Below are 113,593 nucleotides of genomic sequence, written 5' to 3' on the forward strand. Positions count from 1 at the left end.
CGTGTTCGAAGCGGGCGATCAGGGCGGCACCTACAACGGCAATCCGCTGATGACCGCGGTCGGCTACTCGGTGATCTCGCAGCTGACGGCGCCGGGCTTCCTCGAAGGCGTGCGCTCGCGCGGCGAATATCTGCGCACGAAGCTGCTCGAGCTGTCCGAGGAGCGCGGCTTCAAGGGCGAGCGCGGCGAGGGTCTGCTGCGCGCGCTGCTGCTCGGCAAGGACATCGGCAACCAGATTGTCGAGAAGGCGCGCGACATGCAACCCGACGGCGTGCTGCTGAACGCCGCGCGTCCGAACCTGCTGCGCTTCATGCCGGCGCTTAACGTGACGACCGAAGAAATCGACCAGATGCTGGCGATGCTGCGCTCGGTTCTCGACTCGCTGTAATCACCCACGGAGCGCACCGATGACGACGAACACGACGCTGTCGATCCGCCGCTTCGACGCGACCGATACCGAAGCGGTGATCGCGCTGTGGCAGGCGGTGTTTCCCGAGTATCGCGACGTGACGAGACCGCAGCGCAATCCGCGTCTGTCGATCGCGAACAAGCTCGCGACGCAACCGGAGCTGTTCTTCGTCGCGGTGCTCGATGGACGCATCGTCGGCACTGTAATGGGCGGCTATGATGGACACCGCGGCTGGCTGTATTCGCTCGCGGTCGACGCATCGCTGCGACGTCATGGCATCGGCACGCGGCTCGTCGCGCACGTCGAGAGCGAGTTGACGAAGCTTGGTTGTCCGAAGCTGAACCTGCAGGTACTGTCGTCGGCAACGGCTGAAATACGGGCGTTCTACGATGCGCTCGGGTATCGCACCGATGCGGTGATCAGCCTCGGCAAGCGGCTCGGCCAATACGCCGACGCGGCCCCGGCCAGTTGATTCGCGTCGTACGCCTGATTAAAGAAAGCCGCATGCGTTGCTTGACGCATGCGGCTTTTTCAATGGTTCTCCCGCAAGCAGCGCACATATCGGCGGATTCGGACAAATAGCAGATGGCGAGCAGTTGGATTGCCTAGAATCGTTTACGCACGAGACGACGCCGGTGCTGGAAAGACACGTTTGCGGCGGTTCGCGACGCTCCCCGGGGCGGCTCATGCATCTGAGTCCCAACACGTTTGAATCCTCAGGGGAATCTTCATGGTGACTTATGTGGTGCTCATGCAATTCACGGATCAGGGTATCCGCGCGGTAAAGAACAGCGCGCAGCGAGCCGGACAGGCGGCAGAGATGGCGAAAACTTTTGGCTGCGAGATGAAGCAGATCTACTGGACCTTAGGGGAATACGACATTGTCTCGGTCGTCGAAGCGGCAGACGAGCAGAGCCTTCTCGCTTTCGGCTTCGCGCTCGGCTCAGCCGGCAATGTCCGCTCGCAAACGCTGCGTGCGTTCACAAAAGACGAAATCAGTTCGGTTATTGGCCGACTCCCATAATTCACGCCCCAGCCAGAAAAATAAAACGCGCCCCACGACGTTGCATCGTGGGGCGCGTTGCAAGCCGGACGTATGCGCAAAGGGCATACGTCCAACTATTCACCCACTCATTCACCCACTCATTCACCCAGATAGGCGGCCCGAACCTTCGGATCGTCGAGCATCTGCTTCGCGTCGCCCGACATCGTGATCAAACCGGAGTCCATCACGTAGCCGCGATTCGCCGCCTGCAGCGCGAGCCGCGCGTTCTGCTCGACGAGCAGCACGGTCATGCCTTCAGAGGAAATCAGGCGCACCACTTCGAAGATCTTCTCGACCATGATCGGCGACAGACCCATCGACGGTTCGTCGAGCAGCAGCAGTTTGGGCCGCGAGATGATCGCGCGTGCCATCGCGAGCATCTGCTGCTCGCCGCCCGACAGCGTGCCCGCGTATTGCGATGCACGCTCCTTCAGACGCGGAAAGAAGCCGAACATGCGCTCGACGTCCGACTTGATGCCATCGTCATCGTTGCGCAGATAGGCACCCATCTGCATATTCTCGACGATCGACATGCGCGCGAAAATGCCGCGCCCTTCCGGCACCATCGCGAGACCGCGCTTCAGAAGCTCATGCGCGGGCAGGCCCTTGATCGACTGACCCATGTACTCGATGTCGCCGGCCGCATACGCCTTCAGGCCGGTGATCGCCTTCATCGTCGTGGTTTTGCCCGCGCCGTTCGCGCCGATCAGGGTGACGAGTTCGCCCTGCCCGACCTCGAGGTCGACACCCTTGACCGCCTGGATGCCACCGTAGTTGACCTGCAGGCCCTTGATTTTCAACATTGCTTGCGTCGTGGACATCAGTGGACCCCCGCACCCAGATAAGCTTCGATCACCTTCGCATCCTTCTGCACGTCCTGCGGCAGACCTTGCGCAATCACCTTGCCGTAGTCGAGCACCGTCATCTGATTGCACAGACCCATCACGAGCTTCACGTCGTGTTCGATCAGCAGAATCGTCTTGCCGTCCGCACGGATCTTGTCGAGCAGCCTGGTCAGTTCGACCTTCTCGGTGGCGTTCATGCCGGCCGCCGGTTCGTCGAGCGCGAGCAGCTTCGGATCGGTCGCCAGCGCACGCGCGATTTCGAGCCGCCGCTGGTGGCCATACGACAGGTTGCGCGACGTATAGTCCGCGTACTGCGTAATGCCGACGTAGTCGAGCAGTTCGAGCGCGCGCTCCTTGATCTCGCGCTCTTCCTGGCGTTCGGCCGGCGTCTGGAACACCGCGCCGAGCAGACCGTGCTTCGTGCGCACATGACGGCCGACCATCACGTTTTCGAGCGCGGTCATGCCGCCGAACAGACGGATGTTCTGGAACGTGCGCGCAATGCCCGCCTTCGCGACCTGATAGACCGCGGTCGGTGTGTAGCTCTCGCCGTCGAGCTTGAACTCGCCTGAATCCGGCGTGTACAGACCCGTGATCACATTGAAGAAGGTGGTCTTGCCCGCGCCGTTCGGGCCGATCAGGCCGTAGATCTCGCCCGCGCGGATCTGCAGGCCGACCTCGGAAAGCGCCTGAAGGCCGCCGAAGCGCTTGTTGACGCCCTTCACCGACAGTCGGGTCGTCGCGTTGTTGCTTACGTTATCGCTCATGTCTTTTTCTCCACCGGACCTTATGCGCGCACCGGCTTCTTGCCGCCACGCTTCGCCAGCTTCGCAATCCTGTCTTCGTGCTTCGGCGCGGGCCACAGGCCTTCCGAGCGGTACAGCATGATCACGACCATCGCGAGGCCGTACAGCAACTGACGGATCACTTCGGTATCGACGATTTCATGGCCGAAGATCATGTTCTGCAGCGGACCCATCGTCGAGCGCAGGAACTCGGGGAACACCGCGAGCAGCACCGCGCCGAGGATCACGCCCGGAATGTGGCCCATGCCGCCGAGCACCACGCAGGCGAGCACCACGACCGATTCCCAGAACGTGAACGATTCCGGCGACACGAAACCCTGGAACGAGCCGAACATCGCGCCCGACAGGCCGCCGAACGACGCGCCCATCGCGAACGCAAGCAGCTTCACGTTACGGGTATTGATGCCCATCGCCTTGGCGGCGATTTCGTCTTCGCGGATCGCGGCCCACGCGCGGCCGATACGCGAATGCTGCAAGCGCGTACAGGTCCAGATCACGAACAGCGCGCACAGCACGAACAGGTAGTAGTACAGGTACACCGACGGAAACTGCATGCCGAACAGCGAGTGCGTCTGCGCGAGGCTGAAGCCGCCGACCTGCACCGGGTCGATGCCCGTGATCCCCTTCGGGCCGTTGGTGATGTTCACCGGACGGTCGAGGTTGTTCATGAAGATCCGCACGATTTCCCCGAAGCCGAGGGTCACGATCGCGAGGTAGTCGCCACGCAGACGCAGTGTCGGCGCACCGAGCAGAATCCCGAACATCGCGGCGAGCGCCATCGCGATCGGCGCGATGATCCAGATCGGCACGTGGATGCCGTTCGGCGCGAGATGTGCGATCCACTCGAATTGCGTCGCGAGGTGCGGTGAGCTCAGCAGCGCGGCCGTGTAGGCGCCGATCGCGTAGAACGCGATGTAGCCCAAGTCCAGCAGGCCGGCAAAGCCGACCACCACGTTCAGGCCCAGCGCGAGCATCACGTACAGCATCGCGAAGTCGAGCACGCGAACCCAATAGTTGCCGCCCGCGGCGCCGATGACCATCGGCGCCGCGATCACGAAGATCGCCGTGAGAATACCGATGGTCAGCGTCTTCGTGCGGTTCTTTTCGGGGATGAGCGTCGTGGACGGCTCGATCGGTTGAATTGAGGTCATGATTGTTGACTCCTTGTGGCCCGGGATCAGGCGCGATCCGCGACACGTTCGCCGAGCAGGCCCGACGGACGGAACACCAGCACGACGATCAGCACGATGAACGCGAACACGTCCTGGTAGTTACTGCCGAACACGCCGCCTGTGAGGTTGCCGATATAGCCGGCACCCAACTGCTCGATCAGGCCGAGGAGCACGCCGCCGACCATCGCGCCGCCGAGATTGCCGATACCGCCGAGCACCGCCGCGGTAAATGCCTTCAGGCCTGGGATGAAGCCCATGTAGAAATGCGCGTTGCCGTATTCGGACGCGATCATCACGCCAGCGAGCGCAGCCAGCGCCGAGCCGATCATGAAGGTCGCCGAAATCACGAAGTTCGGGTTCACGCCCATCAGACTGGCGACGTTCGGGTTCTCGGCGATCGCGCGCATCGCACGGCCGAGCCTGGTCTTGTGCACGAGCAGCAGGAGGCCGCCCATCACGAGGAACGCCGCCACGATGATCACGATTTCAGTCATCGAGATCACGGCGCCGGGTGTCGTGTCGGTGGCCTTGATCACGTTGATCGGGTCGGTGGGCAGCAGTTGCGGGAACGGCAGCGGATTGCGCGACCAGATCATCATCGCGAGCGTCTGCAGCAGAATCGACACACCGATCGCGGTGATCAGCGGCGCGAGACGCGGCGCACGCCGCAACGGCCGGTAGGCGACCCGCTCGATCGTGTAGCCGACCACCGCGCAGACCGCCGCCGCGATGATCAACGCGATCACGAGCGTCAGCACATTGCCGAGGCCGGGGAAGTGGTTCTGGAGCACACCTATGGCGGAGAGCGCAACCATCGCGCCCACCATCAACACATCGCCGTGAGCAAAGTTGATGATGCCCAGAATGCCGTAAACCATTGTGTAGCCCAGTGCGATGATGGCATAGACACTGCCAAGCACCAGTCCATTCAGGATCTGCTGGATGAAGATATCCATTTAATGCTCCTTAGCCCGTGCGACTGGATTCGCGTTTTTCATCTGCCGGTCGGCGGTGATGCGCTACGAATCTCAACGGCACTGCGGGTACTGATGTAAAAGACCGGTAAGGGTTATCCGCTGCCGGCTTGCCCTGACGACCGTGATGCGGTCGCGAACTCCCCTTGGGCGGATGCAAAAACGGCACCGTTGGATGGTGTCGGTGCCGTCAGGCCGAACTTCCCGTCATCACATCTTTACGACGTCGAGCACTGCCTTCTTGCCGTCCTTGAAGTCGTAAAGCGTAATGGCGCCCTCTTTCAAATCACCCTTGTCGTCGAACGCGATGTGGCCGATTACCCCGTTGTAATCGGTCGAAGGCATCGCAGCCAGCACCTTGGGCGCCTCGATCGAATTAGCGCGCTTCATTGCATCGACGATCACGTACACAGCGTCATACGTGAACGGCGCGTAAATCTGCACCGGCGTGTGGAAGCGGTCCTCGTACTTCTTTTCGAAGTCCCCTCCATTGGTCATTTTCGAAAGCGCGAGTCCTGCTTCCGAACAGACCAGGTTTTGCACGGCGGTACCCGCCAGCTCACCTACCTTGTCGGTACACACACCGTCGCCGCCAAGGATTTTTGCCCTGATACCGAGCGCCGCCGCCTGCTTCGTAAACGGCCCGCCCGTCGCGTCCATGCCGCCGAACATGATGGCGTCCGGCTGAACACTCTTGATCTTCGTGAGAATGGCCCGGAAATCCGTGGCCTTGTCGCTCGTCGCCTCCCGCGCGACGATCTTCGCGCCGCTCGCCTCGGCGGTCTTCGCGAACTCGTCCGCGAGACCTTTGCCGTAGGCGGTCGCATCGTCCACGACCGCGATGCGTTTGGCGCCCAGCGCCTTCGTCGCGTAATTGGCGAGCGCCGGACCCTGCTGCGCGTCGGTCGCGACCACCCGATAGGTCGTCTTGAACCCTTGCTGCGTATAGGCCGGATTCGTCGACGACGGCGAGATCTCGACGATGCTCGCGTCGCTATAGATCTTCGACGCCGGAATCGAGACCCCGGAGTTCAGGTGTCCGATCACCGCAACCACGTGATCGTCGACCAGCTTCTGCGCAACGGCGGTGCCGGTTTTCGGGTCGGCCGCATCGTCCTGCGCGTCGAGTTGCAACTGGATCTTGCGACCGTCGATCGTCAAACCCTGCGCATTGGTTTCCTCGACCGCGAGGCGCGCCCCATTTTCGTTGTCCTTGCCCAGGTGCGCGATGCCGCCCGTCAACGGAGCCGCATGACCGATCTTCACGATAGTCGCTTCGCTCGCGGCGGCAACCGCCGCAGCCGAGGCCGCCGATGCGCCCGTTCCCGCTTCGCCATCCTGTTTCTTGCCGCACGCGGTCAGCATCGCAACCGCGGCCGCGATGGACACGGCGTAAGCAAATTTGACTCGCATCAAGTAAGGTCTCCTGCGCCTTGCAAAATCCACTGTCCAGGACCTCAAGGCCTTGAGAACGCGCGCATTGTAACTCCAATTATGCGGGTGGCAATATTGTTGAACCGGTGGGGTTTTCCTGCATTGCAACCTGATATCGAAAGCAAAATCCGCTAAAAAGCGCAACCCGGTTGCGATCTGTTTTCGTGCACCAGTTGCACCGTCGCCGGGCCCGATGGCATCAAGTGTTGCGGCCCGTCGGTCCGCATGCCGGATAGGCGGGGCCTGCGTCCGGTATGTTCTTTTTGTCGTGTGCTCGTCAAGACGCACTAATTCAGTGCACGATTAATTCGTCTTAACCTGCCTGGCAAGGTTAAAACGGGGACGCATCGATCGAAAATCAATAAAAGACCCGGTCACTTTTCAAAATGATTTGTGCGCGAGAACACGGAAATGTGTGAATTCGTTCGATCTGGCACCCAATATACTCGGTGGATCAACAGACTCGCGCCATAAAAAAGCGCGCCCTCGGGCGCGCTTTCCTTTCAGCGATGCTAACGGATTGTCAGGCTGGCAGACCGAGCCCACGCGGTAGCGGGGGAACGCGATGTTCTCCTCGATGCCCTCGAGCGCGCGCACGTTGCGCACACCCAGTTCACGCAGACGCGCGATCACCGCCTGCGCCAGCACCTCCGGCGCCGACGCACCGGCGGTCACGCCAATGCGGCGCTTGCCCTCGACCCAAACCGGATCGATCTGATCGGGCGAATCGACCATATAGGCTGGCACGCCGAGCTTCTCGGCGAGCTCGCGCAAGCGGTTCGAATTCGAGCTGTTCGGACTGCCGACGACGATCACGATGTCGCACTGCGGCGCCATGAACTTCACTGCGTCCTGGCGATTCTGCGTGGCGTAGCAGATGTCCTGCTTCTTCGGCTCACGGATGGACGGGTACTTGGCCTTCAGCGCGCCGATGATTTCGGCGGCGTCGTCGACCGACAGCGTGGTTTGCGTGACGAAGGCGATCCGCTCCGGATCGGCGAGCTGCAATGCCTGCACATCCTCGATGTCCTCGACCAGATGCATGCCCTCGGCCGCCTGGCCCATCGTGCCTTCGACTTCCGGGTGGCCCTTGTGGCCAATCATCACGATGTCGAAACCATCCTGGCGCATCTTTGCGACTTCGATATGCACCTTGGTCACGAGCGGACAAGTGGCGTCGTACACCCGCAGCCCGCGCGACTCGGCCTCCGAGCGCACGGCCTTCGACACGCCATGCGCGCTGAAGATCACCGTGTTGCCCGCCGGCACTTCGTCCAGGTTCTCGATGAAGATCGCTCCCTTCTTGCGCAGGTCTTCGACCACATAGGCGTTATGGACGATTTCGTGACGCACGTAGATCGGCGAGCCATACAGCTTGATGGCCCGCTCGACGATCTCGATCGCCCGGTCGACGCCGGCGCAGAACCCGCGTGGCTGGGCCAGCAGGATCTCCGCTTCGGCAAGAGTCGTATCCGTGATGCTCATGTTTACAGAATCCCGATGATTTTCACTTCAAACGCCAGCGCCTGGCCGGCAAGCGGGTGATTGAAATCGAACAGGGCCGACGTTTCGCCGACTTCCTTCAGTACGCCGGCATAGCGCCCGCCGCCCGGCGCGTTGAATTCGACCAGGTCACCCGGGGAAAAATCCTCGCCGATCACGCTGTTCTCCCGCAGCGTGGCGACGGACACGCGCTGGATCAGATCCGGATTGCGCGGGCCGAACGCCTGCCCCGGCGCTAGCTGAAAGGTCGAATGGTGGCCCACCTTCAAACCCAGCAAAATATCTTCCAGCGGCGGCGCCAGTTGACCGGCGCCGAGCAGCAGCGTGGCCGGCTTGTCGTTGAACGTGTTGATCACTTCGGCGCCATCGGCAAGGGAAAGCCGGTAATGCAGCGTGACGTGTGAACCGGGTTTCACCTCGGAAATATCGATGATGCTCATGCAATGCTCGCTCAGTCGAAGCGCTGCACGCGTGCGCCGCGGGGCAGTCGACGCGTGTGGCAAACCGTCGGCGTGCCGTGCGCAAAGTGTCTATTGTAAGCCACCTAGCGGGCGCCGGCTTGAGTCCGTCGCGCGCGAGGGCGGCACGGCCCGGCGGCGCATTGCGCCGCGTGCGCCGTCAACCTTACGCGGAGGACTCTATATATATGGCTGATTTCGCCAGCACAATCGACGAAACACCTGCGCCAACGCTGCGACGACCGAAGGCGCCGGCACGCGCCGGAGGCGGCGTGAAAGCCGCCGCGAATCGGTCGGCCGAGGCCCCGTCAAAAGCCGCCGGCTCCACCGCCCGCTGCCGGCGGCAACTGTTTCGGGGTAAATGGCTCCGGCGCGACATGCCGCGCGAGCGACTGATTGAGCAGGGCCCCCACGTGCTGTCGGACACCGAAATGATCGCGCTCGTGCTCGGCTCGGGCCTGCCCGGTCACGACGTGTTCAGCGTCGCGCGGGCGCTGCTGGATCGCTTCGGCTCCCTGCGCGCGATGCTCGACGCGACTTATGCGGACTTCGACGGCATTCGCGGCATCGGCCCCGCGAAAAAAGCGCAATTACTCGCGATCATGGAAATGGCGCGTCGCTCGCTGGTCGACAAGATGCGCAAGCGCCCGCTAATGAATTCGCCCGAAGCGGTCGAAAGTTATCTGCGCCTTCTGATCGGCGGACAGCCGCAGGAGGTGTTCGTGTCGCTGTTTCTCGACGCCCGGCATCGGCTGATCCGCTGCGAGGAAAGCGCGCGCGGCTCGCTCACGCGCATGGCCGTATATCCGCGCGAGATCGTGCGGCGGGCGCTCGCCGCGAACGCGGCCAGCCTGATCGTCGCGCATAATCATCCGTCCGGCGCCGTCGAGCCGAGTGCCAGCGACTGCCGCCTCACGCAGACGCTGCGCGACGCGCTCGCGCTCGTCGATGTGCAGTTGATCGATCATCTGGTGATCGGCGCGGACACCGTATATTCGTTCGCCCGCGCCGGCTGGCCGGGGCTCGCGCGCAAGCCCGCTCGAGCGCGGGAAGCGGAAGTGCCGCCGTACGGCGCAGCGTCCCGCATCGCAAATAAGGTTTGATTTTGAGGCTTTTTTTCTGCTAGAATTCCGGTTTGCCTATTTCCAACCCCCCTGTTCCGAAGCCATCAAGGCGTTCCGCAAAGGTCAGGCGGCTGTGGTAGCGAAGTGTCTCGATGCAAATTCGGCGCAACTTCGCACACTTTCAGCGCGGCTCTTTTCGGGAAACTTTCACGGCGTTCGAACTCAGAATTAGCGTATTAGGAGTGCTCTCATGGCACGCGTATGCCAAGTAACTGGGAAAGCGCCGATGAGCGGCAACAACGTTTCCCACGCGAACAACAAGACCAAGCGCCGGTTCCTGCCGAACCTGCAAAACCGCCGCATCTGGGTGGAAAGCGAAAACCGTTGGGTGCGTCTGCGCGTTTCGAACGCCGGCCTGCGCCTGATCGACAAGAACGGTATCGACGCTGTGCTCGCAGATTTGCGCGCACGCGGTGAAGCCTAAGGAGTAAATCATGGCGAAAGGCGCACGCGACAAGATCAAGCTGGAATCGACCGCAGGCACGGGTCACTTCTACACGACCACGAAGAACAAACGCAACATGCCGGAAAAGATGCTGATCAAGAAATTTGATCCGGTCATTCGCAAGCACGTTGACTACAAGGAAACCAAGATCAAGTAATCTTGGCTCTCCAGCCTGACGAAGGCAAAAACATGAAAAGCCTCGCATCCGTGCGAGGCTTTTTTGTTTTTGCGCGGACCTCGCGATAGCTCCGCAATGCGCGCGCGAATCGCCCTATTCCGTTTGGCCAGCTTTCGCCAGGGCGTTGCGGCGCGTATCCTTTGTCGTTTTCGCGGCGTGCGGTTCGCGCGCCGTCATCGCAAAACGAAAGACGGAGATGTGGGCAATGGAATTCGATGTGGCGATTGTCGGTAGCGGTCTGGCTGGTTTGAGCGTCGCGCTCAATCTCGCGCAGACACGGCGAGTTGCTGTGATCGCCAAGCGATCGCTGACCGAAGGCGCTAGCGACTGGGCGCAAGGCGGCATCGCCGCGGTGCTCGATTCGGCGGACAGCGTCGAGAGTCACGTACGCGATACGCTGATCGCAGGCGGCGGCCTGTGCGACGAGGCGGCGACACGCTTTATCGTCGAGCATGGGCGCGCCGCGATCGAATGGCTGATCGGACAGGGCGTGCCGTTCACGAAAGACGAGGCCGCCGAACTGGGCTTTCATTTGACGCGCGAAGGCGGTCATAGCCATCGCCGGATCATTCACGCGGCCGATGCGACGGGCCATGCGGTCGTCGCCACGCTCAGCGAGCAGGTGCGCCAGCATCCGAACATCACGCTGTTCGAAGAACATCACGCAATCGACCTGATCACGTCCGAACGCCTCGGCCTGCCCGGCCGCCGCTGCCATGGTCTGTATGCGCTCGATCTGCAAAGCGGCCGCACCGTTACGATCGAAGCGCCGCATACGGTGCTCGCGACCGGCGGCGCCGGCAAGGTCTACCTGTACACGACCAACCCCGACACCGCGACCGGCGACGGCATCGCGATGGCATGGCGCGCTGGCTGCCGCGTGTCGAACATGGAATTCATCCAGTTCCACCCGACGTGCCTGTTTCACCCGTACGCGAAGTCGTTCCTGATTTCGGAAGCAGTGCGCGGCGAAGGCGGCATTCTGAAACTGCCGGACGGCACGCGCTTCATGCCCAATCACGACGAGCGCGCGGAGCTTGCGCCGCGCGACATCGTCGCGCGGGCGATCGACTTCGAGATCAAGAAACGCGGCATCGATTGCGTGTACCTCGACATCAGCCACCAGCCGGCCGAGTTCCTGCAAGAGCATTTCCCGACGATCCTGGCACGTTGCCTCGAGTTCGGCATCGACATCACGAAAGAGCCGATTCCAGTGGTACCGGCCGCGCATTACACGTGCGGCGGCGTCGTCACCGATCTGGCGGGCCGCACCGATCTCGCGGGTCTCTACGCGGTCGGCGAAACGTCCTGCACCGGCCTGCACGGCGCGAACCGACTTGCCAGCAATTCGCTGCTCGAATGCCTCGTGATCGGCCGCTCCGCCGCCAAGGCGATCGAAGCGGAAGGCTTCGCTGCCGCCGTTCACGCGCCGCTGCCTGCCTGGGACGAAAGCCGCGTGTCCGATCCGGACGAGGAGGTCGTGGTCGCGCACAACTGGGACGAACTGCGCCGGCTGATGTGGAACTACGTCGGTATCGTGCGCACCGACAAGCGGCTCGAGCGCGCGAAGCATCGGCTCGCGTTGCTGCGCGACGAGATCCACGAGTACTACGCGAACTTCAAGGTGAGCCGCGATCTGCTGGAACTGCGCAATCTGGTCGATGTGGCGTCGCTGATCGTGGACAGCGCGCGCTCGCGGCGCGAAAGCCGCGGCCTGCACTTCAGCCGCGACTGGCCATCCACATTACCCAAGGCGCTACCGACGGTGCTCACGCCGAAGTATGTACGCAGGCCCAATACCTGACAGCCTTGGGCCGAAATACACGCTGAAACGACGCCACAAACGACAAGGCCATTGCCGGTAAGCTCCGGCAATGGCCCTTGTTAAGTCATCACGAGCGTCGACTGTCACGCTAAAACGCGCGGCGCTCAAACGATCCGCATCGAGTAGTCGGTCGCGCGCACGTCTTTGGTCAGTGCACCAATCGACACGCGGTCCACGCCAGTCTCCGCGATCGTGCGCACGGTCTCGAAATTCACGCCGCCGGACACTTCGAGCACCGCGCGCCCGGCCGTGATGCGAACCGCGTCGCGCATCATGTCGAACGAGAAGTTGTCGAGCAGGATCGACTGCGCGCCATGCGCGAGCGCAGTTTCCAGTTGTTCGAGCGTTTCGACTTCGATCTGGATCGGCACGCCCGCATTCAACGCGAGCGCCGCGTCCATCGCCGCGCCCAAGCCGCCGGCCGCGGCGATATGGTTTTCCTTGATCAGAATGCCGTCGTACAGAGCGAGCCGCTGGTTCGCACCGCCGCCGATGCGCACCGCGTACTTCTGCGCGAGCCGCAAGCCCGGGAGCGTCTTGCGCGTATCGAGAATGCGCGCGTGCGTGTGAGCAATCGCGTCGACATAGCGGCGCGTCGCGCTCGCCACGCCCGACAGCAGCTGCAGGAAATTCATCGCGTTGCGCTCGGCGGTCAGCAGCGCGCGCACCGGCCCGCGAAGATCGCAGACCGTCGTGTCGGCGCTCATGCGGTCGCCCTCGCGGTAACGCCATTGAACTACGATGCGAGGATCGACCGCGCGCATCACCGCGTCGAACCACGGCACGCCGCACAGTACCGCTTCCTCGCGCACGATGATGCGCGCGTCGCGAACGTCATCGGCAGGCACGAGGCGGCCGGTCTGATCGCCGGTGCCGATATCTTCGGCGAGTGCATCGGCGACATTGCGCGCGAGCGCCGCGTCGAACGCCACGCCATATTGCGCGTGAATCGCCGCGAAAAGCGGCGACACTGCGTCGGCCCCTTCGCGCGCCACTACCTGCTCAGGCGCCTTCTCCACCACCTTCATTACGCTGCCCCCACATTTGAATACAGTTGCGCGTCGCGCGCGAGATCGCCGCTCGCCTGCACGCGCTTCTTGTGACGCGCCGCGAAATCGAGCATGCGATCGATAGGCAGACGCGCACGCTCGCCGATCCCGCGCTCGACGAAGATTTCGTTGTGGCCGCGCTCGAGCACATCGGCCAGATTGGCGAGTCCGTTCATCGCCATCCACGGGCAATGCGCGCAGCTCTTGCAGGTCGCGCTGTTGCCGGCCGTCGGCGCGGCAATCAGCGTCTTGCCGGGCGCGGCGAGTTGCATCTTGTGCAGGATGCCGAGGTCGGTCGCGACGATGAAGTGCGTCGCGTCGAGCTTCTGCGCGGCGTCGATCAACTGCGTGGTCGAGCCGACCACGTCCGCCTGGGCGACCACGTTGGCCGGCGACTCCGGATGCACGAGCACCTTCGCGTGCGGATAATCGGCGCGCAGCAGATCGAGTTCGATGCCCTTGAATTCATCGTGCACGAGGCACGAGCCCTGCCACATCAGCATGTCCGCGCCGGTCTTGCCCTGGATGTAGCTGCCGAGATGACGGTCCGGCGCCCAGATGATCTTCTCGCCGCGCGCATGCAGATCGGCGACGATCTCCAACCCGATCGACGACGTCACCATCCAGTCCGCGCGCGCCTTCACGGCCGCGCTCGTGTTCGCGTACACGACCACCGTGCGGTCCGGGTGTGCGTCGCAGAACGCCGAGAACTCGTCGACCGGACAACCGAGGTCGAGCGAACAGGTCGCATCCAGATCCGGCATCAGAATGCGCTTGTCTGGACTGAGGATTTTTGCGGTCTCGCCCATGAAGCGCACGCCCGCGACCACCAGCGTCTGCGCTTCGTGATCGCGGCCGAAGCGCGCCATTTCCAGCGAATCGGCCACGCAACCGCCGGTTTCGTCGGCGAGTTCCTGCAATTCGGCGTCGACATAATAGTGCGCGACCAGCACCGCTTTCTCGCGCTTGAGTAATTCGCGAATGCGCGCCTTCAGCGCGCGCTTTTCTTCCGCCGACGGCGTCTCGGGCACCTTCGCCCACGCCTGCCCGATCCCGCAGGTCGTGCCCTGCGCCTGAGGCCGATCGAATTCGACGGTCCTGATCGCCTGCTTCTCCATCATCTCCTCTGCCCTCACCTGGCCGCCGCGGCTTGCCGATCGCGCTACACGCGCAATGCATTTCCACGGCCCAAAAATGTAAAACCCCGCCAACGCGGGGTTTTGTGACGTCCTGAAATTTTAATGGATTTCAGGCATAGCGACGCAGTCGCATCGCGAAGTCTTGCAGCGCCTTGATACCGCTCTGCTCTGCGCGATGGCACCAGTCCTGCAATTGCACCAGCAATTGCTCGCGCGACGCGTTGGAGCGCTCCCACATTGCCGCCAGTTCGTTGCGCATGTCGATGTAGGTCTTCAGCTTCTGGCTGTTCGCGAAAATCTGCGGCAGCTGGAGCTTCTGCGGCTCGTTCAAGCCCGCCTCTTCCTTGTGGAACCAGCTGCGCGCACCACGCATCACCTGATACTTTTCGCGCGCGCCAACTTCCTTCAGATGCGCGAGCTCCTGGCGGTATGCGCGCTTGATCGCTTTCGCGTAACGCGCCATCACTTCGTAGCGGTTCGCGAGCACGGCCTGCAGCGTGTCCTGATCGAGCACGAGCTTGCCGGTGGTCAGGCGCGGCGTCGGTGCGACCTTCTTCACTTTGGCCAGACGAAACGCCTGCATGATGCGGATGTACATCCAGCCAATGTCGAACTCGTACCACTTGTTCGACAGCTTCGCCGACGTCGCATACGTGTGGTGATTGTTATGCAGCTCTTCGCCACCGATGATGATGCCCCACGGGAAAATGTTAGTGCTCGCGTCCGACGAATTGAAGTTGCGATAGCCCCAGAAGTGCGCGAGGCCGTTGACCACGCCCGCGGCCCAGAAAGGGATCCACACCATCTGCACGGCCCAGATGGTCAGGCCGACGGCGCCGAACAGCGCGACGTTGATCACCATCATGAGGCTCACGCCAAGAATCGGGTACTTCGTGTAGACGTTGCGCTCCATCCAGTCGTTCGGCGTACCGTGACTGAACTTGCGCATCGTTTCTTCGTTTTTCGCTTCGGTGCGATAGAGCTCGGCGCCTTCGAGCAGCACCTTCCAGATGCCGCGCGTCTGCGGGCTGTGCGGATCCTCTTCGGTCTCGCATTTCGCGTGGTGCTTGCGATGAATCGCGGCCCACTGGCCGGTCAGCATGCCGGTGGTCATCCACAGCCAGAAGCGGAAAAAATGACTGGCGATCGGGTGCAGATCCAGCGCGCGATGCGCCTGGCAGCGATGCAGATAGACGGTCACGCCGATAATCGTGATGTGCGTCACGATCAGCGTGTACACGACGAGTTGCCACCACGAGAAACGCAGCAGCCCGTGGGCAAGGAAATCGAGCAAAGAATTCAACAAGGTAAGTTACCTGCAGAACGAGAGATACGAAGCACACGCGGCGCGCGTGTCATGAAAGTGAAAGCATACAGCGGGATAGGACGATATTCTACTTGAAGGGTTCCAAGTGTTTGTAACAAATAGGGATTTTTTGTGCGCAATCAAGTCGATAGCGATTGCCTGGACACTGGCGCATGCCTTGCCGCGGCGCGAAATGGGGCTTAACGGCCGTCGTTGGCGGCACGGTTGGCGGGCCTGAGCGCCGGATCGGACGTGGTGTCGGAAACCAGATCGGTCATCGCCACCGGGTGCGGCATTGCGCCGCTTGCCTGACCAACGATGCGCACCTCGCGTTGCGGGAGCGCAATAGTGATGCCGTGCTCGGAAAAGAGACGCCAGATATTGAAGTTGACAGTCGAGAGCACGCCACGCCTGCCGCTCGCCGCATCTTCGATCCAGAAACCCAACCCGAGATTGATGTCGTCCGGGCCAAAGCCGACCAGAAATGGCGTCGGCGCCGGTTCGCGCAACACCCGCGGCACGTCGGCGGCGGCCTGGGCGAGCAGCGTCATCGCCGGCTCGACGTCGGATGTGTAGGCGATCTGCACGGCCTCCCGCGCATAGCCGCGGGTCAGATACGACGACTGGTTCTGCACGACGTCGGTGATCAGCTTTTCGTTCGGAATCAGCGTCTCGATGCCGTCGAGTCCGCGCACCACGGTATAGCGTGTGCGGATCTGCGTGACGCGGCCCTGCAGGCCGCTCACGTTGATCGTGTCGCCGATCCGCAACGAGCGATCGAGAAGGATGATGAACCCCGATACATAGTTGCTCGCGATCTTCTGCATGCCGAAGCCGAGCCCAACGCCGAGCGCGACGCCGAACACGCCGAGCACCGTGATGTCGATGCCGACGATCGACGGGCTGATCAGGATCGCCGCCAGCACGAAGGCCGCTCGGCCGACGCGCGCGACCACGACCTTCAGATTCGCGTCGAGCGTCTTCGAGCGCATCAGGCGATCTTCGAACGACGAGCCGAGCCACATCGCGACAATCAACGTGACGGCGACCCACAACAGCCCCGTGATCAGCGACAGCAGCGTCATATGCGCATTACCGACGCGAAAGCTCACGCTGTCCATCCACGCGATCACGGCGTTCTGAATGCCCAACAGCGTGAGTACCATGCCGATCCATACGACTACCGACACGATCTTCTCGACGAGAAACAGCCACGGATGCTCGCCACCTTCGCGGTTGAACACCCGCCGCGCGAAGAAGAACACGATGTAGATCAGCCCGATGCCGGCGAGCGGCACCAGCGCCAGATCGAGCAGCGCGGTGTCCATGAACTGGCCGGCGATCGCCCGCGCGAGCCCACACCAGTGCCGCGCCGATCAGCGGAAAAGCCGCCCCGGTCGAGGCTTTCCATGCCGAAACGCAGGCTCTCGTAGCGCGTCGATTGCGGCCGCTTGATGCGGCGGCGCAGCGTCCGCGCGAGCAGCCACGCGACGAGCAGCGTCGCAAGCAGGATCGCGACCTGCCACAGCATCACGCGCTGACCGAAGTCGCGCGCGATGTCGCTGAACATGTGGGTAAAGTCGTATGCATGGATGTCGCCGGAATGGCCGGCGCGCGCGGATTCATCCGCCAATCCGCGCGCCGGCCTGCAGCCGGTTGCCTAGCTCTGGCGCTCGAGCACGGCGGCGAAAAAGCCGTCGGTCGCGTGGCGGTGCGGCCACAGCGACAGGTAGTCGCCCATCTCCAGCTCGATACGCTGCTCGGCAAGGACGTCGCGCACCGGCACCAGCGCGAAATCAGGGTGATCGGCGAGGAACTGCTGCACGACCGCCTCGTTTTCGGCTTCGAGAATCGAACACGTAGCATAGACGAGCCGGCCGCCCTTCTTCACGAGACGCGCCGCGCTCGTGAGAATCGACGCCTGCTTCGGCGCCAGCTCGGCGATCGACTCCGGCGACTGGCGCCACTTCAGATCCGGGTTGCGGCGCAGCGTGCCGAGGCCGCTGCACGGTGCATCGACGAGCACGCGGTCGATCTTGCCAGCCAGACGCTTGATCTTCGCGTCGTGTTCGCTGTCGATCAGCACCGGGTTCACGTTCGACAGGCCGCTGCGCGCGAGACGCGGCTTCAGCTTCGCGAGACGCCGCTCGGAGATATCGAACGCGTAGAGCCGGCCGGTCGAGCGCATTGCCGCGCCGAGCGCCAGCGTCTTGCCGCCCGCGCCCGCACAGAAATCGACGATCATCTCGCCGCGCCGAGGCGCGACCACCGAGCACAGCAGCTGGCTGCCCTCGTCCTGCACTTCGAGCCAGCCCTGCTGGAACGCGTCGAGCTTGGTGAGCGCCGGCTTGCCGACCACGCGCACCCCGAGCGGCGCGAACGGCGTCGCGCCCGCCTCGATGCCCGCCTTCGACAGCGCACCCAGCACGTCGTCGCGGCTCGCCTTGATCGGGTTCGCGCGCAGATCGAGCGGCGCCGGGTAGTTCAGCGCGGCGGCCAGCTGCGCGAGCTCGGCGGGCTCGAAGCGCGAGCTGAGCGCCTGGCTGATCCAGTCGGGCAGATTCAGGCGAATCCGCAGTGGCAGGCTTTCCGGGTCGATCTTCGCCACGTGTTCGAGCCACGTCGCCTCGGCCTCGGTGACGAACGGCTTGAGCGCCGAGCGTCCGGCCGTCTGCATCAGGCCCAGCAGCGCCATGCGGCGCGCGGGGCTGCCAGTGCCGCTTTCGGCCAGATGCGCGAACTCCATCCGGCGGCGCAGCACGGCGAACACCGCCTCGGCGATCACGCCGCGCTCGGCGTGCCCGAGCTTCGGATGCGCGCGGAAGAAGCGGCTCGTGGTGGCGTCGGCGGGGCCGTTCAGCCGCAGCACTTCGGCCAGCAGCGTTTCAGTTTGTCCAATCAGGAAACCATGCAATCTCATGCTCATGCGCCCTCTCCGGCGGTGTGACCGGCAAAGAGCCATTGCGGCTCCGACGGCGTAAGCGTGACGCGCGAGCCGTCCAGAGCGAGACGCCCTTCGACGAACCAGCGCACCGCGCGTGGATAAATGATGTGCTCGGTGGCGAGCACGCGTGCGGCGAGGGTCTGTGCGGTATCGCCCGCCTCGACAGGCACCGCCGACTGCAAGACGATCGGCCCGTGATCCAGCTTTGATGTGACAAAATGCACCGACGCGCCGTGGAACCGCACGCCGGCGTCGAGCGCCTGCTGATGGGTCTTCAGACCTGGAAAGCTCGGCAGCAATGACGGGTGCACGTTCAGCATGCGCGCTGCGTAATGGTCGACGAAGCGCTCGGTCAGCACCCGCATGAAGCCCGCGAGCACGACGAGGTCCGGCGCGAACGCGTCGATCTGCTCGGCGAGTGCCGCGTCGAAGCTGTCGCGATCCGGAAACTGGCGGTGGTCGACCACCGCCGTGGCGATGCCATGCGACGCCGCGAACGCGAGCCCCGCGGCATCGGGACGGTTGGCAATCACGGCGGCGACCCGCGCCGGCCAGCCCTCGCTCGCGCAGGCGCGCACGATGGCTTCCATGTTGCTACCCCGCCCGGAAATCAGGATGACGAGTTTTTTCATGCGCGGATTTTATCATTCGGCAATCGCCGGACCGCGACCGCGCAGCCGTCTGTTGCGCCAAGCGTTTATAATCGATTGTTTTGCGGCACCCCGCCCGCGCCCCTATTGCAATCGCAGCAACGCCTGCAACCCGCTATCGTGAGAGTCTTCCGCGGCCTTCCCAATGCCGAGAGCCGCGCGCCGTGCGCGCTGACCATCGGCAACTTCGACGGTGTCCACCGCGGCCACCAGGCTCTGCTCGCCCACGTGCGCGCGGCCGCGAACGCGCGTGGCCTGCCCGTCTGCGTGATGACCTTCGAGCCGCACCCGCGCGAGTTCTTCAACCCGGCCGGGGCGCCGCCGCGCATCGCGATGCTGCGCGACAAGCTCGAGGCGCTGCGCACCAACGGGGTCGACCGGGTCGTCGTCGAGCACTTCAATCACACGTTCGCGAGCCAGTCGCCAGATGCGTTCGTCGAGCGGATCATCGTCAACGGCTTGCACGCGCGCTGGATCATGATCGGCGACGACTTCCGCTACGGCGCGAAGCGCGCCGGCGATTTCGCGTCGCTGCGGACGGCCGGCAAGCAGTACGGTTTCGAAGTCGAACAGATGGCGACGGTCGCCGATCCGTCGGGCGCGCGCATCTCGAGCTCGGGCGTGCGCGCGGCGCTGGTCGCGGGCGACCTCGACTCGGCGCGCGCAGCGCTCGGCCGCGACTATCTGATCAGCGGCCACGTTACCCATGGCATGAAGCTCGGCCGCGATCTCGGCTTTCCGACGCTCAATCTGCCGATCACGCACAAGCGTCCGGCATTGGCCGGCATCTTCGTCGTACAGGTGCACGGCATCGCCGACCAACCGCTGCCGGGCGTCGCGAGCCTCGGCCTGCGCCCCACCGTCGACGATTCCGGCCGTGTGCTGCTCGAAGTGCACCTGCTCGATTGGCACGGCGACGCGTATGGCAAACTCGTGCGCGTCGAATTTCTGAAGAAGCTGCGCGACGAGGAGAAGTTCGTCGACCTCGAAACTCTGACCGCCGCGATCGCGCGCGACGTCGCCAATGCGCGCGCATGGTTCGCTGCGGTCGGCGCCGGCACGCCGGGCAGCCGTTCCACCGGTTTCGCCACCTCGGCCACCGACCGAATTAGATAACCGCCGCGGTTCGGGCCGGCGCGGCGCGCCGCACGAACCGTCGCCGCGCGCATCGAAGGGCGTCCGGGCTTCACGCGGAGCCGCCTGCCGGGCGCGTCCCACGCTCCTCGCGCAGCGCGCAATCCGCGCGCTGCTACGCATAGAAACGAATTCACCGCCACCCACATCATGAGCAACAAGAAAGCTGATTCGAAACCGCAGTCCCGCTACCCGGTCAACCTGCTCGACACACCGTTCCCGATGCGCGGCGACCTGCCCAAGCGCGAGCCGCAATGGGTCAAGGACTGGCAGGAACGCAAGGTGTACGACAAGATCCGCGCGCCGCCTCCAGGGGCCGCACGAAGTTCATCCTGCACGACGGCCCGCCGTATGCGAACGGCGACATCCACCTCGGTCACGCGGTGAACAAAATCCTGAAGGACATGATCGTCAAGGCGCGCAATCTGGCGGGCTTCGACGCGGTCTACGTGCCGGGCTGGGACTGTCACGGCATGCCGATCGAAATCCAGATCGAAAAGCAGTTCGGCAAGTCGCTGCCGGCGGCCGAAGTGATGCAGAAGGCGCGCGCCTACGCGACCGAGCAGATCGAGAAGCAGAAGGCGGGCTTCCGCCGTCTGGGCGTGCTCGGCGACTGGGACAATCCGTACAAGACGATGAACTTCGCGAATGAAGCCGGCGAAATCCGCGCGCTCGCGAAGATCATGGAAAAGGGCTACGTATTCCGCGGCCTGAAGCCGGTCAACTGGTGTTTCGACTGCGGCTCGGCGCTCGCCGAAGCGGAAGTCGAGTACAAGGACAAGACCGATCCGACCATCGACGTGCTGTTCAGCTTCGCCGAACCTGAGAAGACCGCGCAGGCGTTCGGCCTCGCCGCGCTGCCGCGCAACGAAGGCGGCATCGTGATCTGGACCACCACGCCGTGGACCATCCCCGCCAACCAGGCGCTGAACCTGCATCCGGAACTCGTCTACGCGCTCGTCGACACGCCGCGCGGCCTGCTGATCCTCGCTGAGGAACGCGTCGAGGCGTGCCTGAAGCTGTACGGCCTCGAAGGCACGGTCGTCGCGACGACGCCGGGCGAAAAGCTCGTGAACCTGCGCTTCAACCACCCGCTCGCGTCCGCGCATCCGGGCTACAAGCGCACCGCGCCGGTCTACCTCGGCGACTACGTGACGACCGAAACCGGCACCGGCATCGTGCACTCGTCGCCGGCGTACGGCGTGGAAGACTTCGTGTCGTGCAAGGCGCACGGCATGGCTGACTCGGACATCATCAATCCGGTGATGGGCGACGGCCGCTACATCGAGTCGCTCGCGCTGTTCGGCGGCCTGTCGATCTGGGCGGCCAATCCGCAGATCGTCGAGGCGCTGCAAGGCGCCGGCTCGCTGCTGCGCACCGAAAAGTACACGCACAGCTATATGCACTGCTGGCGCCACAAGACGCCGATCATCTACCGCGCCACTTCGCAGTGGTTCGCCGGCATGGACGTGAAGCCGAACGACGGCGACAAGACGCTGCGCGAGACCGCACTCGAAGGCATCGAGAACACGGCGTTCTATCCGTCCTGGGGCAAGCAGCGCCTCTTCAGCATGATCGCGAACCGCCCGGACTGGACGCTGTCGCGGCAGCGCCAGTGGGGCGTGCCGATGGCGTTCTTCGTGCACAAGGAAACCGGCGAGCTGCATCCGCGCACGCTGGAGTTGCTCGAACAGGTCGCGCAGCGCGTCGAGAAGGAAGGCATCGAGGCATGGCAGACGGTCGATCCGCGAGAGCTGATCGGCGACGACGCCAACCTGTACGATAAGAACCGCGACACGCTCGACGTATGGTTCGATTCAGGCACCACGCACTGGCACGTGCTGCGCGGCTCGCACAAGGACGAGCTGCAGTTTCCGGCCGACCTGTACCTCGAAGGCTCGGACCAGCATCGCGGCTGGTTCCATTCGTCGCTGTTGACCGCGTCGATGCTCGACGGCCGCCCGCCCTACAACGCGCTGCTCACGCATGGCTTCACCGTCGACGGCGAAGGCCGCAAGATGAGCAAGTCGCTCGGCAACGGCATCGATCCGCATGAAGTCGCAAACCGCCTCGGCGCGGAAATCATCCGCCTGTGGATCGCGTCGACCGACTACTCGGGCGAGCTCGCGATCTCCGAGGAAATCCTGAAGCGCGTGACGGAAGGCTATCGCCGCATCCGCAATACGCTGCGCTTCCTGCTCGCGAACCTGTCGGACTTCGACTTCGCGCAGCACGCGCGTCCGGTCGAAGACTGGCTCGAAATCGACCGTTACGCGGTGACGCTGTCGGCGAATCTGCAGAACGACATCCTCGCGCACTACGAGAAGTACGAGTTCCACCCTGTCGTCGCCAAGTTGCAGACGTTCTGCTCGGAAGACCTGGGCGGCTTCTACCTCGACGTGCTGAAGGACCGCCTCTACACGACCGCGGCGGATTCGGTCGCCCGCCGCTCGGCGCAGACCGCGCTCTACCACATCGCTCACGGGCTGCTGCGCGTGATGGCCCCGTTCCTGTCGTTCACCGCGGAAGAAGCGTGGAAGGTGTTCCAGCCCAATAGCGAGACGATCTTCACCGAGACGTACCACGCGTACCCGGCCGTGCCGGACGCGGGCGCGCTGCTCGACAAGTGGACGCTGCTGCGCGCGGTGCGCGGCGACGTGACCAAGGCGCTCGAAGAGGCGCGGGTCGCGAACCTGATCGGCTCGTCGCTGCAGGCGGAAGTCGAAATCCGCGCGAGCGGCGCGCGTTACGACGCACTCGCGAGTCTCGGCGACGACCTGAAGTTCGTGCTGATCACGTCGGCGGCGAGCGTCGTCAAGGTCGACAGCGAAGCCGATGAAGGCGTCGAAGTGATCGCGTCGAAGTACCTGAAGTGCGAGCGCTGCTGGCACTATCGCGCGGACGTCGGCGCGAACGCCGAGCATCCGTCGCTGTGCGGCCGCTGCTTCAGCAACCTGTTCGGCAGTGGCGAATCGAGGAGCGCGGCATAATGGCGAGAACCATGTCGAAAACGCGCACCGGAAGCAGTTCGCTCGCACCCTGGCTCGGCATCGCGCTGATCGTCATCCTGTTCGACCAGCTGACGAAAATCGCCGTGCGCAAGGTGTTCGCCTACGGTGTGCCGCACGAGGTCACGCCGTTCTTCAACCTGATTCTCGTGTTCAACCGCGGCGCCGCGTTCAGCTTCCTCGCGATGGCGGGCGGCTGGCAGCGCTGGGCATTCACCGCGCTCGGCGTGGTCGCGGCGCTCGTGATCTGCTATCTGCTCAAGCGGCATAGCGGGCAGAAAATGTTCTGCACGGCGCTCGCGCTGATTCTCGGCGGCGCGCTCGGCAATGTGATCGACCGGCTCGCGTACGGCCACGTGATCGACTTCCTCGATTTCCACGTGGGCGGCTGGCACTGGCCGGCGTTCAATCTCGCCGACAGCGCGATCACGATCGGCGCGATCCTGCTCGTGATCGACGAGCTGCGGCGGGTACGCGGCACACGCTAACGTCGCCGACGTGATGCACGGTCGCGGCTGCGCGAGCCGTGCCTCAGGTCCGGTTTGAAGCGCGCGGCGACGACGGGCAACGCCCTCGCGCCGCCGCGCGATCACGCTTTGTCGGAGGCTTTCGTTGGCAACCGCAGAACTCGCAGGCAAACACCTCGTCCTCGGCATGACGGGCGGCATCGCCTGCTACAAGATCGCCGAACTCACGCGTCTGCTGACCAAGGCAGGTGCGACCGTGCAGGTCGTCATGACCGAAGCGGCCACCCAGTTCATCACCCCCGTCACGATGCAGGCGCTGTCGGGCCGGCCGGTCTTCACGAGCCAGTGGGACGGTCGCGTGCCGAACAACATGGCGCACATCGATCTATCGCGCGAAGCCGATGCGATCGTGATCGCGCCGGCGTCGACCGACTTCCTCGCCAAGCTCGCGCACGGCATGGCCGACGATCTGCTGTCGACGCTGTGCATCGCACGCGACTGCCCGCTGCTCGTCGTGCCGGCGATGAACCGGCAGATGTGGCAGAACCCGGCCACGCAACGCAACGTCGCGCAACTGCGCGCGGACGGCGTCGAGGTGCTCGGCCCCGATTCGGGCCCGCAGGCCTGCGGCGAAATCGGCGATGGGCGCATGCTCGAAGCGGCCGCGACCTACGAGGCGGTCGCGTCGTTCTTCGCGCCGAAAATCCTGTCCGGCCGGCGCGTGCTGCTGACCGCCGGGCCGACCTTCGAACCGCTCGACCCGGTGCGCGGCATCACCAATCGTTCGAGCGGCAAGATGGGCTTCGCGCTCGCGCGCGCCGCGCAGCAGGCCGGCGCCGACGTGCATCTGGTGGCCGGTCCGGTCGCGCTGGAAACGCCGTGGGGCGTCTTGCGCGAGGACGTGCAGACCGCGCAGCAGATGCACGACGCGGTGATGCGCGCGGTCGCGGCGGCGGACATTTTCATCGGCGTCGCGGCGGTGGCCGACTGGCGCGTCGACCACGTCAGCGGTCAGAAGATCAAGAAGACCGCCGAGCACGCGCTGCCGAGCTTTTCATTCGTCGAGAATCCAGACATCCTCGCCGCGGTCGCCGGGCTGCCGAAGCCGCCGTTCGCGGTCGGCTTCGCCGCCGAAAGCGACAACCTCGAAGTCCACGGCGAGGAAAAGCGCGCCCGCAAGAACGTGCCGCTGCTGATCGGCAATCTGGGGCCGCAAACGTTCGGGCTCGACGACAACGAAGTGATTCTGTTCGAAGCAGGCCGCGCGACGAAGCTGCCACGCGCCGACAAGCAGACGCTGGCGCGCGCGCTGATCACGGAAATCGCAAAGCGTCTGCCGCCCGGCATCAGTCCGGTTGGCTGAACGAGCGAGCGGCAGTGGACCCGTGTGGCCCTGCCATCTTTGCCCGGTTAGCCGACCGGAATCACCTGGAGCACTACTGCCATGACGCCACTCTCCGTGCTCGATCAAACACCGGTGATCGCCGGCCATTCGGTGGCGGATGCGATCGCCGCGACCGTCGAACTCGCGCAACTCGCCGACGACCTCGGCTACACGCGCTACTGGTGCGCCGAGCACCACGGCCTGCGCGGCGTGTCGAATCCCTGCCCTGAAGTGATGCTGGCGCGCCTCGGCAGCGTGACCAAACGCATTCGCATCGGCTCGGGCGGCATCATGCTGCCGTACTACAGCCCGTTCAAGGTCGCCGAGCAGTTCATGATGCTCGAGGCGCTGTTTCCGAATCGCGTCGATCTCGGCGTCGGACGCGCGCCGGGCGGCGACATGCGCACCGCGCAGGCGGTCGCCGCCGGCGCTTACAATCGCGGCGAGCTTTTTCCGCAGCAGGTCGCCGAGTTGCTCGGCCTCATGCACGGCGCGCTGCCCGACGACCATCTCGCGCAGGGCGTGCTGCTGCAGCCGCAGATCGATACGCGCCCGCAGCTGTGGATGCTCGGCTCGAGCGACTTCGGCGGTTTGCTCGCGGCGCAGCTCGGCATCCGCTTTTCGTTCGCGCATTTCATCAACGCGCATTTCGGCAAACAGGTCGCGCTGGCGTATCGCGAGCGCTTCCAGCATGGCAACGACGCGTCGCGGCCGTATCTGGCGGCCGCGGTCTTCGTGATCTGCGCGGATACCGAGCAGGAAGCCGCGGACCTCGAAAAAGCCGTCGATCTGCGTCGCGTGCAGATGGCGTATGGTCTGAACGAACCGATACCCTCGATCGAACAAGGCATCGCGCAGGAATATGGCGAGCGCGAGCAACTCGTGATCGACCGAGAAAAGCCGCGCAGCATCATCGGCACGCCTGAGCGCGTGACCGAACGGCTCACGGATTTACAGCAGCAGTTCCAGGCCGACGAGCTGATGGTGCTGACCGTCGCCGGCAGCTATCGTGCGCGCTTGCGCTCCTACGAACTGCTCGCCGACGCGTTTCAGCTCGGCTCGAACCAGGCGGCTTGATCGCAAAGGCGTTGCCAGTCAGCCGCGTGCCCCTTCACCAATCTCACCCCCAACTATCGAACCTGAATGAAACTCGACCTGAAGATTCTCGATCAGCGCATGCGCGAACAGCTCCCCGCTTACGCGACGACCGGTAGCGCCGGCCTCGATCTGCGCGCCTGCCTCGACGAACCGCTGACGCTGAAACCCGGCGAAACCGCGCTGGTGCCAACCGGACTCGCGATCCACGTCGGCGACCCCGGTTATGCGGCGTTGATTCTGCCGCGCTCGGGTCTCGGCCATAAGCATGGGATCGTGCTCGGCAATCTGGTCGGCCTGATCGATTCCGATTACCAGGGCCAACTGATGATCTCGACGTGGAATCGCGGCGAGACGACATTCGTGCTGAATCCGATGGAACGCCTCGCGCAACTGGTGATCGTGCCCGTCGTGCAGGCCGGGTTCAATATCGTCGATGACTTCGAGGAAAGCGTGCGCGGCGCGGGCGGGTTTGGTAGCACCGGCAAGCATTGATCGATTGCTGCGACGCGGCGGCTGGCGCCTTCAGCGCACGCCGTGAGAAAAAACCAGAGCATAAAAAAACGGCGCGGGATAAAACCCGCGCCGTTCTGCCTTTGGTGTCCGGCCAGCTCAACGCAACGTCGGCCTGACTGACATCACTCGACTTCCACCGCCTCCGGATTCGGATTGCGTGGCGCCGGATGCTCGTCGAAGGTCAACTGCACCTTGTCGTCGGCATCGACGTCGACCGTCACGCGGCCGCCGTTCATCAGCTTGCCGAACAGCAGCTCGTCGGCGAGCGCGCGACGGATCGTGTCCTGGATCAGGCGCTGCATTGGCCGCGCGCCCATCAGCGGATCGAAACCGTGCTTCGCCAGATGCTTGCGCAGCGCATCGGTGAACAGCGCATCGACCTTCTTCTCGTGCAGCTGATCTTCCAGCTGCATCAGGAATTTGTCGACCACGCGCATGATGATTTCCTCATCGAGCGACCGGAAGCTGATCGTCGCGTCCAGACGGTTGCGGAACTCCGGCGTGAACATGCGCTTGATGTCGACCATCTCGTCGCCCGCCTCGCGGCGGTTCGTGAAGCCGATCACCGACTTGCCCATCGCCTCGGCGCCCGCGTTCGTCGTCATGATGATGATGACGTTACGGAAGTCCGCCTTACGCCCGTTGTTGTCCGTCAGCGTGCCGTGGTCCATCACCTGCAGCAGCACGTTGAAGATGTCCGGATGCGCCTTTTCGATTTCGTCGAGCAGCAGCACGCAGTGCGGCTTCTTCGTGATCGCCTCGGTCAGCAGGCCACCCTGGTCGAAACCGACGTAGCCCGGCGGCGCGCCAATCAGCCGGCTCACCGCGTGACGCTCCATGTACTCCGACATGTCGAAGCGGATCAGCTCGATGCCGAGCGTGAACGCGAGCTGCTTCGCGACCTCGGTCTTGCCGACGCCGGTCGGACCCGAGAACAGGAATGCGCCGATCGGCTTGTCGAGCTTGCCGAGGCCCGCGCGCGCCATCTTGATCGCGGCCGACAGCGCGTCGATAGCCGGATCTTGACCAAACACGACGCTCTTCAGATCGCGGTCGAGCGTTTGCAGCTTGCTGCGATCGTCCTGCGACACGCTTTGCGCCGGCACGCGCGCGATCTTCGAGATGATTTCCTCGATCTCGTTCTTGCCGATCGTCTTCTTCTGCTTCGACTTCGGCAGAATGCGCTGCGCCGCGCCCGCTTCGTCGATCACGTCGATCGCCTTGTCCGGCAAATGACGATCGGTGATGAAGCGCGCCGACAGCTCAGCCGCCGCCGACAGCGCACCCGACGAATACTTGACGCCGTGGTGCTCTTCGAAGCGCGACTTCAGCCCGCGCAGGATCGCGACCGTCTGCTCGACGGTCGGCTCGGTCACGTCGATCTTCTGGAAACGACGCGACAGCGCCGCGTCCTTTTCGAAGATGCCGCGATATTCGGTGAAGGTGGTTGCGCCGATGCACTTCAGCGTGCCCGACGAAAGCGCCGGCTTCAGCAGGTTCGACGCGTCCAGCGTGCCGCCCGATGCGGCGCCCGCGCCGATCAGCGTATGGATTTCGTCGATGAAAAGAATGGCGTGCGGACGCTCCTTCAGTTCCTTCAGCACCGTCTTCAGACGCTGCTCGAAGTCGCCGCGATACTTGGTGCCCGCGAGCAGCGCGCCCATGTCGAGCGAATACACCTGGGCATCGGCCAGGATGTCCGGCACTTCGCCGCGCGTGATGCGCCATGCGAGCCCTTCGGCGATCGCGGTCTTGCCGACACCGGCCTCGCCGACCAGCAGCGGATTGTTCTTGCGGCGGCGGCACAGCACCTGCACCACACGCTCGACTTCCGACTCACGTCCGATCAGTGGATCGATGCGGCCGTCCTTCGCCATCTGGTTCAGGTTCTGCGTGAACTGGGCGAGCGGCGTTTCCTTCTGCGCGGCGGCTTCGTCGGACTCGGCATTCGCGTCGCTCGCCTTCGCGGCGTCCGAACTGCCCGTCTTGGCGATGCCGTGCGAGATGAAATTGACTACGTCCAGACGCGTGACGCCCTGCTGCTGCAGGTAGTACACCGCATGCGAGTCCTTCTCGCCGAAGATCGCGACCAGCACGTTCGCGCCGGTCACTTCCTTCTTGCCGTTCGAGGTGGACTGCACATGCATGATCGCGCGCTGGATCACACGCTGGAAACCGAGCGTGGGCTGCGTGTCGACGTCGTCCGTGCCCGGCACGGTCGGCGTGTTGTCATGAATGAAGTTGCGCAGGTTCTGGCGCAGATCCTCGATATTGGCCGCGCATGCGCGCAGTACCTCTGCCGCCGTCGGGTTATCCAACAGCGCGAGCAAAAGATGTTCGACCGTTATGAACTCGTGCCTTGCCTGGCGCGCTTCCATGAACGCCATATGCAGGCTGACTTCCAGTTCCTGGGCAATCATGCTTCCTCCATCACACACTGCAGCGGATGCCCGGCCTGCCGTGCGTGGGTAACGACTTGCTCGACTTTGGTCGACGCGATGTCCCGCGTATAGACCCCACAAACTCCCCTGCCCTCGCGATGCACCTTCAACATGACCTGCGTTGCGGTTTCACGATCCTTATTGAAATATTCCTGCACGATCATCACGACAAATTCCATCGGCGTGAAGTCGTCATTCAGCAGCACCACCTTGTACATGGACGGCGGCTTGAGTTTCTGCTCCTGCCGCTCCAGTACGGTGCCGTCCTGCTTGTCCGGGATAATCGCCATACACCCATTCTAAACAACTAGGACAGGCCCGCAATCCTGTCAGAACCCGGCCGCCCGGCCGATGAGCCCGTTCGCTGCCACCCGGCGGTCACGACGCTGTCATGTTCGGCCTGGCCTGCGCGTTTTCGACGGGCCGATTGCGGTGCCGGCCCCGATCCTGTCATGCGCGGTGCGTGCTGCACCGCGGTCGGATCGAGTATCGCACAACCTGCCGGTACTGGCTGCGAGCGCTCGCCGCGCTGGGCGTCAGCGCCGCGGGCACAGTCAGCATGTGAGTGGATTATGCGACTTTTCAAGCCACGCCGCTTGCGCCACCGCACATACGGAAGCGGTAAAAACCCTGGAAAGCGGCCTGTTTGCAACGCGACAACGACGTCTCAAAATTTTCTTGACACTCGAATAAAGAGCCCCAACAATCAAGCTGGCACTTTTTTCACCAAGCCATAATTTCGAAAAAATGCCGATGGTGAGCTTGTGAGGAGGGAACGACTGCCTCGCGTGGTCGTGGCTTTTCGAGGGCTCGTGGTAGTGACATGAGTTACAGGGGAAGTTGGAATGGCAACTGGTACGGTCAAATGGTTTAACGACGCAAAGGGTTTCGGATTCATCACGCCTGACGAGGGCGGCGAGGATCTGTTTGCACACTTCTCGGCCATCCAGATGAATGGCTTCAAGACGCTGAAGGAAGGCCAGAAGGTCACCTTCGAAGTCGTGCAAGGCCCGAAAGGCAAACAGGCATCGAACATTCAGGCGCCAGCCTGAAACGTTTCGATACCGGCCTTTTTGAAACCCGGCTCCGCGCCGGGTTTCTTTTTTGCGGCGGCTTTCTATTGCAACGGATTTTCCGGCGGAAAGCCGCGCGAAAATTCCGGGTAATAAAATACCCCGGCCGTTTGCTGGCGCCGGGGTTTTTATGCGAATCGCATAATCCCGGCGCGTTAATTACATATTTTCGATCATCACTTGCCCAAATGCCGAGCACGACACCTGGGTCGCGCCTTCCATCAGGCGGGCAAAATCGTAAGTAACGCGCTTTTGCAGGATCGATTTTTCCATCGAGCTGATTATCAGATCCGCCGCCTCGAACCAGCCCAGGTGGCGCAGCATCATTTCCGCTGACAGGATTTCCGAGCCGGGATTCACGTAATCCTTGCCCGCGTATTTCGGCGCCGTGCCGTGCGTCGCTTCGAACATCGCAACCGAATCCGACAGGTTCGCGCCAGGCGCGATTCCGATTCCGCCGACCTGCGCGGCGAGCGCGTCCGAGATGTAGTCGCCGTTCAGGTTCAGCGTGGCGATCACGTCGTATTCGGCCGGGCGCAGCAGGATCTGCTGCAGGAACGCGTCGGCAATCACGTCCTTCACGACGACATCGCCGCCGGTCTTCGGATTCCTGACTTTCATCCAGGGACCGCCGTCGATCAGCTCCGCGTTGAACTCCTTCTGCGCGAGCGCGTAGCCGTAGTCGCGAAACGCGCCTTCGGTGTACTTCATGATGTTGCCCTTGTGCACCAGCGTGACCGAGCGGCGTTCATTGTCGATCGCGTACTGGATCGCCTTGCGCACCAGACGCTCGGTACCTTCGCGCGACACCGGCTTGATGCCGATACCCGACGAATCCGGAAAGCGGATCTTCTTCACGCCCATTTCTTCGCGCAAGAACTTGATGATCTTCTTCGCCTGTTCGGATTCAGCTGGCCATTCGATGCCCGCGTAGATGTCTTCCGAGTTCTCGCGGAAGATCACCATGTTGGTCTTCTCGGGCTCGCGCACCGGCGACGGCACCCCCTTCAAATATCGCACCGGGCGCAGGCACACATAGAGGTCCAGTTCCTGGCGCAACGCGACGTTCAGCGAGCGGATGCCGCCCCCGACTGGCGTGGTGAGCGGCCCCTTGATCGACACGATGTATTCCTTGACCGCCTGCAGCGTTTCGTCCGGCAGCCATACGTCCGGGCCGTACACCCGGGTCGCCTTCTCGCCCGCGTAGATTTCCATCCAGTGGATTTTCTTCTTGCCGCCGTACGCCTTTTCGACCGCCGCATCCACGACCTTGAGCATGACCGGCGTGATGTCCAGACCAGTGCCGTCGCCTTCGATGTACGGGATGATCGGCTCGTCGGAAACGTTGAGCGAGAAGTCGGCGTTGACGGTGATCTGATCGCCACCTGTCGGAATCTTGATGTGCTGATACGGCATGATCGGACTCCAGTGAAAGCTGTGCAAAAGCTGATGGGAGACTGCGAAAGAGACGCCCTCGCCGCGCAATGCCGAACCGTCGCGAGCGGCCTGGCCGCTATTCTAGCCCACGTCCCACGCGCGACGCGGCCGCCCCTCGCTCCGGGTTTTCCAACATAGACGGCCTCTCGAACGCGCCACGCTCCTCTATAAGATAGAAGAATCTGCGTCCCGGTTTATGCATTATCATCGCGCCGTATCGCTCTGCCGTATCGCTCTCCTATGCGCCTTCTCGCCCTCAACAAGCCGTTCGGCACCATCTGTCAATTTTCGCCACACGAGACGCGGACGTCGCTTGCCGACTGGGTCAGGCTACCCGGCGTCTATCCGGCCGGCCGGCTCGACTCCGATAGCGAAGGCCTGCTGCTGCTCACCGACGACGGCGCGCTGCAGGCGCGCATCGCCGAGCCGCGTCACAAGCTCGTCAAACGCTATTGGGCGCAAGTCGAAGGCGCGCTCGACGACGCCGCGTTGAAAAAGCTCGCGCGCGGCGTCGATCTCGGCGACTACGTGACACGCCCATGTCAGGCGACCTATGTTGAGCCGTCCAGCTCGCTGTGGGCGCGCACGCCGCCGATCCGCTATCGCGCCGCGATCCCGACCACATGGATCGAGCTGTCGATCACCGAAGGCAAGAACCGTCAGGTGCGTCGCATGACGGCGGCGGTGGGTTTTCCGACGCTGCGTCTCGTGCGCGTCGGCATCGGTGCGCTTGACATTTTTTCACTCGGACTGCAACCTGGACAAAGCACGGAGTTGCGAGCGAACGCGCCGTGGGATGGCGTCGCCTGAACATGATTTGACGATGGTTCGTTCATCGCCGCAACACCGCGTACCGAACTCACGCACGCGCGAATCAGCCTGCACGTGCTCACTCCAAATCCGTTTCACGGCTGTGACAATCAAGCTAACTCGTTGTAGCAGCACGCAAAATAATGCGTGAAACGCAGGCCCGAAATGCGTGAAACAAGTGGGCTCGCCGCGAGCCTGCGCCACGCGGTTTGATCGCGTGTCATCACGATCAAAATTTCCGCGCGATTCGCGTCAACCGCCGTACAACTCCACGCGTTATCCGACGCAGATGCCGCCGAAGCTATCCGGCATTCAGCCTTAAAGACATTTGCATACGCCGTTTTCGCGCGGCGAGTACGAAAGTCCGAGCGCTAGCAGACGCGTCGAAAAATTTGTTCGATGCGGCTGTCAACCGAAACGTGGATGGCACGTTTACCGACATGACTCTACATATGCCGGGTCATTTGGTTAATTAACTCAAGCTGAGGATTCACAAAATGAACAAACTGATCGCCGCTCTGGTCGCTGGCCTCTTCGCAACGGCAGCATTCGCACAAGCATCGGCACCGGAAGCAGCTTCGGCAGCTCCGGCGGCAGCAGCTTCGTCGGCAAAGAAGACCACCAAGCACGCTCACAAGAAGTCGCACAAGAAGGCAGCAGCTGCAGCTTCGGCAGCTTCGGAGTAAGTTGCTTGTAAAAACGCAGTAAAGAACCAGCTTCATTGCCGTTCTTACGGCGTTGTAAGGCAGATCACCGCAAGGCGATCTGCCTTTTTGTTTTTGACGCGCTCGCGTAACATGCGCGAGTCAATTTCAGCAAGGAGTCTTGCCGTGCGATTTTCCATGCGCTCGTCGATGGCGCGTTTCGCCATTGCCGTAGCACTGCCGCTCGCGGCGCTGTCGTTCGTCGTCACCACGGCTCCCGCCCAGGCGCAGCAGATGCCGCCGGGCGCCAAGCAGCCGAGCGAGTTTCCGCGCGTCAAGCTGACCGCTGGCATGTTCGTGATCGACGCGGCCGTCGCCGCCAACGACGCGGACCGCGAACAGGGCTTGATGTATCGCACGAAGCTGGCGCCGAACGAAGGGATGCTGTTCGTGTTCAACGAGAACGCGGGCCACTGCTTCTGGATGAAGAACACGCTGATCCCGCTGTCGATCGCATTCATGCGCGCCGACGGCACGATCACCGACATCGACGAGATGCAGGCCGAGACCACCAACAACCACTGCCCGACGCACAACGGCGTGTTCGCGCTGGAAATGCCCAAGGGCTGGTTCTCGGCGAAGGGCATCAAGCCGGGCATGCAGATCCAGGGCTTACCGCCGGTGCCGGGTATCACGCAGTAAGACCCTCACCGCCGGGCCGCGTGTCCGTGCAGCCCCGTAAATGGCCCCGGAGCGGCCTCTGAGCGGGGGCACCGTCCCGCCACGCTGTCCCGCGAAATGCCGGCGTCTCAACCCGAGGCGCCGGCTTTTTTTCGCCCGCTCAGCCCCGCGCCACCAGCCTTCGCGCCGGCTGGCAGGATTCATGCAAAAGACCAATCGACGCGCTATCCTTGTAATCTCGATAAGGTAACGCCAGATAAAGCACCACTCAGACTCCCCGGGCGGCCCACGCGGTCGCCCGGCATGCGTTTCAGGCGCGCCATTACAAGGAGATTCACGTGCCCCGCAAGACTCCCATCGAGCGCTACCGGAATATCGGCATCAGCGCTCACATCGATGCCGGCAAAACCACCACTACCGAACGGATCCTGTTCTACACCGGCGTGACCCACAAGATCGGCGAGGTTCACGACGGTGCGGCGACGATGGACTGGATGGAACAGGAGCAGGAGCGCGGCATCACGATCACGTCGGCGGCCACGACCGCGTTCTGGAAAGGCATGGCCGGCAACTATCCCGAGCATCGGATCAACATCATCGACACCCCCGGGCACGTCGACTTCACGATCGAAGTCGAGCGCTCGATGCGCGTGCTCGACGGCGCCTGCATGGTGTACGACTCGGTCGGCGGCGTGCAGCCGCAATCGGAGACCGTGTGGCGCCAGGCGAACAAGTACAAGGTGCCGCGCATCGCATTCGTCAACAAGATGGACCGCGTCGGCGCGGACTTCTTCCGCGTGCAGCGGCAGATCGGCGATCGTCTGAAGGGGGTCGCCGTGCCGATCCAGATTCCGATCGGCGCGGAAGAGCACTTCCAGGGCGTGGTCGACCTCGTCAAGATGAAGGCGATCTACTGGGACGACGACAGCCAGGGCATCAAGTTCGAGTACCGCGACATCCCGGCTGAACTCGCGGCCACCGCGAAGGAATGGCACGACAAGATGGTCGAGGCCGCGGCCGAGGCGAACGAGGAACTGCTCGAGAAGTACCTCGGCGGCGAACCGCTGAGCGAAGCCGAAATCAAGCACGGCATCCGCGCGCGCACGATCGCCAACGAGATCGTGCCGATGTTGTGCGGCAGCGCGTTCAAGAACAAGGGCGTGCAGGCGATGCTCGACGCGGTGATCGACTATCTGCCGTCGCCGGTCGACGTGCCCGCGATCACCGGTCACGACGAGCACGACAAGGAAATCGAGCGTCATCCCAACGACGACGATCCGTTCTCGGCGCTCGCCTTCAAGATCATGACCGATCCGTTCGTCGGTCAGCTGATCTTCTTCCGCGTGTACTCGGGCGTCGTCAATTCGGGCGACACGGTCTACAACGCGGTCAAGGAAAAGAAGGAACGCCTCGGCCGGATCCTGCAGATGCACGCGAACGAGCGCAAGGAAATCAAGGAGGTCTACGCGGGCGACATCGCCGCGGCCGTCGGCCTGAAGGAAGCGACCACCGGCGACACGCTCTGCGATCCTGATCATGTGATCATCCTTGAAAAGATGATCTTCCCGGACCCGGTGATCTCGCAGGCTGTCGAACCGAAGACCAAGGCCGACCAGGAAAAGATGGGCATCGCGCTGAACCGTCTCGCGCAGGAAGACCCGTCGTTCCGCGTGCAGACCGATGAGGAATCCGGACAGACGATCATCTCCGGCATGGGCGAGCTGCACCTCGAAATTCTGGTCGACCGGATGAAGCGCGAGTTCGGCGTGGAAGCGACCGTCGGCAAGCCGCAGGTCGCGTATCGCGAAACCGTGCGCAACAAGGTCGAGGACGTCGAAGGCAAGTTCGTCAAGCAGTCGGGCGGCCGCGGTCAGTATGGCCACGCGGTGATTACGCTGGAGCCGTCCGAGCAGGGCAAGGGCTACGAATTCGTAGACGCGATCAAGGGCGGCGTGATTCCGCGCGAATTCATCCCCGCGGTCGACAAGGGCATCGTGGAAACGCTGAAAGCCGGCGTGCTCGCGGGCTATCCGGTCGTCGACGTGAAGGTCACGCTGACCTTCGGTTCGTACCACGACGTCGACTCGAACGAAAACGCGTTCCGCATGGCCGGCTCGATAGCGTTCAAGGAAGCGATGCGCAAGGCGAAGCCCATCCTGCTCGAACCGATGATGGCCGTCGAGGTGGAAACGCCCGAGGACTTCATGGGCAACGTGATGGGCGACCTGTCGAGCCGGCGCGGCATGGTGCAGGGCATGGAAGACATCGCGGGCGGCGGCGGCAAGCTGGTGCGCGCGGAGGTGCCGCTCGCCGAGATGTTCGGCTATTCGACGTCGCTGCGCTCGGCCACCCAAGGCCGCGCGACCTACACGATGGAGTTCAAGCATTACGCCGAGACGCCGAGCAATGTCGCCGAGGCCGTGATCAACACGAAGAAGCAATGACGCTGACGCGGCGGCGTTGAGCGCGACAAGCCGAAGCCCGCTCCCTGTGAGCGGGCTTTTTTTATGGCGCCGTTTGCATCGTCGAGCCACGCACCCGTTTTTTGAACGTGCCAGAATGTTGATCAGCCATGCGGCACGCGCCTGAATCGTAAGACCGAAGGGAATGACTCGAACGCGGCACGCCAGCCGAGGAGGAGACACGATGAGCCACGATCATGAACATCCGCATTACCGGGCCGAGCACGAAGCCGCCGAAGCCAGCCAGCAGATCGACTGGCGCGAACACGGCGTGAAGGTTATCCGCGGCGATCAGCTCGACACCAACACCGCGCAAACGCCGGGCATGAACCGCGCGGCCGCGATCAACGCGGCGCGCGTCGGCGCGCAGAAAATCTGGGCCGGCACCGTGACGATCCATCCGAATGCGAAGACCGGCGCGCATCATCATGGCGCGCTCGAAAGCGTGATCTACGTTGTGCGCGGCCAGGCGCGCATGCGCTGGGGCGAGCATCTGGAATTCACCGCCGAGGCCGGTCCCGGCGACTTCATCTTCGTGCCGCCCTATGTGCCGCATCAGGAGATCAACGCGAGCACCGACGAGCCGCTCGAATGCGTGCTCGTGCGCAGCGACAATGAAGCGGTCGTCGTCAATTTGAACATCGACGCGGTGGAGCAGCCGGAAACGGTCTACTGGGTCGATCCGATCCACAAGCATCCGCACGATCACTAAGCCGCTCATCAACCTATCCATTCATCCGCTCGTGTCACATGACGCCTAACGCCTCGCTGCGCCCTCGCCTCGTCGCGCTCTACGCGGTGCTGCTCGCCGCCAACCTCGGCGCATGGCTGTGGGCGCTAATCGCGTTTCGCCACTACCCGCTGCTGCTCGGCACCGCGCTGCTCGCGTATGGCTTCGGTCTGCGTCATGCGGTCGACGCCGACCACATCGCGGCGATCGATGCCGTTACGCGCAAGCTGATGCAAACCGGCATGCGACCGGTCGGGATCGGGCTCGCGTTTTCGCTCGGCCATTCGACGATCGTGATCGCGGCGACGATCGGCATCGCCTGGACCACGCATTCGCTGAATGGGCGCTTCGAAAGCTTCAAGGAAGTTGGTGGCACGCTCGGGACACTGGTTTCCGCGTCGTTCCTGCTGGTGCTCGCGGCGGTCAATCTAGTGGTCCTGCGCGACGTGTGGCGCCGCTACCGGCACACGCAACGTGGCGACGTTGCGACTACAGCGTCAGCCGATGCGCTCGCCCCAGCCGGGCTGCTGTCGCGCGCATTGCGGCCGCTGTTTCGGCTGGTCACGAAAAGCTGGCACATGTATCCGGTCGGCGTGCTGTTCGGTCTCGGCTTCGACACCGCGACCGAGATCGGCCTGCTCGCGATCGCTGCGTCGCAGGCCAGCACTGGCCTGCCGCTCTATTCGATCCTCGTGTTCCCGGCGCTCTTCACGGCCGGCATGACGCTTGTCGATTCGACCGACAACGTGCTGATGGTGCACGCGTACGGCTGGGCGATGGACGACCCGAAGCGCAAGCTTTACTACAACGCGAGCATCACGTTCGTGTCGGCGATGGTCGCGATCGTGATTGGCGGCGCCGAGGCGCTGGGGCTGCTGTCGGATCGCTTCGGCTGGAGCGGCGGGGTGCCGGATGCCATCGTCGGAATCAACGATCATTTCGGCGCGCTCGGCTATGCGATCGTCGCGGCCTTCATGGCGTGCTGGATCGGCTCGGTGCTGTTTCATCGCTGGAGACGGCCGGATACGGCGGCACGATAAGTGGCCACGGGAAAAGCTCATTCGACACAAGCGACGGAATGCATAGGACAATCTCCTCATGAAGACTGTCCATGAGGTCTCCGTAGAAATCTCTGCTCGAACCGTTCGGCTGACGTTTCGTAGCTCAGCGTCTTCCGCGGACCTTCACTGGTCCTGTCGTCGAAGCATGTGAAGCGTCGGTCGTGCTTGCGCATCAGCATCGGTTCGAAGCTGCCATCCCGGCCGCGCGGCACCTCAACGCAGATCGGGCTTATTCAAGAGCACACCGCCCCGTATCGAATGGCCGATGAGGCCGCCGAAGAAATCAGCTTTCTCTTGCTTGACCTGGCCTACCGAGAAACCGATCTACACCGTAGGTTTCTTTGAGAGTTCCACCTTGTGGAGTTCGAAACCGCATTTCGCACCGTGTTGCTCCGCCAATCCGTCCACAATCGCGGCCGCCCCTCGCGAGCACGCGTCCGGTAACCGTTGTGACGACGACACACCGCGCGTCATTTATCGGCCGATCGACTAGCGCGGCGGGCCCCCGGTGCGCCAGAGCCGCGAGCAATCGCTTACACTGAGACCGCTCTGCACAGCGTTGCCCATTCGCGATAGCGGCCCCACCACATCCAGCCGCCCATCGGAAGGCGCGCTGCCCCTCGCGGCGTCACGCGGCTCGCGCGACGCCTCCGAACCAGCAACAGAACGGGTTGGACACGCCATCGATGAAAACGCCAGCGGACCGATTTCTCGCACCTGACGCATTGGACGCAGCCCGCCTCACAGCCGACGCCTACGGCAACCACGCCCTCGACGAGTTTGTCGCCGGCCGCATCACGCGCCGCGAACTGCTACGACATGCGAGCGTGATCGGTCTGTCGCTCGCGGGTGGCGGCCTGCTCGGCGCGCCGCGAGCGCGGGCGCAAGGTGCACCGCCCACGTCGAACCAGACGATCCGCGTCGCGCATCTGACGCCAGCGGGCGCCGTCGATCCGCTGACGGTGACTGACGCCGCGAGTCTCGCGCTGCTGAACCAGACCGGCGAATTCCTGATCGACGACGACGGCGAGAAGCTGATGCTGAAGCCCGCGCTCGCGCTGTCGTGGAAGCCGAACGACAAGGGCGACGTGTGGACCTTCAAACTGCGCCAGAACGTGAAATTCCACGACGGCCAGAGCTTCGGCGCGAAAGACGTGGTCTCGACCTTCGACCGTCTCGCCGATCCCGCGAGCGGCTCGGCCGCGCTATCGGTACTAAAGGGCGTGCTGTCGAAAGGCGGCGCGAAGGTCGTCGACGAACACACGGTGGAGTTTCATCTCGACGCGCCGACCGGCAATTTCCCGTACTACGTTTCCTCGGATAATTACAACGCGGTGATCCTGCCTGCGAACTTCGCGGGCAACTACGAAAAGAGTTTCATCGGCACGGGTCCGTTCAAATTCGAAAAGTATCGGCCGAAGGTTGGCGCGTCGTTCGTGCGCAATCCCGACTACTGGGGCGAAAAAGCGTTACCGCAACGCGTACAGTTTTCGTTCTACGCCGACGAGCAGGCTCAACTGCTCGCGTTGCAAGGCCATCAGGCCGACGTGATGGGCACGTTCACCGTGCAGGGCGGCGCGGCCATCCTGAACAATCCGGACTACAAGGCGGTCGGCGTCAAGTCGAGCGCGCACCGCCAGATTCACATGCGCAACGACAGCCCGCTCTTCAAGGACAAGCGCGTGCGTCAGGCACTCGCGTTGTCGCTCGATCGCGACGTGATCGTGCGTGGTCTCTTCAAGGGTCGCGCACAACTCGGCAACGACAGCCCGTTCGCGCCGGTGTTTCCATCGTCGGATGCGGGCGTGCCGCAACGCAAAATCGACGTCGCGAAGGCGAAGCAGCTGCTCGCGCAGGCCGGCGTGCCGAATGGTTTCGACGTCACGCTGACCACCGAAAAATACATGGAGATCCCCGACCTCGCAGTCGTCGTGCAGAACGCCGCGAAGGCGATCGGCGTGCGCATCAATCTGAAGGTCGAGAGCCAATCGCTCTACTACGGCGCGGGCACGCCGGGCAAATCCGACTGGCTCGACTCGCCGCTCGGCATCACCGATTACGGCCATCGCGGCGTGCCGAACGTGTTCCTCAACGCGACGCTGACGAGCAACGGCACATGGAACGCCGCGCACTTCAAGAATCCGCAATACGATCAACTGGTCGCGCAGTTCGTCGCGGCGATCGATCTCGCCACGCAAAAGAAAATCTCCGGGCAGATCCAGACGCTATTGCTCGACGAAACGCCGCTGATCATCCCGTTCTTCTACGATCAGCTGATCGCGATGCGCAAGGGCGTGAACGGCGTGCGCTTCACTGCGCTCGCGCAACTGTATTTCGATCGCGCGACGCTCAGCGCGTAAGCAGTGCGCTGTCCGTCTCGCTTTTCGCAGGAGAACTCACGATGTCGGCTCCGGCGCCCTCTCCCGCCTCGAATACATCGCGTCCGCCGCGCGCGACGAACGGCAACGCGGGCCGCGTCGCGCGTTTTCTCGCGACGCGCGCGGGTCTTTCGCTGATCACGCTGTGGCTGCTGTCGGTGATCGTGTTCGCGGGCGGCCAGCTGCTGCCCGGCGATATCGGCCGCGCGGTGCTCGGGCCGCTCGCCGATGCGCGCGCGGTCGCCGCGCTCGATCATCAGCTCGGCGCCGACCGGCCGCTGCTCACGCAATACATCGACTGGATCACGCATTTCGTGCGCGGCAACATGGGGCTGTCGTACGCGTATCGCGAACCGGTCAGGCCGTTCATCGCCGATGCGCTCGGGCATTCGGCGAAGCTCGGTCTGCTCGCGTTCATCGTCGTCGTGCCGCTCGGCATCGCGGGCGGCGTGTGGTCGGCGATGCATGCGGGGCGCTGGCTCGATCGCACGATCAGCATCGCCGGGCTGTCGGCGACCGTGGTGCCGGAGTTCGTGTCGTCGATCGTGCTGATTCTCGTGTTCGGCGTGTGGCTGCGCTGGCTGCCCATCGAGGCCTCATATCCGCCCGATGCGAGCGTGCTCGAACAGCTGCGGCATCTGGTGCTGCCGGTGCTGCCGCTCGTCCTCGTGTTCTTCGGCTACATCGCGCGAATGGCACGCGCGGGCACCGTCGAAGCGCTCGACGCCGACTACACGCGCACCGCCATCCTCAAGGGCCTGCCGCGCCACGTCGTGATCTGGCGGCACGTGCTGCGCAATGCGCTGCTGCCGACGATCACCGTCGCCGCCACCCAACTCGGCTACATGATTGGCGGACTCGTGGTGGTCGAGACGCTGTTCCACTACCAGGGCATCGGCTCACTGATCTACAACGCCGCCAAGGCGAAGGACTTTCCAATGCTCGAAGCGGGCGTACTGACGATCGGCGTCGTCTATACGCTCGCGAATCTGGTCGCCGATGCGCTGCACGTGCTGCTCAATCCGCGACTGCGGGTGAGGACCGCCGAATGAATACGACCGTGCCGCCGGCTTCATCGACACCACCAGGCTCGCCCGCGCCAGGCGCACCGGGCTCCGAGCCGCGTTTCCCGCGCCTGCTCCTGCTCCTCGGTTCGCCGACCTTCATCGTGGGCGCGCTGATCGTCGCGTGGTGGATCGTCTGCGCGATCGCCGGGCCGTGGTTCGTGCATCTCGATCCGTACGCGTCCGATCCGCTCAATTCGCTGACGCCGCCCGATCGCACGCACTGGTTCGGCACCGATCAGCTCGGCCGCGACGTATTCTCGCGCGTGATCGTCGGCGCGCGCGACATCCTGACGATCGCGCCGCTCGCGACACTGCTCGGCACCGCGGCGGGCACCGCGCTCGGCCTACTGGTCGGCTACTTCGACGGCTGGGTCGACGACGTGATCGGCCGCATGATCGACGCGGTGCTCGCGCTGCCGCTCGTGATCGTCGCGCTGCTCGCGCTCGCCGCGGTCGGTGCGTCGAACTTCACGGTGATTCTCGTGATCGGCACCACCTTCACCCCGATAACAGCCCGCACCGTGCGCGCCGCCGTGTTCGCAGAGCGGCATCTCGACTATGTGGCCGCCGCGCAGCTGCGCGGCGAACGCGCGCCGTACATCATGTTCGCGGAGATCCTGCCGAACGTGCTGCCGCCGATCGTCGTCGAAGCAACGGTGCGGCTCGGCTATGCGATCTTCGCGGTCGCGACGCTGTCGTTCCTCGGCTTCGGCATCCAGCCGCCGTCGGCCGACTGGGGGCTCGCGCTGTCCGAGTCGTACACGTTGATGGCGGGCGGCGCGTGGTGGACCGTCGTGTTCGCGGCGGGCGCGATCGCGTCACTGGTGGTCGGCGTCAATCTGATCGCCGATGGCGTGCAGGGAGTGCTCGACCAATGAACGGCCCACCACCCTCCTCGTTCGCCGCGTTCGACGTGTCGAAAAGCGATCGCACCGATGCGCTGACCGTGGTCGGCCTGACGGTCACCTACCGGATCCGCGGACGCGATCGCGAAGTGCTGCAGGACGTATCGTTTCGCGTGCGACGCGGCGAGGCGTATGGGCTCGTCGGCGAATCCGGTTGCGGCAAGTCGACCGTGGCAATGGCGACGCTGCGCTATCTGCCGCGCAATGGCAAGGTGAAGGCCGGCAAGATCGTAATCGCCGGTGAGGACGTGCAGAAGCTGGGTGCCGACGCCCTGCGCAGCATGCGTGCGACGACCGTCTCGATGGTCTACCAGGACCCGGGGCGCGCACTGAATCCATCGCTGACGATCGCCCGTCAGGTTTCCGAAGCATTCGAGGCGGCCGGCGTCGCGCGCGACGAGGCGCTGCAACGCACGCTCGAGATACTCAAACGCGTCCGCATCGCGGCGCCCGAGCGCGTGATGAACAGCTATCCGCATCAATTGTCGGGCGGCATGCAGCAGCGCGTCGTGATCGCGATGGCGCTCGCGTCGAACCCCGCGCTGCTGATTCTCGACGAACCGACCACCGGCCTCGACGCGACCGTCGAAGCGGAAGTGCTCGACCTCGTCGCACAGTTGCGCGAGGAACTCGGCACCGCGGTGCTGTTCATCAGCCACAACCTCGCGGTGATCGGCCGCATGTGCGAACGCGTCGGCGTGCTGTACGCGGGCAAGCTGGTCGAGGAAGGCGCGACTCAGGACGTGTTCGCACGGCCGCGTCATCCGTACACGGTCGGGTTGCTGCGCTGCCTGCCGACGGCCGGACGCAGCAAGGACAGCGAGCGGCTCGATACGATCGCGGGCGGCCTGCCTCTGCCGGGCTCGGTCACGCAGGGCTGCATCTATGCGGAGCGTTGCCGTCTCGCCGACGAGCGCTGCCGCCGCGACGCGCCGCCGCCCTATCGCCTCGGCGCCCGGCATGGCGATCAGATGGCGCGCTGCCACTATCACGAGCGTGCGATCGAACTGCCGCGTGCGACATCGAGCGCGGCGCCGGTGGCGGCCGCATCATCCAACGCGGCGCCGCGCGCGCCCTCTGCGCCGGTCTTGCGCGCTCGGAACCTGTCGAAAACATTCCACGTATCGGGCGTCCCGCTGCGCGCGGTCGACGACGTGTCGCTCGAACTCGCGAGCGGCGAGACGCTCGGCCTCGTCGGCGAATCGGGCAGCGGCAAGACAACGCTCGCGCGACTACTGCTCGGCCTGATCGCACCCGATGCCGGCAGCGTGCTCGAACTCGACGGCGCCCCGCTCGCCGCGCGCGTCACACGACGCAGCGACGAGCAGCTGAAATCGCTGCAGATCGTATTCCAGAATCCGGACTCGGCGCTCAATCGAGCGCATTCGGTCAAGCGGCTGATCGGCCGTGCGCTCGCGCGCTTCACCGCGCTGCGCGGGCCCGAGATCGACGCACGGCTCGCCACGCTGACGGACGCCGTGCGGCTGCCCGAGCGCTATCTGGACGCACGTTCACGCCAGCTTTCGGGCGGACTCAAGCAGCGCGTCGCGATCGCGCGCGCGTTCGCCGGGGAACCACGCGTCGTCGTGTGCGATGAGCCGACTTCATCGCTCGACGTGTCGGTGCAGGCCGCGATTCTGAACCTGCTCGCCGATCTGCAGCGCGAGCGCGGCGTCAGCTACGTATTCATCTCGCACGATCTGCACGTGGTCCGCTATGTGTCGGATCGCATCGCGGTGCTCTACCTCGGCCGGCTGCTCGAAATCGGCCCGGCGGCGGCCGTGTTGGATGGACCGCAGCATCCCTATACCGAGGCGCTGCTGTCCGCCGTGCCGACGCTGCCGGGCGACGGCGCGTCCGGCGAGATGCATCAACGTACGCGTATCCGTCTCACCGGCGAGTTGCCCGGGCCCGGCGCGATGCCGTCGGGCTGCGTGTTTCACACGCGCTGTCCACGTAAGCTCGGCGCGATCTGCGAGCAGCAGGACCCGCCGTTTCTCGACGCGGACGGCGCCGCCGATTCGTCTTCCGCGCACCGGATTCGCTGCCATATTCCGGTCGCCACACTTCGCGAGCTGCAAAACGAGCCGCGCGACGACAACGCGAGCGACCCGACGTATGGCGGCAATTCCGACGATGCGTCGGAAAACGCCAGCTAGCCTCGACTCGAACCTCATCGACGCACACCGCCCCTCTTAACGAATCCCGCGTCGGAACACGCTTTTGCGTCCGCGCGTTTCATCGTCGCAACGTTTTGAGGCGTTTTTCCGGCGTGCGCATCGCACATCCCGATATCGCCCGTGTCGCTTCAAGGCTTTGCGGCGTGTGGCATGGATATCGCTAAATTAACAGCCAGCGATTCGAAGCCAAACCGGGCGCGCAACGCCGCGCATATCCGCACGACGAGCGTCACCACGCGATGGCGCGACCTCGCGCGATCAGCACGGCAGCGACGCACGGACAACTTCGACACAACGGACCGGGGGTTCGACAAGACCCGCGTGCAGACAGGTCGGCCGCCGCTGGGGCGACCCGCGAAGGCGGCAGCGAGGTACCGTCCTTCGCTCTGGAGACGCGCGATGAAGACCGGAAAATCAGATCAGTACTACTGTGCAATGATGCGCGGCGCGGTGGTCCTCGCGGTGTTGGCGGGCGGGACCGCGTACGGGACGTCGACCGACGTGATCCCTCGCTGGATTGTGCTGACCGACGCGTCGCGGGCGCAACCCGGCGATTCAACGCCGCTGCTGCTCGTGCAGAACGACGGCGCGGCGACCGGCGCCGAGGCTGGCACGGCCACAGCCGCCGACGACGCCGCCTCGGTGTTCGCGCCGGCCGGCTGCGGCGGGCTCGGCGGTCCGGGCTGCGGGCGGCTCGGCGGCGGCAGTGGCAACGGCAGCGGTCATGGCGGCGCGGCGGTGCGAATGGTGGTGGCTTCGGTGGTGGCTTCGGTGGCGGGTTCGGCGGAGGCTTTGGCGGAGGCTTCGGCGGCGGTCACGGAGGCAAGGGTGGCGGCAGCGGCGGCAGTGGCAACGGTGGCGGGAACGGGCACCAGGCGTCGCCCGTTGCCCCGGGTAGGGGCCCCCGCGCCCTACCCGCCGGCGACATGTCCCGGCATACTGTCCGCTATCCGCTGGCAACGGCGGTGATGTCCCGATCCCCCGGTCGGGCGTCACCGCCGGAGGCCGGTCGGAGCGGCCCGCCCGCCTTCGGCGTGCGCTGACGGAATGGCTCGGAGAGCGCGCGCGCCGCGCCTCGCGCCATCGCGCGAACCGCACCGCGAGCGGCGGGAACACAACCTCCATTGCGTGCGAGTGTTATGGAACCAATCCGAGACGACCGCCTCATATCAAATTCATCGTTCGATATGAGGGCCCACAACATGCATAGAAGCGTCCCCCCCTCCGCGACTCGCACGGCAGCCGCCGTGCTGGCGGCTGCCGCCCTGGGCCTCGCATCGCTCGCCAATGCGCAAACACCCGCGCAGCCAATGGCGCAAACCTTGTCGCAAGCGGCGCCACCGGTCGACCCGAGCTTCTCCGCCTACTCGCTGGTCCAGAGCTGCAAACAGCGCCACGACAACGTCGCGCAAGGGCAATGCGTCGGCGCGATCCGCGGCATCATCCACGGCTATCAATACGGCGTGCTGTTCCTCTCGCAACGAGCAACCCTCCCCGCCAACGAAACGCAGCGCGTGTCGCTATGCCTGCGCGACGTGGCGGTGTCGTCGATCGTCGACGACTTCCTCGCCGATGCCACCCAGGTGCCGGACGACGCGCTGCAGCACACCCCCGCCGAAGTCGCCGTGCTCGGCTCCGTGCATCAGCACCATCCCTGCACCTGAGCGCCGCCTCAGCACGAGCGGCGTCATCGACGCCCACAGCGCGTCGAGCCTCGCGCGCCGCCGTTCCGCAACGGACGGCGGCCGCGCCTGCGCTTACAAGATCTCCAGTGCACGCTTGCCGCGCGGCGGCTTGAAGTACGCGTCGAGCGCGGCGAGTTCGCCGGCTTCCAGCACCAGTTGCGACGCGCGATGGTTGTCGCGCACATGCTCGACGCGCGCCGCCTTCGGAATCGCGCACACATTGGGCTTGCCCAGCACCCACGCGAGCGCCACCTGAAACACCGAGACGCCGCGCGCGTCGGCGATATCGTCGAGCGGCGAGCGTTTCGGCAGCCGCGCATGATCGACCGGGCTGTACGCCATCGCCGGCATGCCGCGCGCGGCGAGCCACGGCAACAGATCGAACTCCGGCCCGCGCCGCGCCACGTTGTACAGAATCTGGTTGGTCGCGCACGCGTCGCCGCCTGGCGTCGCGACGAGTTCTTCCATGTCGTCGGTATCGAAGTTGCTGACGCCCCAGTGACGGATCTTGCCCGCGCGCCGCAGCGCCTCGAAGCCGTCGACGGTGTCCGCGAGCGGCACCGAGCCACGCCAGTGCAGCAGATACAGATCGAGCCGGTCCGTTTTCAGACGCTTCAGGCTCTGCTCGCACGCGGCGATCACGCCGCGCCGGCTGGCGTTGTGGGGATACACCTTGCTGACCAGAAACACCTTGTCGCGCAAACCCGCGAGCGCTTCGCCGAGCAGCGACTCGGTCGCGCCGTCGCCGTACATTTCGGCGGTATCGATCAGCGTCATGCCGAGTTCGATGCCGCAGCGCAGCGCATCGATTTCCGCCGCGCGTCGTGCCCGCTGCTCGCCCATTTCCCACGTGCCCTGCCCCAGTGCTGGCATGCGCTCGCCGCCCGGCAGGCTCACGCTTGCGATCTCGCTCGTCATGCTGACTCCTCGAAAGTGGCTCGATCCAGATGCGATGCGCTGGCCCGCCGCCTCATCACGCAACGCATGCTACTAAAAACCTGGCGACGAGTTTAACGGCTCCGCGGCCTCACAACGGCGCGCCTGGCAAAAGCCAGCTATAACGGGACGCGCCGATGTTTTAAAATTGCTGCTTGCCCATCTTGCGTGAGCCCCATGACCTCTGCCTCGGAAGACCGCTGGCGCGACCTGCGCCCGGACCCGGAAAACGACACGCCGCTCTATCTGCAACTTGCCCGCAAGCTCGGCAGCGCGATCCACGAAAACCGCTGGAACGCCGGCGAGGCGCTGCCTTCGGAGCGCGTGCTGTCGGAGGCGCTCGGCGTGTCGCGCATCACGTCGCGCAAGGCGATCGCGCTGCTCGTGGAGCAGGGTTTGATCCGCCGCACCCAAGGCGCGGGTAGCTTCATCACGCCGCGCTACGAAGATCCGTTGTCGCGTCTGTCGAGCTTCAGCGAAATGCTGCGGCGGCGCGGCTTCACGCCTAGTTCGAAGTGGCTGTCGCGCGAAATCTCGCCGGCCAATCGCGACGAGGTGATCCAGCTGGGGCTGTCGCCGGCCGCCGCGGTCACGCGGCTGCGGCGGCTGCGGCTCGCCGACGGCATCGTGATGGCGGTCGAGAATTCGACGTTCCCGGCCGCGGTGATTCCCGATCCACAAGCGATCGGCGACTCGCTGTACACGTATCTGGAGAATCGCGGACTGACGATCGTGCGCGCGTTGCAGCACTTCCGCGCGGTGAACGCGAGCGACGAGATCGCGCAGCAAATGAGCATCGCACCGAACGAGGCGTTGCTGTTGATCACGCGCGTGGGTTATACGGCGGATCAGCGCGCGATCGAACTGACGGACACGTACTGCCGCAACGATTACTACGACTTCGTGGCGGAGTTGCGAAAGTAAGCTGTGACACGGTGAGCGGTTAGGTACGCCGCGTTCCCAACCTGAACGCGCCGCCCGCTCCAACCGTCACGTCCATCGGGCTTCGTGCGCGCCGATGCGCGCCGGCGGCAGCGCATAAAACGCCGGCGTCTGCTCCAGTTCCTCCGCCGGCAGCACGCCAAGCACACACCCGAACTCCGATTGCACGCTCCCGACGCAATCGCGCACATCGTCGAGCGACACCTCGGGCGCCTGCTGTCCGTCGGCCAGCAGCCCGAACGACCGCAGCCAACGCCCCGTCTGCGCAAGAGACACCTTCACATGCCAGCTGCCGCCCTCGCGAGCGCGCCGCGCGAGCGCGACCATCGCGCCGAACGCGGCCAGATAGCCGGTCGCGTGATCGAGCGCCTGACACGGCAGATGCCGCGGCTCGGCTGAACCCGCCGCCGCGCGCTCGGTCCACGCGATGCCGCTCGCCGACTGCACCAGACTATCGAAGCCGCGTCGCTGCGCCGACGGCCCTGTGTGCCCGTACGCGCACACCGAGACATAGACGATGCCGGGCCGCAGCCGTGCCAGCTCGTCCGGCCCGAAGCCGCGCGCCTTGAGCGCGCCCGGACGATAGGCCTGCAGGAACACGTCGGCATCGCGCGCGAGTCCGCGCAACGTGTCGCAGCCCGCCGCCTCGCGCAGATCGACGATTGCCGAACGCTTGCCGCGGCCGTTGTCGATCACGAGCGGCGCGATGTTCGGCAGATGCGGCCCGTTGATCGTCAACACGTCCGCGCCATGATGCGCGAGCGCGCGGCCGGCCACCGGTCCCGCGATGATCCGCGACAGATCCAGCACCCGCACACCCGCGAGCGGACGGTCGATGCCAAGCTCGGCGTCAGCGGCGGCGTGGCGCGGTGGCTCGGCCGGGGCGTCACCGATGCGCTCGATCTCGAACAGCGGCAAGCGCGCGATCGCTTTGGCCTGCTCGAGCGCGGCCCATTCGTCGGGCGTGCGAATCAAGGCGGCGCACAGGCCCGCGTCGGCGAGCGTTTGATCGAGCGTCGCGCCCTCCCAGCCGCGAATCGCGGCCGCCACGGAGGGCCGCCCATTGTCACAGCCGAGCACCTCGAGCACGCCCTTCAAGTGATGCGCGAAATTCGTATGCAGCTGGATCCAGCGGCCGTCGCCCGTTTCATAGAAGCCGGTGACCGGATCGCGCAGCGCGGGCGGCGGCCCATCGTCGATCCGCAAATAGCGTTCGCTGCGAAACGCCGCCAGCGCGCGACGCATCTGCACCGACACCTGTTGCAGGCGACCGCTGCGCAAGCGCCAGTATTCGGCGGCGGCGAGGCCCGTCGCGGCGATGGTCGACGCCGCAAGGCTGCCGACACGGTAGACCGACGGCAAGCCGGGATCCGCGCCGGCGAGCGACACGGCGTGCAGCGCGACCGGATCGCAGCCGGCGAGGGTCCAGATGTGCTTGAGGGCGAGTTCGGGCGTCATGGGATCGGGCGCGCTGGCCGCGCGGACAGGAAGCAGGTACACCGAGTCTAAATTTGCGCCATGCCGCAATCAATCTTGATTATGATAATCAACATATATTGATTTCTTCGGTTTATACGCACTTTTATGCCAGCCTCGATTTACCTGACCGCCGCCGAAGCGGCCGCAACGCTCGGCGTAAGCTTGCCAACGCTGTACGCGTATGTGAGCCGAGGCATGCTCGGCTCGTCGCCGGATGCGCAAGGCAGGCATCGGCTCTACGATGCCGCCGAGGTGCGCCGCCTCGCGCGTCGCAAGGCGGACGGCAAACGCGCCGGCAAGGTCGCGCAGAAGGTGCTCGACTGGGGCGTACCGGTGCTCGAATCGTCGATCACGCTGGTCGCGGACGGTCGGCTGCTGTATCGCGGGCACGATGCGATCGAGCTCGCGCGCAGTGCGTCACTCGAAGACGTCGCGGCGCTGTTGTGGGAATGCAGCGCGCGGCGCATCGCCGATGCGCCCGTCGTGCCGCTCGCCCCCGCGCAATGGGCCGCGTGGCTCAAGCTGTGGAGTGACAGCACGCCGCTCGATCGCGCGCTGGTGCTGCTGCCGGCCGCCGCCGCGCAGATGCCGCGCGTGTGGGCGCTCGGTCGCGATGCGCAGCTCGACACCGCGTGCGCCGTGATGCGGCTGCTGGCCGCCGCGATGCTGCCGGCGGCGCCGTCGAACGAACCGCTGCATCGGCAGATCGCGACGGCCTGGCGGGTGCGCAGCCGTCAGCAAAGCGGACTGCTGCGCGCGGCCTTGGTCGCCTGCGCGGATCACGAGCTGAACGCGTCGACGTTCACGGTCCGTTGTATCACGTCGACGGGCACGCACCTGTTCGGTGCGGTCGCGGGCGGGCTCGCGGCGCTTTCCGGGCCGCGTCACGGCGGCGAAACCGTGCGCATCGCCGCGCTGCTCGATGAGGCGTCGCGCTCGCCCGAGCTGGACCGCTATCTGGCGAACCGTCTCGCGCGCTACGAGCACGGCGCGCAAGGTCCGGTGCTGTCGGGCTTCGGTCATCCGCTCTATCCGGACGGTGATCCGCGCGCGCGGTTATTGCTGACGATGCTCGCCGACTGCGCGCCAGCCCGCTCGCCGCTCAACGAGGTGCTGCAGGTCGCGCGAGCGGTGCGCGACACGACCGGCGCGGAGCCGACGGTGGATTTCGCGCTTGCCGCGATCGAGCGCGTACTCGCCTTGCCGGGCGGGGCCGCGTTCACGCTGTTCGCGCTCGGGCGGGTGGTCGGCTGGATCGCGCACGCGATGGAGCAGGCGCGCGATGGCCGGTTGATCCGGCCGCGGGCGCGGTATATCGGGGAGTATGAGGCGGGAGGTGCTGCTTAGGGGCCAGGAAGAGGCGGCTCGCCGTTCGCCCTGCATCAGACCACGCCTGGCCGACGCGCCAGCCAAGCCGGCATCGGCCAGCCGAATAGCAGCGTCGGCAGCTTGCGTTCCGAGCCGCTCGCCAGTGCAAAACGCGCCCCGGCCCGCCCGGCGCTGATCCATGCCACCGATCCACGCGCCAACTCGATCGACTGCCCCGCCGCCAGCCAGTGATCCTCATGCTCGCCCTCGACGGTCAGCCAGACGTTGCCGCTGATCACCTTGAAAATCGTCGGACGCGCAACCCGCCAGGCCGTGACGGGCTCGCCATGTTCCAGCTCGAAAACTCGCACTTCTCGCATCGCCGTTCTCCTCGATGAACTTTCTGTTGTACCGATTATTGACGTGCGATGATCGGAGACCCATGCACAGTTCCGAACACTTTCATCGGAACTGTTCAGTCAAAAAACCGAACAGTTGGCATGGCTCGCGCGGCGCAGGTTTAAAACTTTCGCGTTCGCAGGCCGGCGACAGAAGGCAAGCGTATGAAACTCGAAATCCAGCTCGATCGGGACAACGGCTTGCCGCTGACCGAGCAGATCGTCGCGGGCGTCTCGGCGTGGATCCGCTCGCGCAATGCGCATCCTGGCTCAAAGCTGCCGTCGATCCGCCAGTTCGCCGCCGACTTCGGCGTAAGCCGCTTTCCGGTGATCGAGGCATACGACCGGTTGGTGTCGCTCGGCTATGTCGACTCGCGCCACGGCTCCGGCTTTTACGTCGCCGATCGCCAACCGACAGACATGCCCTGCCAGGGCACTTCGGACCCGCGCCGCGCCGATGTCGAGTCGGACCATCTGCTCGAGCAATTCAACTTTCCGGGCGAGACGCTGAAGCTCAGCACCGGTTTCATCCCCGAAAGCTGGCGCGACATCGATGGCATTGCGCAGGCGATCCGCCACGTGTCGCGAACCGATCCGGCTAGCATGGTCGAGTACGCGACGCCGCTCGGCAACCCGGTCTTGCGCGAACAGTTGCGCGGCCGCATTGGCCAGTTGGGCATCCAGGCAGACGCATCGCAGATTCTGATCACCAATGGCGCGAGCCAGGCGTTCGATCTGCTGGTGCGCTACTTGCTCAAGCCAGGCGACACGATCTTTGTCGAGGACCCCGGTTACTACAACCTGTACGGCCTGTTGCGCCTGCACGGCATGAAGCTGATCGGCATTCCACGCACCGGCAATGGTCCCGACCTCGACACGATGCAGGCGCAACTGAAGCTGCACCGGCCCAGATTGCTGCTGATCAACACCGTGTTCCACAATCCGACCGGCACCACGGTCGCACCGCAGGTCGCATTCCGTTTGCTGCAAATGGCGCGAGAGCATGGCTTCCAGATCATCGAGGACGATATCTACGCGGATTTTCAGACCGAGCTCACCGACCGCCTGGCCACCCTCGACCAACTCGAACAGGTGATCTACATCGGCGGATTGTCGAAAACGCTGTCGTCTTCGCTACGGGTCGGTTGCGTGGTTGCGAGTCACGCGATCATCAAGGACCTGGTCGACATCAAGATGCTGACGAGCATCGGCTGTTCGCGCTTTGCCGAAGCGGTGGCGGTGTCGATGCTGGAGCGCGGCGCATATCGCAAATATCTGGAGCGACTGCGCCGCCAGATGCGCGGCGCGCTCGGCTCGACCGTCCAGACACTCGAAGATGCCGGCTGGGAGATCTTCGAAGAACCAGCGGGCGGCAAGTTCGTGTGGGCACGCGTGCCGCATGTCGCGGACGCCGAGCGGCTCGTTGAATGCGGCGTGCCCCTCGGAGTGACGGTGCTGCCTGGACAACACTTCAGGCCGAACCGGGAGGTGAGCCCGTGGATCAGGATTCATGTGGCGTTTGGCAACGAGCCACGGGCGCAGGCGTTTTTTCATGCGGCGGCGCAGTTGCCGCCTGATGCGTGAACATGGCGCGGAGCGCGGCCGTGACGCAGTGCCGACACCCGCGCAACGCTGCGCCGCCCGCTGCGCCGGGACCCGCTTTTCCCTAGAATAGCGAGTCCCAGCCCGACCGAGCGCGCCCAGCCGCCTCATATGTCCACGACGCCGCCTCCGCCCGCCCTCGCTCCCGATATCCCCTCGGGTCCTTCGCCCCGCTCGCTGACCGTGATGCTGTGGCTGGTCGCCACCGGCTTCTTCATGCAGACGCTCGATTCGACGATCGTCAACACCGCGCTGCCCGCGATGGCGACAAGCCTCGGCGAGCTGCCGCTGCGCATGCAATCGGTGGTGATCGCCTACTCGCTGACGATGGCGGTGATGATCCCCGTGTCCGGCTGGCTCGCCGACAGACTCGGCACGCGGCGCGTGTTCTTCAGTGCGATCCTCGTGTTCGCGGTGGGCTCGTTGCTGTGCGCGAACGCGCATACGCTGAACCAACTGGTGCTCTTTCGCGTTCTGCAAGGCGTGGGCGGCGCGATGCTTCTGCCGGTTGGGCGGCTCGCGGTGCTGCGAACCTTTCCGGCTGAGCGCTATCTGCCGGCGTTGTCGTTCGTGGCGATTCCGGGGCTGATCGGACCGTTGATCGGACCGACGCTCGGCGGCTGGCTCGTCAAGATCGCGTCGTGGCACTGGATCTTTCTGATCAACGTGCCGGTGGGCATCGTGGGCTGCATCGCTACGTTTATCTTCATGCCAGATAGCCGCAACGAACACACGGGCAAATTCGACCTTGGCGGCTACCTGTTGCTGGTGGTGGGCATGGTGGCGATTTCGTTCGCGCTCGATGGCCGCACCGAGTTCGGCATTCAACATGCGACGGTGCTGGTGCTGCTGATTCTGAGCATGGCGTGCTTCGTTGCGTATGGGCTGCACGCGGTGCGCGAGCCCGCGCCGATCTTCCCGCTCGATCTGTTCAAGATCCACACGTTTAGCGTTGGGCTGCTCGGTAATCTGTTCGCGCGGATCGGCAGCGGCTCGATGCCCTACCTGATTCCTCTGCTGTTGCAGGTGAGCCTCGGCTATAGCGCATTCGAAGCCGGGCTGATGATGCTGCCCGTGGCGGCCGCGGGCATGGCGACGAAGCGCCTCGTGACGAAGCTGATTCTGAAGTACAGCTACCGGCGCGTGCTGATGGCGAACACGATTCTGGTCGGTCTGATGATGGCGAGTTTCGCGCTCACGAGCACGCATCAGCCGCTGTGGCTGCGGCTCGTGCAACTGGCGATGTTCGGCGGCGTGAACTCGATGCAGTTCACCGCGATGAACACGTTGACGTTGAAGGACCTCGGCACCGGCGGCGCCAGCAGCGGCAATAGCCTGTTTTCGCTCGTGCAGATGCTCTCGATGAGTCTCGGCGTGACGGTGGCCGGTGCGTTGCTGACAACCTTTACCGGCATCATGCAACGCGTGACCGGCGCCAGTTCGCTGCCCGCGTTTCATGCGACGTTCCTGTGTGTCGGCATCATCACCGCATGCTCGTCATGGATCTTTGCGCAGTTGTCGCCGGAGATTCGCACGCCCGCGAAAAAGACCGATCCTTCGGAGCGAACTTGAAAGCCGCACGAGCCAGGACGACGCATCCTCGTGCAGTCGCGAACGGATTTCCGGGCATCGCTCCGCGCGCGCCGCACGCAGCACGCTTGCACAGCGTCGCCGACCCGCAACAGGGCGCGTCCCGCACCAGCGAAGTGCGCGTTATCGCCTTCGTACAGCGGCGGGCGCGCAATGATTTCCTCGGAGCATTGCTGGTGGACGCTCGAGCTTTGTTCGAACACGCGCATAGTTCTTGCTCGTCCTGTAAGCTCTTGGTCTGCGCGCGCGAACTCCTGCCTGGCCCTGCAAGCGCCGCCATTTCCACACGACTGACACGATGAGCATGATCGAACTCGATCCTCCCGGCTTCCAGCCACCACGCCCGATGGCCGGCGACGAAGGCTCCCGGCGTACCGTTGTCTATGGCGGCTACACCGTTTTCAGCGTGTTTCAGCCGGTCTTTTCGGTATCGCACCGGCGCGCGATCGGGTATCACGCGTCGCTGCGCGTGCACGACGAGCATGAGCGGCAAGTGCCCTCGCACGAAGTCTTTACGCAGGCCGCGCGACGCGGCGATCTGCTGGAACTCGGACGGCTGGCCGAATCGCTGCACCTCGGCAACTTCAACGCATTCGACAGCCACGACGAATGGCTCTTCCTCAGCCTGCATCCGGCCGCACTGATGGACACCAGCTACGGCGACGCGCTGCTTGCCAGCCTGAAGGCGCTGGGCCTGCCGCCGCAGCGCGTGGTGCTCGAAGTATCCGAACAGGCTGGCGGCGAAACCACGCGCTTCGCCGAAATCGTCGATTCGCTGCGCAAGTCCGGTTTCCTGATCGCGCTCGACGGCTTTGGCGCCAAGCATTCGAACATCGACCGGGTGTGGAATCTGCGGCCGGACATCGTCACGCTCGACCGCTGCATCCTCGCGCAAGCGAGTGAACACTCGCATATCGAGCGCGTGTTGCCGGGCCTCGTCTCTCTGTTGCACGAGTCTGGGCAACTGGTGCTGATGGGCGGTCTGAGCACCGAACGTGATGCGCTGATCGCGCTCGAATGCAATGTCGACTTCGTCCAGGGCGCATTTTTCGCGGGTCCGAGCGTCGAACCCGTCAAGCCGCAAGTTGCCGCTGGCCTGATGGATTCGCTCTCCGCTTCGCTGCGCGAACGCGTTGCCGCTCGAGAGAAAGCGCAATCCGCGCGGCTCGCGCCGTATGTCACGGCGCTCGAGGCAGCCGCCGTGCAGTTGGTTGCCGGGGAATCGATCACGCAGGCGACCGCACCTCTGCTCGCGCTCGGAGAAACGGCGCGCTGCTTTGTTTTGGACGGTTCGGGGCGGCAGATCGGCGACAACGTGCTGCCGCCGGGCCGCACATCGCAACGCGCAAAGCGCTTCAGCCCGCTGCTGCATTCCGAAGGCGCGAGTTGGGAGCGCCGCCCGTACTTCATTCAGGCGATGCGTCAACCGGGGCGGGTTCATCTGACGCCGCCGTATCTGTCGATCAACGAAGCGCATCTGTGCGTGACCGCCTCGATTGCCGCGCACACATCGCATGGTACGCAGGTACTATGCGTCGACATCAACTGGGAAGTCGCGGCTCACCGTAACTGACGCCCCCGGATGGTCCTTGATGCGGGCAAGCAGTTCCGTGACCGCATCACGGCCCAGCATCTGGTTGGCCGCCTGCAGATGCGCGGCGCTGGTCAGGATGCGCAGCGAGACGATTTTCGCCGAAAGGTCCGTTTTGCCATCCGTCACCACGTCGATTAGCCCGACGATGTCGCCGTCGCAGAACAGTGCGATGCACACCGCACCCGCCATCGACACCACCTCGGCATGGCTCGCCCGTTGTGCGAGCGATGTGACTACAGCCATCCACTTCGGAGCTGAACCCGGTTCGCGGTCGCATTGCGCTTCGGTTTCAGGTGTTGGCCCTTGTGCTCCAAGGGCCGGGTTGGCTGTGGGGAACGGAGGGGGCGGAGCGTACAAAGGGACGTCGCTGATCAGTTGCGGCGCATCGCTGAAAAGCTGTAGCAGGCCCGCCCGATCTTGCGCTTCGAGCGCCGCGCGCAAACGCTCGACGATTCGCCCATGCGCCGCCGGATCGGGTCGCTCCAACGGCGCCCCCGCACGTCTCAGACGCTCCTTGGCGCGATGAACCATTTGCCGGCAAGCGGCCGGTGTGCGCTCGAGAATCGAGGCGATTTCCGCATAGCCACACTCGAACGCTTCATGCAGGACGAGCGCCGCTCGTTCGTCTGGCTTCAGATGTTCGAGAAGCAGCATCACGCCGTACGACATATCTGCCGCTCGCAACGCCAACTCCTCCGCCGATGGTGCGACCTCGTCGAGCCACGGCTCCGGCAACCAGCCGCTAGCCTGTGCCGCACGCTCGCGCTGTGCATGCCGCAGACGGTCGATCGCCGTGCGCGTGGTGAGCGTGGTGAGCCACGCGACGGGCGTTTGCACCGCCTGCGTATCGGCCAGGTGCCATTTGAGCCAGACATCCTGCACCACGTCTTCGGCCTCCGCGCGACTGCCGAGCATCCGATATGCGAGTGCCAGCAGACGGGCGCGCGCGGCCTCGAAACTGGATGCCTTGTCGATTCCCTGTTCCGTCATGCGTAGACCTCCCGATAGTGCGTGGTGAAAAAGCGGCTGCATACCGGTGGCATGGCTCAGGCGCGCGTCATGCTCGGTATTCCTGAGCTTGACGCATGGGCAACCGGTGATGTGACAGCGCGGCGCAAAAAAAATTCTCTGTCACAACGCCAGCGGCTGCTTCGTCAAATGAGCAACAACCGGCGCATGTCACGCGGCTTCTGATCCGCGGCGGCCTGCGCATCCCGGAATGCCCGCGCCATCCATCCTGAACGAGGAATCCATGCCTTCCAGTTACCCGTCTGTCTCCGGCCTCGGCCTTGTGCCCACGGTGATCGAACAATCCGGCCGGGGCGAACGTGCCTATGACATCTACTCCCGCCTGCTGCGCGAGCGCATCGTCTTTCTTGTCGGGCCCGTGAACGAGCAGTCAGCCAGTCTGATCGTCGCGCAATTGCTGTTTCTCGAATCGGAGAACCCCGACAAGGATATTTCTTTTTACATCAACTCGCCCGGCGGCTCCGTGTATGACGGCCTCGCGATTTACGACACCATGCAGTTCATCAAGCCGGAGGTCTCGACCTTGTGCACGGGTTTTGCCGCGAGCATGGGCACCTTTCTGCTCACCGCGGGTCAATGCGGCAAACGATATGCGCTACCCAATGCGCGCATCATGATTCACCAGCCGTCGGGCGGCGGTCAGGGCACCGCGGCGGACATCGAAATCCAGGCCAAGGAGGTGCTGTATGTACGAGCGCGTCTCAATGCGATGATGGCCGAGCGCACCGGACGCAGCATCGAAGAAATCGCGCGCGATACCGACCGCGACAACTTCATGTCGGCGCTCGAAGCGAGGGAATACGGATTGATCGATGACGTGCTGGAAGCTCGCGCGACATGGAACAACGCAGGCCGTCGCGACACCCTGTAACGGAACTGACATCGAGCCGCCCGCTGGACCACCGGTCGGACCGCTTGCTGCAAATTCCACCTACCGATCGGTGCGAGCGCACCACAAAAGCTGCTCACCTTCGCTGGAATCGCTATCATGTCGCGATTCGTCGACTTCGACGACCGCTTCAATGGAGATACACATGGCGTCATCCAACGAAAACGTCAGCATGGCGCTGTTCTGCGACTTCGAGAATGTCGCGCTTGGCGTGCGCGACGCGAAGTACGACAAGTTCGACATCAAGCTGGTGCTCGAGCGCCTGCTGCTGAAGGGCAGCATCGTCGTCAAGAAAGCGTATTGCGACTGGGATCGTTACAAGAGCTTCAAAGGCGCGATGCACGAGGCCAATTTCGAGTTGATCGAAATTCCGCACGTGCGCCAATCGGGCAAGAATTCCGCCGACATCCGGCTCGTCGTCGATGCGCTCGATCTCTGTTATACGAAATCGCACGTCAATACGTTCGTCATCATCAGTGGTGATTCGGATTTCTCGCCGCTCGTGTCGAAGCTGCGCGAGAACGCCAAACAGGTGATCGGCGTCGGTGTGCAACAGTCCACCTCGGACTTGCTGATTGCGAATTGCGACGAGTTCTTTTTTTACGACGATCTCGTACGCGAAAGTCAGCGCACAGTCGTGAGGCGTGAATCATCGCGCCAGCAGCAGAGCGCGCAGCAGGCAGCCAAACGTGCGCCTGACGAAGAGAAAGCCCCGCCCAAGGAGGATCTGGAGAAGCGCCGCAGCAAGGCCGTTGAAATTGCGGTGCAGACCTTCGACGCGCTCGCTTCCGAACGTGGCGACAGCGGCAAGATCTGGGCGTCCGTGCTGAAGAACGCGATCAAACGGCGCAAACCGGATTTCAACGAGACGTATTACGGGTTTCGTGCTTTCGGCAATCTGCTTGAAGAAGCGCAGGCGCGCGGGCTGCTCGAATTCGGCCGCGATGAAAAGTCAGGCGCGTATGTCTATCGAAGCACGGCCGTGAACGTCGCGAGTGAAGCGGCAAGTGAAACCATCGGCGAAACCGCGGTGGAGTCTGCCGAAACGGGGTCGGCTGAAGCGGTATCGGCCGAACATTCGTATGAAGCGCAGGCGGCGCAAGCTGCGCAAGCGGCCGCGTCCGAGTCGGGCGGCAAGCACAAGTCGCGGCGCAAGGAGCGCAACATCCGCAAGTTGGGGCGGGGTCAGCAGGAGGCCGCGCACGGCAAGCGCGGTCACCACGAAACGGCTGATGAAGAGCATGCGGCTACCGCTCCGGCTCTCACCGAACACGCCGAACCCGCCGAAGAGGTCGAGCGGCAGGAACCGCGTGAACACGCGCCGCTCCCACATGAGTTCGTCACTGAACCGATAACTGAAGAGTCCAAAGCTCGCGCTGTAACAGCGAAAGCGGATGCAGCCGCTGAACAAGTCGTTTTCGGCCGCCAAGGAACCGACCATTCCACCGACAGCGACCAACCCGCGCTGCGTCAAAGCGCCAAAAAGCGCGCCTCGCGCAAAACGGCCGCGAAGAAAGTGAAGAAAAGCACGCCACGCACGATCGAGGAAGTACCGGAGATCGCAGCGCCGGCCGAGCCCCCTCCTCCAGCAATCAACTCGGAAGAAGCATCTGAGGCGGCCAGGAAGGCAGCCCGTAAAACGGCGTCCCGGAGCCGTCGCCCGCGCAAAGCGGCATCGACCGACAGCGCGGAATAAGTAGCGGCACGGATTCGACGATCGTCACTAAAAGCTACCGCCCAACCGTCCTTCGGACTTGAAATGCAGTACCGGCCGACAATGCAAGACAGGCAAGCCGGCCGGCCTCAGCTATCACCGCTCAGTAAGCCGGATAAGGCGCGTACATGACGGGCGGAGGCGGCGCGTAATAAGGACGGGGCGCGATGTACACCGGTTGCGTCGAATAGTAAGGCTGCGGCTGAACAATCGTCTCGCCCTTCGAGGTCATGCACTGGGCGTACGCGGTGTCGTAGCGCGCCTGCATGCCGGTCGCCGAATACTGGGCGCCATTCGCGCCGGTCGCGCCCCCGATCAGCAGACCGCTGCCGGCGCCGATCGCCGCGCCCGCGCCGGCGTTGCCTGCCGCGGCGCCGAATAGCGCGCCGATCGCCGCGCCGCCGAGCGTGCCGAGCGCCGCGCTGTTCACGCTGTTCGTGGTGGCCGCCTGCGCAGCGCCGGACGGATTCGTCGATTGATTCGCGTAGTCGCGGCACGCGTAGTCGTTCTGCTGGAACTGGCTGAGCGGCTCGCCGCTGCGCGGCATCGCGGCTATGCTCGGGCCGCTCGGTGGCGCCACTGCGCAACCGCCTAACGCGAGCGCGATGACGGCGGCGGGCATCGCCAGGCTGATCGTTTTATTGCTGGAAATCATGGTGGCGCACTTCGGAGGATTGGAATTCAAACGTTAGGCTAATCGCGAAATTCCGTGGTTACGGCTCAGTTACAGAAAGTTTTTGCCCGGCTGGCTGGCCTCGATCTTGCCGCGAGTCGCTGCGGCGATTCGTACGTTATATCAAGTAATGCTTGTAGATGAGCTGGCAATCAATTGACAACAAGCGCGGCCAACACTCGCGTCAAACGATCTCCGCCAACCAATCGACCACACGAAGGACGCCTCTTTGAACCGGCTCATTCTCGCCGCCGCAGGGGCTTGCGTCGCCTGCAGCGCGCCCGGGTTTGCCCCATGACGCCGGCCGCGCCGAACGTCGTACTCCAGCAACCGGGCACGACGACCTTCCCGAGCGCCGCGACCGCGCAGAACTTCCAGTACATGAACCGTCCGCCGCCAGCGCGCCCGCCCCCGCCAGTTCGGCGAAGTGGACGGGCGGGGACCGGGCTCATCGGCACCGACAGATGTCCACGAATTCTGGCCCCGACGATTAGCCGCAGGGCGCATTGACTCATCAGAAATGCAACTCGCGCTGACCTGTTGCCTCACGTAGTTTGCTACCCGCCGGATTGTCCGGCGGGAGCGACACGAGGTGACGAGGCAAATCAGCATGACGACACGCAAGGAGTTGGTCGCAGCATTGCAGTTGCGGTATAGCAGCGCGGCGTTTGGTGACCGGATCAGGATTCTCGACGAGTTCGTGGCTCTGACCGGATATCACCGCAAGCACGCCATCCGGCTGCTGCGGGAGCAGCCCGGCGCGGCAAAGGGGACGCGCGAGCGCAACCGGGGGTACGACGAAGCGGTACGCCAAGCGCTGACGGTGTTGTGGGAAGCGGCCGACCGGGTCTGCGGCAAGCGCCTGAAGGCGTTGATTCCGAAGCTGGTTGATGCCATGGAGCGGCACGGCCGTCTCGACCTAGATCCGGTCATCAAGGCCAAACTCCTTGAGGTCAGCGCGGCGACCATCGATCGCATGCTGGCCAATGCACGTTTGCAGATCGACGGGCAGCGCAAACGCCGCAAGGGTGTGGGCTCGGCCATCCGGCGCAGCATCCCGGTGCGCACCTTCGCCGACTGGCGCGATCCGCCGCCAGGCTTCTTCGAGATCGACATGGTCGAACACTGTGGCGGTCCGAAGACCGACGGTGACTTCGTCCACACGCTGACGCTGACCGATATCGCCAGCGGCTGGACAGAATGCGTGGCCATGCGAGTACGCAACCAGATGCTGGTTATAGAGGCGTTTGACAAGGTGGCGCCGATCTGCCATTCGCGATGCTTGGAGTGGACTCGGATAACGACACCGCATTCATGAACCAGAGCGTCTTCGACTACTGCAAGGAACATGGTCTTGAGCAGACCCGCTCGCGGGCCCACAAGAAGAACGATCAGGCCTGGGTGGAGCAGAAGAACGGCTCCGTCGTTCGGCGACTGGTCGGTTATGGCCGCCTGAGCGGCGCCGATGCGAGGAACGCGCTGGCGCAGCTGTACGCGTCATCGCGGCTATACATCAACTTCTTCCAGCCTTCGTTCAAGCTGAAGTCCAAGACGCGCGATGGCGCGCGCGTGCATAAGGTCTACTTTGCGCCGGCGACGCCGTGCGATCGGCTTCTGGCACACGACAGCGTCGAACCAGCTATCAAGGAAAAGCTGAAGGCGCAGTTCAACAGCCTCGATCCTGTGCGCCTGCTGCAGGAGATGCGAACGGCTCAGCAGACATTGAGCGAGTTCGCGGCCCACGGCGTGCGCGCTGACGCAGCGCCAGCAGACGAATCAGACGTTGCCGTCTTCCTCGCGAGCCTCTCTTCGGCGTGGAAGGAAGGGGAAGCACGTCCAACGCACCGAAAGCAACCCAAGGCAAAGCACTGGTGGAAAACCCGGGTGGATCCTTTCGCCGACGCGTGGCCGGTTATCGAAGGGTGGCTGATCGCCGAACCCGCTGTGTCGGCGAATGAATTGATGGACCGGTTGGCGACGATGGTTCCGGACGCCTATGCGAGCAAGGCACAGCTTCGAACGCTACAGCGCCGGGTCAAGGCATGGCGCGCCGAGCGCGTGAAAGAAATGGTCCTGGGCTGCCTGCACAAGTCCGCCGAGACGCCCGCTCAAGTGTGAGCTGCGGAAAAGTTGAAAGCCGGCGGGGGCCGGGCGCTTCGCGCCCGGCAAACCCCCGAAAGAAAAGAAGAAAGAAACCGAAACGACAACAATCCGTCGGGTAACATTCCTTCGTGAGGCAACACGAGGGCCATTTCACTTGTCGCCGCGCTCCGCCAAACCGCAGTTACCAACTGTGACAAACTTCTTTCAGAAGCGCGTAAGAAGGGCATCCCTCGGTGGTAAGCAATACCAATCCCTCCCCTTCCAATCGCCTCCAGAAAGAAAAAGCCCTCGCGATGGAGGGCTTTCGTCTCTGGCTCCCATCTTCAATCGCGACCGCAAGGATCACGACATCAGACGGCGAGCTGCAACCGGCAATCTCAAGCGAAGTTTTTCGCTGCGAAGTCCCAGTTGACGATGTTCCAGTACGCCTCGACGAACTTCGGACGCGCATTGCGATAGTCGATGTAGTAAGCGTGCTCCCACACGTCGATCGTCAGCAGAGCCTTCGCGTCGGTGGTGAGCGGCGTGGCGGCGTTGCTCGTCGACACGAGGTCGAGCGAACCATCAGCCTTCTTCACGAGCCATGCCCAGCCCGAGCCGAACGTGCCGACCGCGGTCTTCGCAAACTCTTCCTTGAACTTGTCGAACGAACCCCACTTCGCGTTGATGGCGTCAGCCAGCGCGCCGGTCGGTGCGCCGCCACCTTGCGGCGACAGGCTGTTCCAGAAGAACGTGTGATTCCACACCTGAGCCGAATTGTTGAAGATACCGCCCGACGACTTCTTGACGATCTCTTCCAGCGACAGGTTCTCGAACTCCGTGCCCTTGATCAGATTGTTCAGGTTGGTCACATAGGTCTGGTGATGCTTGCCATAGTGAAACTCGAGCGTCTCTTCCGACATGTGCGGAGCGAGCGCGTTTTTCGCAAACGGCAGCGGCGGGAGCGTATGTTCCATGGTGCTTTCCTTCTCTGTATCTGTTGTGGGGAGTCTGCGGATGACGCTATCGAGCACTCGATTGTAGGCGAGTTGGAATAACCCCGCAAACCAACGGCCTTTATGTCCGGCAGGTCGAACACGCCGTGCGCAAGGCCCATGAGAAGGGCGCGCATGGCGCGTGCCCGGTTCGTCGGAAGACAGTAAACAGGCGTCACGCGCCCACCGGCGAAACGTCAGAAACCGTCGGTCAGACGCGCCTGCACGTCGGCGAGCGCGACATCGGCCGAGCCTTCGGCGAGATGCATCGTCAGACGACGTCCAGGTTTCAGCGACGACGGCGTGCGAATCGCCCGACCGCTTTGCGCATCGAGCACGGCCGCATAACCGCGCTCGAGCGTGCGCTGTGGACTCAGCACTTCGAGTCGCGCGCTGAGCATGTCGATGCGCGCGACCTGTCGTTCATGCCGGCGCGATAGCGCCGCATTCAGACGCTGCGCCATCACGTTGACGCGCGTGCGCTCGGCCGCGAGATCCGGACGCCAGCGTTGCCAGCGCATCTGCAGCAACGAAAATCGCGCACGAGCGTCGCGCACCGGCCGGGCGCCCGCCGCCGCGAGCCGAACGCGCAACTGCTGCAGATGCGTGCGCTGCCGAGCGAGCCGCTCGGCGGGCGACACGAGCCGGCGCACCAGCCAGTCGAGCTGCTGCGCGCGCCGCTCCATCATGCGGCCGAACGCGCGCGCGAGCGTCGCGTGCCGATGATCAAGTTCGCGCAGCAGCATGACGCGCTGTGGACTGACGAGTTCGGCGGCACCGGTCGGCGTCGGTGCACGTACGTCGGCGGCGAAATCGGCAATCGTGAAATCGGTCTCGTGACCGACGCCGCTCACCACGGGTATGACGCTTTCCGCAATCGCGCGCGCGAGCACTTCTTCGTTGAACGCCCACAGATCTTCGATCGAGCCGCCGCCGCGACACACGATCAGCACGTCGACCTCGCGGCGCGCGCCAGCCGCCTCGACCATCGCCGCGAGCTTCGCGCTGACGCCCGCGCCCTGCACCGGCGCCGGATAAACGATCACCGGAATATGCGGCGCGCGACGCGACAGCGTCGTCAGCACATCGCGCAATGCGGCCGCCTGCAACGACGTGACGATACCGATCGCGCACGGATGCGTCGGCAGTGCGCGCTTGCGCTCGGCGGCAAACAACCCCTCGGCCTCGAGTTGCGCCTTCAACCGCAGAAACGCTTCGTACAGACGCCCCTGGCCGGTGCGGCGCACCGCTTCGACATTAAGCTGCAGTTCGCCACGCGGCTCGTACATCGTGACGAGGGCGCGCACTTCGATGCGATCGCCTTCGCGCGGCATGAATTCGGCGTACTGAGCTCGACCGCGGAACATCACGCAGCGCATCTGCGCCTGCGCGTCCTTGATCGAGAAGTACCAATGGCCGCTCGCGGCGCGCGTGAAGTTCGACACTTCACCCGCGACCCAAACGAGCGGAAACGAGCGTTCGAGCATCGTGCCGATCGCGCGATTGAGCGCGGAGACGGGAACGACGACCTCACCACCTGATGTGGCCGCAGAAGCAAAAGGATTTTCGGGGTTCATGCAAGGAATAAATAGCGCTGGCCGGACAGACGATAGACCGGGCGAAGAGCGGCGTCCAGCCGGAATCGCAAGATTGTTAAAAGTGTCCACATGGCGGGAACCGCCTGACGAATTCCGCCAGAACGCCCGCCAACGTCAATGAATTCCAGGCAGAGCCTTGATTTATATGGCGTTTGCATCTCGATAGCGAGCGGGTACTACGATCCAAAGCGCACGGAATGGCCCTTCGGGAGGATCGGACGGCAGGTTCTCCACAAAGTTATCCACAGACTGTGAGCAACCGCACATAGCGTGGAGCGGCGTGCGTTGGACCCAGGGCAATCGCACGAAAAATTGTTTACCCACAATGGGTTACGAATGGGGGTTGTAAACTGCTGCGAAGAAGCGTTAACTCTTGGTTTTGCCAAGAGCCGGGAGTGGTGTGGACGACGAATACGAGCCGTTGAGTTTGCAAGACGCGTTTGGGGACCTGAAGGACCCGCGTGTACGCACCCCGGAGCATGATCTGACGGAAATGCTGGTGGTTGCCCTGGCGGCGATCCTGTCGGGTGCCGACACCTGGGTGGGGATCGCTTTGTGGGCGCAGGGACAACTGGAGTGGCTGCGCCGGTACTTGCCTCTGCGCAACGGGATTGCCTCGCATGACACGTTCGGACGCGTATTCGCGGCGCTTGATGCGCGGCAGTTCGAAGCGTGCTTTGTGCGATGGGTAAGCGGTATCTGTCCTGCAGTCGCGGGCCAGGTGGTGGCAATTGACGGCAAGACAGTACGGCGCTCGCACGGCATGGGTCGTAGCGCGATCCATCTGGTATCGGCCTATTGCGGCGCGTTGGGGGCGACCTTGGGCCAGGTCAGGACTGCAGATAAAAGCAACGAAATAACCGCGATCCCGGCATTGCTGGATGCCTTGCTGCTCAAGGGTGCGATCGTGACGATCGACGCGATGGGTTGCCAGCGGGAGATCGCGGCGAAGATCGTGGCTGGAGGTGCAGAGTATGTGCTTGCGGTCAAAGGCAACCAGCCTGCCTTGCATGAAGCGATCGTGCAGCTGTTCGATGCACAGCGCACACAGTCCCTGCGCAGCGTGCGCTTCGCTGAGCACTGTCAGACAGGCAAGAAAGTGCACGGAAGAATCGAGACGCGCCAGTGCGTTGCGACCGACATGATTGACTGGCTGGATGAGGACGGCAAATGGGCCGGCCTGCGCTCGGTGGCGATGGTTGAGGCCACCCGCGAGATCGACGGCCGTGCTTCGCTGGAGCGGCGGTACTACGTGAACAGCCTGCCTGCTCCCGAAACGGATCAACGAGGCGGTGCGCGCTCACTGGGCCATCGAAAACAGCATGCATTGGGTGCTCGATGTTGCCTTTGGCGAGGATCAATGTCGTGCCCGGGTGGACAATGCGGCGCAAAACTTCGCGATCTTGCGCCGCATCGTGTCGAATCTACTGCGCGCTGACAAAGCCACCAAGGTCGGCATAAAGAACAAGCGGCTCAAGGCCGGATTCGATGAACACTATCGGGCTCGAGTGCTAGGAATGCAGGTCTCTTGATGCGATTGCCCTGGCGGCCAGCCCATGCGTGGTTGAATTTCGCATGACGGAATACTAAGATATATTCGCTGGCGTGCCGTCCTTCCCGAGCTCTTCTTGGGCTCTTCCTGTCTGTAAGGCCACCGCCACCCGCACGCTGAAGCGGGTCTTAAGCAAGGGTGCTACGGCCAAAAGCCGTCGGTGTGCTGTCTTCACACGATAAGCGCACCAACTCCACGTCCCCGAAGGTGTCCCCATGACCACCGCACACGCCGGTCTTAAGAAGGTTGAGCGGGTCGCCACTATGATTCTCGCCATTTTTGCCGGCTTAAGCGCGCTCGCGCAAACCTCTCCAATGCCGCCTCATGGCCGCTCGGGTTCGTCCGCCAAACCGAACATGCCGCCCGCCAGTGCGCTCGATGGATCGCCGGTGAGCCAACAGAATTTCGTGAACGGCCACCTTCCGCCCAGCGTCCCCGGCGGTCAGGGTCCGACGCTGACGGCGAACGCGCCATACCAGGCGCCTGCGGCTGTGAGCGCCGCGACACGAGCCCGGACACCCGGAGCAGCGGCTGCCTCGTCCTTCACGGCGACCGACTGGCCCACATTCGGCATGGACATGCAGCGAACCGGGAACAACCCCGTCGAGACCGTGCTTAACCCGACCACTGTGCGCAAGGGCTTGGTGACGCACTGGGCGACCGACCTTGGCGGCGCCATCCTGACTCAGCCGACGTTGGCTACAGGCGTGAACATCAACGGCACGTTGACCGATGTCGTCTATGCGGCGACGCTGCTGGGGACCACGTTCGCGCTGAACGCTTCCACCGGGGCCATCATCTGGCAACAAAGCGTGCCTGCCGTGCAAACCAGCTGCGAGGACTTGGCCTTGTCGGGCGGCAACGCCGGTTTCATGGGGACGCCCACCATCGACCGTTCCACCAACCGGCTATACATCGTGAGCGGCAGAGGCTACCTGCACGCATACGACCTCGCAACCGGCGCGGATACGCCCGGCTTCAACCTGCCTATTCCCGACGCGGCGAATTCCTGGCCGAGGACGTTCGTCTACGGCAGCCCCGCGATCATCGGCACCTCGCTATACGTCGCTACGGCCGGCGACCCGTGCGATACCCGGCCGTACCATGGACAGCTCGTCCACGTATCGACCAGCAACCCGCCGACGATTCTGGAACGCTGGTACCCGACCGGTGCGAACGGGCCGGAAGGGGGCGGCATCTGGGGTGCGGGAGGCGTATCGATCCCGCCTGACGGGACAGTCGTCTACGCGCTAACGGGAAACGCTTTCGCCAATCCGGAAAATGCCGGGTTCGCAGAACACGTCGTCAAGCTAACCCCAACGCTGGCGGCGGCCGCGTCCAACTCGCCGCTCGCTCCGACCGTTGCTGTGCCAGACGTGGACTTCGGTGCGACGGCGGTGCTGTTCCAGCGTCCCGGCTGCCCAACGATGCTTGCGGCCTACCAAAAGAGCGGCAACCTGTTCATCTATAACCGGGCCACCATCCAGCAGTCAGGCCCCATCCAGACGTTGGCGATTGCCCAGAGTTCGAGTGCCGGCGTCAACATCGGCCAGCCTGCGTTCGATCCGGTGTTGAACCAACTTTACGTCGCGGCGCCGTCCGACTCACCTGTCGCGTTGAACAACCACGGGCTCCTCGCGCTGGCCGTTGGCAGCAACTGTTCCGTCAGCCTTGCCTGGCAGCAGCCGATCGGCGCAAACGCGACGAAGAACAACCCCGCCATTTCGCCCATCGTCGCAAACGGCGTCGTGTACTACGCCGATGGCGTCGCAAGCCAGGTGTTCGCCTTGGACGCGACGACTGGAAATGTACTCTGGAGCACCGATAGCCTAGCGCCGGCTGACCGGATCACCGGGGGCATCTTCGCATCGCCGACCGTCGTGAACGGACAGCTGTTCGTTGCGGGCGGCAGCGATCACAAGATTCATGCCTTCGGTCTATAGCGAATACCGCTCGCCACGACCGCGGCCGTAGCCCGCGCGGCGCCGACCGCAGGAAGCACGAATAGCTTGCTAACGGGCTCCGCCCTGTCACCGGGAGGAATCGGTCTGCAGGTTTATGGCGTAATCCTTGCGTCACCCATCACAGACAAGTCATACGTCGCCAATCCAATGAACCCTAGTCAGCGTCATTCACCATGGTCAGACACCTGTCGCTGATGATCTGGTCCCCGAAAAGTGGACGCCATAAGGTTGATTTGGGGTGTCCATGTAACCGGAGTCATGTCGTCTCCATGGCCTGGTTCTGTCGAGGGCGCTCAAGACTGGGAGGATGCCCGCGTTTCCTCGGTGGCGTGGGTCGCATGGCAGGGCAATCGCATGAAAAATTGTTTACCCACAATGGGTTACGAATGGGGGTTGTAAACTGCTGCGAAGAAGCGTTAACTCTTGGTTTTGCCAAGAGCCGGGAGTGGTGTGGACGACGAATACGAGCCGTTGAGTTTGCAAGACGCGTTTGGGGACCTGAAGGACCCGCGTGTACGCACCCCGGAGCATGATCTGACGGAAATGCTGGTGGTTGCCCTGGCGGCGATCCTGTCGGGTGCCGACACCTGGGTGGGGATCGCTTTGTGGGCGCAGGGACAACTGGAGTGGCTGCGCCGGTACTTGCCTCTGCGCAACGGGATTGCCTCGCATGACACGTTCGGACGCGTATTCGCGGCGCTTGATGCGCGGCAGTTCGAAGCGTGCTTTGTGCGATGGGTAAGCGGTATTTGTCCTGCAGTCGCGGGCCAGGTGGTGGCAATTGACGGCAAGACAGTACGGCGCTCGCACGGCATGGGTCGTAGCGCGATCCATCTGGTATCGGCTTATTGTGGCGCATTGGGGGCGACCTTGGGCCAGGTCAGGACTGCAGATAAAAGCAACGAAATAACCGCGATCCCGGCATTGCTGGATGCCTTGCTGCTCAAGGGTGCGATCGTGACGATCGACGCGATGGGTTGCCAGCGGGAGATCGCGGCGAAGATCGTGGCTGGAGGTGCAGAGTATGTGCTTGCGGTCAAAGGCAACCCGCCTGCCTTGCATGAAGCGATCGTGCAGCTGTTCGATGCACAGCGCACACAGTCCCTGCGCAGCGTGCGCTTCGCTGAGCACTGTCAGACAGGCAAGAAAGTGCACGGAAGAATCGAGACGCGCCAGTGCGTTGCGACCGACATGATTGACTGGCTGGATGAGGACGGCAAATGGGCCGGCCTGCGCTCGGTGGCGATGGTTGAGGCCACCCGCGAGATCGACGGCCGTGCTTCGCTGGAGCGGCGGTACTACGTGAACAGCCTGCCTGCTGACCCGAAACGGATCAACGAGGCGGTGCGCGCTCACTGGGCCATCGAAAACAGCATGCATTGGGTGCTCGATGTTGCCTTTGGCGAGGATCAATGTCGTGCCCGGGTGGACAATGCGGCGCAAAACTTCGCGATCTTGCGCCGCATCGTGTCGAATCTACTGCGCGCTGACAAAGCCACCAAGGTCGGCATAAAGAACAAGCGGCTCAAGGCCGGATTCGATGAACACTATCGGGCTCGAGTGCTTGGAATGCCGGTCTTTTGATGCAATTGCCCTGGCGTTGGACCTTACGCGACTTGCCGGGCGGGACGCCCGCGCGCTACAGTGCCGGGTTCGACGGCATGTCGATCGCGCAGCGCGGCGGAGAGCTTGCCGGCCCGAGGCCACTGGACGCGGGCCCTTTCGCCGCGCCTCTCGCACCTCATTTTTCGACCCGTATTCGCATTCGATTGCCCGGAGAACCGTTGATGTTGACCCCGCGTAGTGCGCACGGCGCAGTCCGTGCTCGCAACCCGCCCATGAGCGAACTCAGCGACCGTCTCGGAGCGCGCCTCTCGCGCGAATGGCAGCAACGTGGACCGCTCGCCTGGGCGCTGACGCCGCTCGCCTGCGTGTTCGGCGCAGTCGCGGCCGCGCGCCGCGCCGCGTTTTCGCTCGGCTGGCTGAAATCGGTGCGCGTCGGCGTGCCGGTGGTGGTGGTCGGCAACGTGACGGTCGGGGGCACTGGCAAGACGCCGACCGTCATCGCGCTCGTCGAAGCGTTGCGCGCCGCGGGCTTAACGCCCGGCATCGTGTCGCGCGGTTACGGCGCGCGCGTGAGCACGCCGACCCAGGTCACGCCCGGTTCGTCGGCACGGGTCGGCGGAGACGAGCCGTTGCTGATCGCGCGCCGCACCGGCGCACCCGTGTGGGTCTGTCCGGACCGCGTCGCCGCCGCGCAGGCGTTGTGCGCCGCGCATCGCGACGTCGACGTGCTCGTCAGCGACGACGGCTTGCAGCACTATCGCCTCGCGCGCGATGTCGAACTCGTCGTATTCGATCACCGGCTCGGCGGCAACGGTTTCCTGCTACCGGCCGGGCCGCTGCGCGAGCCGCTGTCGCGCCGCCGCGACGCGACGCTGATCAACGATCCGTATGCGCGCACGCTGCCCGCGTGGCCGAACACGTTCGCACTGCAGCTCGCCGCTGCCGACGCGTGGCATCTCGACAATCCCGCGCTGCGCCGCCCGCTTGCGCAATTCGCCGGTCAACGCGTGCTGGCCGCGGCCGGCATCGGCGCGCCGGAACGCTTTTTCGCGACAGTGCGCGCGGCCGGCCTCGCGCCCACGACGCGCGCGCTGCCCGACCACTACGCGTTCGAGCGCAATCCGTTCACCGACGTCGACGCCGACGCGATCCTGATTACGGAAAAGGATGCGGTAAAATTGGGGGCCTGGCACGACGCGCGCATCTGGGTAGTCCCGGTCGAAGCCGCGCTTGATCACCGCCTCACTGCATTAGTTGTGGAGAAAGTCCGTGGACGCTCGCCTGCTTGAAATCCTCGTCTGCCCGATCTGCAAGGGCCCGCTCAGCTACGACCGCGCCGCGCAGGAACTGATCTGCAACGCGGACAAGCTCGCCTATCCGATCCGCGACGGCATTCCCGTGATGCTCGTCGACGAAGCGCGGCAGACCGTCGAAGGCACGCCAGTCGATCTGAATCCCGGCTCGGTCGCCTGACCCGCAGCGCCACTGCAGCGCGAGGCGTCGCGTCGTTTCGCTCGCGCGCGGGTCAAGGCAGGCTTCATCGATGCCACCGCGCCCTCCCCGCATGCGCTCCAAAATCGATCCGCAGCGGTTTTCGCCGCTCCGGCTCATGTCCGACCCTGCGCGTGAGCGTCGCGCGCGCAGCCTCTTCCTCCGGCCTGATCGCCGCCCGTTCCTGATCCGATGATCCACACCACCCCTCATCCGTTTATCGCCGTCGTGCCGGCCCGCCTCGCGTCGACGCGTCTGCCCAACAAGCCGCTCGCGGACATCGGCGGCAAACCGATGGTCGTGCGCGTCGCGGAGCGCGCGCGCGAATCGGGCGCGCAACAGGTGCTGGTCGCGTCGGACGCGCAGGAAGTGCTCGACGCGGCGCGAGACCACGGCTTCGACGCGGTACTCACGCGCGCCGACCATCCGTCGGGCACCGACCGTCTCGCGGAAGTGGCGACGCGTTTCGGCTGGAGCGACGACACGATCGTCGTCAACGTGCAGGGCGACGAGCCGCTGATCGACCCGGCGCTCGTGCGCGGCGTCGCCGCGCATCTGGCAACGACGAGCGACTGCGCGATCGCGACGGCCGCGCATCCGATCACCGATCCCGCCGAAATCTTCAATCCGAACGTGGTCAAGGTCGTGCCCGATGCGCGCGGCGTCGCGCTGTATTTCTCGCGCGCGCCGATCCCGTGGGCGCGCGACGCATGGCAACCGCACTGGCCCAACGTCGCGTCGATGCCGACGCCGCCCGCGCCCGCCGTCGTATACCGGCACATCGGCCTGTACGCGTATCGCGCGAAATTTCTGCGCACGTACCCGAGCCTCGCGATCTCGCCGATCGAGCAGGTCGAAGCGCTCGAACAACTGCGCGCGATGTGGCATGGCGAGCGCATCGCGGTCCTCGTCACGCAAGACGTACCGTTGCCGGGGGTCGATACCCCCGCCGATCTCGCGCGCGTACGGGCCTTATTCGGGTCTTGAGCGCGGGAAGCCGTGGCATAATCGAACGGTTATGCGCGCCTCCCAGCGCAGCCGACACTCGGGTTATCCCGGTCGCGCCGTGCGGATCTTGCAGCGCCGTCGTATTCGACGTGCAGCGCGAGGTAGCCGACGGTAGCCGATGCGGAACCTGCGAGAATCGCCGGGAAGCATGCCGCGTCAACAAAGAATTCACATAGATCTGGAGATATCCATGCGTTTGATCCTGTTGGGTGCACCGGGTGCCGGCAAAGGCACTCAGGCCAACTTCATCAAGGAAAAGTTCGGCATCCCGCAAATTTCGACCGGCGACATGCTGCGCGCGGCCGTCAAGGCTGGCACGCCGCTCGGCCTCGAAGCAAAGCGCTTCATGGACGCCGGCGAGCTCGTCACGGATGAGCTGATCATCAACCTCGTGAAGGAACGTCTCCGGCAGCCGGACTGCGCGAACGGCTATCTGTTCGACGGCTTCCCGCGCACGATTCCGCAAGCCGAAGCAATGAAGCAGGCCGGTGTCGCGATCGACTACGTGCTCGAAATCGACGTGCCGTTCGACGAGATCATCGTGCGCATGAGCGGCCGTCGCTCGCACCCCGCGTCGGGCCGCACCTATCACGTGACGTTCAATCCGCCGAAGGTCGAGGGCATCGACGACGTGACCGGCGAGCCGCTGATCCAGCGCGACGACGACAAGGAAGAAACGGTCAAGAAGCGTCTGGAAGTGTACGAATCGCAAACCAAGCCGCTGATCGAGTACTACAACGGCTGGGCGAAGAACGGCGATACGTCGAGCTCGGTGAAGGCGCCCCAATATCGCCGCATTTCGGGCCTCGGCAGCGTCGATGAAATTCGCGCCCGCGCGTTCGACGCGCTGAAGTAAGCCGGCTTGGTCCAAACATTACCGCTGTTTTCGTTTGACCAAAACCCGCCCACGTTGGGCGGGTTTTTTTATTTGGCTCGGTGCGTAAACCAAAAGCGGCAAGCGGTGGGGAACGCCCAGCGGAACCAGTTAGGTTTCCATAGCGCTTGCATGCCGCCGCCCGCTTCGCTTTCCGCAGCGCAGCACAGCCGCTACAATCGATCGTCGTCGAAAAATGCTTCGCTCGAGACCGCACTGAACAACCGTAGCAAAGGAGAAGACATGGAAATTCGTGACAACGTGTTCCTGATCACCGGCGGCGCATCAGGGCTCGGCGCTGCCACCGCGCGCCTGCTCGTCGAGAACGGCGGCAAAGTCGTCCTCGCCGACCTGAATCTGGACGCGGGCGAGGCGCTCGCAAAGGAACTCGGCGGCGCTTTCGTCAAATGCGACGTGAGCCGGGAAGAGGACGCGCAACAGGCCGTCGAAGCCGCGACGAAGCTCGGTACGCTGCGGGGTCTCGTCAACTGCGCGGGCGTCGCGCCGGCCGCGAAGACCGTCGGCAAGGATGGCCCCCATTCGCTCGATCTGTTCACGCGCACGATCTCGATCAATCTGATCGGCACGTTCAACATGATCCGGCTCGCCGCGGTGCAAATGTCGAAGAACGAGCCGAACGCCAACGGCGAGCGCGGCGTGATCATCAACACCGCATCGGTCGCCGCGTTCGACGGCCAGATCGGCCAGGCGGCCTACTCCGCGTCGAAGGCTGGCGTGGTCGGTATGACGCTGCCGATCGCGCGAGACCTGTCGCGCAACGCGATCCGCGTGATGACGATCGCCCCCGGCCTCTTCGAAACGCCGATGCTGCTCGGCATGCCGCAGGAAGTGCAGGACGCGCTCGGTGCGATGGTGCCGTTCCCGCCGCGCCTCGGCAAACCGGCCGAATACGCGATGCTCGCCAAGCAGATCTTCGACAATCCGATGCTGAACGGCGAGGTGATCCGGCTGGACGGCGCGATCCGCATGCAGCCGAAGTGAGGATCGCTTAGCGATCGATCTGGTCGCCGATGCTTGGCCAAGGCCTGCATACGGCGATAAAAAACGCCTGTGCATGTGCGACATGTGCAGGCGTTTGTGTTTTATGCAGCGTGAAAACGCGCGTCGCTATTCGCCGCCATCATGCCGCGCGCGCTGCCGCAATTCATGCAACTGCGACTCGACTACGGTGGCATCTTCCGCATCGGGGCGATCGCCGAGATAGCTTTCGAGGTCGTCAAGCGCGGGCCGCAGATAATCGAGCCGCGCATACGCGAAACCGCGATCCCGCACTTCCTCGATATTGTCCGGCAGCAGAATGACGAGCCGTTGCTGCACCGCGAGCAGACGTTGCCAACGCTCGGTCTGCAGATAGATCGCCTTCAGGTTACGCAACATCCGCGCGACGATCTCGCGATGCGTGGCCGGTTGCAGCAGCATGCGTAGCGCGCGCCCGACCGAATCGCCAGCCGACGCGACGTACGGCTCGAGCATCTCGACCATCTGCGCTTCGGACAGCGAATGACCGGTGGTCGGATCGAGCATCACGTCGCCGTCGGGCATCGTCACGCGCAGCAGGAAGTGGCCTGGAAACGACACCCCACGCACCGGAACGCCGAATTGCTCGGCCATCTCCAGATAGAGCACCGCGAGCGAAATCGGAATGCCGCGGCGACGTTTGAGTACGACGTTCAGATGGCTGTTGTCGGGGTCGTAGTAATCGTTCAGGTTGCTCGCGAAACCGAGTTCGCGAAAAAAGAAACGATTGAGGATGCCAACCTTCTGACGGATGTCGGCATCGTCGGGCATGCGGCGCCGCAGCCGCAGCACCAGCTCGTCGATCTCGGCGAGCACCGACTGCAGATCGAGGTCGGGATAGGCATCCTGCGCGATCGAGAGCGCCGTCTCGGTCAGCGGCAGGCTCTCGTCTTCGGCGACGAGCGTACTGAAATAATCGAGAACCCGCGACATGGTGATCACTTCACTCGCCTTCTGAAATACGCGTACTTGAAGCCCATCAGCCAAAGCATACCGAAATACAGCGCGGCGAACAGCACGAGACACGCACCGAGCAACACCATGCGGCTGACCGGCTGGGTATGCATGCCGATCCAGTCGAAGCTGATCGCGAGCCAGCGCATCACGCCGGCGAGCACGAGGCACGCTCCGAGCAACTGCACGAAAAACTTGAGCCAGCCGCTCGACGGCATATAAATGCCACGTTTGCGCAGACCAATGAATAGCAGCAACGCATTGACGCAAGCGCCGAGCCCGACGCTCAGCGTGAGACCCGCATGCGCGAACACCGGCACGAACACGTAGTTGCTCAGCTGCGTGACGACCAGCACGCCGATGCCGATCTTCACTGGCGTCTTGATGTCTTGCTTCGCGTAAAAGCCCGGCGCGAGGATCTTGATCAGGATGAGGCCGATCAGGCCGACTCCGTAGGCGGCGAGCGCGCGGCTCACCATCACGACCGCATTGCCGTCGAACTTGCCGTAGTTGAACAGCACCGCTGTCAGCGGCTGGGCGAAAAAGAACAGCGCGATCGCGCTCGGCGCGGCGAGCAGGAACGTGACGCGCAGTCCCCAGTCGAGCAGCGACGAATACTCATGCGAGTCGGCATCGACGTGCGCCTTCGACAGGCTCGGCAGCAGGATCGTGCCCAGCGCGACGCCGAGCAGCGCGGTCGGAAACTCCATCAACCGGTCGGCGTAGTTGATCCACGACACCGCGCCGGGGCCGATGTGCGACGCGATGTTGGTGTTGATGATCAGGCTGATCTGCGCGACCGACACCGCGAACATCGCCGGCACCATCTTCGCGAGCACCCGCTTTACGCCGCGATGCGCGAGCGCGCGCAGCGGGTTCAGGCCGATGAGCGGCACCATGTCGATCTTCTTGAGGCCCGGCAGCTGCACGACGAATTGCAGCACGCCGCCGACGATTACTGCCCAGGCGAGCGCATAGACCGGCGTTTGCAGGCGCGGCGCGAGGAATACGGCGGAGACGATGAACGCGACGTTCAACAGCACGGGCGCGAACGCGGGCAACGAAAAGTTCTTGTACGTATTCAGCACGCCCGACGCCAGCGACGTCAGCGAGATGAAAATGATGTATGGGAACATGATGCGCGTCATCGCGACCGCAAGCTGGTACGCGTGGCCCTCGTGCGCGAGGCCCGACGCCACGACGAACACGACGCCCGACGCGCCGACCACGCCGATCACTGACAGCACGGCGAGCGCCCACGCGAGCACGGTCGAAGTCGCGTCGACGAGCGCCTTGGTGGCGTCGTGGCCTTGCTGGTTCTTGAACTCCGCGAGGATCGGCACGAAGGCCTGCGAGAACGCGCCTTCGGCGGAAATGCGACGCAGCAGGTTCGGAATGCGAAAGGCGACGTAGAAAGCGTCGGTGTATTGACTGGCGCCGAACGCACGGGCGATCAGCGTTTCACGGGCCAGTCCGGTCACGCGCGACAGCAGCGTGAAGCCGCTGACCGTCAGCAGGGCTCGGAATAGATTCATGGGGCGCTTATTATACGGGTCCCGCCAATGCGGGCGACGAGCCAGAACGCGATTCGGACCGATTTGCCACGCGGACGTTCGCCGCGATCGGCTGGAAAGCGCGATTTTTTGTGTTTTCTGCGGTCTTCCCGGCAGCGCCCCCGCCTCCATCGGCGCCCTCGCAGGAGGGCCAGCACATACGCGCCGACATGACGCCGCTCCGGTCATTGTGGCGCCGGCGCGTGTTTTCCGTTGTCACGTGCCTGATTTTGTTGCTATAATCGTCGGTTTCGAAGCTTGCTCAGTTTTCGAATGGTCTTCGGACGCGGTTCTCAGGTTGGCGCAGCGCCGCCTGTCAATACATCCGGATGCCTTGAAACACGGGCCCGCCTTCGCGTAGTTCGATCGATTTTTTCGACACTTTTGCGCCCTTGGGCAATCGCTTCCAAGGGTTCGGATCGAGAAGCAGCACCTCGCCTCATCATTGAAGGCCGGGTACTGGAAACAGGAACAGGATAAGGAACCGTCATGGCTAACTCCGCACAAGCACGCAAGCGCGCCCGCCAGGCCGCGAAGGCAAACTCGCACAACTCGGCACTGCGCTCGAAGTTCCGCACGGCTATCAAGGCTGTCCGCAAGGCAATCGACGCAGGCGATCACGCTAAGGCCGCCGAAATCTTCAAGGCATCGTCGAAGACCATCGACATCATCGCCGACAAGAACATCGTTCACAAGAACAAGGCAGCTCGCAACAAGAGCCGCCTCGCTGCAGCCGTCAAGGGTCTGCAAGCGCCCGCAGCGCAGTAATTCCGGTCGGCCCGTTTCGGCGGGCTACCTCCTGTTTCCGCTGCACAAGAAGCCCGCTTTGGCGGGCTTTTTTGTTTTGGTTGAATTGCCAGTCACAAAAAAACCCGCTGCTTGCGGGTTTTTGTTTTTTTGCTTTTGCCGATCCGGTCGACTTACATCAGATGACGTGCCGTTTGGCTTGCGGCGCAGGCGCATGCTCGAGTTCCAGCTCACACGCCTCGGTGACCAGCAGGTCGTTGTCTTTCGCGAAGTTCATAACGAAATCGAAGGCCATTGGTTCGATGTCGCGCAGCCGCGAATCGAGAATCACGCATTTGAGGTCGCCGATCATGGTCGGCCGCACGTACAGCGAGTACTGCATATAGGCGTTCGGCCCCTTCCTCACGCCGGGCCCGAACGACGACATGACGCCCGCGAGCCGCTCCGACCAGTCGCTCGGCCGAAATTTTTTTCCGGTCGACGTAATGCCCTGAATGAAATATTCGATTGGAGCTGCTTCGGCCATGTAGAAATACCTGTGTGACTGCCCAGCGGAATGACGACCAACCGGCGACGCCAGTTGTACGCTCGAACTCACCGCAAGCGGCATGTACGGCAAGCGCTTGCAGCCACCTGCGACGTGCGTGGGATCTGGCGCTAACGCAACAATGACGAACCGCACCACGAGAACCGCTGCGGCGAACCGGCTGAACCGCTCTGGCGTCTGTCATGACGGCCACGCCGTGACAGGCTTTCCGCGCCGCGCGAGCCGCGTTTCTTCATGCGAAACGTCGGCCTGCTGGGCTTTGGGATAACCCGTAGATTATAGCGCAGCGGGCCTTTTTCCGCAGCGCACACAAGCGCCTTCCTATGCCCCCCGAAGCCCGATACGACGCTTTCGAATCGCTTGCGGCGCCTTCCCGCCGACTCGTCAAACGAGGCGAAATCCTTTATGCTGCATGGAGTTACCACCAGACCGACGGCGGCGCAGTCCGGCAACCCTGCCGGGTGAGACCGCCGTATTTGTTTCATGACCGCCAAGAAAATTCGCCACTACCTGCAGTTCAAGGACTTCTCGCTGGAAGACTACGAGTACGTGCTGGAGCGCGCGCGCATCCTGAAACGCAAATTCAAGAACTACGAGACCTATCACCCGCTGCATGACCGCACGCTGGCGATGATCTTCGAAAAGAATTCGACACGCACGCGCCTGTCATTCGAAGCCGGCATCTTCCAGCTGGGCGGCCACGCCGTGTTCATGAGCACGCGCGACACGCAGCTCGGCCGCGGCGAGCCGATCGAAGACGCCGCGCAGGTCATCTCGCGCATGGTCGACATCATCATGATCCGCACGTTCGGCCAGGACATCATCCAGCGCTTCGCCGAGAATTCGCGCGTGCCGGTGATTAACGGGCTCACGAACGAATACCACCCGTGTCAGGTGCTCGCAGACATCTTCACGTACTTTGAGCATCGCGGTCCAATTCGCGACAAGACGGTCGCGTGGGTCGGCGACGCGAATAACATGCTGTACACGTGGATCGAAGCCGCGCAGATTCTCGGGTTCAGGCTGCGCCTGTCCACGCCGCCCGGCTACAAGCTCGACCGCGCGCTCGTCGCGGCGGAAAGCGCGTCGTTCTACGAGGAATTCGACGACCCGAACGAAGCCTGCACGGGCGCCGATCTCGTCACCACCGACGTGTGGACCAGCATGGGCTTCGAGGCCGAGAACGAAGCGCGCAAGAAGGCCTTCGCAGACTGGTGCGTCGACGCCGACATGATGGCGCGCGCGAATCCCGACGCGCTCTTCATGCACTGCCTGCCCGCGCATCGCGGCGAAGAAGTCAGCGCGGAAGTGATCGACGGACCGCAGAGCGTCGTGTGGGATGAGGCGGAAAACCGTCTGCACGTGCAGAAGGCGTTGATGGAATACCTGCTGCTCGGCAAGCTCAATCACTGAGCGAGCCGCTGGTCCATACACCCGCCGGAACCGCGGGCACAAAAAAGGCGCCGGGAGGAAACTCCCGGCGCCTTTTGCATTCGTCGGCGGCGACGCTCCGCGGGGCAACTCAGCGCGAAAAGAGAGAACTGCCGCTCACAGGCAAACTGGCTCCGCCTCCAGTTCCACGCCGAATCGCTCGAACACGTCGTGCTGGATCGCCCGTGCCAGCGCCAACACTTCCGTGCCGCTCGCGCCACCGCGATTCACCAGCACCAGCGCCTGTCGCTCATGCACGGCCGCCGCGCCCATCGCGCGGCCCTTCCAGCCGCATCGGTCGATCAGCCAGCCAGCCGCCAGCTTCACCCGCCCATCCGCTTGCACATACGACACGACTTCCGGCTCGCGACGCTTCAGCGCCTCGAACTGGGCGGCATCGATTACCGGATTCTTGAAGAAGCTCCCCGCGTTGCCCAGTTCGAGCGGATCGGGCAGCTTCGCACGCCGCACGGCGACGACCGCATCGAAAATGGCTTGCGCGGTCGGCTGCGTGGCCGCACCCTCGGCTTGGCCAGCGCTCGCCGCATGACCGCGCGCCGCCAGCTCGCGCGCGAGATCCGCGTAGCCCGCGCGCGGCTGCCACGCCTTCGGCAAACGGAACGTCACCGACGCAATCACGAAGCGCTCGCGCCCTTCCCGCTTGAAAAGGCTGTCGCGATAGCCGAACCGGCACGCATCGCCGTCGAGTTCGACGGCCTCGCCGGTCGCGAGCTCGATCGCCCGCAGCGACGCGAAGCGTTCGCAAATTTCGAGCCCGTACGCGCCGATGTTCTGGATTGGCGCCGCGCCGACCGTGCCAGGTATCAGCGCGAGATTCTCGAGGCCGGGCATGCCCTGCGCCAACGTCCACGCGACGAACTCGTGCCACGGCTCGCCGCCAGCCGCCTCGACATACCACGCATCCTGATCCTCGCGCACCACGCGGCGCCCGCGCAGCGCCACCAGCAGCACGAGCCCGGCGAAGTCGCCGGTCAGCATGACGTTGCTGCCACCGCCCAGCACGAGGCGCGGCAGGCCCTCGACGCGCGGATCGCGCACCGCGGCGAGCAACTGTTCCTCACGCTCGATCAGGCACGCGAACTGCGCGCGCACGTCGAAGCCGAACGTGTTGTGGGCCTTCAGCGGATAGCCGGCCATGAGGGACGCGACGGCGGGAGCGGCAAGAGCGGATTGGGACATCGGAATGGCAACAGGGCAACGACGGGAAGCAACAGGAAACGACAAAAACCAACAATGACGCGCCTGACGACACGAGCGGCGCCGCCCGACGCGGGATCGCCCGCCGTCGCGACGCCGCGCGGCGGCCTTGGGCAAAAGAGAGCGGCGTCGGTAAAATGACGTCCGGTCCGTGATTATAGCGAGTGCCTCGCGCTCAGCCGACCGGCTGTGTCGCGCACTGCCGCACTATTGGGAGAAAGCAATGCCATCGTTTGACGTCGTCTGCGAAGCGAACATGATCGAAGTCAAGAACGCGATCGAGCAGTCCAACAAGGAAATTTCGACGCGTTTCGACTTCAAGGGGTCCGACGCGCGCGTGGAACACAAGGAAAACGAAATCACCGCGTACGCCGACGACGACTTCAAGCTCGGCCAGGTGAAGGACGTGCTGCTGTCGAAAATGGCCAAGCGCAACGTCGACGTGCGCTTCCTCGACTACGGCAAGATCGAGAAGATCGGCGGCGACAAGGTCAAGCAGGTCATCAAGATCAAGAAGGGCGTCTCGGGCGATCTGTCGAAGAAAATCGTGCGTCTGGTGAAGGACAGCAAGATCAAGGTGCAGGCGAGCATTCAGGGCGATGCGGTGCGCATCACCGGTGCGAAGCGCGATGATCTGCAAAGCGTGATCGCGATGCTGCGCAAGGACGTGACCGACACGCCGCTCGACTTCAACAACTTCCGCGACTAAGCGGCACGACGCGCCAGGCTTGCAACGAGCCTCACGCGGACCCGGAAGCGCTTCGCATCGGGCCATCTGGCCGGGCGAAGCGCTCAGCCCACTTCAAAGATCGTTGCCCGCCGCCGGACTGGCTGCCTTCTTTTTGTCGCCGATACGGCTCTCCTGCCCCCGCATCAGCTTCGCAATATTGCCGCGATGCCGCCACACGAGCAGCAGGCTCATCACCAGAACCGCGAGCGCGACGATGCGCGGCCCGAACAGAAACACGTAGAACAGCGGCGCGAACAGCGCCGAGCACAGCGCCGCGAGCGACGAGTAGCGCGTAAAGAACGCGACGATCAGCCAGGTTAGCAAGGTCGCGACGCCGAGCGTCGGGTTGATCGCGAGCAGCACGCCCGCGGCGGTCGCGACGCCTTTGCCGCCCTTGAAGCGGAAGAAAATCGGATACAGGTGACCGAAAAACACCGCAAGCGACGCAATCGCGATCGCGCGCTCGTCGAGCCCGTAACGCGCGCCGAAATGCACGACCAGCCATACCGGCAGCCAGCCCTTGAAGGCGTCGCCGATCAGCGTCAGAATCGCGGCCTTCTTGCTGCCGCTGCGCAGCACGTTGGTGGCGCCCGGGTTGCCCGAGCCGTACGAGCGCGGGTCGTCGAGACCCATCGCGGCGCTCACGATCACGGCAAACGACAACGAACCGATCAGATAGGCAACGACAGCGACGATCAGGTTTTGCATCTGGGACTCTTATAAGGATCGCGGTCTGACATTCGATACCCCAACCGCAACAGGGCATGCCCGTCGAATCAGGGCGGCGCACATTTTACCGAATGCGTCCGCGCGAAAAACATTCAGGCAAACGTCAACCCGCTCATCGGCGTCAGTCCACGCTCGCGCATTGCACCGGCTTTGCCGCGAGCAGATCGGTGAGCACCTTCGGCTCGATGCTGACGAGAAAGCCGCGCCGCCCGCCGTTCAACCAGATTTTGTCCATCTCGAGAATGGTCGACTCGACATACACCGGCATCTGCTTGCGCGTGCCGAACGGCGACGTGCCGCCGATCAGATAACCCGAATGCCGGTTCGCGACCTCGGGCTTGCACGGCTCGACGCGCTTCGCGCCGATCTGCCGCGCGAGGTTTTTGGTGCTGACGGTGCGATCGCCGTGCATCAGCACGATCAACGGCTTCGCGTGCTCGTCTTCCATCACCAGCGTCTTCACGACGTGATGCTCGTCGACGCCGAGCTGGCACGACGATTCCGCGGTGCCGCCATGCTCGACGTAGTCGTAAGGATGCTCGCCGAACGCGACGCCGTGGCGGCGCAGCAGCTGCGTGGCGGGTGTTTCCGACACATGTCTGGATTTGCTCATCGGCGCATTGTAATGGCGAGTTTGCACAACGGCTATTTGCCGGATGGCCAATTGTGCGGGCTCGACACTTGTGGCACGATCGTTCGAAAATATGCCGGCGTGGTGCGAGATACTGCGCGCAGGGCTACGAATCGGTAAAGAGGAGACAGTGTTGAAGCAGGCTTCATCCATCCGTTCCACGATCGATATCCCCGCGCTGCTCGCCGCCCTGCCCGCGCGCATCGGCGACATTCCGGCGCTCGCCGCCGCACGCGATCCGCGGCATGTCGCGCTGATCGAAGATGCGCGCCGCCTGACCAACGCGCAACTGCGCGAGGCCGTCCATGCGGCCGCCGCGCTGCTGCGCGACTGGGGCGTGCGCGGCGGCGATCGCGTGATGATCGTCGCGGAGAACAGCATCGCGCAAATCGTGCTGCTGTTCGCGACCGCGAAGCTCGATGCGTGGGCGCTAGTGTCGAACGCCCGATTGTCGGCCGCCGAACTCGATCCGATCCGCGCGCATGCGCAACCGCGCGTCGTCGCGTATGCGCTCGAAGGCTCGCCCGACGCACGCCAGCATGCTGAGCGGCATCGAGCGACGCACGCACCCACGCTGTCGGCGGACATCGGCGCATGGTCGTATGTGGTGGACAGCACCGTGCAAGCCGAAGCCGTCGAAGCCGCCAGCGACCGCCAATGCGCGGCGCTGATCTACACGACCGGCACCACCGGCACGCCGAAAGGCGTGATGCTGTCGCATCGCAATCTGCTGTACATCGCGGCCGTGTCGAGCCGGCTGCGCCAGGTCGGGCCCGACGACGTCGTCTATGCGGTGCTGCCGATCTCGCATGTGTACGGCTTCGCGTCGGTGTGCCTCGGCAGCCTGCATGCGGGCGCGACGTTGCGGCTTGCGCCGCGCTTCGTGCCGGAAGCGGTGCGCCTCGCCCTCGCCACCGAGCACGTCTCGATCTTCCAGGGCGTGCCGGCGATGCACGCGAAGCTGCTCGAACATCTGCACACGCACGGCCACGCATGGTCCGCGCCGCGACTGCGCTTCGCTTACTCGGGCGGCTCGCCGCTCGACGCCGCGCTGACGGCGCAGGCCGAAGCGGTGTACGGTCTGCCGCTGCACAACGGCTACGGCATGACCGAAAGCAGCCCGACCGTGTCGCAGACGATGGTCGACGCGCCGCGCGTCGATTGCTCGGTCGGCGAGGTCATTCCGGGCGTTGAGGTGAAGTTCGTCGGGCTCGACGGCGCCGAAGCTGCGCGGGGCGAGATCGGCGAGCTATGGGTGCGCGGGCCGAACGTGATGCTCGGCTATTACCGCAACCCCGAGCAGACCCGCGCGATCGTCACCGAGGATGGCTGGCTGAAGACCGGCGACCTCGCGCGGCAGGCCGCGGACGGCGCGTTGCATATCGTCGGGCGCAGCAAGGAGCTGATCATCCGCTCGGGCTTCAACGTGTATCCGGCCGAGGTCGAGCACGTGCTGAACGCGCATCCGCAGGTCGTGCAGTCGGCGGTGATCGGACGCGCGGTCGAGGGCAACGAGGAGGTGATCGCGTTCGTCGAGCTGGTTTCCGGCGCGACGGTCACGCCCGCGGAGTTGATCGCGTGGTGCGGCGAGCGGCTCGCGCCGTATAAGCGGCCAGCCGAACTGAAGGTGCTCGCGGCGCTGCCGGCCGCATCGACCGGCAAGATTCTCAAGCACCGGTTACGCCAGTTCGTGTGAAGCGCGCGGGCACCCGCGCGCTTCACGTCATGCTCACCCGCGCGGATGATGCTGCGCATGCAGCGATTTCAGCCGCTCTCGCGCGACGTGCGTGTAGATCTGCGTCGTCGAAATATCGGTGTGACCGAGCAGCAATTGCACGACGCGCAGATCCGCGCCGTGATTGAGCAGATGGGTCGCGAACGCGTGCCGCAGCGTGTGCGGCGACAACGGCGCATGGACGCCCGCAGCCTGCGCGTGTCGCTTGATGATGTTCCAGAACTGCTGGCGCGTCATGCCTTCCGCGCGTGTCGTCACGAATAGCGCATCGGCCGCGCGCGGGCCGAGGAGCGCCGGGCGCGCCTCGCGCAGATAGCGCTCGATCCACGCGTGCGCCTCTTCGCCGAACGGAACCAGCCGCTCCTTCGAGCCCTTGCCAGTGACGCGCACGACGCCTTCGTTGAGTCCCACCTCGACGGTTTTCAGTGTGACCAGTTCGGTCACGCGCAAGCCGCTCGCGTACATCAACTCGAGCATCGTGCGATCGCGCAAGCCGAGCGGCGTGTCGATGTCGGGTGCGCCGAGCAACGCTTCGACCTGGACCTCGCTCAACGTCGAAGGAAATCGCGGCGGCTGCTTCGCCGAGCGGATGCGCAAGGTCGGATCGGCGGCCGCGCGATGCTCGCGCACCGCCCATGCGTAATAGCGGCGAAACACCGACAGCCGGCGGTTCGCCGAAGTCGCCTTGTCCTTTTGCCGCGCCGCGCTGTAGGCGTTCAGGTCGGCTTCGCTCGCGGTGTCGAGCGAAGCGCTGCGCGCGTGCGCGAGCCATTCGCAGAAGAGCCGCAAGTCGCGGCGATACGCGTCGAGCGTGTTGCGCGACAGGCCATGTTCGAGCCACAGCGCGTCGCAGAAGGCGTCGATCGATGCGGAGCTGGTCAGCAGCAGCGGTGATGCGGCGGCTGTGTCTTCGACGTGTACAGCGGTATCGGTGGTGGTGCTCGTGCTCATACGTACGGCACACCTTCATGCGCGAGCAACCAGCGCTTCACGTTGCGGAAGAAACCGTCGCCGCCATCGTGCGCGAAGCCGCCGATGCCGCTCGAACTCACCACGCGGTGACACGGAATCACGATCGGAAAGAAATTGGCGCCGCACGCCTGGCCGACCGCGCGCGGCACGCTGCCGAGCTGCTTCGCGAGTTGTCCGTAAGTCAGCACGACGCCGGGCGGGATGTCGCTGATCGCCTGCCACACGCGCCGCTGGAACGCGGTGCCGCACTCGGCGAGCGGCAGCTCGAATTTCGCTGACGCGTGCTCGAAATAACGCTCGATCTGTTCGGCCACCTCGCGTGCGAGCGGCGTGTCGGGCGCGACGTTGGGCGTCGAGTCGGGCAGATAGACGATCTCGCGCACGGCTTCGCCTTCGAGCCGGATGCCGATCTTGCCGAACGGCGCATCGATCACTGCGTTGAACATGATTGCCTGCTCCTCTAGGGTTTGTTTACATATGGAACGCACGTGCGAATGCCCGCTATCGGGCGCAGGGCAAGGAGTAAGGAGCGCTGCGTGGCCGCGCCACGTGAGCGACGCACGACGCCGCCATGCGGCCGATAGCGGGCATTCCCCTGGAATGAAATTCAGAACTGGGGTGCGTTCCATATGTAAACAGACCCTAGCGTGCCAGATTGCCGACACCGAATTGCTACGACTTTACGCCGCTTCGAGCGCCCATTCCACATGCTCGCGCACGACCGCCGACGGATCGTCGGCTCGCTGCCTCAAAGCCAGCACGATCGCGCCACGGGCATCGAGGTCGAGACTTCCTGGCGCGGCGCGCAACGCGTTACCCATGCCGACCGCGAGATTGCGCAGCCAGCTCTCGTAGCCGATGCGGCGAATCGCGCTGCCCAGCATGCGCGTATCGAACTCCTCAGCGCTCCACGCGAACAGTTCGACCAGCGACGCGCGATCGAGCCCGTGCCGCACGTCGAAATCGGCGACCGGTGCGGCCTGCGCGAACTTGTTCCAGGGACACACGAGCTGGCAATCGTCACAGCCGTACACCCGATTGCCGATCAACGGCCGCAGGTCGAGCGGAATACTGCCCTTCAGCTCGATCGTCAGATACGAGATGCAACGCCGCGCGTCGACCTTGTACGGCGCGACGATCGCACCGGTCGGACAGGCGCCGATGCAGCGCGCGCAGCTGCCGCAATGCGAGCCGGGCGTTTCGGGCGCGGCCTCGGGTGAGGTTTCGGCGTCGGTCGGCAGCGGCACGTCGACATAGATCTCGCCGAGGAAAAACAGCGAGCCGGCCTCGCGCTGCAGCAGCAATGTGTGCTTGCCGCGCCAGCCGATGCCGGCCTTCTGGGCGAGCTCGACTTCGAGCACCGGCGCCGAATCGGTGAACACGCGATAGCCGAACGGCCCGATCACCGCTTCGATCCGGTCGGCCAGGTGTTGCAGGCGCTGGCGCATCACCTTGTGATAGTCGCGGCCGCGCGCGTAAATCGACACGACCGCCGTCGACGGGTCCGCGAGCCGCGCGTGCTCGGCCGCGCGCCAGTCGCGCGCGCGGGGTGTCGCGCGTGAGGCGGGTTGCGTTACGTCTTGCGGCATGCTTTCAGGCGCGCTTTCATGTCCCCCTTCATGTCCCCCTTCATGCGCCCCTTCAGCCGCCTCTGCTCCCAGCGTCTGCGCAGGCAAATAGGCGATGCGCGCGGTGATCACGCGTCGCGTGCCGGCCACAAGCTCGGCCGGCCGCGCGCGTTTCGTGCCGTGTTTGGCCATATAATCCATCTCGCCGTGGCAACCCGCTTCGAGCCACGCTGCAAGCGGCGCTTCGGCGGCCGACAGATCGGTATCGCTAATGCCGATCGCCCCGAAACCGAGTTCACGGCCCCACGTCTTGATGTCGAGCGCGAGCGCACGAAGCGCCGCCTCGTCGAAACGGGACGTTGCGCCAGAAGCTCGCGCGGCATCATCGGCCGATGCGGGCGTGCAGGAAACAGGGGACTTCGGACTTCGGTTCATCACGCCATTTTACGAGAATGCCTGTCAATCCCGATCACGCGCCCCTACCGTCCGCTCCCGTGCTGCTCGAACGCTCTTTCGCGCTCGCGGACGAAGCCGCCACGCAGGCGTTCGGCGCGCGCTTCGCACGGGCGATCGAAAGCGTGCGCGCGGCCTCGCATCAAGCACAGCCAGCCCAGCCTGGCGCTGTAAGCAGCCTCGCGTTCCACGGCCTGCAAGTCCAACTGGTCGGCGACCTCGGCGCCGGCAAAACCACGCTCGTGCGCGCGACCTTGCGCGGCCTCGGCCACACCGGCCGCGTGCGCAGTCCGACCTACACGCTCGTCGAACCGTATGAGCTCGAGCGGCCCGCCGGGGAACTCGCGCTCTATCACTTCGATCTGTACAGATTCACCGATCCGGCCGAATGGGCCGACGCGGGCTTTCGCGAATATTTCGACACCGGCGCGGTCTGCCTCGTCGAATGGCCGCAACGCGCGGGACCGCTGCTCGGCGTGCCGGATCTCGTTTTTTCGCTCGGGCTCGTCGGCAACACAGACGCAAACGCGGACGCACGCGTACTCGTCGCACGCGCTTATAGCGAATCAGGAAAGGCATGTCTCGAAGGATGTTAATCAAACCGTTCCATTCGATCGAATCGGCGGCGGGCGCAACGCATAACTGGCGGCGCCGGCAGATCCTGCGCGCGGGTGCGTCGACGCTGGTGCTCGGCCTCGTCGCCCCGCGTCTCGCGTTTGCGAGCTCGGTGCTCGGCGTGCGCGTGTGGCCCGCGCGCGACTACACGCGCGTGACGATCGAATCCGATCAGCCGCTGCAGAACACGCAGCAACTGCTCCAGGGACCGGACCGGCTCGTCGTCGATCTGAACGGCCTCGACCTCGATCAGGCGCTGAAGGAGCTGGTCTCGAAGATCACACCAAACGATCCGCAGATTTCGTCGGTGCGGGTCGGGCAGTATCAGCCGCACGTGGTGCGCATGGTGTTCGACCTGAAGGGCTCGGTGAAGCCGCAGGTGTTCGCGCTGCCGCCGGTCGGCGCGTACAAGTACCGGCTCGTGTTCGACCTGTATCCGGCTGTCGCGCCCGATCCGTTGATGGACCTGCTCGCGCAGACCGAGCGCAAGCAGCAGGCGCTCAACGAAGAAAACAGCGCGCCGCCCGCGACGCTTGCCGGCCCCGGCACGGCGCCGCCGGTCGACAACAGCGAAGCGTTCTTCGAGCACTACGCGCAGAACGGTGGCGCGGGCAATGGCGCCGCGGGCGTACCGCATCCGCCCACGCATGGCACGACGGCGCCGGCCGCGCCCTCCGCGCCGCCTGCCGCACTGGCGCGCAACAAGGGTGGCAACGCCAACAGCAACAGCACCGCACGCGGTCTCGACAGCAACAACGACAACCTCGGCGATAGCGGCGACACCTACGCATTCACCACACCGAAGTCGAGCCGCAGCAACACCGTGCGACTGCTCACCGTCGCAATCGATCCGGGTCATGGCGGCGAAGACCCGGGCGCGATCGGCGGCGCAGGCACCTACGAGAAGCACGTCGCGCTCGACATCGCGAAGAAGCTGCGCGCGAAGATCGACGCGCAGCCGAACATGCGCGCGATGATGACGCGCGACGCCGACTTCTTCGTGCCGCTGAACGTGCGCGTGCAGAAAGCGCGCCGCGTCGGCGCGGACCTGTTCGTGTCGATCCACGCGGACGCGTTCACGACGCCCGAGGCGAAGGGCTCGTCGGTGTTCGCGCTGTCGGAGCACGGCGCGTCGAGCGCGGCCGCGCGCTGGATGGCGAACAAGGAGAACTCGTCGGATCTGATCGGCGGCATCAACATCAAGTCCGACGACGCCACCGTGAACCGCGCACTGTTCGACATGTCGACCACCGCGCAGATTCGCGACTCGATGCGCTACGGGAACTTCGTGCTCAAAGAGATCGGCGACATCAACAAGCTGCACAAGGGCTCGGTCGAGCAGGCCGGCTTCGCGGTGCTGAAGGCGCCGGACATTCCGTCGATCCTCGTCGAGACCGCGTTCATCAGCAATCCGGACGAAGAGCGCCGCCTGAACGACGACGCGTATCGCGAAAGGATGGCCAGCGCGATCCTGACCGGCATCAAGCGCTATTTCGCGGCGAATCCGCCGCTCGCAAAGAGCCGCATGACGTGATGTCGGCACACACGAGCCAATCACAAAACGGCCCTCCGGCCGTTTTGTTATTCACGCTCGCAACCCGTGGCGCAACGGTTGCTCAGCGTGCCGGTATCAAGCGCTGCACGACCCAGCCGCCGAACACGTTGACCGCGAGCCCCGCCATCACGAGCAACGCGCCCGCCACCTGCATCGCAGACAGTTGCTCGCCGAGCAGCAGCGACGCCGACGCGAGTCCGACGATTGGCACCAGCAGCGAGAACGGCGCGACCTGGCTCGCCGGATAGTGCGACAGCAGACGGCTCCACAAGCCATAGCCGAGCAGCGTCGCGATAAACGCCAGATAGACGATCGCGAAGATCGACAGCGCGCTGATACCAGTCAACGCGGCGGCGATCTCGCGCGGCCCTTCGAACACGAACGACGCCGCGAAAAACGGCAGGGGCGGAATCAGGCTCCCCCACACGACGAGTCCGACCAGATCGACCTTGCCGACCTTCTTCGTAACGATGTTGCCGAGTGCCCACATGCACGCGGCGCACAGCGTCAGCAGGAAACCAGCGACGGACAGCGTGTGGCCGCCTTGCAGGCCGATCACCGCGAGCCCCGCCGCGGCGATCAGCAGACCCGCGACGTTCGGCAAACGGAAGCGCTCGTGCAGAAACAGCGACGCGAAGATCAGCGTGAAAAACGCCTGCGCCTGAAGCACCAGCGATGCAAGCCCCGCCGGCATGCCGACGTACATCGCCGAGAACAGGAACGCGAATTGCCCGAACGAGATCGTCGCGCCGTAGGCGAACAGCCACCGCCACGGCATCTGCGGCCGCTTGACGAAAAACACCGCCGGCACTGCAGCGAGTGTAAAGCGCAGCGCGCCGAGCAGCATCGGCGGCACGCCATGCAGGCCGACCTTGATCACGACGAAATTGACGCCCCACGCAAGCACGACGATCAGCGCGAGCAGCAAGTCCCTGGGCGACATCCGGGTCTCCAATGAAACGGTGCAATCTGGCAGTGTAACGGAGGCCGCAAATTCGCTTCGTTGCGCCCGCTCGTGGCGAGCGTGCGCCGTTGCCGTCGGGAGCGCGCGACGCGCAGTAGAATCGATCATTCCAGCCTTCTCCTTCCACTTTCCCGTCGAGCCTGCCCATGACTTCCTCGATCAAAGCCGTCCTCAAACCGCACTTACGCGACATCGGCAATCTGACCGTGCGGCGCGTGCTGCCTGCAATGGCGGCGCGCCTCGTCGGCCCGTTCATTTTCTTCGACCACATGGGCCCCGCGACCCTCGAACCCGGCAGCGGCCTCGACGTGCGCCCGCATCCGCATATCGGCCTCGCGACCGTCACCTATCTGTTCGACGGCGCGATCATGCATCGCGACAGCCTCGGCTCCGAGCAGAAGATCGTCCCCGGCGACGTCAACTGGATGACGGCCGGGCGCGGCATCGTCCATTCGGAGCGAACGCCGCCGGAAGACCGCGCGCGCGGCCAGACGGTTCACGGCATCCAGACCTGGGTCGCGCTGCCGCTCGCCGATGAAGACGCCGAGCCGTCGTTCGCGCATCATGCGGCGGCGACCTTGCCGGTCGTCGAGCGCAACGGCGTGACGCTGCGCGTGATCGCGGGCACCGCGTTCGGCGCGGTGTCGCCGGTCGCGACGTTTTCGGGCACGCTGTACGTCGCCGCCGACTTCACGCCGGGCAGCGCGTTCGCGCTCGAACCGGAGCACGAGGAGCGCGGTGTATATCTGGTGGAAGGCGATCTGGAAATCGACGGCACGCCGCTCGAAGCGGCCGAGATGGCCGTGCTCGCGCTCGACGAAACCGTCACGCTCGCGAGCACGCACGGCGCGCGCGTGATGCTGCTCGGCGGCGAGAAGCTCGACGGCGAGCGCTTCATCGAATGGAATTTCGTCGCGAGCTCGCGCGAGAAGATCGAAGCCGCGAAGCTCGCGTGGACCAATCAGGAAATGGGCCATGTGCCCGGCGAAACCGAATGGATTCCGCTGCCGCAGCGCAAGTGACGGCGCCGGGCCCGCGCGCCAGGGTGGGCATTGAATTCGTGCCATTCGGCCCCAGCTAACCATAAACCGTTTCTATCGACGAGGATGCAATGGACACCTCTCTGGCCACTTTCGAACAGGACGTCATCAAGGCGTCGATGCTGGCCCCCGTGCTGGTCGATTTCTGGGCGCCGTGGTGCGGCCCCTGCAAGAGTCTCGGCCCGATGCTCGAAAAGCTCGAAGCCGAAGCCGCCGGCAAATGGAAGCTCGTGAAGGTCAACGTGGACGAGAACCACGAGCTGGCCGCGCACTTCCAGGTGCGCAGCATTCCGCACGTGATCGCGTTCGCCGACGGCCAGGCCGTCGATCAGTTCGTCGGCGTGCTGACGGAAGGACAACTGCGCGAGTTCCTCGACCGGCTCGTGCCGCAAGGGGCGCCGGCCGCGCGCATCGAAGCGCAGACCGCGCTCGCCGAAGGCCGCCGCGACGACGCCTACGACCTGCTGCAAGCGGCGCTCGCGTACGACCCGGGCTTCGACGACGCGCGTATGGACCGCATCGAGTTACTGCTCGAAGACAACCGCATCGATGAGGCCCGCAACGAAGTCGATCTGCTGTCGCCGAAAACCACGCAAGGCATCGACGCGCGTTTCAACGCGATCAAGACGCGGCTCGACGCGGTGGACGCCGCCGCGGACCTGCTGCCCACCGATGCGCTCGAAGCGCGCGTCGCCGGCAATCCCGACGATCTCGAAGCACGCTTCGATCTTGCGAATGCGTTTATCGCGCGACGCAAATACGCGCAGGCACTCGAACATCTGCTCGCGATCGTGCAACGCGACCGCGCGTTCCGCGACGATATCGGCCGCAAGACGATGTTGTCGGTGTTCGATCTGGCCGCGCATCAGCCGGAGCTGGTGTCGCAGTGGCGGCGCAGGCTGAGCGCGTCGTTGTATTGATCGATTGTGATGTTTTGCCCGATGGCAGCCTGGGTCAGCGCGGTTGAAACCGCCGCCCGGGCTCCCACCTAAACCGTCGCCTTCTTCGCCAGCTCCCGCAACACGTACGCCGCGGCCGCAAAACCAAAGCTCGCGGTCACGCACACGCTGGAGCCAAACCCCGCGCAGTTCAAGCCGACCGGCCCCGTATGCCCCGGCGACGTGCTCACGTGCTCGGCTTCTTCATCGATATCGCAGACGGCCGCTTCCGGATAGATCAGCGGCTCGTCGGAATACACGGCGTTCACCTTGAACTTCGCCTTCGGCCCGCGCGGAAAGCCATGCTGCTTGCGCAACTGCCCGCGCACCTTCGACAGCAGCGGGTCCTGGATCGTCAGCGCGAGATCGTCGATGCGGATCCGAGTCGGGTCGAGCTGACCGCCCGCGCCGCCGACCGTGATCAGCGGCTGCTTGCGCTCGACGCACCATGCGATCAGCGCGGTCTTCGTGCGCACGCTGTCGATCGCGTCGATCACATAGTCGAAGCCGTCGCCGAGCGTGGCCGCGAAATTGTCCGGCTCGACGAAGTCCTCGATCAGCCGCACCTCGCAGTACGGATTGATTGCCGCGATGCGTTCGGCCATCGCTTCGACCTTCGGTTTTCCGTAGTTGCCGTCGAGCGCGTGAATCTGCCGGTTCGTGTTGCTTTCTGCGACGTTGTCGAGATCGATCAGCGTCAGCGTGCCGAGCGCGCTGCGCGCAAGCGCCTCCGCGACCCACGACCCCACCCCGCCGATGCCGATCACCGCGACGTGTGCACCCTCGAATGCGGCGAGCGCGGGCGCGCCATACAGACGGGCGATGCCGCCGAAACGGCGCGCGCGGTCGGCGGTTTCGTTCGCGTCGAGGCTGGTAGTAAGATCGGATTGCGCGGCGGTGCTGGACATGATGGCAGGGCTCGAAAACACAGGCGGAACAAAGCAGGCGGCGGCGCTTTGGCAAATCGCCTTGGCAAATTGCTTTGGCAAATGGGGCGCGCAGCCCGTATTTTGCCTGAACACGTGAAAACAGCCGCGCAGAACCACGAGCAGCGACGCAATGTTGCAGGCTTGCGCTGGCGCAACATGCGCCGCGCCATATGTTGCTCCGCTCGCGCGCAAAACCCTGACGCCTTAGCTATACTTGGCCCACACTGTAGCGTTCGCATAAGAACATGATCTCACTCGCCGAGCTTCGAAAAAACTACTCGCTGGACTCACTGGACGTTGCCGACGTCAACCACGATCCGTTCCGTCAATTCGACACGTGGTTCCAGCAGGCCATCGACGCCAAGCTGCCCGAGCCGAATGCAATGACGCTGGCCACGGTCGACGCGCGCGGCCGGCCTTCGGCACGCATCGTGCTCATCAAGGGCGTCGACGAGCGCGGTTTCGTATTCTTCACCAACTATGAAAGCCGCAAGGGCCGCGAACTGAGCGTGAACCCCTACGCGAGCCTGCTGTTTCACTGGATCGAACTCGAACGCCAGGTGCGCATCGAGGGCCGCGTCGTCAAAACGAGCGAAGCAGACAGTGACGCGTATTTCGCGTCTCGTCCGCTCGGCTCGCGGATCGGCGCATGGGCATCGAATCAGAGTCAGGTGATTGAAAGCCGTTCGCAACTCGAAGTACGCGAACGCGAAATCAGCCTGCAATACGGCGAAAATCCTCCGCGTCCGCCGCACTGGGGTGGCTACCGTCTGGTGCCCGACGCGATCGAATTCTGGCAGGGGCGGCCGTCTCGGCTGCACGATCGTCTGCTTTACACGCGCGCGGAAGAAAGCGCCAACTGGCTGATCGCACGCCTGTCGCCCTGACCGGTCGATGACCGGACGAATGAGGCCGGCGGCGGCGCCAACGTAGCGGCGCGCGTCGGCGGGATTGCGTTGCGCGGCCCGCGGAATGCGCCGCGCCATGTCGCGGTCCACATAGCTTTGCTTTAAATCAACGAACACGGAGAGATCACATGTTCTGGGAGAAAAAGCTGGCGCAGTGGGTTGAAGATGTCAAAACCACAGCTAACCTGCCCGCACGCCTCGTGCTGTGGGACGGTCAGCAACACGACTTCGGGCAGTTCGCCGCGCCCCGGGTCACGCTACACGTGAAGAGCGCAACCGCGCTGCCCTATCTGCTCGAACCGAGCCTCGACAATCTTGGCGAAGCCTATGTCAAAGGCAAGATCGACATCGAGGGCAAGCTGTCGGACATCATCAATATCGGCTATCAGCTCGCGCGCAGCACCGTGACGAGCGCCGGCAAGCTCGCGCGCGTGCGGCGCTACTTCAATCACTCGAAGACGTCGGATAAGAAAGCGATCCAGTATCACTACGACGTGTCGAACGAGTTCTACAAGTTGTGGCTCGACGAGAACATGGTCTACTCGTGCGCGTACTTCGAGACCGGCACCGAAGACCTCGCGACCGCGCAGCTGAAGAAAATCGATCACATTCTGACCAAAATCCAGCTGCAGCCCGGGCAGCGTCTGCTCGACATCGGCTGCGGCTGGGGCGCGCTCGTGCTGCGCGCCGCGCAGAAGTTCGGCGCGAAGTGCGTCGGCGTCACGCTGTCGCAGAACCAGTTCGATCTCGCCACCGCGCGCGTGAAAGCGGCGGGCCTCGAAAACCAGATCGAAATCCGCCTGCAGGACTATCGCGACATCAAGGGGCAGTTCGACCGCATCACGAGCGTCGGCATGTTCGAGCACGTCGGCCGCAAGAACCTGCCCGGCTATTTCCAGAAAATTCACGATCTGCTCGCCGACGACGGCATCGCGATGAACCACGGCATCACGTCGAGCGACGCCGATAGCGGCGAAACCGCGCTCGGCGGCGGTGAGTTCATCGACCGCTTCGTGTTCCCGGACGGCGAGCTGCCGCACATCAGCCTCGCGCTCGAAGCGATGCAGCGCGGCGGGCTCGAAGCGGTTGACGTCGAAAGCCTGCGCCGTCACTATGCGCACACGCTCGACATCTGGGCGGAAAATTTCGAAGCCCACGCAGACCAGGCGCGCAAGCTCGTCGACGACGAAAAATTCCGCATCTGGCGCGTGTATCTGGCCGGCTGCGCGTATGCGTTCGAAAACGACGACGTGTCGATTTTCCAGGTGGTGTGCCGCAAAGCCGGCCGCAGCGCGAAAACCCTGCCGTGGTCGCGCCGCTACATGTACGAAAAACCGCTGTGACCCGGCTGTGACCCGGTTTGTGACCGGTTGCGCCGCGGCGGCGTGCATGAAGCGCGCGCCGCGGCGCAATTCTGATGAACAGCAGGCCGGACATTGATGGACCAGAGCAGGACGAGTGACGTTGAAGAGCCGTTGAACGGCAAGGACGGCAGCGCGGACGATGCGGCGCATCAGGCCACGCAGCAGTTCGATCTGTTCGGGATGCCGGTGGAGGCCGCGGCAGAAGCGCCGGCCATGTCCGCACGTGAAGCCGATTCGGCCGCAAGCGCTGCCGCGCAGCCAGAGCACAAGCGCACGCCGAAGACCGCAAAATCCAACGCCGCCGCGTCGCTGTTCGAAGCCGACGCCCCGCCCGACAGCCCCGCTCCTGAACCAGACTCCGCCCCGGCTTCCGCCGATGCCCCGAAAAAGCGCCGCAGCCGCGACGTGCTCGCTGCACCGCCGTCGCCGGAGCTGCTCGCACTCGCGGCGCAATTGCCGCCGCAGATCCACCTCGGCACGTCGACATGGTCGTTCCCGGGTTGGACAGGCATCGTCTACGGCGATGACTACAGCAACAGCAAACTGTCGCGCGAGGGCTTGAGTGCGTACGGCGCACATCCGCTGCTGAAGACGGTCAGCATCGACCGCTCGTTCTACCAGGCGTTGACGGTCACCGAATACCTGCGCTACGCGCAGCAGGTGCCCGAGCACTTCCGCTTCATCGTCAAGGCGCCGATGACGATCACCGACGCCACCGTGCGCGCCGAGCGCGGCGAGCCGGTGTCGCTGAACCCGTGCTTTCTGAACGCGCAGATGGCGATCGACGATTTCGTCACGCCCTGCCTCGAAGGCCTCGGCGCAAAGGCCGGCGCGCTGGTGTTCCAGTTCTCGCCGCTGCCGGATCAGATGCTCGCGCAGCCGGCGGTAATCATCGAACGACTGGGAGAGTTTTTCGACGCGCTGCCCGGGCTGCCCGACGGCAGTAGCTACGCGGTCGAGATTCGCGACGCGAGCCTGCTCACGCCGCGCTTCATCCGCATGCTGAAGACGGCTGGCGTGCGCTACTGCGTCGGCATTCACGCACGGATGCCCGATCCGCTGCGCCAGGCCGCGGCGCTCGCGCTGCTCGATGGCGAGCCGGCCGGTCCGCTGATCGTGCGCTGGAGCCTGCACGGCGGTTTCAAGTACGAACAGGCGAAGGCGAAGTACGAGCCGTTCAACCGGCTCGTCGACGAAGATCCGGCGACGCGCGCGTCGCTCGCCGAACTGGCCGCGCGCTACGCGCTCGCTGGTCAGCCGGTCGTGATCGCGGTCAACAACAAGGCGGAGGGATCGGCGCCGCTCAGCTGCGTGAAACTGGCCGAAGAAATCGTCGAAGCCTGCGTGCGTGTCACGCAGGGACGCGGCGATAACGGCGACGAGGTGCCATCGCAAGCACAGGAACCGCAGTGACGAACAGCGGCGGGCGGTCTTGCGCATCCGCCCGTTGCCGACTCCAATCCCCGCGCTGCGCCGTTAACCCGCTTTGATCCGATGCGCGAACTTCTGGCGGAATTTCGCGACTTTCGGCGCTACCACGAACGAGCAGTAGCCCTGATTCGGATGCTGCGCGAAATAGTTCTGGTGATAAGCCTCGGCGGGCCAGTAGTTGTCGCCAAGCGGCATCACCTCGGTCACGAGCTTGCCGTCGTAGATGCGCTGTTCGCCGATCTCGCGAATCGCCTGCAGCGCGGTTTCGCGCTGCGCGTCGGAATGCGTGAAGATCACCGAGCGATATTGCGTGCCGACGTCGTTGCCCTGCCGGTTCAGCTGGGTCGGATCGTGGATCGCGAAAAAGATGTCGAGAATCTCGCGATAGCTGATCTTAGCCGGATCGAAGTCGACCTTGACCACTTCCGCGTGACCGGTGTCGCCGTCGCAGACCTGCTCGTAGCTCGGATGGCGCGTGTGACCGCCCGCATAACCCGACTCCACCGCATTGACGCCCTCGACGCCCAGATACACCGCTTCGAGGCACCAGAAACATCCACCGCCGAGCGTTGCTGTCTCGTTCATAAGCTTCACCCCAGGATCAGATTCACACAATGAACGGCAGCCGGCCTGCGTAGCGCCGCCGTATCTGCCACCGCATCCGAATATATGGCCGAAAACGCGTTCTGAAAGGCGCAGTCAGGCACGAGTCAGGCACCCGTCGCGCAATGACCGCAAATCCGGCCGTGCAGATATCGAGTATAGAAACGCCGGCACGCGACGGGTGAATAACCGTGCCTCAAACACGCAAGCGCCGCGCCCGCGCCTCGATCCAGCACGATCGGCAAATTTTCGGGTGCAGCCCGTGGAGGAGATCGCCGATCCAGCCGCCCGGCTGCCACGCACCGCACGCATCGTGGTGCGGCACGCGCGGCGATTGCAGTTAAAATTGGCGGAAATCAACGATTTTCACCATGACTTTCGAAACATCCGCTTCCCGCCGCACGGGTATACGCGTCAATTCGCGCCTTGATTCGCGCCGTAGTCGGTCTTTCACACGGCGCGCGACGGGGGCCTCGCCCCGATGAAGCGCGCGAGCCCACCCAACTTCGACCCGTCCGCGTTCAAACAGGCGCTCAGCCAGTTCGCGACCGGCGTCACCGTGATTACGACGCGCGCCGCGTCCGGCCAACTGATCGGCATCACGGCCAGTTCGTTCAACTCGGTGTCGCTCTCTCCACCGCTCGTGCTGTGGAGTCTCGCGACGCGCTCCGCATCGATGCCGGTGTTCCGCGCCAACAGTCACTACGTGATCAATGTGTTGGCCTCGACGCAGCTCGATCTGTGCAAGCGCTTCGCGACCGTGAAGGGCGACCGCTTCGAGGGCGTGTCGCACGCGGCGGGCGACAGCGGCATGCCGGTGCTCGACGGCGCACTCGCGTGGTTCGAATGCCATAACCGCAGCCGCTACGAGGAAGGCGACCACGTGATTTTCGTCGGCGAAGTGGAGCGCTGCGGTGTGCATGAAAATGCCGCGGACATGCTGCCGCTCGTGTTCCAGAGCGCGCAGTTCCACGGCCTGAAGCCGCTTTGAGCGGCGCGGCGCTTCCCTGGCGTCCGTAGCGCCTGTCGGTTGGACGCGTCGAAAACGGCACGCCCCGCCCTCATCATCCTCAACGGTCGCTATGCGTGGCTCCGTGCCCGCTGGTCTTCTTCACGAGCGACACCGGCACGCCCGAATCTTCCTTCAGCGTTTCGAGCACGATGTTCGAGCGGATGTCCATCACCCCCGGCGCCTTGTACAGGCGATTGAGCACGAAGTCCGAATAGTGTTTGAGGTTGTGCGCGAGCACGCGCAGCAGATAGTGGGTTTCGCCGGTCACGACGAAAGCGCCGACCACTTCTGGCCAGTCGCGCAGCGCGTCGGCAAAGCGCTCGTGCCAGTTCTGCTGGTCGTTGCGCATCGATACCTGCACGAACGCTTCCAGCTCGAACCCCAAAACTTCGCGGTTCAGGCACGCTCGGTAGTGTTCGATGACGCCCTGCTCTTCCAGCAGACGCAGGCGTCGCAGACAGGCCGATGGCGAGAGCGAGATGCGCTCCGCCAGGTCGAGATTGCTGATCCGTCCTTCCTGCTGAAGCACCGTCAAGATACGGCAATCGGTGGCGTCGAGCGAGATCGCGTTCATATTCGGTCTCCCTTTCCGGTTTGAATCAAATTATGTTCCAAGACACGGCTGGTAAGGAGATTTTTTCGCAATCACATTTCACAGCTTGACCTCTATCATTTAGAGATAGTTACCAACCGTCGACACCGTCATGCGAGCACTCTGGGACATCACCCCCGCCGTCGATACCGCCACGCCCGTCTGGCCGGGCGACACGCCGGTCGGCATCGAGCGCGTCTGGCGCATGGAGGCTGGCTCGCCGGTCAATGTCGCGCGTCTGACGATCTCGCCGCACACCGGCGCGCATACCGATGCGCCGCTGCACTACGACGCCGACGGCGCCGCGATCGGCAACGTGTCGCTCGACGCATATCTCGGTTTATGCAGAGTGATTGACTGTATCGGCGCGTCGCCTGTTGTGACGCCACAACATCTGGCCGGCTCGCTCGACGATTTGCCGCCGCGAGTCTTACTGCGCACTTACAGAAAAGCGCCGACGCGCGAGTGGGATAGTGCGTTCTGCGCGGTCGCGCCCGAGACCGTCGACCTGCTCGCCGCGCGCGGCGTGACGCTGCTCGGCATCGACACGCCGTCGCTCGATCCGCAGGAATCGAAGACGATGGATGCGCATCACCGCATTCGCGCGCACCGGATGGCGATTCTCGAGGGCATCGTGCTCGACGCGGTCGAACCCGGCGACTACGAGCTGATCGCGCTGCCGCTGAAGCTGACCACGCTCGACGCGAGCCCGGTGCGCGCGGTGCTGCGTGCACTGCCCGGCTCGCGCTCAGCCACGCTCCCCGGCGAGCGATCAACCCGACAACCCAACTCATCGAACCACCATGAACCATCGTGATGAAGCCGTGGCGCTCGACAGCGCCGAACCGCTCGCAGCGCTGCGTGACCAGTTCGCGCTGTCGCCGACGACCATCTATCTCGACGGCAACTCGCTCGGCGTGCCGCCGGCCGCCGCCGCGCAGCGCGCGCAGACCGTGATCGCCGCCGAGTGGGGCGAAGGACTGATCCGCAGCTGGAACAATGCCGGCTGGTTTGCGCTGCCGCGCCGACTCGGCAACAAGCTCGCGCCGCTGATCGGTGCGGCCGAAGACGAAGTCGTGATTACCGACACGATCTCGATCAACCTGTTCAAGCTGCTGTCGGCCGCCGTGCGGCTCGCCAATGCGCGCGATCCGAAGCGTCGCGTAATCGTGTCCGAGCGCTCGAACTTTCCGAGCGATCTGTATATCGCGCAGGGCCTGATCGAGCAGCTCGATCGCGGCTACGAGCTGCGCCTCGTCGACGATCCGTCCGAACTGCCCGACGCGATCGGCGAGGACACCGCGATCGCGATGATCACGCACGTGAACTACCGCACCGGCTACATGCACGACATGGCCGCGCTGACGAAGCTGATTCACGACAGGGGCGCGCTCGCGCTGTGGGATCTCGCGCATTCGGCGGGCGCGGTGCCGGTCGATCTGAACGGCGTCGGTGCCGACTACGCGGTCGGCTGCACGTACAAGTATCTGAACGGCGGTCCCGGTTCGCCCGCCTTCGTGTGGGTGCCCAGACGTCATCAGAACGAGTTTGCGCAGCCGCTGTCGGGCTGGTGGGGTCATCGCGCGCCGTTCGAGATGAACCCGACGTATCAGCCCGACAACGGCGTGGGCCGCTACCTGTGCGGCACGCAGCCGATGGTGTCGATGGCGCTCGTCGAATGCGGGCTCGACGTGTTCCTGCAAACGACCATGGAGGCCGTCCGCGAGAAGTCGCTCGCGCTGACCGATCTGTTCATCGAACTCGTCGAGACACGTTGCGGCGAATTTCCACTGAAGCTCGTGACGCCGCGTGAGCATGCGCAGCGCGGCTCGCACGCGAGCTTCGAACATCCGCACGGCTACGAGGTGATGCAGGCGCTGATCGCGCACGGCGTGATCGGCGACTATCGCGAGCCGCACGTGCTGCGCTTCGGCTTCACGCCGCTGTACACGCGCTTCGTCGACGTATGGGACGCCGTCGAAATCTTGCGCGACGTGCTCGCTCGCGAGGCCTGGCGGGCTCCTGAATTCGCCCAGCGCGGCGCCGTTACCTGAGGACGACAGAATGACCGATCACATGCACACGCCGGGCTTGCCAGAAGAACCGGCGGCACAAGGCTGCCCGTTCGGGCACGGACGGACGGCGTCGGCGCCGTCCGCGAGCGCGGCCGACAGCGGCTGGCACGACGCGCAACTCGACTTCTCGGAGTCGATGAGCTACGGCGATTATCTGTCGCTCGGCACGGTGCTGGACGCGCAGCATCCGTTGTCGCCGGATCACAACGAGATGCTGTTCATCATCCAGCATCAGACGAGCGAGCTATGGATGAAGCTCGCGCTATACGAACTGCGCGCGGCGCTCGCGGCCGTGCATCGCGACGACCTGCCGCCCGCGTTCAAGATGCTTGCGCGCGTGTCGCGAATCATGGAGCAGCTGGTGCAGGCGTGGAGCGTGCTCGCGACGATGACGCCGTCCGAATACACGGCGATGCGGCCGTACCTCGGCAGTTCGTCGGGCTTTCAGTCGTATCAGTACCGGCAGATCGAATTCCTGCTCGGCAACAAGAACGAGCAGATGCTGATGCCGCACGCGCATCGCGCCGACGTGTACGCGCAAGTGAAGGCATCACTCGAAGCGCCATCGTTCTACGACGAAGTGGTGAGGCTGCTCGCGCGCCGCGGCTTCAGGATTTCGCCCGCGCGGCTCGAACGCGACTGGACGAAGCCGACCGAACATGATGCATCGGTCGAAGCGGCGTGGCTCGAGGTGTATCGCAATCCGTCCGGGCATTGGGATCTGTACGAGATGGCCGAGGAACTCGTCGATCTGGAGGATGCGTTCCGCCAGTGGCGCTTCCGCCACGTGACGACGGTCGAGCGCATCATCGGCTTCAAGCAGGGCACCGGCGGCACGAGCGGCGCGCAGTATCTGCGCAAGATGCTCGACGTGGTGCTGTTTCCCGAGCTGTGGCACGTGCGGACGATGCTGTAGCGGTTAGCGCGTGCAAGGCACTTCCCTGGCGAACCTGGCATCCTAGCGGGGAACAAAGAGCAAGCCATCACTACTTGCAGTGATGCAGAACAGGCACCATGCATCGGGCTACGGAAAATTCGGAGTTGTCCGAATCTTGAGAGACGGTCAGCACGGCAGCATCGGAATCCCATAAAAACATCAGAGGGATTCGATATGCCCGGTGCAGATAATGCCGACGGAGTGAAGGTTGTACTGAGTGCTCCGCAACTCGCGGCCGTGCTATCCCGCCAGTCGATCAGCCAAACGGAGATGCTTTCAAACCGGCTTTGGGGCGGGTTACAGGTCGTCGGCGGCGTGCTGGAAATGGTTGGTGCGGGTGCGCTGTGCGTCTTGCCGGAGCCGACGATGGCGAGCAAAGCCGGGTGTGTCGTGTTCGGGGTACATGGCTCGGACTCGGCAGCGGCGGGCCTGCGGCAAATCTGGACTGGTCAGGACACGGCCACGCTGACCCAGCGGGGCACGACGAAACTCGCTGAAGCAATGAAGGCGAGCCCCGACATGGCGAACAATATCGGCCTGTCCCTCGATATCGCCGTGCCATTCGGCTTTGCCGGCTCGATCAGGGCGGCACGCGCTGCGCGTGTCACCATGGGCCGGATCAACCTCGACATGCATGAGGCGAAGGCGGGCAGCCGGATCGGTCGACATACGCTCTTGAAACATGTCGGACGGACTGAAGCGCAGTTGCGGGAAAGGCTCAGGCTGGAACCGAAAAGAACCGAAGTATCGTCTTTCGCCAATCTTGAGGAGGCGGAGTGGGCTATTTCGGAAACGATGCGCGCAAATGCCTTAAAAATTCAGCAATGGACGACAGCACCAAAACGAACTCTGACGCTGGAAAAGAACGTTGGGAGAAAAGTTGGTCACGCATTGATCAGGAAGACAGATACATTGGTGGTTTGCAGTAAGGTGAAGGTCATCTTGAAGTACGGGACATACAACGGGATGCCCTACTACATTCTCACGGCTATGGTCGAACGCTGATTCCGCGTGGATATCGATGTATGAGATACGAAAACTTGTATCAATTGATTTGTGGCCGCTTCCATGAAGATTTCGACTTGTTCGGAAACACAATTGAAGAATTGGTTTTGTCTTTTACATGCGAATGCACACCGGAAGAGATCAACGCGACGGTGGCCGAGATAGACCGATTCAAGAGCGACCATGCTGAAAATCTTGACGCTGCCTTTGAGGAGAACTTTGGCTACCAGTGCGATCCGACGGCGTGGGAGCAGTCCACTGAGGCTTTTCTCGACAAACTTAGGCGTCTTCTCCTGAGCGAGTAGCCTGATTTTCCTCGCACCGGACGGCCCCCGTCAGTTGGTAGGGCTTCCGTGAACTGATTTCGAGTGAATACCGACATATGGGTTACGACAATCTGGATCAATTGATTGGTGTCTACTTCAATGAAGATTCCGACTACTGGGGAGACACAATCGAAGAGTTGGTTCGGGCTTGTGCAAGCAGGTGCAGGCCAGAAATGATTAACGCGAAGCTGGCCGACATAGACCGGTTCAAGCGAGATCACGCTGGAAATCTTGACGCAGCCCTTGAGGCCGAATTTGGCAGACAATTCGATCCGAGGCTGTGGGGTCACACAACGGAATCTTTTCTTGACGAGCTTAAGCGTCTTCTGAGTGAGTAGCCCGGTTTTCCTCCCATCGGACAGCCCCAGCCGTCTGCCGGGGCCTCCGTGTACTTCCATTTCACCCGGCAACCGGCAGTGCCTGACACCCTCTAGCGTGCGGTGTAACCACCATCGATCGGCAAACACACCCCGCTGATCATCGACGCCGCGTCGCTCAACAGAAACAGAATCGGCGCGGCGACTTCCGCCGATTCGGCAAAGCGCCTGAGCGGAATCGCCTGCAAAGCGGGATCGCGTTTGACAGGATCGCTCCACGCCAGCACCGCCATCGGCGTCAGCGTGACCGTCGGGTTCACGCTGTTCACGCGAATTCCGTACGGCCCCAGCTCGATGCACAACGCGCGCGTGACCGCATCGAGCGCGGCCTTCGACGCCGAATAGCTCAGATGATCGTCGAGCGCGACGAGCGCGGCCTGGCTCGACACGTTGACGATGCTGCCCGCGCGCCCCGCGTCGAGCATGCCACGCGCGACGTGCTTCGCGACCAGCACCGCGCCGCGCGTATTCACCGCCATCACGCGATCGAAGCCTGCGGCCGTCGTTTCCACCGCGCGTTCGAGCAACGCGATGCCCGCGCAATTCACCAGACCGTCGAACGGTTCGAGCGAGGCCATTGCTTCGTCGATCGCGGCTTCGTCGCTGATGTCGAGCCTCAACGGCTCGCAGCCGGTTTCCTCGGCGAGCCGCGCGAGCTCGTTCACGTTGCGCGCGGCCGCGACGACCGACGCGCCGCTCGCGCACAGCGCCTCGACCGTCGCGCGGCCGATGCCGCTGGAGGCGCCCGTCACCAGAATCGAGCGGCCGGAGAAATCGAAAGTGGCGTTCATGATGATTGCAACCGATGCATGACCGGCTTCAATGTAGTGCGGCTGCTCGCGCGCCGCGGCTTCGCGATTTCGCCCGCGCGGCTCGAGCGCGACTGGACGAAGCCGACTGAACATGATGCATCGGTCGAAGCGGCGTGGCTCGAGGTCTATCGCAATCCGTCCGGGCACTGGGAGCTGTACGAGATGGCCGAGGAACTCGTCGATCTCGAGGATGCGTTCCGTCAATGGCGTTTCCGCCATGTAGCGACCGTCGAGCGGATTATCGGCTCCAAACAGGGTACCGGCGGCACGAGCGGCGCGCAGTATCTGCGCAAGATGCTCGACGTGGTGCTGTTTCCCGAGCTGTGGCACGTGCGGACGATGCTGTAGCGGTTAGCGCGCGCGCGGCGCTACGACACGAACGATGAAAATCACGGACTGTGATTTTCGTGGCGTTCCCCAAGTCACTTAAAGTGATGCAGAACAGGCACCGTGCATCGGGCTACGGAAAATTCGGAGTTGTCCGAATCTTGAGAGACGGTCCGCACGGCAGCATCGGAATCCCATAAAAACATCAGAGGGGTTCGATATGCCCGGTGCCGATAACACCGAAGGAGTGAAGGTTGTACTAAGTACTCCGCAACTCGCGGCCGTGCTATCCCGCCAGTCGATCAGCCAAACGGAGATGCTTTCAAACCGGCTTTGGGGCGGGTTACAGGTCGTCGGCGGCGTGCTGGAAATGGTCGGTGCGGGTGCGCTGTGCGTTTTGCCGGAGCCGACGATGGCGAGCAAAGCCGGGTGTGTCGTGTTCGGGGTACATGGCTCGGACTTGGCAGCGGCGGGCCTGCGGCAGATCTGGACTGGTCAGGACACGGCCACGCTGACCCAGCAGGGCACGACGAAACTCGCTGAAGCGATGAAGGCGAGCCCCGACATGGCGAACAATATCGGCCTGTCCCTCGATATCGCCGTGCCATTCGGCTTTGCTGGCTCGATCAGGGCGGCACGCGCTGCGCGCGTCACGATGGGCCGGGTTAACCTGCAAACGCACGAGGCAAAAGCGGGCAGCCGGATCGGTGGACATACGCTTTTGAAACATGTCGGGAGGACTGAAGCGCAGTTGCGGGAGAGGCTCAGGCTGGAGCCGGAAAAGAAAGTAGTTTCGTCTTTCGTAAATCTTGAGGAGGCGGAGTGGGCTATATCGGAAACAATGCGCGCAAATGCCTTGCAGATTCACGCATGGACAAAAGCAGCACCAAACCGGGTTTTGACGCTGAGAAAGGACGTTGCAAGAAAAGTAGGATACGCATTGGTCAGGAAGACCGACAGGTTGGTAGATAGCAGTAAAGTGGAGGTTGTCTTGAAGTACGGGGCGTATAACGGGATGCCGTACTACATCCTCACAGCTATGCTCGATAAGTGATTGGTGGGTATTGATGCATGAAATATTACGATCTGGGGCAATTGATCCTTGGCTACTTCAATGAAGATTTCGACTACTGGGGAAACACAATTGAAGAGTTGGTCCGGGCTTGTGCAAGCGGATGCACGCCAGACATGATCAACGCGACGGTGGCCGACATAGACCGGTTCAAGAGCGATCATGCTGGAAATCTTGACGCGGCCTTCGAGGAGGAATTTGGCTACCAGTGCGATCCGACGGCGTGGGAGCAGACCACTGAGGCTTTCCTTGACAAGCTTAAGCGTCTTCTTCTGAGTGAGTAGCCCGCACTTCCTCCCACCGGACGGCCCCACACCGTCTGGTAGGCTTGCGTGTACTTCCATTTCACCCGGCAACCGACAGTGCCTGACACCCTCTAGCGCGCCGTGTAACCACCATCGATCGGCAAACACACCCCGCTGATCATCGACGCCGCGTCGCTCAACAGAAACAGAATCGGCGCGGCGACTTCCGCCGATTCGGCAAAGCGCCTGAGCGGAATCGCCTGCAAAGCGGGATCGCGTTTGACAGGATCGCTCCACGCCAGCACCGCCATCGGCGTCAGCGTGACCGTCGGGTTCACGCTGTTCACGCGAATTCCGTACGGCCCCAGCTCGATGCACAACGCGCGCGTGACCGCATCTAGCGCGGCCTTCGACGCCGAATAGCTCAGATGATCGTCGAGCGCGACGAGCGCGGCCTGGCTCGACACGTTGACGATGCTGCCCGCGCGCCCCGCGTCGAGCATGCCACGCGCAACGTGCTTCGCGACCAGCACCGCGCCGCGCGTATTCACCGACATCACACGATCGAAGCTTGCGGCCGTCGTTTCCACCGCGCGTTCGAGCAACGCGATGCCCGCGCAATTCACCAGACCGTCGAACGGTTCGAGCGAGGCCATTGCTTCGTCGATCACGGCTTCGTCGCTGATGTCGAGCCTCAACGGCTCGCAGCCGGTTTCCTCGGCGAGCCGCGCGAGCTCGTTCACGTTGCGCGCGGCCGCGACGACCAACGCGCCGCTCGCGCACAGCGCCTCGACCGTCGCGCGGCCGATGCCGCTGGAGGCGCCCGTCACCAGAATCGAGCGGCCGGAAAAATCGAAGGTAGCGTTCATGATGATTGCAAGCGATGCATGACCGGCTTCAACGCCGGATAGAGGTCCGTGTACACGCCGAAGCGCTCTTTGTATAGCGCCATGCGCCGTGCGTCGGGCTGCGCGCGCTCGATCAGCGTGACCCAGCCGCCTTGCGCCGCTTCGCGCGACACGAGACCGACGCCGAGCGCGGCGAGCAGCGCGGCGCCCATCGCGGCTTCGACGTCCTGCTCGATCGTGTAGACCGGATAGCCGGTGACGTCGGCGATGATCTGCATCCACAGGTCCGAGTGCGCGGCGCCGCCGACCACGATCAGCTTGTCGTCGAGCGATTGCGCGCCTTTGCGCCCCGCCTCGATGTTGTGCTTCAGCGCGAACGACACGCCTTCGAGCACGGCGCGATACAGATGCGCGCGCGTATGAAACAGCGACAGCCCGACGAACGCGCCGCTCGCTTTCGCATCCCACACCGGGCTGCGCTCGCCCATCAGATACGGCAGGTACAGCACGCCCTCGGCGCCGGCCGGTACTTGCGCGGCGCTCTCTTCGAGTAGCCGATGCGGATCGCCATGCGGTGTCGCGCGCGCGGCCTCGATCTCCGCATGACAGAATTGCTCGCGATACCACGTGACCGACGCGCCCGCGGTAATCGCGCCGCCGAATACGTAGATGTCGTGCTGCCCGTTGAAAACGTGCGGCATGCTGATCAAACCGTGCCGTGCGTCGACACGCTGATTGAGGTAACCCCAGCACATGCTGGTGCCGATCATCGCGACGTGCTGCCCCGCGCGCGTGACGCCGGCCGCGAACGTGGCCACCGCCGCATCGACGCCACCCGCGACGATCGCGGTGCCCGCGTCGAGCCCGAGCTGCGCGGTCCATTGCGACAACAGCCCGCCCACCACCTCCGACGATTCGACGAGCCGCTCCGGCATCATCGTCGCGGGAATGCCGAGCATGTCGAGCGCTTCGTCCGACCAGTCGCGCCGCGCGATATCGTAGACGCCGCCGATATTGCCGGCCGAGCTGTGATCGACGGCGACCTCGCCGGTCAGCATATAGATCACGTACGCGTTCGGCGGCAAAAAATAGCGCGTATGCGCCCACACGTCCGGCTTGTTCTCGCGCAGCCACAGCATCTTCGTGTAACCGTAGTAGCTGTCCACTCCGTTGCCGGTGATCGTATAGACCCGATCGAGATCGATGTTATCGCGCACCCAGTCGACCTGCGCGGTCGCGCGCCGGTCCATCCAGATCAGGCACGGCGCGAGCGGCCGCATGTCGTTGTCGACCGGGATGCCCGAGCCGCCATACAGGCTGCTCACGCACAGCGCCTTGATCGCGCCCGGCGCGATGCCGGCCGTCTTCGCATCGCTGACGCACGCGGCCACGCATTCGACCACGGCCTTCAGCCACACCGCGGGCCACTGCTCGGCCCACAGCGGCTTCGGCGTATCGGGCTGATAGCTCGACGCATGCTGCGCGACGATCGCGCCGTGCTCGTCGACCAGCAGCGCCTTCGTGCTCTGCGTGCCGATATCGACGCCGATGACGTAGTTCATAGAGTCTCCGTTGAAACGCCGCGCCCCAGATTCACGCGCGCGGCTTCATCAGCACCTTGATCGAATCGAGCGAGTTCGCGATCCTGATCGCTTCGTCCCATTCTTCCAACGAAAAGCCGTGCGTGACGATGCCCTTCGACGTAACGAGTCCGCGCGCGAGCAGATCGATTGCGATCGGATAGCAATAGGGTCCAAGATGCGCGCCGCGCACGTCGAGTTCCTTGCGATCGCCGATCACCGACCAGTCGAGCGTCGTATCCGCGCCGAACACCGAGAATTCGACGAAGCGCCCGAGCTTGCGGATCAGGTCCATCCCCTGATTCACGCCGATCGGCGCACCCGTCGTTTCAATATAGACGTCGCAGCCGTAGCCGTCCGTCAGTGCATGGATGATCGCGAGCGCGTCGTCCTTCCGAGGATTGATCGTCACGTCCGCGCCATATTCGCGCGCGAGTGCGAGCCGTTCTTCGACGAGATCGATCACGACGAGCTGCTTCGGCGTCTTCAGATGCGCGACCTGCGTCATCATCAGACCGAGCGGCCCCGCGCCCGCGATCACGACCACGTCGTCGAGTTGCAGATCGCCGCGATTGACCGTGTGAATCGCACACGCGAGCGGCTCGATGATCGCGGCGTCTTCGAGCGAGATGCCGTCGGGAATCTTGTGGACGATCGCGGTCGGCGGAATGCGCATGTACTCGGCCATGCCGCCGTCCGCCACCTCGCGCTGAAAGCCGAAGATGTTGTGCACTTCGCACATCCAGTACTGGCCAGACTTGCAGTAGCGGCACTTGCCGCACGGCACGATCTGCTCGGCGATCACGCGCTCGCCCTTCTGCACGCCGAAATGCTCGGCCGCGCCCTCGCCCAGTTCCTCGACATAGCCGAAGAACTCGTGGCCCGGAATCACCGGCGCCTTGACCCACGGGCTCGGGCCGCCCCAGAACATCTTCGCGCCCGAATGGCATTTGCAGTCGCTCGCGCAGATGCCGCACGCGGCGATGCGGATCACGAGTTCGTGCGCGCGCGCGCGTGGTTTCTGTACCTGCTCGACGCGATAGTCTTTCGGTGCATGACAGACGATGGCGGTCATGTTCTGCTGGTCGGATTGAGTCGTCATTGCATGGTCCTGCCAAAGGAGGGATGTGGGGAAGACAGCGTTACTTTCTGCGCTCGCGGCTGATATAGATCGCGAGCAGAATGATTCCGCCCTTGATCACGTTCTGCACGTACGGATTCACGCCGACCATGTTCAGGCCGTTATTCAGGACGCCGAGTAACAGCGCGCCGATCAGCGTGCCGATGATCGAGCCGCGTCCACCGGAGATCGACGTGCCGCCCATCACGACGGCGGCGATCGCGTCGAGTTCGAAACCGACGCCCGCGTTCGGCTGGCCGCTCATCAGGCGCGCGGTCAGCACGATCGCGGCGAACGCGGACGTCAAGCCCGCGATCGTGTAGACGATCAGCTTCACGCGCGCCACACGCACGCCGGACAATCGCGTCGCCTGCTCGTTACCGCCGATCGCATACACGTAGCGGCCAAACGGCATCCGTTCGAGCAGCACCCACGCGATCAGATAGATCACCGCCATGATCACGACCGGCGCCTGGATGCCGAGAATCTTGCCGCTGCCGAAGAAGCTGACCCAGTCGGGCAGACCGTCGATCGGATAGCCGCCCGTGTAGATCAGTGCGAGGCCGCGCGCGATACCCATCGTCGCGAGTGTGACGATGATCGGCGGCATGCCGGCGAACGCGACGAAAAAGCCGTTGGCCGCGCCGAAGCCGAGACCGACCGCGAGGCCGACCGCAAGCGCGGCCACCCCATTCATGCCGGCGACCATCAGCCCGGCCGACAGCGTGCCCGAGAGCGCCATCACCGAGCCGACCGACAGATCGATGCCGCCCGTGAGGATCACGCAGGTCATGCCGACCGCGATGATCGCGTTGATCGACACCTGGCGCAGCACGTTCTCGATGTTCGCGGCCGACAGAAAGCTGTCGCTCGCGAACACCATCACGATGCAGACGACCAGCAGGCCGATGAACGGATAGAACAGCGTCGAGCGCTTCAGCGCGGCCCACGTGAAGCGCACTGGCGCGCCCGGCGTGTCGCTGTCGACACTCGATGTTTTCGGCGAAGAGAAAGGATTAGGCATGTTCATGAGAGGCTCCAGCCGAACCGGCGGTCGCATAGGTCATCACGGCATTCGATTCGATCGCGTCGCCTTCGAGCAGCGCTTCGATGCGGCCCTGCCGGAATACGGCGACGCGGTCGCACATGCCGACGATCTCCGGCAACTCGGACGAGATCATGATGATCGAGTAGCCGCGCGCGGTCAGTTCGCGCATCAGCAGATAGATTTCGGCCTTCGCGCCGACGTCGATGCCGCGTGTCGGTTCGTCGAAGATCAGGATGTTGGTGTGGTGATTGAGCCAGCGCGCGATCACGACCTTCTGCTGATTGCCGCCCGACAGCGTCGCGACTTCGGTGTGCATCGTTGGGGCCTTCACGCCGACGCGCTTCATGATGTCGGCGGTCGCGCGCGCTTCGCTACGTTGGTCGATGAAGAAACGTAGCGACCGGTACTTGCCGAGGTTGTTGATCGAGATGTTCTGCTTGATCGAGAACTCGGTAATGAGCCCTTCGGTCTTGCGGCTCTCGGGCAGAATGCCGACGCCCGCGCGAAGCGCATCGGCCGGGTCGGCGAGCTTCGCGGCCGCGCCGTTGACGCGAATTTCCTTCGCGTACGCACGGTCCGCGCCGATCACCGCGAGCGCGGTCTCGGTGCGCCCCGAACCGACGAGTCCCGCGAAGCCGAGAATCTCGCCCTCGCGCAGCATGAAGCTCAGCTCGGGGCTGTCTTTGAACAGCTGCAAGCGCACGACGTCGAGCACGACCTTCGCGCCGGCGCGCGGCGGCGGCTTCGGCGGAAAGCTGCTTTCGATGCGGCGTCCCACCATCATTTGCACGAGCCGGCTCACGTCGGATTGGGCGACCTCGGTCATGCCGGCGTACTGGCCATCGCGCAGCACCGTGATGCGGTCGCACACCTCGAAAATCTCTTCGAGGTGATGCGAGATGAAGATCATCGCGACGCCCTGCTGCTTCAGCTCGCGCATGATCGCAAACAGATGCGCGGCCTCGGCGGGTGTCAGTGTCGCGGTCGGTTCGTCGAGAATCAGCACGCGGGCATCGAGCGACAACGCCTTGCCGATTTCGACGAACTGCTGCTGCGCAACCGACAGTTGTCGAATCGGCACCGACAGATCGATCGCTACGCCAAGCCGCTCAAAAATCCGCGCCGCCGCGCGCCGCATTCTGCCGCGTTCGAGCAGACCGAAGCGGTTGCGCAATTCACGGCCGAGAAATATGTTCTCCACCGCGCTCAGATACGAAATCAGGCTGAATTCCTGAAACACGATGCCGACGCCCGCGGCCACCGCGTCGTGATAGTTCGCGAAGTGGCGTTGCTCGCCGTCGAGCGTGATCGTGCCTTCGTCCGGCTGGTAGATACCGCACAGAATCTTCATCAGCGTCGACTTGCCCGCGCCGTTCTCGCCGAGCAGCGCGTGAATCTCGCCGCGCGCGATCTCGAGGTGAATGCCTTGCAGCGCCTTCACGCCGGGAAAGCTCTTGCTGATGTTGTCGAGCTTCAGAATCGTGTCCATCGCATGTTCCTGTGCCGCGCGCCGCCGCGCATGATCCGCACGCGCGGCAGCCTGCGCTTGCGTTACCAGCTGAAGCCCTTAGCGTTGCTCTTGTCGATCACCTTCACGTCGACCGGAATCGCTTTCGGCACATTGGCGCCCCACTTCTTCGCGAGCGCGATGCCGAGCGCGATGCGCACCTGGTCGGCCGGGAATTGCGCGGACGTCTCGACGAATTTCGAATTCGGCTTCTGGATCGCGGCGATCGCTTCCGGTGCGCCGTCGACGCTCGTCAGCTTGATGTCCTTGCCCGACGATTCGATCGCCGACAGTGCGCCCATCGAGCCG

At 64.0% G+C, this 113,593-nt stretch carries 102 protein-coding genes and 6 pseudogenes (2 of these 108 cut by a window edge); 65 read left to right on the forward strand and 43 right to left on the reverse strand.

All coding sequences use genetic code 11. From position 1 onward, the window contains the following. The 3 genes from OKW28_RS31595 to OKW28_RS31605 all read left to right on the forward strand — a co-directional run. Positions 1-388, forward strand: the end of a protein-coding gene (locus OKW28_RS31595; protein ID WP_429451384.1) for an acetylornithine transaminase. Its footprint begins 797 nt before the window's first position; 388 of the gene's 1,185 nt are visible here — the last part of the coding sequence; its start codon lies beyond the left edge, outside the window; its stop codon occupies positions 386-388. A gap of 19 nt (positions 389-407) precedes the next feature. After that, complete coding sequence (locus tag OKW28_RS31600) at positions 408-881, forward strand: GNAT family acetyltransferase (protein ID WP_429451386.1); 474 nt, start codon at positions 408-410, stop codon at positions 879-881. Positions 882-1,139: 258 nt separating this feature from the next. Then, complete coding sequence (locus OKW28_RS31605; protein ID WP_429451387.1) at positions 1,140-1,433, forward strand: GYD domain-containing protein; 294 nt, start codon at positions 1,140-1,142, stop codon at positions 1,431-1,433. 119 nt (positions 1,434-1,552) lie between these two features. Here the strand turns inward: OKW28_RS31605 and OKW28_RS31610 are convergent, their stop codons facing one another. The 7 genes and pseudogenes from OKW28_RS31610 to OKW28_RS31640 all read right to left on the reverse strand — a co-directional run bounded on the left by OKW28_RS31610 (position 1,553) and on the right by OKW28_RS31640 (position 8,628). Next, positions 1,553-2,257: an ABC transporter ATP-binding protein gene (locus OKW28_RS31610; RefSeq protein ID WP_026225995.1), complete on the reverse strand. Its 705-nt coding sequence runs from the start codon at positions 2,255-2,257 to the stop codon at positions 1,553-1,555. A gap of 17 nt (positions 2,258-2,274) precedes the next feature. After that, positions 2,275-3,066: an ABC transporter ATP-binding protein gene (locus tag OKW28_RS31615; RefSeq protein ID WP_184023151.1), complete on the reverse strand. Its 792-nt coding sequence runs from the start codon at positions 3,064-3,066 to the stop codon at positions 2,275-2,277. A 20-nt stretch (positions 3,067-3,086) separates the two neighbouring features. Next, positions 3,087-4,256, reverse strand: coding sequence for an ABC transporter permease subunit (locus OKW28_RS31620; protein ID WP_018421575.1), 1,170 nt, complete (start codon positions 4,254-4,256; stop codon positions 3,087-3,089). A gap of 26 nt (positions 4,257-4,282) precedes the next feature. Further along, a complete protein-coding gene (locus OKW28_RS31625; protein ID WP_184006364.1) occupies positions 4,283-5,233 on the reverse strand; it encodes a branched-chain amino acid ABC transporter permease in 951 nt (316 codons plus the stop codon). Between the two features lie 228 nt (positions 5,234-5,461). Continuing rightward, on the reverse strand, positions 5,462-6,664 hold the full coding sequence (locus OKW28_RS31630; RefSeq protein WP_429451390.1) for a branched-chain amino acid ABC transporter substrate-binding protein: 1,203 nt from the start codon (positions 6,662-6,664) through the stop codon (positions 5,462-5,464). A gap of 544 nt (positions 6,665-7,208) precedes the next feature. Continuing rightward, positions 7,209-8,170 (reverse strand): annotated as a pseudogene (ispH, locus tag OKW28_RS31635) (4-hydroxy-3-methylbut-2-enyl diphosphate reductase). A 2-nt stretch (positions 8,171-8,172) separates the two neighbouring features. Further along, positions 8,173-8,628, reverse strand: coding sequence for an FKBP-type peptidyl-prolyl cis-trans isomerase (locus OKW28_RS31640; RefSeq protein WP_429451391.1), 456 nt, complete (start codon positions 8,626-8,628; stop codon positions 8,173-8,175). Between the two features lie 206 nt (positions 8,629-8,834). Between OKW28_RS31640 and radC the strand changes: the two genes are divergently transcribed. From radC to nadB, 4 genes are all read left to right on the forward strand, one after another. Beyond that, positions 8,835-9,749 carry a RadC family protein gene (gene radC, locus OKW28_RS31645; RefSeq protein WP_429451393.1) on the forward strand — a complete coding sequence of 305 codons (915 nt, stop codon included), beginning with the start codon at positions 8,835-8,837 and terminating at the stop codon, positions 9,747-9,749. A 211-nt stretch (positions 9,750-9,960) separates the two neighbouring features. Then, on the forward strand, positions 9,961-10,194 hold the full coding sequence (gene rpmB, locus OKW28_RS31650) for a 50S ribosomal protein L28 (RefSeq protein WP_007180631.1): 234 nt from the start codon (positions 9,961-9,963) through the stop codon (positions 10,192-10,194). A gap of 10 nt (positions 10,195-10,204) precedes the next feature. Continuing rightward, entirely contained in the window at positions 10,205-10,372 is a 168-nt protein-coding gene (gene rpmG, locus OKW28_RS31655) for a 50S ribosomal protein L33 (protein WP_008919555.1), read from the forward strand. Positions 10,373-10,598: 226 nt separating this feature from the next. After that, complete coding sequence (gene nadB / locus OKW28_RS31660) at positions 10,599-12,197, forward strand: L-aspartate oxidase (RefSeq protein ID WP_429451394.1); 1,599 nt, start codon at positions 10,599-10,601, stop codon at positions 12,195-12,197. Between the two features lie 125 nt (positions 12,198-12,322). Here nadB and nadC read toward each other — a convergent pair whose 3' ends face one another. The 6 genes and pseudogenes from nadC to purN form a co-directional block, all read right to left on the reverse strand. Further along, positions 12,323-13,246: a carboxylating nicotinate-nucleotide diphosphorylase gene (gene nadC, locus OKW28_RS31665; protein WP_429451395.1), complete on the reverse strand. Its 924-nt coding sequence runs from the start codon at positions 13,244-13,246 to the stop codon at positions 12,323-12,325. Beyond that, positions 13,246-14,385 (reverse strand): quinolinate synthase NadA, encoded by a 1,140-nt coding sequence (gene nadA, locus OKW28_RS31670; RefSeq protein WP_429454523.1) that lies wholly within the window; start codon positions 14,383-14,385, stop codon positions 13,246-13,248. Before nadA ends, nadC begins: the two co-directional genes overlap by 1 nt. 130 nt (positions 14,386-14,515) lie before the next feature. Beyond that, on the reverse strand, positions 14,516-15,712 hold the full coding sequence (locus OKW28_RS31675; RefSeq protein ID WP_429451397.1) for a DesA family fatty acid desaturase: 1,197 nt from the start codon (positions 15,710-15,712) through the stop codon (positions 14,516-14,518). Between the two features lie 200 nt (positions 15,713-15,912). Next, positions 15,913-17,282: pseudogene (locus OKW28_RS31680) on the reverse strand (mechanosensitive ion channel family protein). Positions 17,283-17,372: 90 nt separating this feature from the next. After that, on the reverse strand, positions 17,373-18,632 hold the full coding sequence (locus tag OKW28_RS31685) for an RsmB/NOP family class I SAM-dependent RNA methyltransferase (RefSeq protein ID WP_429454525.1): 1,260 nt from the start codon (positions 18,630-18,632) through the stop codon (positions 17,373-17,375). A gap of 2 nt (positions 18,633-18,634) precedes the next feature. Continuing rightward, complete coding sequence (gene purN / locus OKW28_RS31690; protein WP_429451399.1) at positions 18,635-19,288, reverse strand: phosphoribosylglycinamide formyltransferase; 654 nt, start codon at positions 19,286-19,288, stop codon at positions 18,635-18,637. Positions 19,289-19,426: 138 nt separating this feature from the next. Between purN and OKW28_RS31695 the strand changes: the two genes are divergently transcribed. From OKW28_RS31695 to dut, 6 genes and pseudogenes are all read left to right on the forward strand, one after another. Further along, a complete protein-coding gene (locus tag OKW28_RS31695; protein ID WP_429451401.1) occupies positions 19,427-20,422 on the forward strand; it encodes a bifunctional riboflavin kinase/FAD synthetase in 996 nt (331 codons plus the stop codon). 168 nt (positions 20,423-20,590) lie between these two features. After that, positions 20,591-23,430 (forward strand): annotated as a pseudogene (gene ileS, locus OKW28_RS31700) (isoleucine--tRNA ligase). Further along, on the forward strand, positions 23,430-23,936 hold the full coding sequence (gene lspA, locus OKW28_RS31705) for a signal peptidase II (RefSeq protein WP_090801573.1): 507 nt from the start codon (positions 23,430-23,432) through the stop codon (positions 23,934-23,936). The pseudogene ileS and the gene lspA overlap by 1 nt, the downstream one beginning before the upstream one ends. A 124-nt stretch (positions 23,937-24,060) precedes the next feature. Then, complete coding sequence (gene coaBC / locus OKW28_RS31710; protein WP_429451403.1) at positions 24,061-25,278, forward strand: bifunctional phosphopantothenoylcysteine decarboxylase/phosphopantothenate--cysteine ligase CoaBC; 1,218 nt, start codon at positions 24,061-24,063, stop codon at positions 25,276-25,278. Positions 25,279-25,359: 81 nt separating this feature from the next. Further along, entirely contained in the window at positions 25,360-26,376 is a 1,017-nt protein-coding gene (locus tag OKW28_RS31715; protein ID WP_429451405.1) for an LLM class flavin-dependent oxidoreductase, read from the forward strand. 66 nt (positions 26,377-26,442) lie between these two features. After that, positions 26,443-26,889, forward strand: coding sequence for a dUTP diphosphatase (gene dut, locus OKW28_RS31720; protein ID WP_018421593.1), 447 nt, complete (start codon positions 26,443-26,445; stop codon positions 26,887-26,889). A gap of 143 nt (positions 26,890-27,032) precedes the next feature. Here the strand turns inward: dut and clpA are convergent, their stop codons facing one another. Both clpA and clpS read right to left on the reverse strand, forming a co-directional pair. Beyond that, a complete protein-coding gene (gene clpA / locus OKW28_RS31725) occupies positions 27,033-29,330 on the reverse strand; it encodes an ATP-dependent Clp protease ATP-binding subunit ClpA (protein ID WP_429451407.1) in 2,298 nt (765 codons plus the stop codon). Beyond that, the gene (clpS, locus tag OKW28_RS31730; protein ID WP_008919570.1) at positions 29,327-29,641 is read right to left on the reverse strand and encodes an ATP-dependent Clp protease adapter ClpS; all 315 of its coding nucleotides are present in this window, start codon (positions 29,639-29,641) and stop codon (positions 29,327-29,329) included. Before clpS ends, clpA begins: the two co-directional genes overlap by 4 nt. 555 nt (positions 29,642-30,196) lie before the next feature. On the opposite strand from clpS, the gene OKW28_RS31735 reads away from it, so the two are divergent. Continuing rightward, positions 30,197-30,403 (forward strand): cold-shock protein, encoded by a 207-nt coding sequence (locus OKW28_RS31735; RefSeq protein WP_007180614.1) that lies wholly within the window; start codon positions 30,197-30,199, stop codon positions 30,401-30,403. 180 nt (positions 30,404-30,583) lie between these two features. Here OKW28_RS31735 and icd read toward each other — a convergent pair whose 3' ends face one another. Next, the gene (gene icd, locus OKW28_RS31740) at positions 30,584-31,840 is read right to left on the reverse strand and encodes an NADP-dependent isocitrate dehydrogenase (protein ID WP_429451409.1); all 1,257 of its coding nucleotides are present in this window, start codon (positions 31,838-31,840) and stop codon (positions 30,584-30,586) included. A 261-nt stretch (positions 31,841-32,101) separates the two neighbouring features. Here icd and OKW28_RS31745 point away from each other — a divergent pair, with 261 nt between their 5' ends. The 12 genes from OKW28_RS31745 (at position 32,102) to OKW28_RS31800 (ending at position 46,443) form a co-directional block, all read left to right on the forward strand. Further along, positions 32,102-32,671, forward strand: a complete 570-nt coding sequence (locus OKW28_RS31745) for a pseudouridine synthase (protein ID WP_429363122.1) — start codon at positions 32,102-32,104, stop codon at positions 32,669-32,671. Positions 32,672-33,168: 497 nt separating this feature from the next. Next, the gene (locus OKW28_RS31750; protein WP_018421598.1) at positions 33,169-33,357 is read left to right on the forward strand and encodes a hypothetical protein; all 189 of its coding nucleotides are present in this window, start codon (positions 33,169-33,171) and stop codon (positions 33,355-33,357) included. 144 nt (positions 33,358-33,501) lie between these two features. Then, positions 33,502-34,017 carry a DUF192 domain-containing protein gene (locus OKW28_RS31755; protein WP_184006379.1) on the forward strand — a complete coding sequence of 172 codons (516 nt, stop codon included), beginning with the start codon at positions 33,502-33,504 and terminating at the stop codon, positions 34,015-34,017. A gap of 317 nt (positions 34,018-34,334) precedes the next feature. Further along, positions 34,335-36,440: an elongation factor G gene (gene fusA / locus OKW28_RS31760; RefSeq protein ID WP_429451411.1), complete on the forward strand. Its 2,106-nt coding sequence runs from the start codon at positions 34,335-34,337 to the stop codon at positions 36,438-36,440. Between the two features lie 202 nt (positions 36,441-36,642). After that, positions 36,643-37,170, forward strand: coding sequence for a cupin domain-containing protein (locus OKW28_RS31765; protein WP_429451413.1), 528 nt, complete (start codon positions 36,643-36,645; stop codon positions 37,168-37,170). A 38-nt stretch (positions 37,171-37,208) separates the two neighbouring features. Next, positions 37,209-38,228 carry a HoxN/HupN/NixA family nickel/cobalt transporter gene (locus OKW28_RS31770; protein ID WP_429451414.1) on the forward strand — a complete coding sequence of 340 codons (1,020 nt, stop codon included), beginning with the start codon at positions 37,209-37,211 and terminating at the stop codon, positions 38,226-38,228. A 707-nt stretch (positions 38,229-38,935) separates the two neighbouring features. Next, on the forward strand, positions 38,936-40,609 hold the full coding sequence (locus OKW28_RS31775; RefSeq protein ID WP_429451415.1) for an ABC transporter substrate-binding protein: 1,674 nt from the start codon (positions 38,936-38,938) through the stop codon (positions 40,607-40,609). Between the two features lie 41 nt (positions 40,610-40,650). Continuing rightward, complete coding sequence (locus OKW28_RS31780; protein ID WP_429451417.1) at positions 40,651-41,679, forward strand: ABC transporter permease; 1,029 nt, start codon at positions 40,651-40,653, stop codon at positions 41,677-41,679. After that, positions 41,676-42,572, forward strand: a complete 897-nt coding sequence (locus OKW28_RS31785; RefSeq protein WP_184006384.1) for an ABC transporter permease — start codon at positions 41,676-41,678, stop codon at positions 42,570-42,572. The genes OKW28_RS31780 and OKW28_RS31785 overlap by 4 nt, the downstream gene beginning before the upstream one ends. Then, a complete protein-coding gene (locus OKW28_RS31790; RefSeq protein WP_429451419.1) occupies positions 42,569-44,758 on the forward strand; it encodes an ABC transporter ATP-binding protein in 2,190 nt (729 codons plus the stop codon). The genes OKW28_RS31785 and OKW28_RS31790 overlap by 4 nt, the downstream gene beginning before the upstream one ends. Before the next feature lie 171 nt (positions 44,759-44,929). Next, a complete protein-coding gene (locus tag OKW28_RS31795) occupies positions 44,930-45,748 on the forward strand; it encodes a hypothetical protein (protein ID WP_429451420.1) in 819 nt (272 codons plus the stop codon). Between the two features lie 233 nt (positions 45,749-45,981). Continuing rightward, positions 45,982-46,443, forward strand: coding sequence for a Rap1a/Tai family immunity protein (locus OKW28_RS31800; RefSeq protein WP_429451422.1), 462 nt, complete (start codon positions 45,982-45,984; stop codon positions 46,441-46,443). A gap of 93 nt (positions 46,444-46,536) precedes the next feature. Here OKW28_RS31800 and OKW28_RS31805 read toward each other — a convergent pair whose 3' ends face one another. Next, positions 46,537-47,382: an aldo/keto reductase gene (locus OKW28_RS31805; RefSeq protein WP_429451424.1), complete on the reverse strand. Its 846-nt coding sequence runs from the start codon at positions 47,380-47,382 to the stop codon at positions 46,537-46,539. Positions 47,383-47,577: 195 nt separating this feature from the next. Here OKW28_RS31805 and OKW28_RS31810 point away from each other — a divergent pair, with 195 nt between their 5' ends. Then, positions 47,578-48,324: a GntR family transcriptional regulator gene (locus tag OKW28_RS31810; RefSeq protein WP_013090333.1), complete on the forward strand. Its 747-nt coding sequence runs from the start codon at positions 47,578-47,580 to the stop codon at positions 48,322-48,324. Positions 48,325-48,390: 66 nt separating this feature from the next. Here OKW28_RS31810 and OKW28_RS31815 read toward each other — a convergent pair whose 3' ends face one another. After that, positions 48,391-49,800, reverse strand: a complete 1,410-nt coding sequence (locus tag OKW28_RS31815; protein WP_429451425.1) for a CoA transferase — start codon at positions 49,798-49,800, stop codon at positions 48,391-48,393. 126 nt (positions 49,801-49,926) lie between these two features. On the opposite strand from OKW28_RS31815, the gene OKW28_RS31820 reads away from it, so the two are divergent. After that, positions 49,927-51,168, forward strand: coding sequence for a citrate/2-methylcitrate synthase (locus tag OKW28_RS31820; RefSeq protein ID WP_429451427.1), 1,242 nt, complete (start codon positions 49,927-49,929; stop codon positions 51,166-51,168). 35 nt (positions 51,169-51,203) lie between these two features. Here OKW28_RS31820 and OKW28_RS31825 read toward each other — a convergent pair whose 3' ends face one another. After that, positions 51,204-51,509, reverse strand: coding sequence for a DUF2917 domain-containing protein (locus OKW28_RS31825; RefSeq protein WP_429451429.1), 306 nt, complete (start codon positions 51,507-51,509; stop codon positions 51,204-51,206). Positions 51,510-51,692: 183 nt separating this feature from the next. Here OKW28_RS31825 and OKW28_RS31830 point away from each other — a divergent pair, with 183 nt between their 5' ends. The 3 genes from OKW28_RS31830 to OKW28_RS31840 all read left to right on the forward strand — a co-directional run bounded on the left by OKW28_RS31830 (position 51,693) and on the right by OKW28_RS31840 (position 56,292). Beyond that, positions 51,693-53,111 (forward strand): PLP-dependent aminotransferase family protein, encoded by a 1,419-nt coding sequence (locus OKW28_RS31830; RefSeq protein ID WP_429451431.1) that lies wholly within the window; start codon positions 51,693-51,695, stop codon positions 53,109-53,111. 129 nt (positions 53,112-53,240) lie between these two features. After that, positions 53,241-54,701 carry a multidrug transporter subunit MdtD gene (gene mdtD / locus OKW28_RS31835; protein WP_429451433.1) on the forward strand — a complete coding sequence of 487 codons (1,461 nt, stop codon included), beginning with the start codon at positions 53,241-53,243 and terminating at the stop codon, positions 54,699-54,701. A 316-nt stretch (positions 54,702-55,017) separates the two neighbouring features. After that, positions 55,018-56,292, forward strand: a complete 1,275-nt coding sequence (locus OKW28_RS31840) for an EAL domain-containing protein (RefSeq protein ID WP_429451435.1) — start codon at positions 55,018-55,020, stop codon at positions 56,290-56,292. Here the strand turns inward: OKW28_RS31840 and OKW28_RS31845 are convergent. Further along, positions 56,248-57,303 carry a sigma-70 family RNA polymerase sigma factor gene (locus OKW28_RS31845; protein ID WP_429451437.1) on the reverse strand — a complete coding sequence of 352 codons (1,056 nt, stop codon included), beginning with the start codon at positions 57,301-57,303 and terminating at the stop codon, positions 56,248-56,250. The two genes, OKW28_RS31840 and OKW28_RS31845, sit on opposite strands and share 45 nt — an antisense overlap. A 24-nt stretch (positions 57,304-57,327) precedes the next feature. On the opposite strand from OKW28_RS31845, the gene OKW28_RS31850 reads away from it, so the two are divergent. The 3 genes from OKW28_RS31850 to OKW28_RS31860 all read left to right on the forward strand — a co-directional run bounded on the left by OKW28_RS31850 (position 57,328) and on the right by OKW28_RS31860 (position 59,927). After that, positions 57,328-57,507, forward strand: coding sequence for a hypothetical protein (locus tag OKW28_RS31850; protein ID WP_429451439.1), 180 nt, complete (start codon positions 57,328-57,330; stop codon positions 57,505-57,507). 58 nt (positions 57,508-57,565) lie between these two features. Then, positions 57,566-58,213: an ATP-dependent Clp endopeptidase proteolytic subunit ClpP gene (clpP, locus tag OKW28_RS31855; RefSeq protein ID WP_184058215.1), complete on the forward strand. Its 648-nt coding sequence runs from the start codon at positions 57,566-57,568 to the stop codon at positions 58,211-58,213. Between the two features lie 163 nt (positions 58,214-58,376). Beyond that, a complete protein-coding gene (locus OKW28_RS31860) occupies positions 58,377-59,927 on the forward strand; it encodes an NYN domain-containing protein (RefSeq protein WP_429451441.1) in 1,551 nt (516 codons plus the stop codon). A 121-nt stretch (positions 59,928-60,048) separates the two neighbouring features. On the opposite strand, the gene OKW28_RS31865 is transcribed toward OKW28_RS31860, so the two are convergent. Continuing rightward, positions 60,049-60,600, reverse strand: coding sequence for a glycine zipper family protein (locus OKW28_RS31865; RefSeq protein WP_429451443.1), 552 nt, complete (start codon positions 60,598-60,600; stop codon positions 60,049-60,051). A 628-nt stretch (positions 60,601-61,228) separates the two neighbouring features. On the opposite strand from OKW28_RS31865, the pseudogene OKW28_RS31870 reads away from it, so the two are divergent. After that, a pseudogene (locus tag OKW28_RS31870) lies at positions 61,229-62,736 on the forward strand (integrase catalytic domain-containing protein). A gap of 362 nt (positions 62,737-63,098) precedes the next feature. Here the strand turns inward: OKW28_RS31870 and sodB are convergent. Both sodB and xseA read right to left on the reverse strand, forming a co-directional pair. After that, positions 63,099-63,677 (reverse strand): superoxide dismutase [Fe], encoded by a 579-nt coding sequence (gene sodB, locus OKW28_RS31875; RefSeq protein WP_013090345.1) that lies wholly within the window; start codon positions 63,675-63,677, stop codon positions 63,099-63,101. A 215-nt stretch (positions 63,678-63,892) separates the two neighbouring features. Further along, positions 63,893-65,272 (reverse strand): exodeoxyribonuclease VII large subunit, encoded by a 1,380-nt coding sequence (xseA, locus tag OKW28_RS31880; RefSeq protein ID WP_429451445.1) that lies wholly within the window; start codon positions 65,270-65,272, stop codon positions 63,893-63,895. A gap of 421 nt (positions 65,273-65,693) precedes the next feature. Here xseA and OKW28_RS31885 point away from each other — a divergent pair. The 8 genes and pseudogenes from OKW28_RS31885 (at position 65,694) to OKW28_RS31920 (ending at position 74,750) form a co-directional block, all read left to right on the forward strand. Continuing rightward, a pseudogene (locus OKW28_RS31885) lies at positions 65,694-66,825 on the forward strand (ISAs1 family transposase). Positions 66,826-67,060: 235 nt separating this feature from the next. Continuing rightward, entirely contained in the window at positions 67,061-68,788 is a 1,728-nt protein-coding gene (locus OKW28_RS31890; protein ID WP_429451447.1) for a PQQ-binding-like beta-propeller repeat protein, read from the forward strand. Positions 68,789-69,259: 471 nt separating this feature from the next. Beyond that, on the forward strand, positions 69,260-70,393 hold the full coding sequence (locus OKW28_RS31895) for an ISAs1 family transposase (RefSeq protein WP_429451449.1): 1,134 nt from the start codon (positions 69,260-69,262) through the stop codon (positions 70,391-70,393). 254 nt (positions 70,394-70,647) lie between these two features. Further along, positions 70,648-71,664, forward strand: a complete 1,017-nt coding sequence (gene lpxK / locus OKW28_RS31900) for a tetraacyldisaccharide 4'-kinase (protein ID WP_429451451.1) — start codon at positions 70,648-70,650, stop codon at positions 71,662-71,664. Then, positions 71,645-71,848 carry a Trm112 family protein gene (locus OKW28_RS31905; protein ID WP_007180583.1) on the forward strand — a complete coding sequence of 68 codons (204 nt, stop codon included), beginning with the start codon at positions 71,645-71,647 and terminating at the stop codon, positions 71,846-71,848. The genes lpxK and OKW28_RS31905 overlap by 20 nt, the downstream gene beginning before the upstream one ends. Before the next feature lie 210 nt (positions 71,849-72,058). Continuing rightward, positions 72,059-72,853 carry a 3-deoxy-manno-octulosonate cytidylyltransferase gene (gene kdsB / locus OKW28_RS31910; protein ID WP_429451453.1) on the forward strand — a complete coding sequence of 265 codons (795 nt, stop codon included), beginning with the start codon at positions 72,059-72,061 and terminating at the stop codon, positions 72,851-72,853. 211 nt (positions 72,854-73,064) lie between these two features. Then, a complete protein-coding gene (gene adk, locus OKW28_RS31915) occupies positions 73,065-73,730 on the forward strand; it encodes an adenylate kinase (RefSeq protein WP_184058227.1) in 666 nt (221 codons plus the stop codon). A gap of 261 nt (positions 73,731-73,991) precedes the next feature. Then, positions 73,992-74,750: a 3-hydroxyacyl-CoA dehydrogenase gene (locus OKW28_RS31920; RefSeq protein WP_090805443.1), complete on the forward strand. Its 759-nt coding sequence runs from the start codon at positions 73,992-73,994 to the stop codon at positions 74,748-74,750. Between the two features lie 126 nt (positions 74,751-74,876). Here OKW28_RS31920 and OKW28_RS31925 read toward each other — a convergent pair whose 3' ends face one another. Beyond that, complete coding sequence (locus OKW28_RS31925; RefSeq protein WP_429454527.1) at positions 74,877-75,719, reverse strand: SirB1 family protein; 843 nt, start codon at positions 75,717-75,719, stop codon at positions 74,877-74,879. A gap of 5 nt (positions 75,720-75,724) precedes the next feature. Then, positions 75,725-77,275, reverse strand: coding sequence for a murein biosynthesis integral membrane protein MurJ (gene murJ, locus OKW28_RS31930; protein WP_429451455.1), 1,551 nt, complete (start codon positions 77,273-77,275; stop codon positions 75,725-75,727). 507 nt (positions 77,276-77,782) lie between these two features. Here murJ and rpsT point away from each other — a divergent pair. Continuing rightward, positions 77,783-78,061, forward strand: a complete 279-nt coding sequence (rpsT, locus tag OKW28_RS31935; protein ID WP_027198671.1) for a 30S ribosomal protein S20 — start codon at positions 77,783-77,785, stop codon at positions 78,059-78,061. A gap of 157 nt (positions 78,062-78,218) precedes the next feature. On the opposite strand, the gene OKW28_RS31940 is transcribed toward rpsT, so the two are convergent. Beyond that, positions 78,219-78,566, reverse strand: coding sequence for a DUF3579 domain-containing protein (locus OKW28_RS31940; RefSeq protein ID WP_008923011.1), 348 nt, complete (start codon positions 78,564-78,566; stop codon positions 78,219-78,221). 504 nt (positions 78,567-79,070) lie between these two features. Between OKW28_RS31940 and argF the strand changes: the two genes are divergently transcribed. Continuing rightward, positions 79,071-80,000, forward strand: a complete 930-nt coding sequence (argF, locus tag OKW28_RS31945) for an ornithine carbamoyltransferase (RefSeq protein ID WP_018421631.1) — start codon at positions 79,071-79,073, stop codon at positions 79,998-80,000. Positions 80,001-80,135: 135 nt separating this feature from the next. Here argF and murB read toward each other — a convergent pair whose 3' ends face one another. After that, a complete protein-coding gene (gene murB, locus OKW28_RS31950; protein ID WP_429451457.1) occupies positions 80,136-81,218 on the reverse strand; it encodes a UDP-N-acetylmuramate dehydrogenase in 1,083 nt (360 codons plus the stop codon). A gap of 241 nt (positions 81,219-81,459) precedes the next feature. On the opposite strand from murB, the gene OKW28_RS31955 reads away from it, so the two are divergent. After that, entirely contained in the window at positions 81,460-81,945 is a 486-nt protein-coding gene (locus tag OKW28_RS31955; RefSeq protein ID WP_018421633.1) for a YajQ family cyclic di-GMP-binding protein, read from the forward strand. Between the two features lie 93 nt (positions 81,946-82,038). Here OKW28_RS31955 and plsY read toward each other — a convergent pair whose 3' ends face one another. Both plsY and ybaK read right to left on the reverse strand, forming a co-directional pair. Continuing rightward, a complete protein-coding gene (gene plsY, locus OKW28_RS31960; protein WP_429451459.1) occupies positions 82,039-82,674 on the reverse strand; it encodes a glycerol-3-phosphate 1-O-acyltransferase PlsY in 636 nt (211 codons plus the stop codon). Between the two features lie 142 nt (positions 82,675-82,816). Then, positions 82,817-83,308: a Cys-tRNA(Pro) deacylase gene (gene ybaK / locus OKW28_RS31965; RefSeq protein WP_184051528.1), complete on the reverse strand. Its 492-nt coding sequence runs from the start codon at positions 83,306-83,308 to the stop codon at positions 82,817-82,819. A 151-nt stretch (positions 83,309-83,459) separates the two neighbouring features. Here ybaK and OKW28_RS31970 point away from each other — a divergent pair, with 151 nt between their 5' ends. Further along, positions 83,460-85,022, forward strand: coding sequence for a class I adenylate-forming enzyme family protein (locus OKW28_RS31970; RefSeq protein ID WP_429451461.1), 1,563 nt, complete (start codon positions 83,460-83,462; stop codon positions 85,020-85,022). Between the two features lie 33 nt (positions 85,023-85,055). Here OKW28_RS31970 and xerD read toward each other — a convergent pair whose 3' ends face one another. The 3 genes from xerD to queG all read right to left on the reverse strand — a co-directional run bounded on the left by xerD (position 85,056) and on the right by queG (position 88,036). After that, positions 85,056-86,012 carry a site-specific tyrosine recombinase XerD gene (gene xerD, locus OKW28_RS31975; RefSeq protein WP_429451463.1) on the reverse strand — a complete coding sequence of 319 codons (957 nt, stop codon included), beginning with the start codon at positions 86,010-86,012 and terminating at the stop codon, positions 85,056-85,058. Continuing rightward, positions 86,009-86,479 carry a methylated-DNA--[protein]-cysteine S-methyltransferase gene (locus OKW28_RS31980; protein ID WP_090801634.1) on the reverse strand — a complete coding sequence of 157 codons (471 nt, stop codon included), beginning with the start codon at positions 86,477-86,479 and terminating at the stop codon, positions 86,009-86,011. Before OKW28_RS31980 ends, xerD begins: the two co-directional genes overlap by 4 nt. Positions 86,480-86,713: 234 nt before the next feature. Further along, positions 86,714-88,036 carry a tRNA epoxyqueuosine(34) reductase QueG gene (gene queG, locus OKW28_RS31985; RefSeq protein WP_429451464.1) on the reverse strand — a complete coding sequence of 441 codons (1,323 nt, stop codon included), beginning with the start codon at positions 88,034-88,036 and terminating at the stop codon, positions 86,714-86,716. Between the two features lie 17 nt (positions 88,037-88,053). Here queG and tsaE point away from each other — a divergent pair, with 17 nt between their 5' ends. Together tsaE and OKW28_RS31995 are read left to right on the forward strand one after the other, a co-directional pair. Beyond that, positions 88,054-88,650: a tRNA (adenosine(37)-N6)-threonylcarbamoyltransferase complex ATPase subunit type 1 TsaE gene (gene tsaE / locus OKW28_RS31990; protein WP_429451466.1), complete on the forward strand. Its 597-nt coding sequence runs from the start codon at positions 88,054-88,056 to the stop codon at positions 88,648-88,650. Further along, the gene (locus OKW28_RS31995; RefSeq protein WP_429451468.1) at positions 88,644-90,203 is read left to right on the forward strand and encodes an N-acetylmuramoyl-L-alanine amidase; all 1,560 of its coding nucleotides are present in this window, start codon (positions 88,644-88,646) and stop codon (positions 90,201-90,203) included. Before tsaE ends, OKW28_RS31995 begins: the two co-directional genes overlap by 7 nt. Positions 90,204-90,285: 82 nt before the next feature. Here OKW28_RS31995 and OKW28_RS32000 read toward each other — a convergent pair whose 3' ends face one another. Beyond that, complete coding sequence (locus tag OKW28_RS32000; protein ID WP_429451470.1) at positions 90,286-91,167, reverse strand: EamA family transporter; 882 nt, start codon at positions 91,165-91,167, stop codon at positions 90,286-90,288. A gap of 167 nt (positions 91,168-91,334) precedes the next feature. On the opposite strand from OKW28_RS32000, the gene OKW28_RS32005 reads away from it, so the two are divergent. Both OKW28_RS32005 and trxA read left to right on the forward strand, forming a co-directional pair. Next, positions 91,335-92,210: a pirin family protein gene (locus OKW28_RS32005; protein ID WP_429451472.1), complete on the forward strand. Its 876-nt coding sequence runs from the start codon at positions 91,335-91,337 to the stop codon at positions 92,208-92,210. An 89-nt stretch (positions 92,211-92,299) separates the two neighbouring features. Continuing rightward, positions 92,300-93,148 (forward strand): thioredoxin, encoded by an 849-nt coding sequence (trxA, locus tag OKW28_RS32010; RefSeq protein WP_429451474.1) that lies wholly within the window; start codon positions 92,300-92,302, stop codon positions 93,146-93,148. A 68-nt stretch (positions 93,149-93,216) separates the two neighbouring features. Here the strand turns inward: trxA and tcdA are convergent, their stop codons facing one another. Next, entirely contained in the window at positions 93,217-94,074 is an 858-nt protein-coding gene (tcdA, locus tag OKW28_RS32015; RefSeq protein WP_429451475.1) for a tRNA cyclic N6-threonylcarbamoyladenosine(37) synthase TcdA, read from the reverse strand. Positions 94,075-94,340: 266 nt separating this feature from the next. On the opposite strand from tcdA, the gene pdxH reads away from it, so the two are divergent. From pdxH to OKW28_RS32030, 3 genes are all read left to right on the forward strand, one after another. Next, entirely contained in the window at positions 94,341-94,982 is a 642-nt protein-coding gene (gene pdxH / locus OKW28_RS32020) for a pyridoxamine 5'-phosphate oxidase (RefSeq protein ID WP_429451476.1), read from the forward strand. A 149-nt stretch (positions 94,983-95,131) separates the two neighbouring features. Then, complete coding sequence (locus OKW28_RS32025) at positions 95,132-96,346, forward strand: class I SAM-dependent methyltransferase (protein ID WP_429451478.1); 1,215 nt, start codon at positions 95,132-95,134, stop codon at positions 96,344-96,346. 96 nt (positions 96,347-96,442) lie between these two features. Further along, positions 96,443-97,780, forward strand: coding sequence for a DUF72 domain-containing protein (locus OKW28_RS32030; RefSeq protein ID WP_429451481.1), 1,338 nt, complete (start codon positions 96,443-96,445; stop codon positions 97,778-97,780). 63 nt (positions 97,781-97,843) lie between these two features. On the opposite strand, the gene msrA is transcribed toward OKW28_RS32030, so the two are convergent. After that, entirely contained in the window at positions 97,844-98,383 is a 540-nt protein-coding gene (gene msrA, locus OKW28_RS32035; protein WP_429451482.1) for a peptide-methionine (S)-S-oxide reductase MsrA, read from the reverse strand. Positions 98,384-98,663: 280 nt separating this feature from the next. Here msrA and OKW28_RS32040 point away from each other — a divergent pair, with 280 nt between their 5' ends. Beyond that, complete coding sequence (locus OKW28_RS32040) at positions 98,664-98,831, forward strand: hypothetical protein (RefSeq protein WP_429451484.1); 168 nt, start codon at positions 98,664-98,666, stop codon at positions 98,829-98,831. 51 nt (positions 98,832-98,882) lie between these two features. Further along, positions 98,883-99,392, forward strand: a complete 510-nt coding sequence (locus OKW28_RS32045; protein WP_090801653.1) for a flavin reductase family protein — start codon at positions 98,883-98,885, stop codon at positions 99,390-99,392. Between the two features lie 79 nt (positions 99,393-99,471). Here the strand turns inward: OKW28_RS32045 and OKW28_RS32050 are convergent, their stop codons facing one another. Further along, positions 99,472-99,987: an Lrp/AsnC family transcriptional regulator gene (locus OKW28_RS32050; RefSeq protein WP_429451486.1), complete on the reverse strand. Its 516-nt coding sequence runs from the start codon at positions 99,985-99,987 to the stop codon at positions 99,472-99,474. A 130-nt stretch (positions 99,988-100,117) separates the two neighbouring features. On the opposite strand from OKW28_RS32050, the gene kynB reads away from it, so the two are divergent. From kynB to OKW28_RS32080, 6 genes are all read left to right on the forward strand, one after another. Beyond that, positions 100,118-100,822, forward strand: a complete 705-nt coding sequence (gene kynB / locus OKW28_RS32055) for an arylformamidase (protein ID WP_429451488.1) — start codon at positions 100,118-100,120, stop codon at positions 100,820-100,822. Then, positions 100,809-102,059 (forward strand): kynureninase, encoded by a 1,251-nt coding sequence (gene kynU / locus OKW28_RS32060; protein ID WP_429451490.1) that lies wholly within the window; start codon positions 100,809-100,811, stop codon positions 102,057-102,059. The genes kynB and kynU overlap by 14 nt, the downstream gene beginning before the upstream one ends. Positions 102,060-102,069: 10 nt before the next feature. Then, on the forward strand, positions 102,070-102,996 hold the full coding sequence (gene kynA / locus OKW28_RS32065; RefSeq protein ID WP_429451493.1) for a tryptophan 2,3-dioxygenase: 927 nt from the start codon (positions 102,070-102,072) through the stop codon (positions 102,994-102,996). 195 nt (positions 102,997-103,191) lie between these two features. Further along, on the forward strand, positions 103,192-104,022 hold the full coding sequence (locus OKW28_RS32070) for an RNase A-like domain-containing protein (protein WP_429451496.1): 831 nt from the start codon (positions 103,192-103,194) through the stop codon (positions 104,020-104,022). Between the two features lie 20 nt (positions 104,023-104,042). Beyond that, positions 104,043-104,327: a contact-dependent growth inhibition system immunity protein gene (locus OKW28_RS32075; RefSeq protein WP_429451498.1), complete on the forward strand. Its 285-nt coding sequence runs from the start codon at positions 104,043-104,045 to the stop codon at positions 104,325-104,327. 77 nt (positions 104,328-104,404) lie between these two features. After that, complete coding sequence (locus OKW28_RS32080; protein WP_429451499.1) at positions 104,405-104,686, forward strand: contact-dependent growth inhibition system immunity protein; 282 nt, start codon at positions 104,405-104,407, stop codon at positions 104,684-104,686. A gap of 92 nt (positions 104,687-104,778) precedes the next feature. Here the strand turns inward: OKW28_RS32080 and OKW28_RS32085 are convergent, their stop codons facing one another. Then, positions 104,779-105,516 (reverse strand): SDR family oxidoreductase, encoded by a 738-nt coding sequence (locus OKW28_RS32085; RefSeq protein ID WP_429451501.1) that lies wholly within the window; start codon positions 105,514-105,516, stop codon positions 104,779-104,781. Between the two features lie 33 nt (positions 105,517-105,549). Here OKW28_RS32085 and OKW28_RS32090 point away from each other — a divergent pair. From OKW28_RS32090 to OKW28_RS32100, 3 genes and pseudogenes are all read left to right on the forward strand, one after another. Next, positions 105,550-105,885, forward strand: a pseudogene (locus OKW28_RS32090) (tryptophan 2,3-dioxygenase family protein); the annotation flags it as partial. Between the two features lie 199 nt (positions 105,886-106,084). Then, entirely contained in the window at positions 106,085-106,918 is an 834-nt protein-coding gene (locus tag OKW28_RS32095; RefSeq protein WP_429451504.1) for an RNase A-like domain-containing protein, read from the forward strand. A 17-nt stretch (positions 106,919-106,935) separates the two neighbouring features. Beyond that, the gene (locus OKW28_RS32100; protein ID WP_184066461.1) at positions 106,936-107,220 is read left to right on the forward strand and encodes a contact-dependent growth inhibition system immunity protein; all 285 of its coding nucleotides are present in this window, start codon (positions 106,936-106,938) and stop codon (positions 107,218-107,220) included. A 92-nt stretch (positions 107,221-107,312) separates the two neighbouring features. On the opposite strand, the gene OKW28_RS32105 is transcribed toward OKW28_RS32100, so the two are convergent. From OKW28_RS32105 to OKW28_RS32130, 6 genes are all read right to left on the reverse strand, one after another. Beyond that, positions 107,313-108,050: an SDR family oxidoreductase gene (locus tag OKW28_RS32105; protein ID WP_429451506.1), complete on the reverse strand. Its 738-nt coding sequence runs from the start codon at positions 108,048-108,050 to the stop codon at positions 107,313-107,315. Further along, positions 108,047-109,591 (reverse strand): FGGY-family carbohydrate kinase, encoded by a 1,545-nt coding sequence (locus tag OKW28_RS32110; RefSeq protein WP_429451507.1) that lies wholly within the window; start codon positions 109,589-109,591, stop codon positions 108,047-108,049. The genes OKW28_RS32105 and OKW28_RS32110 overlap by 4 nt, the downstream gene beginning before the upstream one ends. A gap of 31 nt (positions 109,592-109,622) precedes the next feature. Beyond that, a complete protein-coding gene (locus OKW28_RS32115) occupies positions 109,623-110,711 on the reverse strand; it encodes an alcohol dehydrogenase catalytic domain-containing protein (protein WP_429451509.1) in 1,089 nt (362 codons plus the stop codon). Positions 110,712-110,751: 40 nt separating this feature from the next. Further along, entirely contained in the window at positions 110,752-111,759 is a 1,008-nt protein-coding gene (locus OKW28_RS32120) for an ABC transporter permease (protein ID WP_429451511.1), read from the reverse strand. Then, complete coding sequence (locus tag OKW28_RS32125; RefSeq protein WP_429451513.1) at positions 111,746-113,266, reverse strand: sugar ABC transporter ATP-binding protein; 1,521 nt, start codon at positions 113,264-113,266, stop codon at positions 111,746-111,748. Before OKW28_RS32125 ends, OKW28_RS32120 begins: the two co-directional genes overlap by 14 nt. Before the next feature lie 62 nt (positions 113,267-113,328). Further along, a protein-coding gene (locus tag OKW28_RS32130) for a substrate-binding domain-containing protein (protein ID WP_429454529.1) crosses the window boundary here: on the reverse strand, positions 113,329-113,593 show its final stretch. The gene runs 656 nt beyond the window's last position; only the last 265 of its 921 coding nucleotides appear in the window; the start codon falls outside the window, past its right edge — the gene reads right to left on this strand; its stop codon occupies positions 113,329-113,331.

This window comes from Paraburkholderia sp. 40, from assembly GCF_050434105.1.
Classification (GTDB): Bacteria; Pseudomonadota; Gammaproteobacteria; order Burkholderiales; family Burkholderiaceae; genus Paraburkholderia; species Paraburkholderia tuberum.

What these genes read in the sequence shown, in the direction of transcription:
- OKW28_RS32100 (WP_184066461.1), top strand. Translation starts at nt 106,936, where the DNA reads ATGAAATATTACGATCTGGGGCAATTGATCCTTGGCTACTTCAATGAA.
- xseA (WP_429451445.1), bottom strand. Translation starts at nt 65,272, where the DNA reads ATGAACCCCGAAAATCCTTTTGCTTCTGCGGCCACATCAGGTGGTGAG.
- kdsB (WP_429451453.1), top strand. Translation starts at nt 72,059, where the DNA reads ATGATCCACACCACCCCTCATCCGTTTATCGCCGTCGTGCCGGCCCGC.
- OKW28_RS31610 (WP_026225995.1), bottom strand. Translation starts at nt 2,257, where the DNA reads ATGTTGAAAATCAAGGGCCTGCAGGTCAACTACGGTGGCATCCAGGCG.
- OKW28_RS31825 (WP_429451429.1), bottom strand. Translation starts at nt 51,509, where the DNA reads ATGCGAGAAGTGCGAGTTTTCGAGCTGGAACATGGCGAGCCCGTCACG.
- OKW28_RS31925 (WP_429454527.1), bottom strand. Translation starts at nt 75,719, where the DNA reads ATGTCGCGGGTTCTCGATTATTTCAGTACGCTCGTCGCCGAAGACGAG.
- tsaE (WP_429451466.1), top strand. Translation starts at nt 88,054, where the DNA reads ATGCCTGTCAATCCCGATCACGCGCCCCTACCGTCCGCTCCCGTGCTG.
- OKW28_RS32080 (WP_429451499.1), top strand. Translation starts at nt 104,405, where the DNA reads ATGGGTTACGACAATCTGGATCAATTGATTGGTGTCTACTTCAATGAA.
- OKW28_RS32105 (WP_429451506.1), bottom strand. Translation starts at nt 108,050, where the DNA reads ATGAACGCTACCTTCGATTTTTCCGGCCGCTCGATTCTGGTGACGGGC.
- OKW28_RS31735 (WP_007180614.1), top strand. Translation starts at nt 30,197, where the DNA reads ATGGCAACTGGTACGGTCAAATGGTTTAACGACGCAAAGGGTTTCGGA.
- OKW28_RS31940 (WP_008923011.1), bottom strand. Translation starts at nt 78,566, where the DNA reads ATGGCCGAAGCAGCTCCAATCGAATATTTCATTCAGGGCATTACGTCG.
- kynU (WP_429451490.1), top strand. Translation starts at nt 100,809, where the DNA reads ATGAACCATCGTGATGAAGCCGTGGCGCTCGACAGCGCCGAACCGCTC.
- lpxK (WP_429451451.1), top strand. Translation starts at nt 70,648, where the DNA reads ATGAGCGAACTCAGCGACCGTCTCGGAGCGCGCCTCTCGCGCGAATGG.
- OKW28_RS31815 (WP_429451425.1), bottom strand. Translation starts at nt 49,800, where the DNA reads ATGACGCCCGAACTCGCCCTCAAGCACATCTGGACCCTCGCCGGCTGC.
- dut (WP_018421593.1), top strand. Translation starts at nt 26,443, where the DNA reads ATGAAACTCGACCTGAAGATTCTCGATCAGCGCATGCGCGAACAGCTC.
- ybaK (WP_184051528.1), bottom strand. Translation starts at nt 83,308, where the DNA reads ATGAGCAAATCCAGACATGTGTCGGAAACACCCGCCACGCAGCTGCTG.
- OKW28_RS31840 (WP_429451435.1), top strand. Translation starts at nt 55,018, where the DNA reads ATGAGCATGATCGAACTCGATCCTCCCGGCTTCCAGCCACCACGCCCG.
- lspA (WP_090801573.1), top strand. Translation starts at nt 23,430, where the DNA reads ATGGCGAGAACCATGTCGAAAACGCGCACCGGAAGCAGTTCGCTCGCA.
- OKW28_RS32045 (WP_090801653.1), top strand. Translation starts at nt 98,883, where the DNA reads ATGAAGCGCGCGAGCCCACCCAACTTCGACCCGTCCGCGTTCAAACAG.
- xerD (WP_429451463.1), bottom strand. Translation starts at nt 86,012, where the DNA reads ATGAGCACGAGCACCACCACCGATACCGCTGTACACGTCGAAGACACA.
- OKW28_RS31800 (WP_429451422.1), top strand. Translation starts at nt 45,982, where the DNA reads ATGCATAGAAGCGTCCCCCCCTCCGCGACTCGCACGGCAGCCGCCGTG.
- murJ (WP_429451455.1), bottom strand. Translation starts at nt 77,275, where the DNA reads ATGAATCTATTCCGAGCCCTGCTGACGGTCAGCGGCTTCACGCTGCTG.
- OKW28_RS32000 (WP_429451470.1), bottom strand. Translation starts at nt 91,167, where the DNA reads ATGTCGCCCAGGGACTTGCTGCTCGCGCTGATCGTCGTGCTTGCGTGG.
- mdtD (WP_429451433.1), top strand. Translation starts at nt 53,241, where the DNA reads ATGTCCACGACGCCGCCTCCGCCCGCCCTCGCTCCCGATATCCCCTCG.
- OKW28_RS32085 (WP_429451501.1), bottom strand. Translation starts at nt 105,516, where the DNA reads ATGAACGCCACTTTCGATTTCTCCGGCCGCTCGATTCTGGTGACGGGC.
- pdxH (WP_429451476.1), top strand. Translation starts at nt 94,341, where the DNA reads ATGATCTCACTCGCCGAGCTTCGAAAAAACTACTCGCTGGACTCACTG.
- OKW28_RS31955 (WP_018421633.1), top strand. Translation starts at nt 81,460, where the DNA reads ATGCCATCGTTTGACGTCGTCTGCGAAGCGAACATGATCGAAGTCAAG.
- OKW28_RS31765 (WP_429451413.1), top strand. Translation starts at nt 36,643, where the DNA reads ATGAGCCACGATCATGAACATCCGCATTACCGGGCCGAGCACGAAGCC.
- OKW28_RS31830 (WP_429451431.1), top strand. Translation starts at nt 51,693, where the DNA reads ATGAAACTCGAAATCCAGCTCGATCGGGACAACGGCTTGCCGCTGACC.
- OKW28_RS32115 (WP_429451509.1), bottom strand. Translation starts at nt 110,711, where the DNA reads ATGACGACTCAATCCGACCAGCAGAACATGACCGCCATCGTCTGTCAT.
- rpmG (WP_008919555.1), top strand. Translation starts at nt 10,205, where the DNA reads ATGGCGAAAGGCGCACGCGACAAGATCAAGCTGGAATCGACCGCAGGC.
- OKW28_RS31890 (WP_429451447.1), top strand. Translation starts at nt 67,061, where the DNA reads ATGACCACCGCACACGCCGGTCTTAAGAAGGTTGAGCGGGTCGCCACT.
- OKW28_RS31845 (WP_429451437.1), bottom strand. Translation starts at nt 57,303, where the DNA reads ATGACGGAACAGGGAATCGACAAGGCATCCAGTTTCGAGGCCGCGCGC.
- OKW28_RS31770 (WP_429451414.1), top strand. Translation starts at nt 37,209, where the DNA reads ATGACGCCTAACGCCTCGCTGCGCCCTCGCCTCGTCGCGCTCTACGCG.
- msrA (WP_429451482.1), bottom strand. Translation starts at nt 98,383, where the DNA reads ATGAACGAGACAGCAACGCTCGGCGGTGGATGTTTCTGGTGCCTCGAA.
- OKW28_RS31795 (WP_429451420.1), top strand. Translation starts at nt 44,930, where the DNA reads ATGGATATCGCTAAATTAACAGCCAGCGATTCGAAGCCAAACCGGGCG.
- OKW28_RS31790 (WP_429451419.1), top strand. Translation starts at nt 42,569, where the DNA reads ATGAACGGCCCACCACCCTCCTCGTTCGCCGCGTTCGACGTGTCGAAA.
- OKW28_RS31805 (WP_429451424.1), bottom strand. Translation starts at nt 47,382, where the DNA reads ATGACGAGCGAGATCGCAAGCGTGAGCCTGCCGGGCGGCGAGCGCATG.
- OKW28_RS32095 (WP_429451504.1), top strand. Translation starts at nt 106,085, where the DNA reads ATGCCCGGTGCCGATAACACCGAAGGAGTGAAGGTTGTACTAAGTACT.
- OKW28_RS31745 (WP_429363122.1), top strand. Translation starts at nt 32,102, where the DNA reads ATGCGCCTTCTCGCCCTCAACAAGCCGTTCGGCACCATCTGTCAATTT.
- sodB (WP_013090345.1), bottom strand. Translation starts at nt 63,677, where the DNA reads ATGGAACATACGCTCCCGCCGCTGCCGTTTGCGAAAAACGCGCTCGCT.
- OKW28_RS31980 (WP_090801634.1), bottom strand. Translation starts at nt 86,479, where the DNA reads ATGTTCAACGCAGTGATCGATGCGCCGTTCGGCAAGATCGGCATCCGG.
- nadC (WP_429451395.1), bottom strand. Translation starts at nt 13,246, where the DNA reads ATGAAGGTGGTGGAGAAGGCGCCTGAGCAGGTAGTGGCGCGCGAAGGG.
- OKW28_RS31820 (WP_429451427.1), top strand. Translation starts at nt 49,927, where the DNA reads ATGCCAGCCTCGATTTACCTGACCGCCGCCGAAGCGGCCGCAACGCTC.
- OKW28_RS32025 (WP_429451478.1), top strand. Translation starts at nt 95,132, where the DNA reads ATGTTCTGGGAGAAAAAGCTGGCGCAGTGGGTTGAAGATGTCAAAACC.
- clpS (WP_008919570.1), bottom strand. Translation starts at nt 29,641, where the DNA reads ATGGCGATTATCCCGGACAAGCAGGACGGCACCGTACTGGAGCGGCAG.
- murB (WP_429451457.1), bottom strand. Translation starts at nt 81,218, where the DNA reads ATGTCCCAATCCGCTCTTGCCGCTCCCGCCGTCGCGTCCCTCATGGCC.
- OKW28_RS32030 (WP_429451481.1), top strand. Translation starts at nt 96,443, where the DNA reads ATGGACCAGAGCAGGACGAGTGACGTTGAAGAGCCGTTGAACGGCAAG.
- tcdA (WP_429451475.1), bottom strand. Translation starts at nt 94,074, where the DNA reads ATGTCCAGCACCGCCGCGCAATCCGATCTTACTACCAGCCTCGACGCG.
- OKW28_RS31605 (WP_429451387.1), top strand. Translation starts at nt 1,140, where the DNA reads ATGGTGACTTATGTGGTGCTCATGCAATTCACGGATCAGGGTATCCGC.
- clpA (WP_429451407.1), bottom strand. Translation starts at nt 29,330, where the DNA reads ATGATTGCCCAGGAACTGGAAGTCAGCCTGCATATGGCGTTCATGGAA.
- OKW28_RS31715 (WP_429451405.1), top strand. Translation starts at nt 25,360, where the DNA reads ATGACGCCACTCTCCGTGCTCGATCAAACACCGGTGATCGCCGGCCAT.
- OKW28_RS31750 (WP_018421598.1), top strand. Translation starts at nt 33,169, where the DNA reads ATGAACAAACTGATCGCCGCTCTGGTCGCTGGCCTCTTCGCAACGGCA.
- purN (WP_429451399.1), bottom strand. Translation starts at nt 19,288, where the DNA reads ATGAAAAAACTCGTCATCCTGATTTCCGGGCGGGGTAGCAACATGGAA.
- rpmB (WP_007180631.1), top strand. Translation starts at nt 9,961, where the DNA reads ATGGCACGCGTATGCCAAGTAACTGGGAAAGCGCCGATGAGCGGCAAC.
- OKW28_RS31685 (WP_429454525.1), bottom strand. Translation starts at nt 18,632, where the DNA reads ATGAGATTGCATGGTTTCCTGATTGGACAAACTGAAACGCTGCTGGCC.
- adk (WP_184058227.1), top strand. Translation starts at nt 73,065, where the DNA reads ATGCGTTTGATCCTGTTGGGTGCACCGGGTGCCGGCAAAGGCACTCAG.
- trxA (WP_429451474.1), top strand. Translation starts at nt 92,300, where the DNA reads ATGGACACCTCTCTGGCCACTTTCGAACAGGACGTCATCAAGGCGTCG.
- clpP (WP_184058215.1), top strand. Translation starts at nt 57,566, where the DNA reads ATGCCTTCCAGTTACCCGTCTGTCTCCGGCCTCGGCCTTGTGCCCACG.
- argF (WP_018421631.1), top strand. Translation starts at nt 79,071, where the DNA reads ATGACCGCCAAGAAAATTCGCCACTACCTGCAGTTCAAGGACTTCTCG.
- kynB (WP_429451488.1), top strand. Translation starts at nt 100,118, where the DNA reads ATGCGAGCACTCTGGGACATCACCCCCGCCGTCGATACCGCCACGCCC.
- radC (WP_429451393.1), top strand. Translation starts at nt 8,835, where the DNA reads ATGGCTGATTTCGCCAGCACAATCGACGAAACACCTGCGCCAACGCTG.
- OKW28_RS32050 (WP_429451486.1), bottom strand. Translation starts at nt 99,987, where the DNA reads ATGAACGCGATCTCGCTCGACGCCACCGATTGCCGTATCTTGACGGTG.
- OKW28_RS31785 (WP_184006384.1), top strand. Translation starts at nt 41,676, where the DNA reads ATGAATACGACCGTGCCGCCGGCTTCATCGACACCACCAGGCTCGCCC.
- OKW28_RS31625 (WP_184006364.1), bottom strand. Translation starts at nt 5,233, where the DNA reads ATGGATATCTTCATCCAGCAGATCCTGAATGGACTGGTGCTTGGCAGT.
- OKW28_RS31860 (WP_429451441.1), top strand. Translation starts at nt 58,377, where the DNA reads ATGGCGTCATCCAACGAAAACGTCAGCATGGCGCTGTTCTGCGACTTC.
- OKW28_RS31620 (WP_018421575.1), bottom strand. Translation starts at nt 4,256, where the DNA reads ATGACCTCAATTCAACCGATCGAGCCGTCCACGACGCTCATCCCCGAA.
- OKW28_RS32070 (WP_429451496.1), top strand. Translation starts at nt 103,192, where the DNA reads ATGCCCGGTGCAGATAATGCCGACGGAGTGAAGGTTGTACTGAGTGCT.
- OKW28_RS31780 (WP_429451417.1), top strand. Translation starts at nt 40,651, where the DNA reads ATGTCGGCTCCGGCGCCCTCTCCCGCCTCGAATACATCGCGTCCGCCG.
- OKW28_RS31920 (WP_090805443.1), top strand. Translation starts at nt 73,992, where the DNA reads ATGGAAATTCGTGACAACGTGTTCCTGATCACCGGCGGCGCATCAGGG.
- OKW28_RS31995 (WP_429451468.1), top strand. Translation starts at nt 88,644, where the DNA reads ATGTTAATCAAACCGTTCCATTCGATCGAATCGGCGGCGGGCGCAACG.
- OKW28_RS32075 (WP_429451498.1), top strand. Translation starts at nt 104,043, where the DNA reads ATGAGATACGAAAACTTGTATCAATTGATTTGTGGCCGCTTCCATGAA.
- nadB (WP_429451394.1), top strand. Translation starts at nt 10,599, where the DNA reads ATGGAATTCGATGTGGCGATTGTCGGTAGCGGTCTGGCTGGTTTGAGC.
- plsY (WP_429451459.1), bottom strand. Translation starts at nt 82,674, where the DNA reads ATGCAAAACCTGATCGTCGCTGTCGTTGCCTATCTGATCGGTTCGTTG.
- OKW28_RS32110 (WP_429451507.1), bottom strand. Translation starts at nt 109,591, where the DNA reads ATGAACTACGTCATCGGCGTCGATATCGGCACGCAGAGCACGAAGGCG.
- OKW28_RS31810 (WP_013090333.1), top strand. Translation starts at nt 47,578, where the DNA reads ATGACCTCTGCCTCGGAAGACCGCTGGCGCGACCTGCGCCCGGACCCG.
- nadA (WP_429454523.1), bottom strand. Translation starts at nt 14,385, where the DNA reads ATGGAGAAGCAGGCGATCAGGACCGTCGAATTCGATCGGCCTCAGGCG.
- OKW28_RS32005 (WP_429451472.1), top strand. Translation starts at nt 91,335, where the DNA reads ATGACTTCCTCGATCAAAGCCGTCCTCAAACCGCACTTACGCGACATC.
- queG (WP_429451464.1), bottom strand. Translation starts at nt 88,036, where the DNA reads ATGAACCGAAGTCCGAAGTCCCCTGTTTCCTGCACGCCCGCATCGGCC.
- kynA (WP_429451493.1), top strand. Translation starts at nt 102,070, where the DNA reads ATGACCGATCACATGCACACGCCGGGCTTGCCAGAAGAACCGGCGGCA.
- rpsT (WP_027198671.1), top strand. Translation starts at nt 77,783, where the DNA reads ATGGCTAACTCCGCACAAGCACGCAAGCGCGCCCGCCAGGCCGCGAAG.
- OKW28_RS31640 (WP_429451391.1), bottom strand. Translation starts at nt 8,628, where the DNA reads ATGAGCATCATCGATATTTCCGAGGTGAAACCCGGTTCACACGTCACG.
- OKW28_RS31775 (WP_429451415.1), top strand. Translation starts at nt 38,936, where the DNA reads ATGAAAACGCCAGCGGACCGATTTCTCGCACCTGACGCATTGGACGCA.
- icd (WP_429451409.1), bottom strand. Translation starts at nt 31,840, where the DNA reads ATGCCGTATCAGCACATCAAGATTCCGACAGGTGGCGATCAGATCACC.
- OKW28_RS31600 (WP_429451386.1), top strand. Translation starts at nt 408, where the DNA reads ATGACGACGAACACGACGCTGTCGATCCGCCGCTTCGACGCGACCGAT.
- OKW28_RS31630 (WP_429451390.1), bottom strand. Translation starts at nt 6,664, where the DNA reads ATGCGAGTCAAATTTGCTTACGCCGTGTCCATCGCGGCCGCGGTTGCG.
- OKW28_RS31615 (WP_184023151.1), bottom strand. Translation starts at nt 3,066, where the DNA reads ATGAGCGATAACGTAAGCAACAACGCGACGACCCGACTGTCGGTGAAG.
- OKW28_RS31865 (WP_429451443.1), bottom strand. Translation starts at nt 60,600, where the DNA reads ATGATTTCCAGCAATAAAACGATCAGCCTGGCGATGCCCGCCGCCGTC.
- OKW28_RS32120 (WP_429451511.1), bottom strand. Translation starts at nt 111,759, where the DNA reads ATGAACATGCCTAATCCTTTCTCTTCGCCGAAAACATCGAGTGTCGAC.
- OKW28_RS32125 (WP_429451513.1), bottom strand. Translation starts at nt 113,266, where the DNA reads ATGGACACGATTCTGAAGCTCGACAACATCAGCAAGAGCTTTCCCGGC.